Source organism: Pseudomonas sp. zfem003 (genome assembly GCF_032621675.1).
Taxonomy (GTDB): Bacteria; Pseudomonadota; Gammaproteobacteria; order Pseudomonadales; family Pseudomonadaceae; genus Metapseudomonas; species Metapseudomonas otitidis.
In genome coordinates this window covers 278,689-387,730 of the sequence record NZ_JAVYJG010000003.1, presented here as the reverse complement: position 1 = coordinate 387,730, position 109,042 = coordinate 278,689, and the positions used below count along the sequence as shown (strand labels likewise).

Below are 109,042 nucleotides of genomic sequence, written 5' to 3'. Positions count from 1 at the left end.
CCGGCGAGGATGCCGGGCCGGGCGATGGGCAGCACCACCTTGCGCAGGGTGCGCCAGCGCCCGGCGTAGAGGTCCTGGGCGGCCTCCAGCAGGCGCAGGTCCATGCGCTCCAGGGTGGCGTAGATCGGCAGCACCACGAAGGGCGCGTAGGTGTACACCAGCCCCAGCAGCACGGCGCCGTCGGTGTACAGCAGGTTCAGCGGCTGGTGGATCAGGCCGAGGCCCATCAGCGTGCCGTTGACCACGCCGGTGCCGCGCAGCAGCAGGATCCAGGCGTAGGTACGGATCAACAGGTTGGCCCAGAACGGCACGGTGATGAGGAAGATCAGCAGGCCCCGCCGGTGCGCCGGCTGCATCGCCAGCCAGACGGCCACCGGAATGCCCACCAGCAGGGTGATGACGGTGGTGGCGGCGGCGATGCCGATGGAGCGCAGGGCGATCACCAGGTAGGCATCGGCGAAGGCCAGGCTGTCGTCCAGCTGGCGTTCGAACAGCAGCGAGACATAGGCCTCGACGCTGAACTGCGGGTTCACCCCGCCGTAGGGGTTGGCCTGCATGAGGGAATAGCCGACCACGATGAGGATCGGCACCACCAGGAACAGGCCGATGGCGACCAGCGCCGGCGAAACGCCGAGCAGGTTGGCCAGGGCGCGGCGGCGTTCCAGGCTGCGGGTGAGGGTGCGCATGGTCCTGTCCTCCTCAGTCCAGCAGCACGCAGGCGCTGCCCGGCTCGACCCGCAGGCCGGCACGGGCGCCCACCTCGGGCTGGCGTCCCTGGATGGCGTTGTTGGGCAGGCGCACGGTGAGCGGCGTGCCGTCGTCCAGGGCGACCCGGTACTGCAGGTCGGTGCCCAGGTAGACCCGTGCCAGCACCTGGCACGGCAGGCTGTCGGGCGTGGCGTCCGCCAGCAGGTGCAGGCGCTCGGGGCGCACCGAGAGGCTGGCCTCGGCCCCGATGGCCAGGCCGTTGCAGGCCGGTGCCTGGAGCACCGCGCCACCGGGCAGGCGGAAGCGCGCGCCCTGGCCGTCGAGTGCTTCGAGGCGGGCCGGGAGGAAGTTGGTCTCGCCGATGAAGTCGGCGACGAAGCGGTTGCGCGGGCGCTCGTAGATGTCGTCCGGGCCGCCAACCTGCTGCACCTCGCCCTGGGCGAGCACGGCGATGCGGTCGGACATGGCCAGGGCCTCTTCCTGGTCATGGGTGACGAAGATGAAGGTGATGCCGGTGCGGGTCTGGATGCTCTTCAGCTCCTCGCGCATGGCCTGGCGCAGCTTCAGGTCGAGGGCGGAGAGCGGCTCGTCCAGCAGCAGCACCTTGGGCTGCGGCGCCAGGGCACGGGCGAGGGCGATGCGCTGCTGCTGCCCGCCGGAGAGCTGGGCCGGGCGGCGCTCGGCGAAGGCCTCCATCTGCACCAGCGCCAGCATCTCGCGCACCCGCTCGGCCACGGCGGCCTTGCTCAGGCGCCGGCCCATGGGGTGGGATTCCAGGCCGAAGGCGAGGTTCTCGGCGATCGTCATGTGCGGGAACAGCGCGTAGTGCTGGAACACGGTGTTCACCGGGCGGGCGTAGGGCGGCCGGTCGGCGATGTTCTCGCCGAACAGGCGGATCTCGCCTTCGGTGGGGAACTCGAAGCCGGCGATCATGCGCAGCAGGGTGGTCTTGCCGCAGCCGGAGGGGCCGAGCAGGGTGAAGAACTCGTTGTCGCGGATGTCCAGGTCGACGCGCTTCAGCGCCACCGGGCCGCTCTGGGGGTCGCCGTAGACCTTTCGCACGGCGCGGATGGACACCGCCGCGGTGGTCGACGGGCTGTGCAGGGCACTCATGAATACCTCCGGTTCCTTCCCCTGCGCCCAGTGGGCGGGGGTCTTGTCGTTGTTCTGGCAGGACTAGAGACAGGTGCAGCGTCGAGCTCGGGGCCCGGTTGTTGTGGGGCTGCTGGGGACGGATGGTCGGGGAAAGGCGGTTGAGCAGAAAGCTCAATTTTCTTACAGTCGCTGTTAAAAAATTTAATACCTGACCGCGAGCCCTTCAGCCATGTCGATCCAGCGCCTGCCGCCGCTCAATGCCGTGCGTGCCTTCGAGGCTGCCGCCCGCCTGGGCAGTTACGTTGCCGCCTCGCGGGACCTCCACGTCACCCAGCCGGCCATCGGCCGCCACGTGAAGCTGCTGGAGGAGTGGCTGGGGGTGCGCCTGTTCGACCGCACGCCACGCGGCGTGTCGCTGACCCCGGCCGGGCAGCGCTACTACGAGAAGATCGCCAGCGCGCTGCAACAGATCGCCGATGCCGGCCATGAGCTGACCCCGGGCGGGACGGCGCGCTGGCTGAAGATCATGGTGGTGCCGGCCTTCGCCAAGCGCTGGCTGATGCCGCGCCTGGAAGCCCTGCTGGAACAGCGACCGGGGCTGAAGATCGCCATCGAGCCCAACCCCACCTTCGAGGCGGTAGACGGCCAGCGGGCGGACCTGGGCATCGCCTACGGCCTGCCCGGGCAATACGGCCGCCGCACGGTCACCCTGCTGCACCCCAACGTGTTCCCGGTCTGCTCGCCCGCATACCTGGCCGCCCATGGCCCGCTGGCGGGCCCGGAAGAGCTGGCGACGCACAAGCTGATCCACGTCGACGACGGCGAGTGGTGGAACGCCTGGCTGGCGGCACTGGGCTGCCCGCTGCGGGTCAGCTCCGAGGTGCTCTACATCAGCAACGACCACGCCCTGAGCATGGCGGAGAAGGGCCACGGCATCGCCCTGGCCAACGAGGTGCTGGTGCACCAGGAATTGGCCGCCGGTAGCCTGGTGCGCGCGCTGCCGCTGCAGGCGCCGCTGGAGCGCTACCAGGCGCTGCTGCCGCCCGGGCCGCACAGCACGGACGTGGAGTGGTTCATCGACTGGCTGTCGGCGGAGCTGCGCCGGGAGTTCCCGGAGCTGGCCTGACGCCGGGCACGCCCGGCGTCGCGGGGTTCAGCGGGGCGCGTAGGCGAAGACGTCGGCGCGCATCTGGTGGGCATCCATGCCGGCCTCCACCAGGGCATCGAGGGTGGCGTAGACCATCGCGGGTGAACCGCTGGCGTAGACGTGCAACGGCTTGAGGTCGGGGAAGTCCTCACGCACGGCCTCGTGCAGCAGGCCGTGGCGGCCGGGCCAGTCGCAGGGGTCGCTGACCACCCGGTGCAGGGTGAGGTTCGGCAGGCCCTGCCAGTCGTCCCAGTGCGCCAGCTCGTAGAAGTCCTCCGGCCGGCGCATGCCCCAGTACAGGTATACGGGGTGGGCGAACCCGGCGGCGCGGCAATGTTCGATCAGGCTCTGCATCTGGCCCATGCCGGTGCCGGCGGCGATCAGCACCAGGGGGCCGTCGGGCAGCTCGGCCAGGTGGGTGTCGCCAAAGGGCAGGCGTACCCGGGCCAGGCCGTCGCGCTGCAGTTGCTGCAGGAGGGCGGCGGCGCTGGGCTCACGGCCGAGGACGTGCAGTTCGAGTTCACGCCCGGCGCTGGGGGCGGAGGCGATGGAGAAGGCGGACGCTTCGCCATCGTCCCGCTCGATCAGCAGGTACTGCCCGGCGTGGTAGCGCGGCGGCTTGCCGGCCGGGGCACGCAGGCCGACCCGCCAGACGTCCCCGCCGACCGGGGTGCAGGCGGTGAGCTGGCAGCTCAGGCTGCGCACCGGCAGTTCGCCGGGGGCGAGCACGCCGTCCCAGTGCAGGACGCAGTCTTCCAGGGGTTCGGCGAGGCAGGTGAACAGCTCGCCATGGTCCAGCTCGCGGCCGCCCTGGCGCACCCGGCCTTCCACCAGCAGGGCGGCACAGACGTGGCAATTGCCGTTGCGGCAGCTCTGCGGGCAGTCGTAGCCCAGGCGCCGGGCGGCGGCGAGGATGTTTTCACCGGGGGCGGTTTGCAGGACCGCTCCGGAGGGCTGCAAGGTCACTCTCAAGAGGTGTTCTCTTTGTTATGGCGGGCGTTCAGGGGCGCCCTGGCCCCTGTGCTCAATCTATACCCAGGCTGGACCACATCTCGTCCACACGACGGGTTACCGCCTCGTCCTTGACGATGGCGCGGCCCCACTCGCGGGTGGTCTCGCCCGGCCACTTGTGGGTGGCATCCAGGCCCATCTTGGAGCCGAGGCCGGAGATGGGCGAGGCGAAGTCCAGGTAGTCGATGGGGGTGTTGTCGATCATCACCGTGTCGCGCTTGGGGTCCATGCGGGTGGTGATGGCCCAGATCACGTCGTTCCAGTCGCGGGCGTTGATGTCGTCGTCGGTGACGATAACGAACTTGGTGTACATGAACTGTCGCAGGAACGACCAGACGCCGAGCATCACGCGCTTGGCGTGGCCGGGGTACTGCTTCTTCATGGTCACTACCGCCATGCGGTAGGAGCAGCCTTCGGGCGGCAGGTAGAAGTCGGTGATCTCGGGGAACTGCTTCTGCAGGATGGGCACGAAGACTTCGTTCAGCGCCACGCCGAGGATGGCCGGCTCGTCCGGCGGGCGGCCGGTGTAGGTGCTGTGGTAGATGGGCTTGCGGCGACGGGTGATGCGCTCGACGGTGAACACCGGGAAGGTGTCGACCTCGTTGTAGTAGCCGGTGTGATCGCCGTAGGGGCCTTCCGGGGCCGTCTCGCCGGGATGGATCACGCCTTCCAGCACGATCTCGGCACTGGCCGGGACCTGCAGGTCGGAGCCGATGGCCTTGACCAGCTCGGTGCGGTGGCCGCGCAGCAGGCCGGCGAAGGCGTACTCGGAGAGGGTGTCCGGCACCGGGGTCACCGCGCCGAGGATGGTCGCCGGGTCGGCGCCGAGGGCGACGCAGACGGGGTAGGGCGTGTTCGGGTGCTTCTGGCACCACTCGCGGAAGTCCAGCGCGCCGCCACGGTGGCTGAGCCAGCGCATGATGACCTTGTTGCGGCCGATCACCTGCTGGCGGTAGATGCCGAGGTTCTGCCGCTCCTTGTTGGGGCCGCGGGTGATGGTCAGGCCCCAGGTGATCAGCGGTGCCACGTCGCCGGGCCAGCAGTGCTGGATCGGCAGCTTGCCGAGGTCGACGTCGTCACCTTCTTCGATCACGTCATGGCAGGGGGCGTCCTTGAGAACCTTGGGCGCCATGCTGATGACCTTCTTGAAGATCGGCAGCTTGGACCAGGCGTCCTTGAGCCCCTTGGGCGGCTCGGGCTCCTTGAGGAAGGCCAGCAGCTTGCCGATCTCGCGCAGTTCGGAGACGTCGTCCGCGCCCATGCCGAGGGCCACGCGTCCGGGCGTGCCGAACAGGTTGCCGAGCACGGGGATGTCGTAGCCGGTGGGGTTCTCGAAGAGCAGCGCCGGGCCTTGCTTGCGCAGGGTGCGGTCGCAGATTTCGGTCATTTCCAGGATCGGCGAGACCGGGGCGGTGACGCGCTTGAGCTCGCCACGCTGTTCCAGGCCGCTGATGAATTCGCGCAGGTCGCGATACTGCATGCGTGAGCCTCTCGGGGCGTGCAGGTCGGGGCGCAGAGTTTAGCGCCGATGGGGGCCTTCCAGAAGGACGAATGAACACCCGGAAACGCGAAGGCCGGGTTTCCCCGGCCTTCGTGGTACCACGACCTGTTACTTGCTGCGCTTCATGGACATGAAGAACTCGTCGTTGGTCTTGGTGTCCTTGAGCTTGTCGAGCAGGAACTCGATGGCGGCGATCTCGTCCATCGGGTGCAGCAGCTTGCGCAGGATCCACATGCGCTGCAGTTCGTCCTCGGCGGTCAGCAGCTCTTCGCGGCGGGTACCGGACTTGTTGATGTTGATGGCGGGGAACACGCGCTTCTCGGCGATGCGGCGGTCCAGCGGCAGTTCCATGTTGCCGGTGCCCTTGAACTCCTCGTAGATCACCTCGTCCATCTTCGAACCGGTCTCGACCAGCGCGGTGGCGATGATGGTCAGCGAACCGCCTTCCTCGATGTTACGGGCGGCGCCGAAGAAGCGCTTGGGCTTCTCCAGGGCATGGGCGTCGACACCACCGGTGAGCACCTTGCCGGAGCTGGGGATCACGGTGTTGTAAGCGCGCGCCAGGCGGGTGATGGAGTCCAGCAGGATGACCACGTCCTTCTTGTGCTCGACCAGGCGCTTGGCCTTCTCGATCACCATCTCGGCGACCTGCACGTGGCGGGTCGGCGGCTCGTCGAAGGTGGAGGCGACCACTTCGCCGCGCACGGTGCGCTGCATCTCGGTCACTTCTTCCGGGCGCTCGTCGATCAGCAGGACGATCAGGTGGCACTCGGGGTTGTTGCGGGTGATGTTGGCCGCGATGTTCTGCAGCATGATGGTCTTGCCCGCTTTCGGCGGGGCGACGATCAGGCCGCGCTGGCCCTTGCCGATCGGCGCGCAGAGATCGATCACGCGGCCGGTGAGGTCTTCGGTGGAACCGTTGCCGGCTTCCATCTTCAGGCGCTCGTTGGGGAACAGGGGCGTGAGGTTCTCGAACAGGATCTTGTTCTTGGCGTTTTCCGGGCGGTCGAAGTTGATCGAGTCAACCTTCAGCAGCGCGAAGTAGCGCTCGCCCTCTTTCGGCGGGCGGATCTTGCCGATGATGGTGTCGCCGGTACGCAGGTTGAAGCGGCGGATCTGGCTGGGCGAGACGTAGATGTCGTCAGGGCCGGCCAGGTAGGAGGAGTCGGCGGAGCGGAGGAAGCCGAAACCGTCCTGCAGAATCTCCAGCACGCCGTCGCCCGAAATTTCTTCGCCGCTCTTCGAGTGCTTTTTCAGCAGGGCGAAGATCACATCCTGCTTGCGCGAACGGGCCATGTTCTCGAGGCCCATCTGTTCGGCCATTTCCAGCAGTTCGGCAATCGGCTTTTGCTTGAGTTCGGTCAGATTCATAGGAATGACGTAGATGAGAAATGAGGGAAGGAAAGCTTGTGAGCTTGAGAGGCCGCGCCGAGGGAGGCAACAGATCGCTGCGCGTGATTCGAGTTGGAATGCGTCGACGGCGGCTTGCAGAGGGCAGCGGAATGACGCTGCGGGCCCGAATTTAACACCGGGTTTCGGGTGAGTCCAGTACTGCGCCGACAAAAAACCCCGCATCGAGCGGGGTTTTTACGGAGATTCCCGGAGGGAAAATCAGATGTTGGCGTCCAGGAAGGCAGCCAGCTGGGACTTGGACAGGGCGCCGACCTTGGTGGCCTCGACGTTGCCGTTCTTGAACAGCATCAGGGTCGGGATGCCACGCACGCCATACTTCGGCGGGGTGTCCTGGTTCTCGTCGATGTTCAGCTTGCAGACCTTCAGCTTGCCTTGGTAGTCCTTGGCGATCTCGTCCAGGACGGGGGCGATCATCTTGCACGGACCGCACCATTCGGCCCAGTAGTCGACCAGCACCGCGCCCTCGGCGCTCAGTACGTCCTGCTCGAAGCTGGCGTCGGTGACGTGGGAGATGAGTTCGCTCATGGATGTTCTCCGGATTCGGAAGCGGAAATAGGCGGCCATCATAGCCCGCCTCGGGCGTGACCGAAAGCCGCGGCCGATTGAGTGTGCCTATGGGCTCGCTGGCGAAAGTTGATCGATAGCGGATCGCGAAGAGCCACGCGGCAATCGGTCGCGTGGGTCACAGGTCCGGCCGGGCAGCGGGATGGCGCGCCGGCCGATCAGCGGAGACGGTCTGTGGGGAAGGCGCGCGTTGGCGTGTCACCGTGATCGTGGCAGGATGGCGCGGTTAAGAAACGAGACACCGGACCATGCCTTCGACCCGACGCCCCGCCAACCTGTCCCTGATCGCCGCCATCGACCTCGGCTCCAACAGCTTCCATATGGTGCTGGCCAAGGTCGACCACGGTGAGATCCGCATCCTCGAGCGCCTGGGGGACAAGGTGCAACTGGCCGCTGGCCTGGACGAAGAGCGCGTGCTCAGCGAAGAGGCCATGCAACGCGGCCTCGACTGCCTGCGGCGCTTCGCCCAGATGACCAACAGCCTGCCGGAAGGCGCCGTGCGCGTGGTGGGCACCAACGCCCTGCGCGAGGCCCGCAACCGCAGCGAATTCATCCGCCGCGCCGAAGCCATCCTCGGCCATCCGGTGGAGGTCATCTCCGGCCGCGAGGAAGCCCGCCTCATCTACCTGGGCGTGTCCCATAGCATCGCCGACACCCCCGGCAAACGCCTGGTGGCGGACATCGGCGGCGGCAGCACCGAGTTCATCATCGGCCAGCGCTTCGAGTCGCAGCTGCGCGAGAGCCTGCAGATGGGCTGCGTCAGCTTCACCCAGCGCTATTTCCGTGACGGCAAGATCACCCCGGCGCGCTACGCCCAGGCCTACACGGCTGCCCGCCTGGAGCTGATGGGCATCGAATACAGCCTGCGCCGCCTCGGCTGGCAGCAGGCGGTGGGCGCCTCCGGCACCATCCGCGCCGTGGGGCTGGCGATCCAGGCCGCCGGCCTGGGCAATGGCGAGATCAACCCGGAAGGCATCGCCTGGCTCAAGCGCAAGCTGTTCAAGCTGGGCGAGGTGGAGAAGATCGACCTCGACGGCATCAAGCCCGACCGCCGCGCCATCTTCCCGGCCGGCCTGGCGATCCTCGAAGCCATCTTCGAGGCCCTCGAACTCAAGCACATGACCCACTCCGAAGGCGCCCTGCGCGAAGGCGTGCTCTACGACCTGCTCGGTCGCCACCACCACGAGGACGTGCGCGAGCGCACCCTGAGCGCGCTGATGGAGCGCTGCCACGTGGACCTGGAGCAGGCGGCACGGGTCGAGGCCAAGGCCCTGGAAGCCCTGGAGCAGGTGGCCGGCGACTGGCAGCTGGACGACGAGTGGCACCGCGACCTGCTGGTGTGGGGCGCGCGCGTCCACGAGATCGGCATGGACATCGCCCATTACCAGTACCACAAGCACGGCGCCTACCTGATCGAGCACTCGGACCTGCCGGGCTTCTCCCGCCAGGACCAGCAGATGCTGGCCCTGCTGGTACGCGGCCACCGGCGCAATATCCCCAAGGACAAGTTCGCCGAGTTCGGCGACGAGGGCGAGAAGCTGATCCGCCTCTGCGTGCTGCTGCGTTTCGCCATCCTTTTCCACCACATCCGCACCAACCAGGAGACGCCCCAGGTCCGCCTGAAAGTGGGCCCGCAGAGCCTGGACGTGCAGTTCCCGGAAAACTGGCTGGCGGCCAACCCGCTGACCCAGGCGGACTTCGAGCAGGAAGCCACCTGGCTCAAGCGCATCGACTTCACCTTCAGCGTGCGCTGACCGGGGCGATTCGCCAGGCAAGAAAAACGGGGCCCGAAGGCCCCGTTTTCATGTCCGCGTTCAGCGCGCGCTGATCGGCGGGTTGAGCAGCTTGTCCAGCAGGATGGCCTGCGCGTTGCGCGGGTTCTGGTTGCCGCTGGGGCTGTTGCGCAGGTAGCGGCCATCGGGCTGCAGGGCCCAGCTGTGGGTGTTGTCGGCCAGGTAGGTCTCCAGCTCCTTCTTCACCCGGGTGATGAGCTTCTTGCCTTCCACCGGGAAGCAGGTCTCCACCCGCATGTCGAGGTTGCGCTCCATCCAGTCGGCACTGGAGAGGTAGAGCTTCTCGTCGCCGTCGTTGAGGAAGTAGTAGATCCGGCTGTGCTCGAGGAAGCGGCCGATGATCGAACGCACCTGGATGTTGTGGGACACCCCGGGGATACCCGGGCGCAGGCAGCACATGCCACGCACCACCAGGTCGATCTTCACGCCGCTCTGGCTGGCCTTGTAGAGGGCGCGGATCACCTTCGGGTCGGTCAGCGCGTTGACCTTCACCATGATGTGCGCCGGCTTGCCCTCGCTGGCGTGCTGGGCCTCGCGGGCGATCATGTCGAGGATGGTCTTCTTCAGCGTGAAGGGCGCATGCAGCAGCTTCTTCATGCGCAGGGTCTTGCCCATGCCGATGAGCTGGTTGAACAGCTTGTGCAGGTCCTCGCCGAGGGCCTCGTCCGCCGTCAGCAGGCTGTAGTCGGTGTACAGGCGCGCGTTGCCGGCGTGGTAGTTGCCGGTGCCCAGATGGGCGTAGCGGCGCAGCTCACCGCCTTCGCGACGCAGGATGAGCATCATCTTGGCGTGGGTCTTGAAGCCCACCACGCCGTAGATGACCACGGCGCCGGCCTGTTGCAGGCGGCTGGCCAGCTGCAGGTTGGACTCCTCGTCGAAGCGCGCGCGCAGCTCGATCACCGCCGTCACTTCCTTGCCGTTGCGCGCCGCCTCCACCAGGGAGTCGACGATCTCGGAGTTGGCACCGGCGCGGTACAGGGTCTGCTTGATGGCGAGGACGTTGGGGTCCTTGGCCGCCTGGCGCAGGAAGTCGATCACCGGGGTGAAGGACTCGAAGGGGTGCAGCAGCAGGATGTCCTGCTTGCCCACCACGTTGAACAGGTTCTCGGCCTTCTGCAGCAACTTGGGGATCACCGGCGTGAAGCTCGGGTGCTGCAGCTCGGGATGGCTGTCCAGCCCGGTGATGCTGAACAGGCGGGTCAGGTTCACCGGCCCGTTGACCTGGTACAGCTCGCCCTCGGAGAGGCCGAACTGCTTGAGCAGGTAGTCGGACAGGTGCTTCGGACAGGTGTCCGCCACCTCCAGGCGCACCGCATCGCCATAGCGACGGGAGAACAGCTCGCCGCGCAGCGCGCGGGCCAGGTCGTCCACGTCCTCGGTGTCCACCGCGAGATCGGCGTTACGGGTCAGGCGGAACTGGTAGCAGCCCTTCACCTTCATGCCGGGGAACAGGTCGTCGGCGTGGGCGTGGATCATCGAGGAGAGGAACACGAAGTTGTCCCCCGGCCCGCTGATCTCCTCCGGCACGCGGATCACCCTCGGTAGCAGGCGCGGCGCCGGGATGATGGCCAGGCCGGAATCACGACCGAAGGCATCGACGCCCTCCAGCTCGACGATGAAGTTGAGGCTCTTGTTCACCAACAGCGGGAAGGGGTGCGTCGGGTCGAGGCCGATGGGGCTGATGATCGGCGCGATCTCGTCGCGGAAGTAGCGGCGCACCCAGGTCTTGAGCTTGGGCGTCCAGTAGCGGCGGCGGATGAAGTTGACCTGGTGCTTGGCCAGCTCCGGCAGCAGCACGTCGTTGAGGATGCTGTACTGCCGCCCCACCTGCTCGTGCACCAGCTCGCTGATGCGGGCCAGCGCCTGGTGCGGCAGCAGGCCGTCGGCGCCTGCCTGTTCACGGGCGAAATTGATCTGCTTCTTCAGGCCGGCGACGCGGATCTCGAAGAACTCGTCGAGGTTGCTGGAGAAGATCAGCAGGAACTTGAGGCGCTCAAGCAGGGGGTAGGTCTCGTCGAGCGCCTGCTCCAGGACACGGATGTTGAACTGCAGCTGCGACAGCTCCCGATGGATGTACAGGCTGCTGTCATCCAGGCCCGGGATCGGCGCGGGAGGCGGGGGCGCCTCCACGGGAGCCGGTACGGGAACCTGGGCCTCCACCACCGGCTGCTCCGGGGCGGTCTGGGTGTCGGGGGTTGCGGCTGTATTCAATCCGTCGGTGTTCATTCAAGTTCCTGCTGGGGAGTCAGGCTCCCTTCTTGAGCATTTCTGCGGCACGCACCGCGAAGTAGGTAAGAATGCCATCGGCGCCGGCGCGTTTGAATGCGGTCAGCGATTCGAGAATCACCGATTCGCTCAGCCAGCCGTTCTGGATGGCCGCCATGTGCATGGCGTACTCGCCGCTGACCTGGTAGGCGAAGGTCGGTACGCGGAAGGCCTCCTTCACGCGCCAGACGATGTCCAGGTAGGGCATGCCCGGCTTGACCATGACCATGTCGGCGCCTTCGGCGAGGTCCGCTGCCACTTCGTGCAGGGCTTCATCACCGTTGGCCGGGTCCATCTGGTAGCTGGCCTTGTTGGCCTTGCCCAGGTTGGCCGCCGAACCCACCGCGTCACGGAAGGGGCCGTAGTAGGCGCTGGCGTACTTGGCCGAGTAGGCCATGATCCGCACGTTGGGGAAGTCGGCCAGTTCCAGGGCCTCGCGGATGGCCTGGATGCGGCCGTCCATCATGTCGGAGGGGGCCACCACCTGGGCACCCGCCTCGGCATGGGACAGGGCCTGCTTGACCAGCGCGTCCACGGTGATGTCGTTCTGGACGTAGCCGTCCTCGTCGAGGATGCCGTCCTGGCCGTGGGTGGTGAACGGGTCCAGGGCCACGTCGCTGATAACCCCCAGCTCCGGGAAGCGGGCACGCAGGGCGCGGATGGCGCGCTGGGCGATGCCGTCCGGGTTCCAGGCTTCGGCACCGTCGAGGGACTTCTTCTCCAGCGGGGTCACCGGGAACAGCGCCAGCGCCGGAATCCCCAGGGCCACCCAATGCTCGGCCGCGTCCAGCAGCAGGTCGATGGACAGGCGCTCCACGCCCGGCATCGAGGGCACGGCTTCGCGGCGGTTTTCGCCATCGAGCACGAACACCGGCAGGATCAGATCATCGACGGTCAGGGTGTTCTCGCGCACCAGGCGGCGGGAGAAATCATCACGGCGGTTGCGGCGCAGGCGGGTAGCAGGGAACAGGCGGTTGGCGGGGGTAAAGCTCACGGCATACTCCAGGGTCCGGGGGCGGACACAGTGCGACATTTTAAGCGGGCAATTATGACCGAATGGTAACAATGCATGACAGCGACCCTTGGTCGCGTCGACAGGCGCAAAACCCGACCGCTCAAGCCCCGACGGGTTCACAAGCCGACCATCGGCTGGCCACTGGCCAACCCGGGGAGCTTTCCCCGCGACGGCATCCCGGTTAGGCTTCGCGTTCATTTTTGCCGCGCTGCCTGATGATGCTGCAACAATTCCTCCAGGATTTCGGGTACTTCGCCCTCTTCCTCGGTACCTTCTTCGAGGGCGAGACCATTCTCGTCCTGGCCGGATTCCTCGCGTTCCGCGGCTACATGGACATCAACGTGGTCGTCGCCACCGCCTTCTGCGGCAGCTACGCCGGTGACCAGCTGTGGTACTACCTGGGCCGCCACAAGGGCCGCCAGATCCTCTCCCGCCGGCCGCGCTGGCAGGCCATGGGCGACAAGGCGCTGGACCACATCCGCCGCCACCCGGACATCTGGGTGCTGAGCTTCCGCTTCGTCTACGGCCTGCGCACCGTGATGCCGGTGGCCATCGGCCTGTCCGGCTACCCGCCGCTGCGCTACCTCATCCTCAACGGCATCGGTGCCATCGTCTGGGCCCTGGCCCTGGGCTTTGCCGCCTACCACTTCGGCGCCGTGCTCGAAGGCATGCTCGGCAACCTCAAGCGCTACGAGCTGATGGTGCTGGGCGGCCTGGTGCTGATCGGCCTGGCGCTCTGGCTGCGCCGTCGCATCCGCAACAGCCGCGCCATCCGTGAGGAACGCCGCCGGGAAAGCAGCGAGGAAGGCTGACTCAGGCCGTCACCGGCCGGGCCATGCGCAGCCCGGCCAGAAGCCCCAGGCTGACCACCAGGTACAGCCCCAGGCCCACCCCGACCGGCATCGTCACCACACCCAGCCCCACCGGCCCAGCCACGCTGGCAAGCACCCCGCAGGACGCCAGCCGCGCCAGCTCCAGCCCCATCGCCCAGGGCCGATTCTCCAGCCAGGCACCGATGGCGAACAGGCCGAACGCCAACCAGCCCCCACCCAGCAGCAATGCCGGCAGCCCCATCCCGTCTCCTTTTGCCAACAGGTAGCTGCCCCCCAGCAGGTACAGCGTGAACTGCAGCGCCGCATAGGCGGTGCGGGCCGGCGACAACGGCACCTCGTACTTGCGGAAGCGGGCCAGGTCCGGCTTGGCCAGCGGGTAGCGCTCGGCCACGTCCGCCGGTCGCCAGCCGGTGCGCATGAACCAGATGCGCAGCCGGTCCCACCAGGAGCGCGCCCGCGCCGCGTCCTGCCACAGCTGGGCGTAGAACTGCAGGTTGGCCCACAGCGGGTTCCAGCTGGCCAGCGGCGTGGTCACTCCGAACACCACCGGCTCCTCGTCCAGCTCCTCCTGGAAAGTGCCGAACAGCCGGTCCCAGAGGATGAACACGCCACCGTAGTTGCGATCCATGTACACCGGGTTCTGCGCGTGGTGCACCCGGTGGTTGGACGGGGTGATGAACACCCACTCCAGCGGCCCCAGCTTCGGCACATGGCGGGTGTGCACCCAGAACTGGTAGAGCAGGTTCATCGCCGCCACCGTCAGGAACACCAGCGGCGGGATGCCGGCCAAAGCCATCGGCAGGTAGAAGATCCAGCCGAAGATGAAGCCGGTGCTGGTCTGCCGCAGCGCCGTGGACAGGTTGTACTCCTCGCTCTGGTGGTGCACCGAATGCGCCGCCCAGAGCACGTTGCGCTCATGGCCCAGGCGGTGGTTCCAGTAGTAGCAGAAGTCGTAGAAGACGAAGGCCGCCACCCAGGTCCAGGGGCTGGTCGGGTCCGGCGCCAGCAACCCCAGGTGCTGCCAGGCGAGGGTGTAGGTGAGCACGCCCACCGTCTTGGTGAGCAGCCCGCAGGTGGTGGACAGCACCCCCGCGCTGAGGCTGTTGATCGCATCGGCGGTGCGGTAGGTGCGCACGCCACGCCAGCGGTCGGCGAGCAGTTCGAGGCCGATCAGCAGGAAGAACACGGGAACCGCGTAGAGGACGTAATTCATGGGGAGGCCGTATCGTTCGGACGTTGCAGGGGCTAGGATTGCCAGCCTCGATGCTACGCCCGAGCGGCCCGCCGCCCCTGGCGCGGCATGACAGCCCGACCGGCATATGACGACAGATGCGTACACCTCTCAGACGACTGCTCTCGCTCCTCCTGCTGGCCACCGCCAGCGCCGCCCTGCTGGGCCTCTACCCCTATCGCCAGGCCTTGCTGCCGGTGGCGGACGACCTGCCCACCGCGCGCCAGCGACTGGTCGACCACCTGAGCCTGCACACCCCCGCCGGTGACGGCCCGTTCCCCACAGTGCTGGTGTTCCACGGCTGCAGCGGGCAGAGCCCCGGCTTCGTCGACAACGTGCGCGACTGGCTGCTGCCCCAGGGCTATGCCCTGCTGTTCGTCGACAGCTTCGGCGCCCGCGACATCCGCGACTGGCACCCGGTCTGCGACGGCAAGCGCCTGTGGGGCAACGAGCGCGCCCTGGATGTCTACGCCGCCCTCGACCTGGCCCGCGCGATGCCCAAGGTGGACCGCCAGCGCCTGGCCCTGCTGGGCTACTCCCATGGCGGCTGGACCGTCCTCGACGCGCTCGCCTACGACGGCGCTGCCGGCCACGGCTTCCCCGCCGCCGGAGACGGCGCGCTCGACGGCGTGCGCGGCGCCATCGCCTTCTACCCCTACTGCGGCTTCCCCGCCCACCTGCGCCAGGGCGTGGCCCGTAGCGCCCCCGTGCTGATGTTCCTCGGCACGGCGGATCGAATCACCGACCCGCGCCAGTGTCTATCAGCCATGGAGGGGCTTTCGCCGGAGCGGCTGCAGGTGGTGCAGTACGCCGGGGCCGGCCATGTGTTCGACCAGCGCAGTGACCTGAATACCTACCAACCCGGGCTGGCCGAGGATGCCCATCGGCAAGCCCAGGCCTTCCTCCAGGAAACCCTGGGGGCAGCCCCGTGAAAAGGAGAGAACCATGAACAAGCACGTTGCCGTCATCCTGTCCGGCTGCGGTGTCTACGACGGCGCCGAGATCCACGAGAGCGTCATCACCCTGCTGCGCCTGGACCAGCGCGGGGCCAAGGTGCAGTGCTTCGCCCCCAACGTCGCCCAGCACCACGTGCTCAACCACCTCACCGGCGAGGAAATGCCCGAAAGCCGCAACGTGCTCACCGAGTCCGCGCGAATCGCCCGTGGCGCCGTGAAGGACGTGCGCGAACTGAAGGCCGAGGACTTCGACGCGCTGATCATCCCCGGTGGCTTCGGTGCCGCGAAGAACCTCAGTGACTTCGCCTTCAACGGCCCCGCCTGCCAGGTCCAGCCGGACGTGCTCGCCGCCGCCCAGGCCTTCGCCCAGGCCGGCAAGCCCGTTGGCCTGATCTGCATCGCGCCGCACCTGGCGGCGAAGATCTACGGCGAGGGCGTCGCCTGCACCATCGGCAACGACGCCGACACCGCCAAGGCCCTGGAAAGCATGGGCGCCCAGCACGTCGAATGCGCCGTCGGCGACATCGTCGAGGACGAAGGCCGCAAGCTGGTGAGCACCCCGGCCTACATGCTGGCGCAATCCATCAGCGAAGCCGCCTCCGGCATCTACAAGCTGGTAGACCGGGTGCTGGAACTGACCCACGCCTGACCCACGCCTGACCCGTGAGGAGCGGCCGCCCGGCCGCCCCTCCAGGCCGATCCGGCCATTCCCTCCGCTGCACGGGCCAGTCCCCTTGTCCGAGCACCCACGGCTGCGGCAGCGTCGAATCCCTGCCTTTCGTGCCCAGGTGCGCCATGCCCGACAACACCTTCATCCTCACCCCGGAGCTGCAGGACGCGGTGCGCCAGTTCTTCGAGCGCATCCCCTTCAACCAGTCCCTCGGCATCCAGCTGGACGAGCTGTCCGCCGAGCGGGTGACCATGCACCTGCCGATGAAGCCCGAGCTGATCGGCAACTTCGTCCACGGCATTCTCCACGGCGGCGTGATCGCCTCGCTGCTGGACGTCACCGGCGGCGCCATGGCGCTTATCGGCGCCTTCCAGCGGCACCAGCACCTGTCCACCGGCGAGCGCATGACGCGGCTCTCGAAGCTCGGCACCATCGACCTGCGCATCGACTACCTGCGCCCCGGACGCGGCACGCGGTTCACCGCCACGGCGGTGCCGCTGCGCGCGGGCAACAAGGTGGCGGTAGTGCGCTCGGAACTGCATGCCGACGACGGCACGCTGGTGGCGGTGGGGACGGGTACCTACCTCTGCGGCTGATCAGCCCCGGCTGAGGCGTGTCAGCAGGCGGTCCAGCGCATTGGCGAAGGCCTGGCGCTCGCGCTCGCCATAGGGGGCCTGGCCGCCGCCCATCTGGCCCTGGTCGCGCAGGTCGGTCATCAGGTTGCGCACTGCCAGGCGCTCGCCCATGTTGCGCTCGTCGAACTCGCGGCCCCGAGGGTCGAGGGCCGCCACGCCCTTCTTGATCAGCCGGTCGGCCAGCGGCACATCGCTGCAGATCACCAGGTCGCCCGGCTCGGCCTGCTCCACCAGGTGATCGTCCGCCGCATCCGGCCCGCTGGGCACCACCACCAGGCGCACGCAGGCGAAGGCCGGCTTGACCTGGCTCTGGCCGGCCACCAGCACCACCTCGAAGTGGCGCTTGAGGGCGAACTTGATGACCTGGTCCTTGGCTGCCCGGGGGCAGGCATCGGCATCGATCCACACACGCATGGGCGTCTCCTGCTGGGAAATGGGCGCGCAGTATGCCAGCGGACGGGCTCCGACGCCGACGGGAGACGAATCGTACGCCCCTTCATTGCCACCAGGGCGCCATCACCGCCCGGCCTTTTCGCATATACTGCGCCGGCTCGTCCCGGCACCGTGACGAAGCCCCCTCGCGTGGGGATTGGCAGGACGCCGCCGTACAGCCAGTGCACGCCTGGATCAGCCCTCACCGGCTGGCAGTATCAAGGATTGGAAGAGGCCGTCATGCTCCCCCGTGCACTCACCGCCCTCGCGGTCTGCATCCCCCTCGCGCTCAGCGGCTGCACCGCCTTTCGCAGCTACCAGAGCGAACTCACCGAAACCAGCCAGTACCTCGCCAGCGGCAACGTCGACGGCGCCATCGGCCTGCTCGAAGCCAACAACGACGGCGAGGACAAGGACCTGCTGTATTACCTGGAGAAGGGCGAGCTGCTGCGCTCCCGGGGCGACTTCGCCGGCAGCCAGGCCGCCTGGCGCCAGGCCGACCAGCAGGTGTACCGGTGGGAAGAGGCGGTCAAGGCCGACCCGGGCCGCTACCTGGCCGAGTTCAGCGCCTACCTGATCAACGACAAGATGCGCCGCTACGAGGGCTACGACTACGAGAAGGTCATGCTGACCACGCAGATGGCCCTCAACGACCTGGCCCTCAACGATTTCGACAGCGCCCGCACCGAGATCAAGAAGACCCACGAGCGCGAGGCGCTGATCGCCGAACTGCGCGACAAGGAATACCTCGAGCGCGAAGAAGAGGCCGAGCGCCAGGGCGTCACCACCGAGCTGAAGGACCTCAACGGCTACCCGGTGGGCGCCCTCAACGCCCCCGAGGTGCTGGGGCTGAAGAACAGCTACCAGAGCGCCTTCAGCCACTACCTCGCCGGCTTCGTCTACGAAGCCCTCGGCGAGCGCGGCCTGGCCGCCCCCGGCTACCGCAAGGCCGCCGAACTGCGCCCGGAGACGCCGCTGCTGGAACAGGCCCTGCTGGACCTCGACTCACCGCCACCGGAGGCGGACGAAAGCGAGGTGCTGGTGGTGATCCAGAGTGGCTTCGCCCCGGCCCGTGACTCGGTGCGCATCCCCCTGCCGCTGCCCCTGGATTCGGGCCTGGTGGTCAGCACCGTGTCCTTCCCGATACTGCGGGACGACAACACCACCCGCCCGCCTTCCGACCTGCTGATCGACGGCGAGGCCGCCGAGCTCACCGAGCTGGGCAGCATCCGCGCCATGTCCTACCGCGCCCTGCTGGACGACATGCCCGGGATCATCCTGCGCACCACCGTGCGCGCCGTCTCCCGTGGGGTGGCGCAGAAGCAGTTGAACGATAACGGCAACCCCTGGGCGAGCCTCGCCGTGGGCCTGATGTCGACCCTCACCGAAGGCGCCGACGAGCGCACCTGGCGCACCCTGCCCAACAGCATCCGCGTCGCCCGCCTGCGCCTGAGCCGGGGCGAGCACCGCCTCACCCTGCCCACCGCCCACGGGCTCGCCGAGCTGGATCTGAAGGTGGAACGGCCCTACCAGGTCATCCCCGTCCGCGTGGTGGCCGGCCAGGTCTTCGCCCACGGCGCCGCCACCCGAACCCCAACGCCCGGCGTGCCCGCCGTGGCCAGCACCCACATGCCCTGAGGACACACATGCGCACCTTACTGATCGCCGGGCTCACCCTGGCCCTGCTCACCGGCTGCAGCCACGAAACCGCCTCCAGCAAGCTGGCCCCCATGGGCGAGGTGGAGGACATCGAGGTCGACACCATGCGCGTCGCCCGCGAGAACGGTTTCCTCACCGTCAAGGTGAAGCTGGTCAACACCCACAAGCAGAACCGCACCCTCTACTACCGCTTCGCCTGGCTGGACAAGGACGGCTTCCCGGTCGCCGGCGAGGAAGCCTGGAAGGCCCTGCCCCTCTACGGCTCGCAGACCACCTACCTGCCCGCCATCGCGCCGGTGCCCCAGGCCACCGACTTCCGCCTGGAAATGAACACCCCTGACTGACCCTGAACCCGACCGTCAAGCGAGAGCCCCCATGCGCCTTTTCCGCACCACCTGCATCGCCGCCTTCGTCATCGCCGTTTCCGGCTGCGCCTCCAAGCCCTCGCCGGTGCTCGGCGGCGGCAACATCAGCTACGGCGACAGCAAGGCCGTCGAGCTGATCACCAACGAATTCGGCTCCACCGACCTGCAGATGATCGCCGAGTCCATGACCCGTTCCCTGGCCCAGTCCGGCGTGCTGCGCGGCCGCCCGGTGATCCAGGTCTACGACGTGAAGAACAAGACCAGCGAATACATCGACACCCGCGAGATCACCACCAGCATCAAGACCCAGTTGCTGAAGTCCGGCACCGCCCGCTTCGCCAGCGACAACACCGACATGCAGAGCCAGGTGGAGCAGCTCAAGCTGCAGAACCAGAGCGGCCTGTACAAGAACTCCACCGTCGCCAAGACCGGCAACATGGTCGCTGCCAAGTACCGTCTCGAAGGCTCCATCAGCTCCATCGTCAAGCGCAGCAGCGACTACAAGGACGTGTTCTACAAGTTCAGCCTGCAGCTGATCGACGTGGAAAGCGGCCTGGCGGAGTGGATGGACGAGAAGGAAATCCGCAAGACCACGGAGCGCTGACCCATGCGAGCACTGATCGGCCTGTTGGCCGCGGCCCTGGCCTTCGCCAGCCAGGCCGCACCCAAGGTGGCGGTGGCGGACCTGGCCTACGAGCAGCAGGTGAGCCAGTACTTCCGCACCGTCGACTCCAAGGACAACGCCCAGTACGGCCCCTACACCGGGCATTCCTCCAGCAGCTACCACGAGGAAGAGGGCAACTACAGCTACGTCGAGCGCGGTGAGCTGCGCAAGTTCTCCGGGGACATCCGTGGTGAGATCATCAAGCGCGGGCGCTTCCAGCTCGTCCAGGCCCGCCCCTTCAGCGGCGACCCGGAAAGCCAGGCGATCTACGACGTGATCCAGCGCATCCGTGACGGGCAGTTCCCCGGTGCCGACTACGTGCTGTTCGGCACCGTGTCGGATGCGGACTTCCGCCAGGACACCAACGCCCTGGACAACACCGACAGCTACTCCAGCGTGCTGGGCCTGACCCTGGTGGCGGACTTCAGCCTGATCGACACCAAGACCTTCCAGGTGTCCTCGGCCTTCACCGCCATGGGCGAAGCCCAAGACGTGAAGCTGGTGAACGGCCGTGATGCACGCATCAGCCACAACCGTGGCCGCGTGGTGCGCGAGGTGTCGCGCTCGCTGGGCGAAGACGTCGCCCGGCAGATGGAAGAGCAGCTGGGCGGTGGCACCACCACCTTCGACGTCCAGCCCATGCAGCCGGCGCTGCCGCCGGACGAACCGGCGCGCATCCTGCGCTGACCCGGCGCGACGGGCGGCCCACAGGGGGCGCCCGTCCGATCCCCTCAGACCCGGTAGAACGCCTGGCAGCACTCGCGCAGGGCGTTGGAGAGGCTGTCGTCCTCCAGTTCGATCAGGTCCAGTTCCAGCTCATCCGGCAGCATCTGCGCCACCAGCGTCGCCAGGCGCCGACGGCCGCCCAGGTCGGAGCCCGTCACGCCCAGCAGCAGGCGCGGCTCGGGGCCGATGGCGGGGTCGCGCAGGGCGGCCAGGTAGGCCTCGGTCAAGCCCATGTCACGGCAGGCGGCATGCAGCGCACGCTCCAGCGGCGGGTGGCTGACGGGGGCGATGGCGAGGTCGGGGGAGTCGCCGTAGACCCCGGCGTGGGTATGGGATGGCGGCATGCCGGTGCTCCGCAAAAGAAGACCGGCAGCCTATTGACCGGGCGCCGCGCTGTCGCGGCGCCGGGTCACGCTTGGGGCATCGACTGCATCACGCCGGGGCGCGGCGCACGGTGGCCAGCAGGGCGGCAGCGCCGACGAACAGCGCAGCGAAGGTGCGGTTCATGGTGCGCTGCTGGGCCGGGGAGCGCAGCAGGCGCAGCACCTTGGCAGCCAGGCCGGTGTAGCCGGCCATGACGATCAGGTCGACGGTGATCATGGTCGCGCCCATCACCAGGTACTGCGGCAGCAGCGGGGCGTGGGGATCGATGAACTGCGGCAGCACGGCGAGCATGAAGACGATCGCCTTGGGGTTGCTCACGTTCACCAGGAAGCCGCGCAGCACCATGGTCAGCGGTCGGCCCAGAGGACGCTCGCCGGCACCGGCGTCGAGGTCACTGGGCAGCGCGCGCCACTGGCGGTAGGCCAGGTAGGCGAGGTAGGCCACGCCGAACCACTTGATCAGCCCGAAGGCCATGGCCGAGGTGGCGAGGATGGCGCCCACGCCGGCAGCGACGATGGCGATCTGCAGCGCCAGGCCCAGTTGCAGGCCGATGGCGTTCCAGTAGCCACGCAGGAAGCCGTATTGCAGGCCGGAGGACATGGACGCGATGGCGCCCGCGCCAGGGGACAGGCTGATCACCCAGCAGGCGACCAGAAATGCGAGCCAGGTGTGCAGAGCCATGGCAGGACCTCGGGAATTTCAGGGTTGGGGTCAGGCAGCCTACTCCGCAGCGGGTTCACTGCACAGCCCCCGGCCGGCGCTCAGCGCCAGCGGCGCACGGCTTTCTGGAAGAACAGGCTGTTGGGCACCTGGATCAGCGCGCCGGCGGCCCCTTCGGTGACGTCCTGCAGGGTGGTGTAGAAGAGGTTGATGGCCACCACGCGGCCCTTCACGCCGGGCTTGTCGGCGCTCTCCACCACCTCCACCGTGTCGCCCAGGCGGAACGGCCCGAGGGAGAAGATCAGCACCGCGCAGAACATGTTGGAGAGGACGCTCCAGATGGCGAAGAACGCCACCGCTGCCACGGCGGTGAAGCCGGTGATGGCCGTCCACAGCACCTCGGCCGACACCCCCAGGCGCTCCAGCACCAACATGAAGGCGCTGCCCAGGATCATCCAGCGCAGCAGGCCGCGCAGCGGCAGCAGCAACTCCTGGGGCAGCTGCGGGTAGCGATTGCCCAGGCGGGTGATGCCCCGCGTCACCAGGCGCTGGACCAGCCAGGCGAGGAACAGGATGAGCAGCACCTGGGCGCTGCGGATCAGCGGCTCGCTCCAGGCGGCCAGCAGGTCGAGCTCGTCCATCAGTCGGCGGCCTCCAGTTGGGCCTGCAGCGACTCGAGGTGCTCCAGGGCTTCCAGCCACTGTTCTTCCAGCTCGGCCTCGCGGGCCTTCAGGCGGGCCTGTTCGGCCAGGGCCTCACGCAGCTCGTCCTTGCGCGCCGATTCGTAGAGGCCGGCGTCGCCCAGGCGGGTTTCCACCTCGGCCAGTTGCTCGTGGACCTTGCCCAGGTCCTTCTCCAGCTTCTCGGCCTGCTTCTTGAACGGCGCCAGTTGCTGACGCAGGGCGGCGGCGGCCTGGCGCTGGGCGCGCTTGTCGGTGCCGGCGCCATTGGGGGCCGAGGGAGCGCTGCTGGCCGGCGCCTGGCGGGCACGGTAGTCGACCAGCCAGCGGGCGTAGTCGTCGAGGTCGCCATCGAAGGGCTGGATGCGGCCGTCGGCCACCAGCAGGAACTCGTCGGTGGTGCTCTTGAGCAGGTGGCGATCGTGGGAGACCACCAGCACCGCGCCGGCGAACTCCTGCAGGGCCATGGTCAGCGCCAGGCGCATTTCCAGGTCCAGGTGGTTGGTGGGTTCGTCGAGCAGCAGCAGGTTGGGCTTCTGCCAGGCGATCAGCGCCAGGGCCAGGCGCGCCTTCTCGCCACCGGAGAAGTTCAGCACCGGCTCGTCGCAGCGGTCGCCGCGGAAGTCGAAGCCGCCGAGGAAATCGCGCAGGGTCTGCTCGCGCTCGGCCGGGGCGATGCGCTGCAGGTGCAGCAACGGGCTGGCCTTGGGATCGAGGGAGTCCAGCTGGTGCTGGGCGAAGTAGCCGATGGCGAGGTTCTCGCCCCGGGCCAGGCGTCCGGCCACAGGCGCCAGTTCACCGGAAAGGGTCTTGATCAGGGTGGACTTGCCCGCGCCGTTGGGGCCGAGCAGGCCGATGCGCGCGCCGGGAACGAGCTGCAGCTTGACCTGCTGCAGCACCACCTTGTCGCCGTAGCCGAGCTGGCCTTCGGACACGTCCAGCAGCGGGCTGGAGATCTTGTCCGCCTCGCGGAAGACGAAATCGAAGGGCGAATCGACGTGGGCGGGCGCCAGTTCCTCCAGGCGCTCCAGGGCCTTGATCCGGCTCTGCGCCTGGCGGGCCTTGGTGGCCTGGGCCTTGAAGCGGGCGATGTACTTCTCCATGTGCGCACGCTGGGCCTGCTGCTTCTCGTAGGCCTGTTGCTGCTGCGCCAGGCGTTCGGCGCGGGTGCGCTCGAAGGCCGAGTAGCCGCCGCGGTAGAGGGTCAGCTTCTGCTGTTCCAGGTGGGCGACGTTGTCCACCACGGCATCGAGGAAGTCGCGGTCGTGGGAGATCAGCAGCAGGGTGCCGGGGTAGCCCTTGAGCCATTCCTCCAGCCAGAGGATGGCGTCGAGGTCCAGGTGGTTGGTGGGCTCGTCGAGCAACAGCAGCTCGGACGGGCACATCAGCGCCTGGGCCAGGTTCAGGCGCATCCGCCAGCCACCGGAGAAGTCGCCGACGCGGCGGTCCATCTGCTCGGCAGTGAAGCCCAGGCCGGCCAGCAGCTTGCGGGCGCGGGCATCGGCGGTGTAGCCGTCGGCGCTGTCCAGCTCGATGTGCAGGCGGGCGATGGCGGTGCCGTCATGGCCGGCCTCGGCGGCGGCCAGTTCGGCCTGCACGCGACGCAGGTGCACATCGCCGTCGAGGACGTAGTCCACCGCCAGGCGGTCGAGGGTGTCCACCTCCTGGCGCATGTGGGCGATGCGCCAGTCGGCCGGCACGAAGCAGTCGCCGGCGTCGGGGCCGAGCTCGCCGCGCAGCAGGGCGAAGAGGCTGGATTTACCGGCACCGTTGGCGCCGATGAGGCCGACCTTCTGGCCGGTGTGCAGGGTCAGTTCGGCGCCTTCGAGCAGGCGCTGGGGACCACGCTGTAGAGTGAGGTTCTGGAGTCGGATCATAATGGCGGCGGAGTTTATCAGCTTCATTCCGCCACCGCCCGGTACACGCCATGCCCCCCGATCTATGGAATTTCGCCCTGCAACTCTACGCCCGGCCCGGCGTCGAGGCGGCCTGCCTGGCGCTTCAGGAAGAGGGCGCGGACGTCTGCCTGTTGCTGGCAGCCCGTTGGCTGGAGGCGCGCGGCGTCACCTGCACGCCCGAGCGCTGCGACGCCCTGCGCAATCTGGCGGAGCCCTGGCAGCGAGACGTGGTGATGCCCCTGCGTCGCCTGCGCCAGGACTGGCGAGACGGTGCGCAACAGGATGGGGAACGGGCTGCCCTGCGGCAGCGGTTGAAGGACCTGGAGCTGGACGCGGAGCGGGCATTGCTGGCGCGCCTGGAGCAGGCTGCCGCGCATTGGCCGGTAGGCCAGGACGAGCAGGACGGTTGGCTGGAGGCCTTGGCGGGGGATGCCGGGAAGGCCTGCGACGCGCTGGATCGACTGCGCGCCGCAGGCCGGACGCCTTAGGCGGACGGCGTCGCCGGAGCGGCGGACTCGGGGGCCGCAGCAGGAGCAGCCGGAGCCGCGGCGGGTGCAGCCGGTGTGGCCGGCTTGGCGGCAGGAGCCTTGGCTACAGCCTTGGGCTTGGCAGCGGGTTTGGCGGCCGGCTTGGCGGCGGGTTTCGCAGCAGCAGGCTTGGCCGCAGCGGGCTTGGCAGCAGCCGGTTTCGCGGCGGTTGCCTTGGCCGGGGCCTTGGCGGCCGGTGCTTTGGCTGCCGCTGGTTTGGCGGCAGGCTTGGCAGCTGCTGCAGCCGGCTTGGCCGGGGCGGCCTTGCTGGCAGCCGGTTTGGCAGCGGCAGGCTTGCTGGCCGGTTTGGCGGCCGGTTTGCTCGCGGCCTTGGCCGGCGCCTTCGCGGCAGGCTTGGCAGCGGGTTTCGCGGCGGCCTTGCTGGCGGCGGGTTTGGCCGCAGCCGGCTTCGCGGCCTTGGCGGGCGCGGCCTTGCTCACGGCGGGCTTGGCAGCCGGTTTGGCGGCGGCAGGTTTGGCAGCGGCCTTGGCGGCCGGCTTGGCCTTGGCTTCACGAGCGGCGAGGGCCTTGTTGGCGGCTTCCTTCACCTTGCCGACGCCCTGGGCCAGCTTGAGGCTTTCCTGGGCATCACGCTTGAGCTCGATGATGTAGGCACGGGTCTCGGCCTGGCGGGCCTTGAGGGCTTCGAGCAGCTCCTCCAGCTCGGCGATGGCGTCCTTCGCCTTGGCCTGGGCCTTGGCCTTGCCGGCCTTGGCAGCGTCCTGCAGCTTGGTGCGGGCGCCGTGGAGTTTCTCCTGGGCCTTGCCGCGCTGCTTCTCCAGTTTGGTCAGCAGTTTCTCGGCATCGACCAACGCCTGGCTGCAGGCGTTCTCGAGGTGTTCGATCAGGCTGTGGGACAGTTGCTGGAGCAGGTGCAGCGGGGTGCTAACGGGCTTCTTCTTGGCCGACATGGCGCGCCTCCGGGCGGTCGATGGTGCGGCCCATACTAGACCCCGATTCAACGCGTCGCTAGCTCCCTGCCGCGCACCGGTTCACGGCGCTGGCATAATCGCAGCCCCTGCCTTCCGGAGTGTTTTCCATGCGCCGTCTCGCCCTGTTGCCCCTGTGCCTGCTGCTGGGTGCCGCGCATGCGGCGGACGACCAGAAGGACCTCGCCTACAGCATGGGCGCGAAGATCGGCGAGCGTCTGCGCGCCGAGGCGCCGGGGCTGCCGCTGGACGAGCTGCTGCGCGGGCTTTCGCGGACCTACAAGGGCGAGAAACCCGAGCTGGACCCGGCACGCATGGAGAAGCTCCTGGAACACCACGAAGCGAGCCTGGAGCAGGCGGGCTCGAGTACGAAGCGGGCGCAGACGGCAGAGAAGTATTTCCTGGCCCTGGAGCGGGGCAAGTACGGCGTGAAGGAGTTGCCCGGCGGCATCCTGGTGACCGAGCTGCGCCACGGCAGCGGCCCGAAGCCTTCGGCCAACGGCCAGGTGCGGGTGGCCTATCGCGGCCAGCTGGCCGATGGCAGCGTGTTCGACGAGAGCAGCACGCCGCAGTGGTTCCGCCTGGACAGCGTCATCGCGGGGTGGCGGGAAGCCCTGCAGCAGATGCCGGTGGGCGCACGCTGGCGGCTGGTGATTCCTTCGGAGAAGGCCTATGGAGCGGAGGGCGCCGGGGATGTGATCCCACCCCATGCGCCCCTGGTGTTCGAGCTGGAGCTGCTCGAAACGAAGTGATCAGGCGAGCTGGGTCGCCTGGTCCTGGTGGGCGGTGTGCAGCACCTCGATGAGGCAGTCCTCCAGGTCGAAGCGCTCGTGCAGCAGTTGCCCCAGGCGTTTCAGCTCGGTCTTGAAGCAGATCTCGCGGTTCTCGCTGCCGTCGCAGCAGTCGTTGAAGCCGAGCGCGGCCTCGGTGATGGCCTCGATGCGCGGGTAGATCTGCTTGGCCAGTTCCAGGCCGCGCTGATCTCCAAAGGCCCGCGCCTCATTCATCAGTTGCTCGTAGACCTCGAAGTGGCCGGCCGAGACGTAGTCCACCAGCACTTCGCAGAAGCCTTGCAGCGCCTCGGGCGATGGCACCTCGGGGCTGTGGTCCAGGCGGGTGAAGACGCCGATGAGTTCCTGGCGTTCCTGCAACCAGCGGTCGATCAACTGGTGTACGCCACCCCAGCGTTCCTGGGCGTTCTTGCAGCTCTCGAGCATGATGACCTCGCGTCCCTAACCATTGATGCTGTCGTCTGCGCCGAGACGGTTTTTTGTCGATCGGGGCATGTGAAGGGAGACGGGACATGGAAGCGGCAGCTTTCCGACGTCACGTGCGGGCCAGAGTATGCCGCTGCCGAAATGCCTTCAAGGCACCCGGCGGGAAAATTTCATACAGGCGTTTGATCGTCGGGCCGCGCCATATCTGGCCTGCTGGGGCCAGGCATGGCGGGAAGGGGAGTCAGGCGCGGCGCAGCAGCTGGTACAGCGAGAAGAGGATGCAACCGGCGAAGGCCAGCAGGCTCCACTCGGGGATGCTCATGCCGAACAGCGTCCAGGTGACCTCGGCGCAATCGGCGGTGCCATGGAGCATCAGCTTGACGATCTCCTGGAACGGCAGCGCCTCCATCATGAACTCCAGGCTCGGCAGGCAGGCCGGCAGCTGGTCGGCCGGAACACCCTGCAGCCAGACCTGGCGCCCGGCAGTGGCGGCACCACCGGCGGCGAACAGCAGCGCCAGCACCGAGTAGACGCGACGGCCCTTGAACTGCGGGTTGTGCAGCGCCGCCGCCAGGCAGGCGATGCCGAACAGAATGATGAAGATGCGCTGGACGATGCACAGCGGGCAGGGCTCCAGCCCCTCCACGTGCTCCAGGTAGAGGGCACCGGCCATCACGGCGACGCAGGCGAGGAAGGCGGCGAAGAAAAGCGGACGCGGGCTGGCCAGGCTCATGGCGGCTCCCAGGGAAATGAAAGGCCGTTACGGTAGAGGAAGGGCCTTGGCCTTTCAAGACGACGGGCTAGTCTGCAGCGGGTACCCATCCGGAGAAGAACGCCATGCGTCGGTTGATCCCGCTCCTGCTGCTCGCCCCACTGCTGGCCGAGGCCCGGCTGCCCCTGGAACAGATCCGGCTGCCGCCGGGTTTTCGCATCGAGGTGCTCAGCGACCAGGTGCCCAACGCCCGGGAAATGGCCTGGGGCGAGGACGGCACCCTGTTCGTTGGCAGCAACGCCGCCGGCAACGTCTATGCGGTGGACCCGGGCAACGGTCGCGCACGCATCATCGCCAAGGGCCTACAGATGCCCGTGGGCGTCGCCTTCCACCAGGGCGACCTCTATGTGTCGGCGGTCAGCCGCATCCTCCGCCTGCGCGACATCGAGTCGCGGCTGGACGCGCCACCCAGCCCCGAGCAGGTCGGCCCGGACTTCCCCACGGAGACCCACCATGGTTGGAAGTTCATCGCCTTCGGCCCCGACGGCAAGCTGTACGTGCCGGTGGGCGCGCCCTGCAACGTCTGCGAGCGCGACCCGGACCTGTACGCCGCCCTGCACCGCATGAACCCCGACGGTAGCGGGCTGGAACGGGTGGCCCGGGGCATCCGCAACACCGTCGGCTTCGACTGGCACCCGAAGACCGGGCAACTGTGGTTCAGCGACAACGGCCGCGACCTGATGGGGGACGACGTGCCGGACTGCGAACTCAACCGGATCAGCACCACCAACTCGCATTTCGGTTTCCCCTACTGCCACGCCGGCACGGTAGCCGACCCGCAATTCGGCGGGCGGGCCTGCAGCGAATTCGTGCCGCCAGTGGCCAGGCTCGGCCCCCACGTGGCCCCGCTGGGCCTGCGCTTCTACACGGGCACGCAGTTCCCGGCGGCGTACCGAGACAACCTGTTCATCGCCGAGCACGGCTCATGGAACCGCAGCCAGAAGATCGGCTACCGCATCAAGCGCGTGGAACTGAATGGGGACGGCAGCCTGAAACGCCAGAGCGTGTTCGCCGAAGGCTGGCTGCAGGGGCAGCAGGCCTGGGGTCGGCCTGCCGATGTGCTGGTGGCCCCGGACGGGTCGCTGCTGGTGAGCGACGACCAGGCCGGGGCGATCTACCGCATTCGCTACGACGCCGATCAGGCGCGCTGATCGGCGGGTTGTGGCAGGCGGGGCAGGCGCTCCGCCAGGCCCTCCTGGAACAGCTGGTTGCTGCGTTCCAGCTCGCCCATGTGCGCCAGCAGGCGTGCCAGTTCCCCGCACAGCTCCGGCTCGCGGCCGAAGCTCAGGCCCGTCTCGAAGTAGTCGCGGGCCTTGCCCCACAGGCTGTTCTGCAGGCTCAGGCGGCCCAGGGTGAGGAACAGCACCGGATCGCCCGGCTGCTCCTTGAGGAAGCCTTCGGCGGTCTGCAGCTGGCGCGCCGGGTCAGCCCCGCGCAGGCGGCCGTAGAAGCGCACCAGCTCGCGGTCGTAGCCGCGCTTGAGGGCGATGCGCACGGCTTCCTCGGCTTCGGGCTCAGCGCCCAGGTGGCGCAGCTGCTCGGCAAAGGCCAGCACCAGGCGCGGTTCGGCACGCTGGGCGGCAGACAGGTGCTGCCAGGCCTGGATCAGGGGATTGAGGGCGTTCTCGCCCTCGTTCAAGCCGGCCTGCCCGGCGTGCACCAAGCGCTCGCTCCAGGCATTCAGCTCCAGCTGGGCGATCTCCGACTCCGGCAGGGCCTTGTTCTTGCGCAGCTCCGGGACGAGCCCCACCAGGGCCGCCAGGTCGCCGCGCTGGCGCTGCAGCTGGACCAGCTGGCGCAGCACCTGGTGGTGCTTGGGGTGGTGCTCGTGCATGGCCTTGAGGGTGTCGAGCGCGCCATTCAGGTCACCACGCTCCTGCTGCAGCTCGGCATGGGCCAGGGCGATGGCCAGTTCGGCCTGGGGCTGGCGCTCCAGAGCCCGCTCCAGCAGCTGGTCGCTCTCTTCGTACTGGCCGATGCGGTTGGCCGCGCGGGCCGCGCCCAGGTAGAACATCAGCGGTTGCGGATCCGCCTCGGCAGCGCGGCGCAGGTGGCGCAGCGCACGGGCCCAGCGGCCTTCGGCCAGGTCGAGCAGGCCCTGCTCCGAGGCCAGGCGCACGCGGCGCCGGGCATTGCGTCGCGACCAGGGGTTGATCACCCCGCCGGAGACGAAGATCAGGCTCAGCACCAGGCGCACGCCCCACACCAGCAGCGCGAGCACGGCCACCAGGGCGAGGAAGGCCCAGAGGCTGGATTCGTAGCGGAAGCCCTTGTAGGCGAACAACACGTAGCCGGGGTGCTGGACCACGGCTACGCCCACCAGGGCGACCGCAGCGGCCACCAGCAGGAGGATCAGGACGATGCGTCTCATTGGCCCTGGCCCTCCGCTGCCGGCGTGTCTTCGAGGTCCTGGCCGGCGGCCGGCTCAGCCTGCGCCGGGGCCTTGGCCTGGCCCTTGGGCTCGGCGATGCGCTGGCCACGGGCGAGGTAGGCCTGGACGGCCTCCAGGGCCGGGGCCAGGTCCGGCGTGCTGACTTCGACCGGCTGCTCGGCGAGCTCGCCAAGGCGGGCCATGAGGGCGCGGCTCTCGGGGTTCTCGTCGTTGAACTGGGTGTCCAGCACGTCCCGGGCCTGCTTCAGCGCCTGCTGGTAGACCTGGGTCTGGCCGTGCAGCGCCGCCCACTGAGCCTGCTCCAGGGCCAGGGAGAGGGCCAGGCGGACCTGGGACAGGCCCTGGCCGCTGAGCAGCGGCTTGATGTTCTGGTCGGCATCGAACTGGATGCGGAAGTAGTGGGAGAGCTTCTCCAGCCATTCACCCCACCAACTGCCGCCGTCGCCTTCGGCGGCCATGTTGCGCAGCACGCCACCCTTGTCCTCGAAGGCCGGGGCCAGGGGCTGCAGGCTGGCCGCCTGCTCGCGCAGGGCGCCGAGCTGGAGGAACAGGCCGGTGCGGTCCGGCTGCGGGGTGGTGCGCAGGGCTTCGAGGCTGCGGGAAAGCTGCTCGCGGGCGCCGAAGGCGGCCGGGTCGTCCTGCTCGCGGAGGATGTCGTCGGCGGCTTCCACCAGGGCCTTGGCGCTGGTGATGTCCTGCAGGGCGGAGAGGCGCAGGCTGGCCAGGCGCAGCAGGTGCTCGGCCTCGGCCAGGCGCCAGTCCTTGCGGCTGGCGCCGAGGACGCTTTCCACCCGTTGGCTCAGGCGCTGCTGGTCGTTCTGCAGGTTGGCCAGCAGGCGACGACGCTCGTCCAGCTCCTCGGGGGTCGGCAGGCGGTCGATGCGCTCGGCCAGGCGCTTGTCGCTCTGCTCCAGGCTCTGGGCGCGCCCCTGGGCGTCCTGCACCAGGCTTTGCTGCTGCTGGTCACGGGCCTCGATGGCGTGCAGTTGCCAGAGGCTCCAGCCGCCGACACCGGCACCGGCGGCGCCGATGAGCAGGGCGAGAAGGGCAAGGCCGTTGCCTCGTGCGGCGGGCTTGCCGGTGGGGGGCACGACGGCCTCGGAAGCCGGGGATTGCTGCTCGGGTTTCACCAGGTCTGCTTCGCTCACGTATCCATCCTTTGCATCAGGGGGCCGGGGCTGGTTGGTTCTCCAGTGCCGCCAAAAGAGCCGCGGCGCTGGCACCGCGGCAATCCACAACATCAAGCGCCCCGGCGTCCCGGGCCGACTGGGCCACTCGGGGGCTGGGAACGAACAAGGGTAGACGGGCCAGGTGCGGCCAGGCGTCGGCCGCCAGCTCCAGCAAGTGCTGGAGGCCCTGCCCACTGCTGACCACCAGGCCGTTCAGGCGTTCCGCCTGGATGAGGCGCGGCAGGGCACCTTCCGGGTAGGCCGGCAAACGGCGGCGGTAGAGTTCCAGATAGTCCACCGAGGCGCCTTGGCCGCGCAAACGCTCGCCCAGGAATTCTCGGCCACCCTCGCCCCGCATGATCAGCACGCGGGGCGCACGGCCGGCGAGCACCTCGGTGAAACGGGGCAGGGCCAGCAGGGCTTCGCTGTCGTCGCCGTCGGTTGGCCAGTGCACGTCGAGCCCACGCTCGGCCAGCACCTGGCCGGTGGCGGCGCCGACGCTGAACCACACCGGGCCGGCAGGCGGCTGCGGCCAATGGCGGTCCATGCGGGCCAGCCCGAGGCGCGCGGCCGGCTTGCTGACCACGACGATGGCGTTGTAACGGTCGAGTTCGAGGAGGGGCTGGCACTGCCCGGGGGCTTCGTCCAGCGGTTCGATCTCCAGCAGCGGGAGGCAGGCGCTGTGCACGCCCCGGTCGGCCAGCAGGGCGGCCAGGGCTTCACTGTCGTCGCGAGGACGGGTGATCAGCAGGCGCCAGCCTGTCACGGATGGCCTGCCTCGCCATAGACCGCCTTGAGGATGGTTTCCGCGCCCTGGCCGAGCAGGTCTTCGGCCACGCGCACGCCCAGTTGCTCGGCCTCGTCCGCCGGCGCACGGGACTCGGCACGCAGCAGCTGGCCGCCATCGGGCTGGCCCACCAGGCCGCGCAGCCAGAGCTGGTCGCCCTCGAGCACGGCGTAGCAGGCGATGGGCACCTGGCAACCGCCGTTGAGGCGCTTGTTGAGGGCGCGCTCGGCGTTCACCCGTACGGCGGTGTCGCGGTGGTGCAGCGGGGCGAGCAGGGCGTGCACTTCGGCATCGGCAGTGCGGCACTCGATGCCCACGGCACCCTGGCCGCCAGCGGGCAGGCTGTCGTCGACGCTGATGGAGGAGCGGATGCGGTCCTCGAAGCCCAGGCGGATCAGGCCGGCGGCAGCGAGGATGATGGCGTCGTACTCGCCAGCGTCCAGCTTGGCCAGGCGGGTGTTGACGTTGCCGCGCAGGAAGTGGATGCGCAGGTCCGGGCGACGGGCCAGCAGCTGGGCCTGGCGGCGCAGGCTGGAGGTGCCGACGATGCTGCCGGCGGGCAGGGCATCGAGGCTGTCGAAACGGTTGGAGACGAAGGCGTCGCGGGGGTCTTCGCGCTCGCAGATGCAAAACAGGCCCAGGCCTTCGGGGAAGTCCATCGGCACGTCCTTCATGGAGTGCACGGCGATGTCGGCCTCGTTCTCCAGCAGAGCAGTTTCCAGTTCCTTCACGAACAGGCCTTTGCCACCGATCTTCGCCAGCGGCGCGTCGAGCAGCTTGTCGCCCCGGCTGACCATGGGCACCAGGCTGACGCGCAGGCCGGGATGGGCCTGTTCCAGGGCGGACTTGACGTATTCGGCCTGCCACAGGGCCAGGGCACTCTTGCGGGTGGCAATGCGGATTTCGCGGGGCATGTAGGAATTCCGGAAGCGAGACTGCCCGGCATGATAACAGGCCACGCACGACCGGCGCGCGAGGCAAGGCTCGCGCGCCGGCTGCGGTTGGTCAGAGGTTGTGCATCAGCTTGCGCACACCCGCCACATGGCGACGGCTGACGGTGAGCGCATCGCCGTTGAGCCCCTTGAGGTAGAGCTGGAAGTGCCCGAGCGGGGTGCGCTGGAGCCGCTCGATGCGCTCGCGGGCCACCAGGGCGTTGCGGTGGATGCGCACGAAGCGGTCGCCGAACTCGTCCTCCAGCGCCTTGAGCGGCTCGTCCAGCAGCACCTCGCCCTGCTCGTGGCGCAGGGTCACGTACTTGTGATCGGCAATGAAGTAGATCACCTGGTCCAGCGGGATCAGCTCGATGCCCTTGCGGGTCCGCGCGCTGATGTGGGAGCGCGGCCCCACGCCACTTTCCGCAGCCGGGCGGGTGAGGGCAGCCAATTGCACCCGATTGGGCCGTTCGGCCTTCTTCAGTGCATCGGCCAGGGCCTCGGGCCGGACGGGTTTGACCAGGTAGCCCACGGCGCTGACCTGGAAGGCATCCAGGGCGAACTCGTCATGGGCGGTGCAGAAGATCACGGCCGGCGGTGCCTCTTTCTCGCACAGTCGCGCGGCGACCTGCAGGCCATCGAGCCCGGGCATGCGGATGTCGAGCAACACGACATCCGGCTTCAGGCTGTCGATCAGGGTGAGAGCCTCCTCGCCATTGGTGGCGGCGGGCTCCAGGACTCGGTAGCCATCGAGCTCTCCGACCAGGCGGCTGAGGCGCTCTCGGGCAAGTGGTTCGTCATCGACGATCAGGACATTCATATTGCTCGGGCTTCCTGCGTGAGTCTCGCACAAGGATAGCGTAGACAGGTGAAGTGGCGACCGTCACGGCGCTCCACGCTGAGACTGGCTCCGGGGCCGAAAAGTGCCGTGAGTCGGGCATCAATGTTGGTCAGTGCCTGATGGGTTCCGCGCGAAGGCCGGTTTTCCGCCCCTTCATCGAAGGGATTGCTCACGCGGAGCAGGAACACCCCATCCTGGTACTCGGCTTCGACCCGCACCAGCCCACCCTCGATCCGCGGCTGGATGCCATAGATCAGGGCATTTTCCAGCAGCGGCTGCAGTGTGAGTTGCGGAATCGGCAAATCATCAGGCACATCGTCAACCTGCCACTCCAACTGTAGCCGTTCTCCGAGACGATATTGCTCGATCGAGAGATAGCGCCTGGCCAGTTCCAGCTCATCGCTCCAGCGCACCAGGGTGCCGGGCTTGGCCAGGCTGGCACGGAACAGGTCGGAGAGGTCCAGCACCGCCTGTTCCGCCTTCACCGGGTCGATGGCGACCAGGCTGGCGATGCTGTTGAGGCTGTTGAAGAGGAAGTGCGGGCGGATGCGCGCCTGCAGGGATTCGATGCGCGCCTTCAGTTCGGCCTGCTGCTGACGCCGCCACTGGCTCTGCAGGTAGAAGTAGCGCAGCACCAGGGTCGACATGATCAGGCTGATGAGTCCATGGCGCAGGTAGAGGTTCACTTCCCCGGCCCTTGGCAGCGGCCCGCCGAGTTCGTAGTAGTCCGCCACGGCGGTGCAGGCCAAGGTCAGCCCCACCACGAGGAGCGAGCAGGCGATACCGGCGGTGGCCGGGCTCAGCCGGGCGAGGAATGGCCGCAGGCGGCACAGCAACGCCGCCGACAGCAGGACGATCCACTGCACGAACAACGAGGTCAGCGCCAGGCGGATCCAGTTGAAGTCCGGCACCAGCGGTTCGGCGAGCACCAGCACCAGCACCAGCAGCTCCGCCAGCAGCACCAGGCCGAGCAGGGCCTCCGGCTGGCAGAGCTCCGGCAGGAAGAAGTCATCGTCGGGGGCGGCTGTGCGGCCCTGGGCAGGGGATCGTGGCATCCGGGCAGTGTTACCGGGCGGCGCATGGCCAGCAAGCCGGCACGCACTCGCCGGGCGAAATCGATCACCGAAACGCCGACACGACTGCAAATCTGTGAAGCACCCGACACTCCCCGGCCGGTCGGCCGCGCCATCGGGGCACGCCGGTTTTGCCGGCAAGGCTGCTATCATCGCCCCCCATCACGGCCCTCGGCCTTCCTTCACCGCCAGCTATCGAGCCCAGTCATGAGCACCGACAAGACCAACCAGTCCTGGGGTGGCCGCTTCAGCGAGCCCGTCGACGCCTTCGTCGCCCGCTTCACCGCCTCCGTCGACTTCGACAAGCGCCTGTATCGCCACGACATCATGGGCTCCATCGCCCACGCCACCATGCTGGCCGAGGCCGGCGTGCTGACCGTCGAAGAGCGCGATGCCATCGAGCAGGGGCTGAAGGAAATCCAGGCCGAGATCGAAGCCGGCACCTTCGAGTGGCGCGTCGACCTGGAAGACGTGCACATGAACATCGAGGCCCGGCTGACCGACCGCATCGGCATCACTGGCAAGAAGCTGCACACCGGCCGCTCGCGCAACGACCAAGTGGCCACCGACATCCGCCTGTGGCTGCGTGACGAGATCGACCTGATCCTCGCCGAGCTGACCCGCCTGCAAGAGGGCCTGCTGGGTCTGGCGGAAGCCGAGGCGGACACCATCATGCCCGGCTTCACCCACCTGCAGACCGCCCAGCCGGTCACCTTCGGCCACCACCTGCTGGCCTGGTTCGAGATGCTCAGCCGCGACCACGAGCGCCTGGTGGACTGCCGCAAGCGGGTCAACCGCATGCCCCTGGGCAGCGCCGCCCTGGCCGGCACCACCTACCCGATCCAGCGCGAAGTCACCTGCCGCCTGTTGGGCTTCGAAGCCATCTCCGGCAACTCCCTGGACGGCGTCTCCGACCGTGACTTCGCCATCGAATTCTGCGCCGCCGCCTCCCTGGCGATGATGCACCTGTCGCGCTTCTCCGAGGAGCTGGTGCTCTGGACCAGCGCCCAGTTCCAGTTCATCGACCTGCCCGACCGCTTCTGCACCGGCTCCTCGATCATGCCGCAGAAGAAGAACCCCGACGTGCCCGAACTGGTGCGCGGCAAGTCCGGTCGCGTGTTCGGCCACCTGGCCGGCCTGCTGACCCTGATGAAGGGCCAGCCGCTGGCCTACAACAAGGACAACCAGGAGGACAAGGAGCCGCTGTTCGACGCCGCCGACACCCTGCGCGACTCGCTCCGCGCCTTCGCCGACATGGTCCCGGCCATCAAGCCCAAGCGCGAGGTCATGCGCGAAGCGGCCCGTCGCGGCTTCTCCACTGCCACCGACCTGGCCGACTACCTGGTGCGCAAGGGCCTGCCCTTCCGCGACTGTCACGAGATCGTCGGCCATGCCGTGAAGTACGGCGTCGAGTCCGGCAAGGACCTGGCCGAGATGAGCCTCGATGAGCTGCGCCGCTTCAGCGACCAGATCGGCGACGACGTGTTCGCCGTACTGACCCTGGAAGGCTCGGTCAACGCCCGCGACCACATCGGCGGCACCGCCCCGAACCAGGTCCGCGCCGCCGTTGCCCGTGGTCGCCAGCTGCTGGCCAGCCGCTGAGATACAACCAAGACGGCAAGGACGCCTCATGCAATCCGCAACACCCTCCAACTGGCCGGGCTCGCTCGGCCAGCGCATCTCCATCGTCGGTGGTTCGGGCGCAGGCAAAACCTACCTGGCAAAGCTGCTCAGCCAGCGTCTGGGTCTGCCGCATATCGAGCAGGACGCCATATTCCACCAACCAGGCTGGCAGCCACTGCCACGCGATGAGTTCCGCGAGCGAGTCACACAGGTGCTAGCCGAGCCACGCTGGGTAGTGGAAGGCAGCTACTCGGCCACCCGGCCGTTGATACTTGCGCGTGCCGAGACGGTGATCTGGCTCGACTTGCCGCGGACGCGGGTGATGTATCAGATCGTCACCCGTACCCTGGGCCGCCTACTGACGCGCAAGACACTCTGGAACGGCAACCGGGAACGGTTGCGCAACGTGATTTCCTTAGACCCGAGTCGCTCCATCATCCTGTGGTCCTGGACACGCCATGGCCTTTATCGGGAGCGGGTCCTTGCCGAGCAGCAGGATCCCGCCAACGCCGGTATTCATTACATCCGTATCAGGTCAAGGGCAGACCTGCACACGCTCCTCGGCAAGCTGCCCAGCTTTGTTACCCCTGGGTCCGCGCCTTGATCATTGCCAGGAACGCCGGCATGTCCTGCGCCTTGTCCTCGGCGATGCGCTGCACGTGGGGGTTCTGCGCCAGTTGCTGAAGCAGCGCGCGGGCGGCGGGCAGCTCGGCCAGGAAGTCGACACCCATCACCTTGCGGCCCACCTCGTAGGCGAGGTCGACGCTGTAGAGGAAATACAGGTCCGCCAGGGTCAGCGTTTCGCCCGCCACGAAGGGCGCGAAGCGAGCATGACGCCCCAGCGTTGCGAAACCGGCGGTCAGCTCGACACGCGCTTTCTCGCGAATGGCCTCGGGCACCTCCACACCGAAGAACGCCTGCATGTGGCAGGTGCGTGCCGGCAGCTCGATGTACAGCTCGATTTCCCGGCACAGGGCGCGGACCACCGCACGGGCATACAGGTCGCCAGGCAGCAGCGGGTGCTCGGGGAAGCGCTCCTCCAGGTAGTCGAGGATGGCGCTGGTCTCGTTGATGAAACCGTGCTCGGTCTCCAGCACCGGCACCTTGCCGCGTGGGCTGCAGGCGAGGAAGGCCGGCTCCTGGCTGGCGTGAACCTTCACTTCCTCGAAGGGCAGGCCTTTTTCCAGCAGGGCCAGCTTGACCATGTTGTAGTAGTTGCTGACGCAGAATCCGTGGAGCTTGAGCATGGGGCCTCCTGGGCCAGTGCGTGGACCGGCCAGTTATAGCCGTGGCATCGGTGGCCTGCCAGTTGCATCGATCCGGTGAATGGACGGCGGCGACCTGCCGGCCGCCGTGGCACACTGCGCATCCGAACCGAACAGGAACCCGCCATGAGCGAACACGACGACAGCGAAGAAGCCTTCGCCGAGGAAACCCTGATCCAGGCCGTGGAGAACCAGATCGAGGCCGGCGAGCCCGCAGCAGCAAAGACCACCTTCAACAAGTTGACCCTGGTGGGCTACGAGCGCGAGGAATGCCTGCAGATGATGGCCCTGGTGCTGGCCTGCGCCATCCAGCGCCTGGAGGCCGACCAGCCTTTCGACATGGCCTGGTATGAAAGCGCACTGCGGGCCCTGCCGGACCTGCCGGAAGAAGCACAGGATTGATCCAGGCCACGGCTTGCGCGGGCTGCCGCCGCTAGCATCTCGCCCTCATCCCCCACAGGAGCCCCTGCATGGCCAAGCGTTCGGCGTGCCCGTTCCGGGGCCTTCTTCGCCTGGGCCTGCTCCTGTTGCTTGTGGCTGGCGGGCACGTGGCAAAGGCGGAGCCGCTGCAAGTGGGCGCCGAGGATGACTGGTACCCCTACACCGCCTGGCGGGACGGGCGCATCCAGGGCATGTCCGCCGACATCGTGCGGGCGGCATTCGCCGCCGTGGGCGAGGACGTGGAGCTGGTGCCCTATCCCTACGCACGCTGCATGCAACTGGCCCAATCCGGACGCCTGGCCGCCTGCTTCAACACCGCGCCCAATGCCGAGATCGAGCATGACTACCTGCTGCCCCGGCACCCGCTGTTCCGCGATGACATCCTGCTCTGGGCCCCCAGCTACCGCGCCACGCCGGTGACCGACCTCAGCCAGCTCGCCGGCCGGCGGGTCGCCGTGACGGTGGGCTACGAGTACGGCGAAACCTTCGACCGCCTGGCCGACGTGGTGCGCGTGACGGTGCGCAAGGACATCAGCGGTTTCCTGATGCTGCAGCACGACCGCGTCGACTACGTGGCCGCCTACCGCGGCACCACCGAGGCGCTGGTACGCGACAACCCCGAGCTGCGCGGGTTGTTCACCGCCGTCGCCACCCTGCACCGGCCCGAGCTTTATCTGTCCTTCTCGCGCCAGCATCCGGGGGCGCCGGCCCTGTTGCAGCGCTTCGACGAGGGCATGGCGATCATCCAGGGCAAAGGCCGCTACCGCGCGATTCTGTCGCAGTGGGGCGTGGGCGGCTGAATCCGCATCTACACTCTCCGGGAGCCGGCCCGTCCGAAGGCCGGTACAGGACGACCAGGAGCCCCACATGACGTCGTACACCCCCGAATTGATCGCCGAGCTGGAACTGCTGACCCTGTTCAACCTGGACAACACCCAGGAAGGCCTCAAGGTCCACAACAACGCTGCCCCCAGCCTGATCGAGGCCGCCTTGCGCCTGCACCACAAGGGCCTGCTGACCCAGCCCGACGGCGGCTACCTCACCAGCCTCGGCCTGGACGCAGCCGAACACGCACAAGGCCTGCTGACCATCCTCACGACCGCACCCGCCCTTTCGAACTGACCCCGCGACGTCTCGCCCCGCACCGCCCCTGCCCGCCGGCATCGCCGGCTGGTAGGCTGTGCGTATTCTTCCGGCAGACGCTTCGATGACCCGCACTCAGGAAATCCGCCCCGACATCGACGACGGCATCGACCGCAAGGTCCTGACCCAGCTGCGCGCGCGCTTCCTGAAGGTCAACGCCGGTCGGCTCGAACGCGCCCTGCTCGGTCTCTCCAGCCGCCAGCAGATGGTGCTGCGCCTGCTGCCCCTGCTGTTCCACGTCAACCACCCGCTGTTGCCGGGCTACGTCTCGGGGCAGACCCCTGCCGGGGTCAGCGGCTACGAGCCGGACGACGACGTGCTCGCCGAAGCCCAGCGCCTGACCCGCTCGTTCGCCTACAAGGGCCGCCGTGGTTCGGCGCCGACACCGATCCAGGGCCTGTTCCTGATGGGCAGCCTGGGCACCGTGGCCCAGGCCGAGCAGAGCGACATGGACCTGTGGGTCTGCCACGACCCGGAACTGCCGGCGCCAGCCATCGCCGAGCTGCGCCGCAAGTGCGATCTGCTTGAAGCCTGGGCCGCGACCCTGGGCGCCGAGGCGCACTTCTTCCTGATCGACCCCCAGCGCTTCGTGGTGGGCGACCGCGAGACCCACCTCACCTCCGACGACTGCGGCACCACCCAGCACTACCTGCTGCTGGACGAGTTCTACCGCACCGCCATCTGGCTCGGCGGGCGCACGCCGCTGTGGTGGCTGGTGCCGGTGTACGAGGAAGGACGCTACGCCGACTACACCGCCAAGCTGCTGTCGCGCCGCTTCATCCGTGCCGAGGAAGTGCTGGACCTGGGGCACCTGTCGCACATCCCCGTGGGCGAGTTCGTCGGCGCCGGCATGTGGCAGCTGTTCAAGGGCATCGAGTCGCCCTACAAGTCGGTGCTCAAGCTGCTGCTGACCGAGGTCTACGCCAGCGAGCACCCGAAGGTGCAGTGCCTGTCGCTGCGCTTCAAGCAGGCGGTGTACGCCAACCACCTGGACCTGGACGAGCTCGACCCCTACATCGTGATCTACCGCCGTCTGGAGGAATACCTGCTGGCCCGGGGCGAGCGCGAGCGCCTGGAGCTGATCCGCCGCTGCCTCTACCTGAAGATCGACAAGAAGCTCAGCCGCCCGCCACGCAACCGCGCCAAGAGCTGGCAACGCCTGCTGTTCGAGCGCCTGACCCGTGAGTGGCGGTGGGATGACCGGCAACTGGCGCTGCTCGACAGCCGCAGCCAATGGAAGGTGCGCCAGGTGGGCACCGAGCGCCGGGCGCTGGTCAACGAGCTGACCTACAGCTATCGCTTCCTCTCCGAATTCGCCCGCGCCCAGCACGCCATCAGCTCGCTCAACAGCCGCGACCTGGGCGTGCTCGGCCGCCGCCTGTATGCCGCCTTCGAACGCAAGGCAGGCAAGGTGGAGTTCATCAACCCCGGCATCGCCCCGGACCTGGCCGAGGACACCCTCACCCTGGCCCAGAGCCCGAGCCCCGAGCGCGAAGGCGAGACCCTCTGGGCGCTCTACCCGGGTAGCCTCAACGCCCTCGAATGGCGCGACTTCGCCCCGATCAAGCGGGCCCGCGAACTGGTTGAACTGCTGGCCTGGTGTCACCGCAACGGGGTGATCGACGCCTCAACGCGTCTGTCCCTGCACCCGGGCGACAGCGACCTCACCGAGTACGAGCTGTCCAACCTGGTCAGCAGCCTGCAGCAGGGCTTCCCGCTGCCGCTGCCGATGGTGGACGAGGCCGCGCTGCTGCGGCCGAGCGTGCCGCGCCAGGTGCTGCTGCTGGTGAACGTGGGCATCGACCCGCTGAAACAGCACAGCCAGATGAACCTGCACATGACCACCGAGCGCACCGATTCGCTCGGCTACGCCGGCTCGCGGGAGAACCTGGTGCTGACCCTCGACCAGGTGACCCTGAATAGCTGGAACGAGCTGCTGGTGACCCGCTACGACGGGCCCTACGCCCCGCTGGACTGCCTGCGCGAATTCCTCAACAGCGTGGACCCCGCTGCGCCGCCGGACCTGCGGGTGCGCTGCTTCTGCCGCAACCGCGCGCAACCCATCGCCCAGCGGGTGGAGGACCTGTTCCTCGACACCCTCGCCCTGCTCGGCAACGGCCAGGTGACCCGCTACCTGCTGCAGGTGCAGCAGCAGTACCACGTGCTGGAACTGCTGCCGGGCCAAGTAGCCCACACCGCGCTGCCGGACATGCCGGCGCTGCTGGAACACCTGGGCGAAGACCTGCCGGCCTACAGCCCGTTGCAGCTGGATCGCTACGCCCTGGAGAACGAGGACCTGGCGCTGATCCTGCCGCTGGGGCGCCCGGGCTGCATCCAGGTGTTCTACCGCCAGGACGGCGAGACGGCGGAGCTCACGGTGCTCGACGAGCACAACGCCGTGTGGCGCCAGCGCCTGCCTTTCCGCGATCCGCAAAGCCTGCTGACGCCGCTGCAGCGCTTCCTGCAGTCGGTGCTCTACCGGCGCAACGCGCTGCTGCCGCTGGACCAACCGGCCCCGCAGAGCGGTCTTGAGGTTCTTTATTACGAGGTGCTGCCGTCGCCGCCCTTGCGCGCGCAGCAGGTGGAACGGCGGGTTGCGCCGCAGTCACCGGTGAGCCACCCGTTCTACGACGTGCAGGCGATCGTCGAGCCGCTGGACGCGAACCGCGTCCACATCACGCTCTACTGCAACCACCGGGAGTTTTCCGAACTGGAATACGGCGGCGAGCTGTTCGCCGCCGTGGCGCGCCACATCCTCGCCCAGCGCAGCACCGCCGAGCGCTACCCCTGCTACATCACCGACCTGGACCTGTCGCGGGTCCTCGGCGAGGGGCATGCGCAGACGGTGCACTACCTGCGCTACAAGGCGGAGCTGGAACGGGAACTGAATCGGGCGCTGGGCCTGGCCTGACGCCAGGCCCGGAGGGGCTCAACGGTCGTATTCGCCCGCGGCCTCGGGCTGGTACTCCACAGCCAGGAGCGTCAGCTTGAGGGTCTTGCCGCCGGGCACCGGCCAGTCGATGTCCTGCCCCACGGAGAGGCCGAGCAGCGCACTGCCCACCGGCGCCAGCACCGACACCTTGCCTTCGCCACCGGCGTCCTGGGGGTAGACCAGGGTCAGGTGGTAGTCCTTGCCACTGGCATCCTCGCGGCAATGCACGCGGGAATTCATGGTCACCACGCCCGGCGGCACCTCGTCGTGGCCCACCACCTGGGCGCGGGCGAGCTCCCGCTCCAGCGCCTCGGCGCCGGGGCCGAACTCCTCCAGTTCATCGAGCAGACGCTCCAGTCGCTGAAGGTCGAGGCGGGTGATGATGATCGAGGGTTGAGTGGTCATGGCAAATCCGATACTCCGGTTCCTAGGCTCGAAAAAGCGAAAACCCCGCCCGAAGGCGGGGTTTCCAGATGCTGTTCAGGCCGTACGCCATGGCGACGGCCCGACCGACACTACGTCACCACGGAGGCTCTTGGCAAGACCATCCGGTCATGGCCGTCGCGCCGCGAGGCGCTGGGCGGCGTCGCGGCAAATCTGCCGGCGACGGTCGTCGCTGGCTTCGCCCCACTGCAGAATCTCACTCAGGCTGCGCCCGCATCCGATGCAGATATCGGCGTCGTCCAGGCAGCAACGACGCACGCAGGGTGACGCGGGCCGGGGCTCGGGCGGCGGCTCAGAGCTCGTCGAACTCAAGGTCTTCGCCCGCCTGCTCGCGGGTCACGCGGGCGAGCAGTTCGCCCAGCGGCTCGTCGCTGGTGTCGCAGATCCAGCGTTGCGACTCCGCGTCGTAGTCGAAGTGGAAGCCGCCGGAGCGGGCCGCTACCCACAGCTGGCGCAGGGGCTCCTGGCGGCTGAGGATGACCTGGCTGCCGTTCTCGAAACGGATGGTGAGGACGCCCGCGCTGTTCTCCAGGTCCACGTCCAGATCGCTGCCATCGAAGAGGTCCTCGACGGCCTCCTGGACTTCGTCGACCAGATCGTGGAAACGCGCTTCGCTCAAACTCATCGGATGTACCTCAGGAAAAATGGAAACGTGGGCGACCTTTCAGCGCCCGAGGTGGCGACGGTACTCGCCTGGGCTCTGCCCGGTCCAGCGGCGGAAGGCCCGCGCCAGGGAGCCGGCCTCGCTGAAGCCGACCAGGAAGGCGATGTCGGCCAGCTCCAGGGCCGGATCGCGCAGATAATGCAGCACCAGTTGCTGCCGCGTCTCGTCCACCAGCTGGCTGAAGGTCAGGCCTGCGTCACGCAGGCGCCGCTGCAGGGTGCGCGGGCTCAGGCCCAGGTCGGCGGCCAGGTGTTCCAGGTCGGCGCCGTCCTCGGCCAGGCGCCCGGCCAGTGCCAGGCGCGCCCGGTCGAGCACGCTCTGGCCCTGGCGCAATTCCCCCAGCAGGCGGTCGGCGTAGGCATCGAGCATCTGCCGGACGTGTGAGTCGGCCTGGCCCAGGGGCGTGGCCAGCAGGCGGCGGGGAAACACCAGGGCGTTGTCGGGTTGCTCGAACAGCACCGGGCAGCGGAATACCCGACGGTGCTCGGCGGCGTCGGCAGGCGCGGGGTGCTGGAAGCGCACCTCCGTGGGCGGGATGTCGAGCCCGCTGATCCAGCGCCCGAAGGTGACCCAGCCGGCCAGGGACTCCTCCGCCACCTGGTCGCGCAGCAGCGGCAGCGACGGCTCCCAGGCCAGCCGCACCAGGGGCTCCTGGCCGGCGCGCGGAGGCTCGTCGTCCAGCTCCACCTGGCCGAGGTTGCCCACCAGGGCGGCATAGCGTGCCTGGCGGTGGAGGGCGTCGGAAAGGGTCGGGCAACTCATCAGCAGGTAGCCGAGCACGCCGTAGTAACCGGGGCGCACCGCCTCGCCCAGGTGCAGCCCCAGGCGCGGATCCTCCAGCCGCGCCATGGCCTGGCCCAGGAGTTCGAGATAGGCACTGGCGGCGATGCGCTGTTCGCGCTGAGCGAGGATGGAGGGGGTCAGCTGGATGCCGGCAAGGAAGGCCGCCGGCTCGATGCCGTGGCGCGCCACGTGGTCCACCAGGCCCTGGAGGTAGGCAACCGAAACCGAGCCGGCAAGGGGGGAAGAGGGGTCCATTCGGCCTCCGTTTTTGCCGCCCATCCTAGTGGCGCGAAAGCCCGTTTGGCTAGGCGCAGCGCCCGCCCGGCGGGTGTTTCGGCGCATAGGCAAGGCGATGGGTGGTCGGTATACTCCCGACCCAATTACGCATTGTTCAAGGATCTCGCCATGAAGCGGCTGCTCACCCCCATCGTTGCGCTCCTCGCTGTTGCCTGCCTGCTGGGCGGCTGTGGCCAGAAAGGCCCGCTGTACCTGCCTGACGACACCAAGTCCTCCTCCGAACACGCGCACTGAGGGGCCTAGATGGACGCTTTCACTTACCGCGACGGTGAGCTGTTCGCGGAAGGCGTGGCCTTGTCCGCCATCGCCTCGCGCTTCGGCACCCCCACCTACGTCTATTCCCGCGCGCACATCGAGGCGCAGTACCGCTCCTATGCCGATGCCCTGCAGGGCGTGCCGCACCTGGTCTGCTACGCGGTCAAGGCCAACTCCAACCTGGCGGTGCTGAACCTGCTGGCGCGCCTGGGCTCGGGCTTCGACATCGTCTCCAGCGGCGAGCTGGAGCGCGTGCTGGCCGCCGGTGGCTCGGCTGACCGCATCGTCTTCTCCGGCGTCGGCAAGAGCCGCGACGACATGCGCCGCGCACTGGAAGTGGGCGTGCACTGCTTCAACGTGGAATCGGTGGACGAGCTGGAGCGCCTGCAGGTGGTCGCCGCCGAGATGGACGTGAAAGCGCCGATCTCCCTGCGGGTGAACCCCGACGTGGACGCCGGCACCCACCCGTACATCTCCACCGGCCTGAAGGAAAACAAGTTCGGCATCGCCATCGAGCAGGCGGAGGCCGTCTACCTGCGCGCCGCCCCGCTGTCGAACCTGGACGTGATCGGCGTGGACTGCCACATCGGCTCCCAGCTGACCAGCCTGCCGCCCTTCCTCGACGCCCTCGACCGCCTGCTGGCACTGGTCGACCGCCTCGCCACCCAGGGTGTGCACATCCGCCACCTGGACCTCGGCGGTGGCCTCGGCGTGCGCTACAAGGACGAGCAGCCGCCCGTTGCCGGCGACTACATCAAGGCCGTGCGCGAGCGCATCGCCGGGCGTGACCTGGCGCTGGTGTTCGAGCCGGGCCGCTACATCGTCGCCAATGCCGGCGTGCTGCTGACCCAGGTGGAATACCTCAAGCACACCGAGCACAAGAACTTCGCCGTGATCGACGCGGCCATGAACGACCTGATCCGCCCGGCCCTGTACCAGGCCTGGATGGACGTGGTGCCGGTGCAGCCGCGCGACGGCGAGGCCCAGCGCTACGACCTGGTCGGCCCGATCTGCGAGACCGGCGACTTCCTCGCCAAGGACCGCGACCTGGCCCTGGCCGAGGGCGACCTGCTGGCCGTGCGCTCGGCCGGTGCCTACGGCTTTGTCATGAGCTCCAACTACAACACCCGCGGCCGTGCCGCCGAGGTGATGGTGGATGGGGAGCAGGCCTACGAAGTGCGTCGTCGCGAAACCCTCGAGGAACTCTACGCCGGCGAAAGCCTGCTTCCGGAGTAAGTCCATGCTGCTGCGTTTCACCAAGATGCACGGCCTGGGCAACGACTTCATGGTGCTCGACCTGGTCAGCCAGCACGCGCACATCCAGCCCAAGCACGCCAAGCAGTGGGGCGACCGCCACACCGGCATCGGCTTCGACCAGTTGCTGATCGTCGAGGCCCCCACCAATCCGGACGTGGATTTCCGCTACCGCATCTTCAACTCCGACGGCTCCGAGGTGGAGCAGTGTGGCAACGGCGCCCGCTGCTTCGCCCGCTTCGTGCTGGACAAGCGCCTGACCGTGAAGAAGCAGATCCGCGTCGAGACCAAGGCCGGCATCATCGAGCTGGATGTCCGCGCCGATGGCCAGGTCCGGGTCGACATGGGCCCGCCGCGCCTCGTGCCCCAGCAGATTCCCTTCGTCGCCGAGGCCGAGGCCCTGAGCTACCCGGTCGACGTGGACGGCCAGACCGTCCAGCTCGCCGCCGTGTCCATGGGCAACCCCCATGCCGTGCTGCGCGTCGAGGATGTGGACCGCGCGCCGGTCCACGAGCTGGGCCCGAAACTCGAACACCACCCGCGCTTCCCGCAGCGGGTCAACGTCGGCTTCCTGCAGGTCCAGGATCGCCACCAGGCCCGCCTGCGGGTCTGGGAGCGCGGCGCCGGGGAAACCCGTGCCTGCGGCACCGGCGCCTGTGCCGCCGCCGTCGCGGCCATTCGCCAGGGCTGGATGGACTCCCCCGTGCAGCTGGAGCTGCCGGGCGGCAAGCTGACCATCGAATGGGCCGGCCCCGGCCAGCCCGTGATGATGACCGGCCCGGCCGTACGCGTGTACGAAGGCCAGGTCCGCCTATGAACGAGCCGAGAGCATGAGCGAGAAGCACCCCGACGCGCCGCGCGCCCTCGATTCCGAGTCGGTCGCGGCCTACCTGCGCCAGCACCCGGAGTTCTTCGTCGACCACGAGGAGCTGATCCCCGAACTGCGCATCCCCCACCAGCCTGGCGAGGCCGTCTCGCTGGTGGAGCGCCAGGTGAAGCTACTGCGCGAGCGCAACATCGAGATGCGCCACCGCCTGTCCCAGCTGATGGACGTGGCCCGCGACAACGACCGCCTGTTCGACAAGACCCGCCGCCTGGTGCTCGACCTGCTGGACGCCAATACGCTGGAGGAAGTGGTCGGCGCCATCGAGGACAGCCTGCGCCATGAGTTCCAGGTGCCCTTCGTCAGCCTGATCCTGTTTAGCGACAGCACCCTGCCGGTGGGCCGCAGCGTCTCCAGCGCCGAAGCGCACCAGGCCATCGGTGGCCTGCTGGTGGCGGGCAAGACCATCTGCGGCGTGCTGCGGGCCCACGAGCTGGAGTTCCTGTTCGGCGCGGAAGAGGGCGCCAAGGTCGGCTCGGCCGCCGTCGTCTCCCTCAACCACCAGGGCCAGCACGGCCTGCTGGCCATCGGCAGCCCGGACCCGCAGCACTACAAGAGCTCCCTCGGCACCCTGTTCCTCAGCTACATCGCCGAAGTCCTGGCCCGGGTGCTGCCGCGCCACGCCACTCCGCTGCGCTCGGTGCGCTGAGCGCAGCGCGCCGGGAGGACCGATGAAGGCCGATCTGGAGCGCTACCTCGAACACCTGCGCAGTGAGCGCCAGGTTTCCCCGCACACGCTGGAAGGCTACCGGCGCGACCTGGAGAAGGTCGTGGCCCTGGCCGAAGGCTTCGGCCTCGATGACTGGACCACGCTGCAACCCCGCCCGCTGCGCAGCATGGTGGCGCGCCTGCACCAGCAGGGGCAGTCCGCCCGCAGCCTCGCCCGCCTGCTCTCCGCCGTACGCGGCCTGTACCGCTACCTGATCCGCGAGGGCCGCTGCCGACACGACCCGGCCAGCGGCATCAGCGCGCCCAAGGGCGAGCGACGCCTGCCCCGCACCCTGGATGCCGACCGCACCCAACAGTTGCTGGATGGCGCAGTGGAAGACGAGTTCATGGCCCGTCGCGACCAGGCCATCCTCGAGCTGTTCTATTCCTCCGGCCTGCGCCTGTCGGAACTGGTGGGCCTGGACCTGGACCGCCTGGACCTGGCCGACGGCAGCGTGCGGGTGATCGGCAAGGGCAACAAGATCCGCGAACTGCCCCTCGGGCGCATGGCGCGCCAGGCACTGGAGCGCTGGCTGCCCCACCGCGCCAGCGTGTCCCCGGTGGACGGTGCCGTCTTCGTCACCCGCCAGGGGCGGCGCATCGGCCCCCGCGCCGTGCGCGAACGGGTGCGGGTGGCCGGGGTGCGCGAGCTGGGCCAGCACGTCCATCCGCACATGCTGCGGCACTCCTTCGCCAGCCACATGCTGGAGTCCTCCCAGGACCTGCGGGCGGTGCAGGAGCTGCTCGGCCACGCCGACATCTCCACCACGCAGATCTACACCCACCTGGACTTCCAGCACCTGGCGGCGGTCTACGACAAGGCCCACCCCCGGGCACGACGCAACGGAGCCAAGGACGAGGAATGAGCATCCAACTGGTGACCTTCGACCTGGACGACACCCTGTGGGACGTCTCGGTGGTGATGCAGGGCGCCGAAGCCACCCTGCGCGAATGGCTGGGCAACGAGGCGCCGCGCCTGGGGCCCGTGCCGATCGAGCACCTGTGGGCGATCCGCGCCCGCCTGGTGGACGCCACCCCCGGACTCAGGCACCGCCTGAGCGAGCTGCGCCGGCGCATCCTCTTCCATGCCCTGGAAGAGGCCGGTTATCCACAGGCCGAGGCCGCGGAGCTGGCGGAGGCCGGCTTTCAGGTGTTCCTGGCCGCGCGGCACCGCATCGACCTGTTCCCCGAGGTGCACCCGACCCTGGAGCGCCTGGCCAACCACTACCGGCTGGCCGTGATCACCAACGGCAACGCCGACGTCCGCCGCCTGGGCCTGGCGGACTACTTCCAGTTCGCCCTCTGCGCCGAGGAACTGGGCATCGGCAAGCCGGACCCACATCCCTTCGAAGAAGCGCTGCGCCGGGCCGGCGTCCCCGCCGCCCAGGCGGTGCACATCGGCGATCACCCCAGCGACGACATCCAGGGCGCCCGCAATGCCGGCATGCGCGCGGTGTGGTTCAACCCCCAGGGCAAACCCTGGGACGGCGACGACCACCCCGACGCGGAGATTCGTACCCTGGACCAGCTACCCACACTGCTGGAGCGCTGGCACCGGGGTGCCTGACCCCGAATCGCAGGCATGAAAAAGCCCGCATCAAGCGGGCTCTTCCAGGCAACTCAATCAGATGGGGCGGCTGCCGTACTTGCTGTCCGGCTTCTTGGGCGGGTCGGCGACCACGTTGGGCTCCACCTCCTGCACCTTGCCGCCACGGGCCAGGAATTCCTCCATGGCACGGGCCAGCGCATCGCGCTCCTTCTGCTTGGCTTCGACGCTGGGCAGCTCCTCGACCTCGACGGCAGCGGCTTTCTTGCCCTTGCCGGCAGGGGCGGGGGATTCGCCGTCATCGCTGTCGTCGCCACTGTCCTCGGCGGCAGCCAGCTCCTCGCCTTCGTCCTCGTCGCCCGCTTCGAGCTCGTCTTGTTCCAGTTCTTCGTCGCTCATTCTTCTACCTCGTGTCTTGCAAGAGCAGGTTAGTTATAGCCCAGTCGCGCCAGGTTTCTACGCGCCCGGAAAAAATCACGATGCCTCGCCGTAGAGGGTCGCCAGCACCCGACGCGCACCGCCCTGATCGCGGTGTTCGCCGAGGTAGATCCCCTGCCAGGTACCCAGGGCGAGCGCCCCGTCACGCACCGGCAAGGTCAGCTGGCAGCCCAGCAGGCTCGACTTGAAGTGCGCCGGCAGGTCGTCCGGGCCTTCGTAGTCATGTTCGTAGCCACCCTCGCCCTGGGGCACGAGGCGGTTGAAGAACCGCTCGAAATCGCGCCTCACGGAGGGGTCGGCATTTTCGTTGACGCTCAGTGAAGCCGATGTGTGTTGCAGCAGCAGGTGCAACAGACCGATACGGCAGCGACCCAGTTCCGGCAATCCGGCCAGCAGCTCGTCGGTGACCAGGTGGAAGCCTCGCGCACGCGGCTTCAAGGTGATCAGCGTCTGGTGCCACATGGGCGCCACTCCCTCGGATTTCGCTCGGCGCGCATTCTAGCGCGGCCTCTGAAAAAGCAAAGGGCGCCTTTCGGCGCCCTTGGCAGCGGTTCGCACGCCCCGGAGGGGCCGGCGGGCTTACAGGTTGTAGCCGCGCTCGTTGTGCTGCGCCAGGTCGAGGCCGACGGCCTCTTCCTCTTCGTTGACCCGCAGGCCGATCACCAGGTCCAGCACCTTGAGGATCACGAAGGTGACCACAGCGGTATAGACGACCGTGAAGGCCACGCCCTTGAACTGGATGAACAGCTGGGCCGCGATGTTCTCGACGGTGCCGAAGCCACCCAGGGCCGGTGCTGCGAACACGCCGGTCAGCAGGGCGCCGACGATGCCGCCGATGCCGTGCACGCCGAAGGCGTCCAGGGAGTCGTCGTAGCCCAGCTTGCGCTTGAGGCTGGTGGCGCTGAAGAAGCAGATCACGCCAGCGGCCAGGCCGATCACCAGGGCGCCCATGGGGCCGACGGTGCCAGCGGCCGGGGTCACGGCGACCAGGCCGGCGACCACACCGGAGGCGATGCCCAGGGCACTCGGCTTACCGTGGGTCAGCCACTCAGCGAACATCCAGCCCAGGGCAGCCGCCGCGGTGGCGATCTGGGTGACCAGCAGGGCCATGCCCGCAGTGCCATTGGCTGCCACGGCGGAGCCGGCGTTGAAGCCGAACCAGCCCACCCACAGCATGGCGGCGCCGATCAGGGTGTAGCCCAGGTTGTGCGGGGCCATCGGGGTGGTCGGGTAGCCCTTGCGCTTGCCCAGCACGATGCAGGCCACCAGGCCGGCGATACCGGCGTTGATGTGCACCACGGTGCCACCGGCGAAGTCCAGCACGCCCCAGTCCCACATCAGGCCGCCGTTGCCGCTCCACACCATGTGGGCAATCGGCGCGTAGACCAGGGTGAACCACACGGCCATGAAGATCAGCATCGCGGAGAACTTCATGCGCTCGGCGAAGGCACCGACGATCAGGGCCGGGGTGATGATGGCGAAGGTCATCTGGAAGGTGATGAACACGCTTTCCGGCACGGCGTACACCAGGCTGCTGGTGTTCAGGCCGCTGAGGAAGGCCTTGGACAGGCCGCCGATGAAGGAATTGAAGTTGACGACGCCCTGCTCCATGCCGGTGGTGTCGAAGGCCAGGCTGTAGCCGTAGACGACCCAGAGCACGCTGATCAGGCCGGTGATGGCGAAGCATTGCATCATCACCGAGAGGACGTTCTTGGAGCGGACCATGCCGCCGTAGAACAGCGCCAGGCCGGGAATGGTCATGAACAGCACCAGTGCCGTGGCGACGATCATCCATGCGGTGTCGCCACTGTTCAGCACGACCTCGTCGGCGGCCATGGCCAGGCCGGGGGTAACGAGGGACAAAAGGGCTCCTAGCCCTGCGGCTTTACGCAGAGTCATGTGGTTTTCTCCTGGGGCGTTGGGGTTCGGAGGCTTAGATCGCGTCGGTGCCGGTTTCGCCGGTACGGATGCGGATGGCCTGTTCCAGATTCACGACGAAGATCTTGCCGTCACCGATCTTCCCGGTGTTGGCCGCCTTGGTGATGGCCTCGATGACACGGTCGAGCTGGTCATCGGCGATGGCGACGTCGATCTTCACCTTGGGCAGGAAGTCGACGACGTACTCGGCGCCACGGTACAGCTCGGTGTGGCCTTTCTGGCGCCCGAAGCCCTTGACCTCGGTAACGGTGATGCCCTGCACGCCGATCTCGGACAGCGACTCGCGCACGTCATCGAGTTTGAACGGCTTGATGATGGCAGTGACTAGCTTCATGAAACTTCTCCCGTATTTGGTGGACTTGCCCCAGGAAAACGAACCCGGCTCAAGTCTAAGCGCAGTGCCTGGCTTTGTAACGCGTCGAACCGCCCTGGCCCGGCCCGCTTCGACGCCAACCAACCGCTCCTGGCGAAACACTCCCCCGCCTCGCCTGACGCACCGGTACTGCATCGGTGCACCCTTCACCAGCGCTAAAGCAGAAAGCTTGCCAGCTCGCCCAAAAGCCCCGTTTTTCAAGCAGATAGTGGCTCTTGGCCGTGGCGCCGGGCAGCACTGCCCCAAAACGATGCACGGAAAAGGTGCACGCGCACTTCAGCCATTGCTCGGAAATCGTGCGTCGGCCTGTCGCCCGACTCGGCCGGGACCCCGTGGTAAACTCCGGCCCGCCCTGTCAACGGATGCCAACCATGCTGCCGCCCAAAGCCCTGCTCGATGCCCTCGGCTCCCACGCCTCCCGCCTGTTCAACGGCGACACCCCGCTGCCCCGCGCCGAATTCGAGGCCCAGTTCAAGGCCCTGATGCAGAGCGCCTTCAGCAAGCTGGACCTGGTCAGCCGCGAGGAATTCGACAGCCAGATGGTGGTGCTCGCCCGCACCCGCGCGCGCCTGGAAGCCCTGGAGGCCAAGGTCGCGGAGCTGGAAGCCCAGCTGAACCCGCCGCCCACGGAGTAAGCCACTCCGGCCGGGCGGACCGATCAAGGAGCGATCCATGTCCCTGGCCCTCGTCCACAGCCGCGCCCAGGTCGGCGTGGAAGCCCCCGCCGTCACAGTGGAGGCGCACCTGGCCAACGGCCTGCCGTCCCTGTCCCTGGTCGGCCTCCCGGAAACCGCCGTCAAGGAGAGCAAGGACCGCGTCCGCAGCGCCCTGCTCACCAGCGGTTTCGAATTCCCCCTGCGGCGCATCACCCTCAGCCTTGCACCAGCCGATCTTCCCAAGGAAGGCGGACGCTTCGACCTGGCCGTCGCCCTCGGCATCCTCGCGGCCAGCGGCCAGGTGCCCGCCGCAGCCCTGGAGCAGTTGGAGTGCCTCGGCGAGCTGGCGCTGTCCGGTGCCCTGCGTCCGGTGCAGGGCGTGTTGCCCGCTGCGCTGGCGGCTCGCGCTGCCGGACGGGCGCTGGTGGTGCCGCGGGAGAACGCCGAGGAGGCCAGCCTGGCCAGCGGCCTGACGGTGTTCGCCGTGGGCCACCTGCTGGAGCTGGCCGCCCACCTCAACGGCCAGACCCCGCTGGCACCGTTCCAGAGCCAGGGCCTGCCGCTGCAGGCTGCGCCCTATCCCGATCTCGCTGACGTCCAGGGCCAGCTGGCGGCCAAACGCGCGCTGCTGGTGGCAGCAGCCGGAGCCCACAACCTGCTGCTGTCCGGCCCGCCCGGCACCGGCAAGACGCTGCTGGCCAGCCGCCTGCCGGGCCTGCTGCCTCCGCTGGAGGAACACGAGGCCCTGGAAGTGGCCGCCATCCATTCGGTGGCCAGCCAATCGCCGCTGGCATGCTGGCCCCAGCGTCCCTTCAGGCAGCCTCACCACAGCGCGTCCGGCCCGGCCCTGGTGGGTGGGGGCAGTCGTCCGAAACCTGGCGAGATCACCCTGGCGCACCAGGGCGTGCTGTTCCTCGACGAGCTGCCGGAATTCGACCGCAAGGTGCTGGAGGTCCTCCGAGAGCCCCTGGAAAGTGGCGAGATCATCATCGCCCGGGCCAATGACCGGGTGCGCTTCCCGGCGCGCTTCCAACTGGTGGCGGCCATGAACCCCTGCCCCTGCGGCTACCTGGGCGACGACACCCATCGCTGCCGCTGCACACCGGAGCAGATCCAGCGCTACCGGGCCCGGCTCTCCGGTCCGCTGCTGGACCGCATCGACCTGCACCTGACGGTCGCCCGCGAAGCCACACACCTTGGCGCGCCCGTCAGCGGCGGGCTCGACAGTGCCACCGCCGCCGGGGAAGTCGGACGAGCCCGGCGTCGGCAACTGGCTCGCCAGGGCTGCGCCAACGCCTTCCTCGACCTATCCCGGCTGCACCAGCACTGTCCGCTGACGCCCGACGACCAGCATTGGCTGGAGCAGGCCTGCGAGCGCCTCGGGTTGTCCCTGCGTGCCGCGTACCGGCTGATCAAGGTGGCCCGCACCCTCGCCGACCTGGCGGACGCGCCCGACATCCAGCGCCACCACCTGGCGGAAGCCCTGCAGTACCGGCCGACCAGCAGCTGAAAAAACTATGAGGAACAAGGGGCCGAAAGAGCCGATCTATCGACTCTGTTAGACTGCGCCGCCTTCCGCCCTTGGCGGCCATCCGATCGAAAGGAGAGCTAGCTCAATGGAGGCACGTTCGTCTTCCCCATCCACCCTCAACCCACCGGTGTTCTACGGCTCTGCCGTCCTCGTCATCGCCCTGGTGCTCTACAGCACCCTGGCCCGCGACCAGGCCCAGTGGCTGTTCGGCCAGATCCAGCAGTGGATCGTCCTGAACGCCAGCTGGTTCTACGTCCTCAGCGTCGCGCTGATCCTCATCACCGTCGTCTTCCTCGCCGTCAGCCGCTTCGGCGACATCCGTCTCGGCCCCGACCACAGCCGCCCCGACTACGGCAACGGCACCTGGTTCGCCATGCTCTTTGCCGCCGGCATGGGCATCGGCCTGATGTTCTTCGGCGTGGCCGAACCCCTGATGCACTACGTCAACCCGCCGGTAGGCGACCCCCACACCGTGGCCGCCGCGAAGGAGGCCATGAAGCTGACCTTCTTCCACTGGGGCCTCCATGCCTGGTCGATCTACGCCATCGTCGCGCTGATCCTGGCCTTCTTCTGCTTCCGCCATGACCTGCCGCTGACCCTGCGCTCGGCGCTCTACCCGCTGATCGGCGATCGCATCTACGGCCCCATCGGCCATGCGGTGGACATCTTCGCCATCCTCGGCACCGTGTTCGGCATCGCCACCTCCCTGGGCTACGGCGTGCTGCAGATCAACGGCGGCCTGCACCACCTCTTCGGCGTCCCGGTCAGCACTCCGGTGCAGCTGGCACTGATCGCCGGCACCTGCGGCCTGGCCACCCTCTCGGCAGCCAGTGGGCTGAACAAGGGCATCAAGGTCCTGTCGGAGCTGAACCTGGCGCTGGCAACCCTGCTGATGCTGCTGGTGCTGGTCCTCGGCCCCACGGTGTTCCTGCTGCAGACCTTCGTGCAGAACACCGGCGGCTACCTGTCGGAGATCGTCAGCAAGACCTTCAACCTCTACGCCTACGAACCCACCGACTGGATCGGCGGCTGGACGCTGCTCTACTGGGGCTGGTGGTTGTCCTGGTCGCCCTTCGTCGGGCTGTTCTTCGCCCGTATCTCACGCGGCCGCACCATCCGCGAGTTCGTCTGCGGGGTGCTGTTCGTCCCCGCCGGCTTCACCCTGCTGTGGATGACCATCTTCGGCGACACCGCCATCCACATGGTGCTCAACCAGGGCTACCTCGACCTGGTGGAAACGGTGCAGCAGGACAGCTCGCTGGCACTGTTCGCCTTCCTCGACCACTTCCCCCTGTCCACCCTGTTGTCGCTGCTGGCAGTGGCGATGGTGGTGGTGTTCTTCGTCACCTCGGCCGACTCCGGAGCCCTGGTGCTGGACATGCTGGCCTCGGGAGGGAAGGAGAACACCCCGCTGTGGCAGCGCCTGTTCTGGTCGATTCTCACTGGCGTGGTGGCCATGGCACTGCTGCTGGCCGACGGCCTCAAGGCCCTGCAGACCGCCACCATCGCCAGCGCGCTGCCCTTCGCAGCGGTGTTGCTGGCCGCCACCTGGGGCCTGCTCAAGGCCCTGCGGCTGGACGCCACCAAGCGCGGCATCCGCTACCAGGCACTCGCCCTGTCGCGCCCGGCGCAGCAGCAGCTGGGCGGCTGGCAGCGGCGGCTGCGCAACATCCTCATGTTCCCCCGGCGCAGCCACGTCACCCGCTTCATCGACGAAGTGGTGCGCCCGGCCTGCCTGGAGGTGGCCGAGGAGCTGCGCAAGCAGGGCTGCGCGGTGGAAGTGCTGAACGGCGAGGACGGCCGCTGCAAGCTCAACGTCGGCCACGGCGAGGAGGTGGACTTCAGCTACGAGGTGCGTCCGCGCTCTCTGCTGCTACCGCGCTTCATGGCCCGCGAAGGGAGCGAGGAGAACGGCGACGCCCGCAAGTACTTCCGCGCCGAGGTGTACCTGCGCGAGGGCGGCCAGGACTATGACGTGATGGGCTGGAGCCGGGAGGAAGTGATCGGCGACCTGCTCGACCAGTACGAGAAGCACCTGCACTTCCTCCACGTGGTGCGCTGAGCACCTGCGGCAGGGCCCGGCTAGCCGGGCCCCGGTGGGTCAGCGGAAGCGGCCCACTTCCTGGCGCAGCTCCTCGGCCAGGCGGTCCAGCTCCCGGGCCGTCTGCGCCAGGTTCGCCACCACCTCACGCTGCTCGCTGTTGGCCAGGGCGATGCTCTGCAGGTTGCTGCTGAGCAGGGTCGCGGTGCTGCTCTGTTCCTGGGTGGCGGTGGTGATGGCGGTGACCTGCTCGCCGGCGGCGGCGCTCTGCTGGGCGATCCGTGCCAGCGCATCGGCCACCTTGGCGTTGCGCGCCAGGCCTTCCTGCATCAGCGCCTTGCCGTGCTCCATGGTGCTGATGGCGCTGGCGGTCTCCTGCTGGATGCTGCCGATCATGCTGGAGATCTCGGTGGTCGCCTCGCGGGTACGGCCGGCCAGGCTGCGCACCTCGTCGGCCACCACGGCGAAGCCACGGCCCTGTTCGCCGGCCCGGGCGGCCTCGATGGCGGCGTTGAGGGCCAGCAGGTTGGTCTGGTCGGCGATGGCGGTGATGACGCCGACGATGCCGCCGATCTCCTGGGAGCGCTGGCCCAGGGTGTTGATCACCTCGGCGGTGCCGTTGAGCGCGTTGGCGATCTGTTCCAGGGCCGTGGACGCCTCGTCCATCGCCACCTGGCCGATGCGCGTCTGCTGGGCGTTGTCGCTGGCCAGGCGCTCGGTGGCACGCATGTTGTCGGCGATGTTCAGCGAGGTGGCGCTGAACTCCTCCACCGCGCCGGCCATGCTGCTGATCTCGCCGGACTGCTGCTCCATGCCCTCGTGGGCACCGCTGGCCAGGCCCGAGAGCACCTGGGAGCGGCTGCTCACCTGCTGAGCGGAACTGCGGATGTGCGCCACCATGGTCGACAGCGCCTCGCCCATCTGGTTGAAACTGCCGGCCAGCTCGCCGATCTCGTCACGGCTGGACACGTCCAGGCGCACCCCGAGGTTGCCGGCGCCCAGGGCGCGGGCCTGGTCCACCAGGTCGCCCAGGGGCTTGAGGCGCAGGCGCAGCAGGCCGATCACCGCAGCCACCGCCAGCACCATCGCCAGCAGGCTGCCGAGGGCCAGCTGGCTGCCGACCCGCCAGGTGACCTCGCCGATCTCCTCCTCGGGCATGCTCGCCACCACCTGCCAGGGCCCGTCGGCGAAGGGCACGGCGATGCTGAAGAAGTCCTCGGTGCCATCGCTCCAGAACAGCCCCTTGCCGGGGTTGGCCTGCAGGCTCTTGAGGGCATCGCCGATGGCTTCCGGGCGGCGCACGCCGGCGGGGGCCACCAGCCATTTGCCGGTTTCGTCCAGCAATGCCAGGGAGCCGGTGCGGCCGATGCGGAAGCGCTCCAGGTTCCTGAACTGGGCGTTCTGCGCGTCGGTGTAGTCGAAGCCGACGAAGAGCACGGCGATCACCGCACCGGTGTCGTCGCGCACCGGGGTGTACTGGGTCATGTAGTAGCGGTCGAACAGCAGGGCCCGGCCCACGTAGTTCTGCCCGGCCAGCAGGCGCTGGTAGGCCGGGTGGGCGTGGTCGAGCACGGTGCCGATGGCGCGGGTGCCGTCCTGCTTGTTCAGCGAGGTGGTGATGCGCACGAAGTCGGCGCCATCGCGGACGAACACCGTGGCGACGCCAGCGGTGAGTTGGCGGAATTCGTCCACCAGGGTGAAGTCGTTGTTCAGCACCTGGCCGTTGAGGTACAGCGCCGGCGGGGTCAGGGCCGCCACCGGTACGCGCTCGCCGCTGTGCAGGGTGAGGCCCTGGGCAAAGCGCTGCTCGAACAGGCTGGCCAGGCGCTGGGTGCTCTCGCGCAGGCTGCCATGGAAGGTGGTGAGCTGGTCGGCCAGCAGGCGGGCCTCGCTGGCCAGGTGCTCCTCGCGGGTGGCCAGGTTGGCCTTGTCCAGCGAGCGCAGGGCGAAGAGGGTGCTGCCGCTGATCAGCAACACGAGGATCAGGGCGAGGGCGGCGGCGAGCTGCCAGGCAATGCGTGACCTGGGCTGGTTCATGGGGGGAATCTCCGGAAATAGGGCAAGGCGACACGCGAGGAGGTCTCTGCCCCCTTCGCGGGGCGGCGAGAATACTTGAGTGCCCTACTGAGGTATAGGACGGCTGTGCTTCGCTGCGAGCTGTTCTTTCCGATGTTGCCGTCAGGCCGACGAACGGCCGCTCAGTCCAGCAATTCCACGGCCGGCAGGTCCATGGCGGCCACTTCGGCGAGAAGGAAATCCCGCAGCCGCTGCAGGCGTTCCTGGTCCCGGCGACCGCGTGGCCAGACCAGGTAATAGCTCTCGCCGCTGGCCACCGCAGCCGGCCAGGGCAGGCCGATGCGGCCGCTGGTGGCGTCCTCGGCGATCATCACCAGGTCGCCGATGGACACCCCATAGCCCCGGGTGGCGGCGACGATGCCCAGCTCCAGGGTGTCGAACACCTGGCCGCCCTTCAGCGAGACCTGCTCCTCCAGCCCCATGCGCTGCAGCCAGCGCCGCCAGTCGCGGCGATCCGGCGTGGGGTGCAGCAGCTCGGCCTGGCGCAGCTGCTGCACCGTCCAGGGCTGCCGGGCCTGGGCGGGCTCGCAGACCGGGATCAGCCACTCCGGGAACAGCCGCGTCACTTCCCAGTCCTGGGTGAAGTGGCCGTCGGAGAGCAGCACCGCGCAGTCGAACGGCTCGTGCTGGAAGTCCACCTTGTCCACGTCCATCCAGGCGCTGGTGAGCTGCACCTCGTTCTCCGGGCTGAGGTGGCGGAAGCGCGACAGCCGCGCCAGCAGCCAGCGCATGGTGAGGGTGGAGGGGGCCTTGAGGCAGAGGTTCCCGTCGTCCACCCGCAGGATGGAACAGGCGCGCTCCAGGGCGTCGAAGCCCTCGCGCAGGCCGGGGAGGATGACCCGCGCGGCCTCGGTCAGTTGCAGGTGGCGGCCCCGGCGCTCGAACAGGCGGCAGGCGAAGTGCTCCTCCAGGGTGCGGATGTGCCGGCTCACCGCGCTCTGGGTGATGGCCAGTTCCTCGGCCGCGCGGGTGAAGGAGGCGTTGCGTGCCGCTGCCTCGAAGGCACGCAGGGCATAGAGCGGGGGCAGGCGGCGGGACATGGCGACACTCTCGCATGAGTCAGAGTCATGGAAGGGATCATTTTTTTCCTTTTGTGGCGGGGCTTCAAGGCCTGGGAGAATTCGCCGCATCAGGGCCGCCCGCCTGGCGTCTCTCCCCTCCGTGGTGATCATTACTCATGCCTGCATCCCTCCGGCCGGAACTCCTGGCCATCCTCCGCCTTGCCGGCCCGCTGATCGCCGCGCAACTGGCCAATGTGCTGATGGTGTTCACCGACACGGTGATGATGGGCCTGCTGGGCCCGGCCGAACTGGCTGCCGGCGGCCTGGGGGCGGCGAGCTATTCCTTCGTCTCGATCTTCTGCGTGGGGGTGATCGCCGCCGTGGGCAACCTGGTGGCGATCCGCCACGGCGCCGGGGACGTGGCCGGTGCCGCGCGGCTGACCCAGGCCGGCATGTGGCTGGGCTGGGGCCTGGCCCTGGCGGCCGGGCTGCTGCTGTGGAACCTGGCGCCGCTGCTGCGGGTGTTCGGCCAGGAGGCGCACAACATCGAGGGCGCCATGCAGTTCCTCTCCACCCTGGTGTTCGCGCTGCCCGGCTACATGACCTTCATGGCCCTGCGCGGCTTCACCAGCGCCATCGGGCGGCCCGGCCCGGTGATGGCCATCAGCATCGGCGGGGCGCTGGCCAACTTCGCGCTCAACTATGTGCTGATCCACGGCTGGTTCGGCCTGCCCCGGCTGGGCCTGGCGGGCATCGGCCTGATCACCGCGCTGGTGATGACCGCCATGGCGCTGCTGCTGGCCTGGCACGTGACGCGCCACCCGGCCTATGCCGCCTACTCGCTGCGCCACGGCCTGCTGCAGCCGCGCCTGGACGACCTGCGCGAGCTGCTGCGCCTGGGCCTGCCCATCGGCGGCACCTATGCGGTGGAGTCCGGCCTGTTCGCCTTCGCTGCGCTGTGCATGGGAGCCCTGGGCAGCCAGGCGCTGGCCGCGCACCAGGTGGCGATCATGTCGGTGTACGTGGCCTTCATGGTGCCGGTGGGCATCTCCTACGCGGTGACCTTCCGCATCGGCCAGCACTTCGGAGCCGGCCGCCTGGAGGACGCACGCCGCGCCGGGCGGCTGGGCATCGGCCTGGGCGCCGGTTGCATGCTGAGCTTCGCCGCGCTGTTCTGGCTGGCGCCGGAGTGGGTGGTGGGGCTGTTCCTGGAACGTGGCAACGCCGAGTTCGAAGCGGTGGTGCAGATGGCCGTGGGCCTGCTGGCGATCGCCGCCTGGTTCGAGCTGTTCGACGGCATCCAGACCATCGCCATGGGCGCCATCCGGGGGCTGAAGGATGCCAAGACCACCTTCCTGGTCGGCCTCGGCTGCTACTGGCTGGTGGGCGCCCCGGCGGCCTGGCTGCTGGCCTTCCACTTCGGCTGGGGCCCGCAGGGCGTGTGGTGGGGGCTGGCCTCGGGCCTGGCCTGCGCGGCGCTGGGGCTGACCCTGGGCTTCGAGTTCAAGACCCGCCGCCTGTTGCGCGGCGAGCCGGCGGTTGCCGTCCGGGCCTCGGTGGCGACCTGAGGCTCAGCCCTCGGGCTGGCCGAGGGCCGGCTGGCGCACGCCGAACACCAGGAAGCGCGCCAGCTCCACCAGCGGCAGGGGCTTGCTGATCCAGTAGCCCTGCACCTGGTCGCAGCCGAACTGCCGCAGCAGGGCGAGCTGGTCGGTGTTCTCGACGCCTTCGGCCACCACTTCGAGCTTGAGGTTGTGCGCCAGGTTGATCATGGCCCGCACCAGTTGCTGGTTCTCCGGGCGCGTCTGCATGCCGCCGACGAAGCTCTTGTCGATCTTCAGCAGGGTGATGGGCAGGCTGTTGAGGTGGACGAAGGAGGAGAAGCCGGTGCCGAAGTCGTCTAGGGAGAAGCGCACGCCCACCTTGCCCAGTGCCTGCATGGTGGTGAGCACCTGCTCGCTGCGGCGCATGACGGCGGTCTCGGTCAGTTCGAACTCCAGCCAGCGGGCGTCCACGCCGCGCTCGTCGATGAGGCGGGTGAGGGTGGGCAGCAGTTGGCTGTCCTGGAACTGGCGGAACGACAGGTTCACCGCCATGTGCAAGGCCGGCAGGCCGCGCCCGCGCAGCCACTGCATGTCGCGCAGGGCCCGGGCGATGACCCAGTAGCCCAGCGGCACGATCAGCCCGCTCTGCTCGGCCAGGGGCACGAACTCGCTGGGCGCCAGCAGGCCGCGCTCGGCGTGGCGCCAGCGCACCAGGGCTTCGAGGCCAACGATGCGGCCGGTCTTCAGGCACAGGCGCGGCTGGTAGTGCAGCTCCAGTTCGTCCCGGCGCAGGGCCCGGCGCAGCTCGCCTTCCAGGTCGGCAAGGCTGCGGGCGCCCCGGTTGAGGTGCGCGTCGAAGAGGTGGAAGGTGCAGCCCTGGGCGCCCTTGGCCTGCTGCATGGCGATGTGGGCGTGCCACATCAGCGGGTCGGCGCCTTCGTCCGGGCGGGCATGGGCCAGGCCCAGGCTGCAGCCGATCAGCAGGCTCTCGCCATCGACCCAGAAGGGCTCGCCGAGGGCCTCCATCAGGCGCGAGGCCAGGCGCTCGGCGCGTTGCGGGTCGCGACGGGTGTCCAGCAGCAGGGCGAATTCGTCGCTGCCCAGGCGGGCGACCTGGTCACCGGGGGACAGCTCGGCCTTGAGCCGCGCCACCACCTGCAGGATCAGCCGGTCGCCGGCCTGGTAGCCAAGGGCATCGTTGGCGTGGCGGAAGTTGTCCAGGTCGAGGTGGCCGAGGGTCAGGCCGGTGCCGCCGTATTCCACCAGCCGCGCGGCCAGGAGGGTCTGGAAGCCCTGGCGGTTGGCAATGCCGGTGAGCGGGTCCTGCTCGGCCAGGCCCTGCAGAGTGCCCTGCATCCGCTGGCGTTCGCCGAGGTAGCGCAGGCAGCGGCGCAGCAGGTCCAGGTCGAGGCGCTCGCGCGGCAGCCAGTCATGGACGCCGGCGGGCAGCTCACCCGGGTCCTGCTCCAGCAGCAGCACGGTGGGCAGGTGGCAGCGGCCGGGCATGGGCAACAGTTCGGCGGTGCAGAAGAGGATGCCTTCGGTGCCGTCGTCGAACAGGCTCGAGGCGGCTTCCCAGGTGGGGGCGGTGATCAGGAGGTAATCCGGCCCGAGGGCCTCGAACAGCGGGCGAACCCCTTCCGCCCAGCCAGGCGTGTCCGCCAGCAGCAACAGGTGCAGGGGCTTCGCGAGCGCAGACAATCTGACCTCCCCAGGTCACAAGAAGCAGTGGCGCCAGGCGCCTGTTCGCGTCGTAGTCGACGTCGTTTTATTCGTGCACTACCGGCACGTTGTTGGCTCACCGGGCTCGAATGAGATCGCCTCTCAGACCCAGGTGCCGGAACAATCGTACTGGAAGTGTGGAAATAGCCAAGTCGCAACCTGCCCCAAAGGGGGGCTGGATCACACTGTGGAACGGACTTCGGCATGCCCGGCGGGGTTTGGTAGAATGCGCGGCCATTCCCTTCCCCCGTACAGCCCGCATGTCCCGACTCAACCCCCGGCAGCAGGAAGCCGTGAACTACGTCGGCGGCCCGCTCCTGGTGCTCGCCGGTGCCGGTTCCGGCAAGACCAGCGTGATCACCCGCAAGATCGCCTACCTCGTCCAGCAGTGCGGCATCCGCGCCCAGCACATCGTCGCCGTGACCTTCACCAACAAGGCCGCCCGCGAGATGAAGGAGCGCGTCAGCAGCCTGCTGCGCGGTGCCGAAGGCCGTGGGCTGACGGTGTCCACCTTCCACAACCTGGGCCTGAACATCATCCGCAAGGAGCACGCGCGGCTGGGCTACAAGCCGGGGTTCTCGATCTTCGACGAGACGGACATCAAGGCGCTGCTGTCGGACATCATGCAGAAGGAGTACTCCGGCGACGACGGCGTCGACGAGATCAAGAACTGCATCGGCAACTGGAAGAACGACCTGGTGCTGCCCGAGGAGGCCCTGGCCAACGCGCGCAACCCCAAGGAGCAGACCGCGGCCATCGTCTACCTGCACTACCAGCGCACGCTGAAGGCCTACAACGCGGTGGACTTCGACGACCTGATCCTGCTGCCGGTGAAGCTCTTCCAGGACAACCCGGACATCCTCGAAAAGTGGCAGTACCGGGTGCGCTACATGCTGGTGGACGAGTACCAGGACACCAACGCCAGCCAGTACCTGCTGGTGAAGCTGCTGGTGCAGCACCGCGCGCAGTTCACCGTGGTGGGCGACGACGACCAGTCGATCTACGCCTGGCGCGGCGCGCGGCCGGAGAACCTGATGCAGCTGAAGGAGGATTTCCCCTCCCTCAAGGTGGTGATGCTGGAGCAGAACTACCGCTCCACCAGCCGCATCCTCAAGTGCGCCAACGTGCTGATCGCCAACAACCCCCACGTGTTCGAGAAGCAGCTGTGGAGCGAGATGGGCGTGGGCGACCCGATCCGGGTGATCCGCTGCCGCAACGAAGACGCCGAGGCCGAGCGCATCGCCATGGAGATCCTCACCCTGCACCTGCGCACCCAGCGGCCCTACAGCGACTTCGCCATCCTCTACCGGGGCAACCACCAGGCCAAGCTGATGGAGCTGAAGCTGCAGCACCACCAGATTCCCTACCGGCTCTCGGGCGGCACCAGCTTCTTCGGGCGCCAGGAAGTGAAGGACCTGATGTCCTACTTCCGTCTGCTGGTGAACCCGGACGACGACAACGCCTTCCTGCGGGTGATCAACGTGCCGCGCCGGGAGATCGGCTCCACCACCCTGGAGAAGCTCGGCAACTACGCCACCGAGCGGAAGATCTCGATGTACGCCGCCGCCGACGAGATCGGCCTGGCCGAGCACCTGGACAGCCGCTACACCGAGCGCCTGCAGCGCTTCAAGCGCTTCATGGACAAGGTCCGCCAACAGTGCGCCGAGAGCGACCCGATCGCCGCCCTGCGCAGCATGGTGATGGACATCGACTACGAGAACTGGATCCGCCAGAACGCCTCCAGCGACAAGGTCGCCGACTTCCGCATGGGCAACGTGTGGTTCCTCGTGGATGCGCTGAAGAACACCCTCGAGCGCGACGAGGAAGGCGGCATGACCATCGAGGAAGCCATCGCCAAGCTGGTGCTGCGCGACATGCTCGAACGCCAGCAGGAGGAGGAAGAGGGCGCCGAGGGGGTGCAGATGATGACCCTGCACGCGTCCAAGGGCCTGGAGTTCCCCTACGTGTTCATCATGGGCGTGGAGGAAGACATCCTCCCGCACCGCTCCAGCATCGAGGCCGACACCATCGAGGAAGAGCGCCGCCTGGCCTACGTGGGCATCACCCGCGCCCGGCAGAACCTGGCGATGACCTTCGCCGCCAAGCGCAAGCAGTACGGCGAGATCATCGACTGCTCACCCAGCCGCTTCCTCGACGAGCTGCCGCCGGAAGACCTGGAGTGGGAAGGCATGGACGACACGCCGACCGAGGTGAAGGCGGTGCGTGGCAACACGGCGCTGGCAGACATCCGGGCGATGCTGAAGAAGCCCTGACCGGGCCTGAGGAGAAGTCTGACCGAACGGCCAGAAGGGCATCGCGCGATGGCCCCTGGCCAAGGTAGAATACGCCGCTTCATCAGCGACAGCCGCTTCGCAGGAAGCCCCTCCCGTGGACATTCTCAAAGAAAAGATCCTTTCCGAAGGCATCGTGCTTTCCGACCAGGTGCTCAAGGTCGACGCCTTCCTCAATCACCAGATCGACCCCAAGCTCATGCAGTTCATCGGCCATGAGTTCGCCGAGCGCTTCCGCGGCCAAGGCATCACCAAGATCGTCACCATCGAGGCTTCGGGCATCGCCCCGGCCGTGATGGCCGGCCTCGAGCTGGGCGTGCCGGTGATCTTCGCGCGCAAGTTCCAGTCGCTGACGCTGAAGAACGACCTGCTGATCTCCAAGGTGTTCTCCTTCACCAAGCAGACCGAGAGCACCATCGCCATCTCCGCCAAGCACCTGACGGCCGCCGACCATGTGCTGGTGATCGATGACTTCCTCGCCAACGGCCACGCGGCCAAGGCGCTGATCGATCTGATCGGCCAGGCGGGCGCGAGCATCGCCGGCCTCGGCATCGTCATCGAGAAGTCCTTCCAGGACGGGCGCCGCCTGCTGGAGGAAGAGGGTTACCGCATCGAGTCGCTGGCTCGTGTGGCCTCCCTCGCGGACGGCCAGGTCAGCTTCATCGACTGACCCGTTGCCGGGCCCGAACACCTCGGGCCCGGCGGCACTGCGACAACGAGTCGCACCGCGCAGGCACAAAAAAGCCGCCCTCGGGCGGCTTTTTCGATGCTTCGCGACGCTTACAGGCCGGACATCTTCTTGATGGTGGCTTTCAGCTCGTCGTCGGTGCAGTCGGCGCAGGTGCCCTTCGGCGGCATGGCGTTGATGCCGGTGATGGCCTTGGCCAGGATGCCGTCGAGGCCGCCCTGGTGGTCTGCACGCTCTTTCCAGGCTGCGGTGTCACCGATCTTCGGTGCACCCAGCACGCCAGCGGTGTGGCAGGCGCCACAGTGCTTGGCGATGATGTCGTCCGGCGTACGTGCGCCGCCGCCTGCAGCCGCTGCCACGGCGCCGACACCCTTGCATTCCTGACCCTGCACGCAGACCTCGCCCACCGGCTTGATGCGCTCGGCGATGGCGTCGTCGGTCGCGGCCTGGGCGCTAACTGCCCACAGGGCCAATACGGCAACATGCGCTGCCAGCATCTTATTTATCAGGTTCACCCTTTCACCCTCATCGTGGCTAGATACGCCCGCGGCCACGGTTTCGCGAGCGGGCGCAAGTATAACGTCATGGCCGTCTGGCCGAAACAACCCAACGCGTCGCAGGGATATCGGCGGCAGCGGTCTTTCAGAAGTTTGCCGGAGTGGTCGCGCTGATCAGGCGAGCCGGCAGGTCGAACGGATTGCGGAAGCGGTGCGGACGGCTGCTTTCGAAGTAGTAGCTGTCGCCCGGTTCGAGGATGTACACGTCGTTGCCGACGGTCAGTTCGAGACGCCCTTCGACCAGCATGCCGGCCTCTTCGCCCTCGTGGGCGTACATCTCGTCACCGGTGTCGGTGCCCGGCGGGTAGGTCTCGTCGAGGAAGGCGATGGCGCGGCTGGGATGGGCCTTGCCCACCAGCTTCATGGTGATGGCGCCACTGCAGATGTCGGTGAGTTCGGAGGCCCGATAGACCACCTGGGTCTGGTTGTCCTGTTCCAGGTCGAGGGAAAAGAACTCCACCAGCGACATGGGGATGCCCCCGAGCACCTTCTTCAGCGAACTGATGGAGGGGCTGACGCTGTTCTTCTCGATCATGGAAATCGTGCTGTTGGTAACGCCTGCACGTTTGGCGAGTTCACGCTGGGAAAGGCCTTTGAGCTTGCGGATAGCTTGCAGTCGAACACCGACGTCCAATGCTGGGATCCTCCTCTGGATTCTTGTTAGGGGGGCTTGGTGCGCGCAATCATGCGGCTAGCGTTCAGTATTTACAACACTTCGGCCGTCAATACTGCGCAAAAAAACGAACCCCCTGGGAAATCCCAGGAAAATCAGGAAGTTGGCAAGCAACCGGTGGTCCGCAGGCCCCGCCGGGCGAGGCTTAGCGCTCGCTCAGGGGGACCCGGCGCAGGTTGCAGAAGATCTGGTAGGGAATGGTCCCGGCGTGCATCGCCACCTCGGCAGCGGATACCTGGTTGCCCCACAGTTCGACACGGCTGCCGAGGCCGGCCTGGGGCAGGTCGGTGAGGTCGACGGTGAGCATGTCCATGGAGACCCGGCCGATCAGCCGCGAGGGCTGGCCATCAATGGCCACCGGCGTGCCGGTGGGCGCGTGGCGCGGATAGCCATCGGCATACCCCATGGCCACCACGCCGACCCGGGTCGGCCGTTCGGTGACGAAGCGCGCGCCATAGCCCACCGGTTGCCCGGCCGGGAGTTCACGCACGCTGATGACCTTGGACTCCAGGGTCATCACCGGCTTGAGGCGGTCGGCCAGGGGATGCGCCTGCTCGAAGGGGGTGGCGCCGTAGAGCATGATGCCGGGGCGCACCCAGTCACTGGGAACCTGGGGCCAGCCCAGCAGGGCCGGCGAGTTGCGCAGGCTGACTTCCGCCTCGATACCGGCGCGGGCCTGCTGGAACACGGCGACCTGCTGGGCGCAGCTGTCGCTGTCCAGTTCGTCGGCACGGGCGAAGTGGCTCATCAGCACCACCTTGGCCGCCTTGCCACTGGCCAGCAGGCGCTGGTGGGCGTCGCGGAACTCGGCGGGGTGGAAGCCCACCCGGTGCATCCCGGAGTCCATCTTCAGCCAGAAGGTCAGCGGCCGGGCGAGGGTCGCTCGCTCCACCGCCTCCAGCTGCCAGGGAGCATGCAGGACGCACCAGAAATCATGCTGTTCGATCAGCGGCAGCTCGTCGGCCTCGAAGAAGCCTTCGAGCAGCAGGATCGGCGCGCGGATGCCCGCTTCACGCAGGGCCAGCGCTTCTTCGATGCACGCCACGGCGAACCCGTCGGCCTCGGCCTCCAGGGCACGGGCGCAGCGGACGGCGCCATGTCCGTAGGCATCGGCCTTGACCACCGCCAGTGCGCGGGCACCGGAGGCTTCACCACGGGCGAGACGGTAGTTGTGGCGCAGCGCTTCGAGGTCGATGAGGGCACGGGCGGGACGCATGGCGGGCACTTCTTCTGGTTATGGAAAAAACCCGGCTCGGGCGCCGGGCTGAGGAATGGGTCAGGGCAGGGCGGCGACGACGGTCATCTCCACCAGCACCTCGGGGGAATACATCCGGGCCTCGACACAGGCGCGGGCCGGGGCGGCGCCCTTCGGCAGCCAGGCATCCCAGATCGCGTTCATGGCGGCGTAGTCGGCCGCCATGTCCTTGAGGTAGATGGTCACCGAGAGCAGGTGGCTCTTGTCGGTACCGGCCTCGGCTAGCAGCTTGTCGATGCTGGCGAGGGTCTCGCGGGTCTGCTGGCCGATTCCGGCGCTGAGCTTCTCGTCAAGCTGGCCGGCCAGGTAGACCGTGCCGTTGTGGATGACGATTTCGCTGTAGCGGGTTTCAGTGTGCAGTCGCTGGATTGGCATTGCTCGAGGTCTCCTTGGAATTGCCGTAGCGGAAGATGTCCAGGCCTTCGGCGCTGATCTGCGGACGCTTGCGCGCCATCAGGTCCGCCAGCAGGCGGCCGGAACCGCAGGCCATGGTCCAGCCAAGGGTACCGTGTCCGGTATTGAGGAACAGGTTGCGGTACGGCGTGGCCCCGACGATGGGGGTGCCGTCCGGGGTCGCCGGGCGCAGGCCGGTCCAGAACTCGGCCTTGGCCACGTCGCCACCTTCCGGATAGAGGTCGGTGGTGATCATCTCCAGGGTCTCGCGACGGCGCGGGTTCAGCGACAGGTCGAAGCCGGCGATCTCCGCCATACCGCCGACGCGGATGCGGTCGTCGAAGCGGGTGATGGCGACCTTGTAGGTCTCGTCCAGGATGGTCGAGGTCGGGGCCATGGCACCGTTGGTGATCGGCACGGTCAGCGAGTAGCCCTTGAGCGGGTACACCGGGGCCTTGATACCCAGCGGCTTGAGCAGTTGCGGGCTGTAGCTGCCGAGGGCGAGCACATAGCGGTCGGCGGTTTCCAGCTTGCCGTCGATCCACACGCCGTTGATGCGGTCGCCGGCGAAGTCCAGACGCTGGATGTCCTGGCCGAAGCGGAACTCGACCCCCAGCTGCACGGCCATCTCGGCCAGGCGGGTGGTGAACATCTGGCAGTCGCCGGTCTGGTCGTTGGGCAGGCGCAAGGCGCCGGCGAGCTTGTGCTTGACGTTGGCCAGGGCCGGCTCGACGCGGGCGATGCCATCGCGGTCGAGGATCTCGTAGGGCACGCCGGAACGCTCGAGGACGGCGATGTCCTTGGCGGCGGCGTCGACCTGGGCCTGGGTACGGAACAGCTGGGTGGTGCCGAGCTGGCGGCCCTCATAGGCGATGCCGGTTTCGGCGCGCAGCTCGTCGAGGCAGTCGCGGCTGTACTCGGACAGGCGCACCATGCGCTCCTTGTTCACCGCATAGCGGGACGCGGTACAGTTGCGCAGCATCTGCGCCATCCACAGGTACTGGTCCAGGCTGCCGGTGGCCTTGATGGCCAGGGGCGCGTGGCGCTGCATCAGCCACTTGATGGCCTTGAGCGGCACGCCGGGGGCGGCCCAGGGGGATGCGTAGCCAGGCGAGACCTGGCCTGCGTTGGCGAAGGAGGTTTCCATGGCGACGGCCGGCTGACGGTCCACCACCACCACCTCGAAGCCTTCCCGGGCCAGATAGTAGGCACTCGCGGTACCAATCACGCCGCTGCCCAGCACCATTACTCGCATGTCTGCCTCCACCGCGACGGCCTTGCCGGCGCGTTTGTTATTTTGAGCGTAGATGTCGGCAGTATAAGAAGGCGTGACCAGTGATATTCACTATATAGCCAGCTATATTTGGCGATAATTCTTGGCAATATCGGCTTTTGCGGAGGGGCATCCACCATGAGAACCCAGCATCAATCGCGTCGTGAGCTGGACAAGATAGACCGGAATATTTTACGCATCCTCCAGGAGGACGGCCGCATCTCCTTCACCGAGCTGGGCGAGCGGGTGGGGCTGTCCACCACGCCCTGCACCGAGCGCGTCCGCCGCCTGGAGCGCGAGGGGATCATCATGGGCTACAACGCCCGGCTGAACCCGCAGCACCTCAAGGCCAGCCTGCTGGTGTTCGTCGAGATCAGCCTGGACTACAAGTCCGGCGACACCTTCGAGGAGTTCCGCCGCGCCGTGCTCAAGCTGCCCCACGTGCTCGAATGCCACTTGGTGTCCGGCGACTTCGACTACCTGGTGAAGGCCCGCATCAACGAGATGGCCTCCTACCGCAAGCTGCTGGGGGACATCCTCCTCAAGCTGCCCCACGTCCGCGAATCCAAGTCCTACATCGTGATGGAAGAGGTGAAGGAAACCCTCAGCCTGCCCATTCCCGACTGAGCCGATCCTTGCCCCGGGGGCACAGGGATTTTTCCCGAAGTCCCCTTGGCGCATGGAGAGGGGCCTGCCTATCCTGCGTCGCTTTTTTCAAACACAAGAATCAGGATTGCGCCCATGAACGCCCGCGTTCGCCAACCGGTCCACAGCGACCGCCACGCCCCCTCCTACTACGCCGCCACCGCCAACCGCCAACTGGCCTACCCGCCCCTGCAGGGCGAGGTCCGGGCCGACGTGTGCATCGTCGGCGGGGGATTCTCCGGCCTCAACACCGCCATCGAACTGGCCCGCCGCGGCATTTCGGTGGTCCTGCTGGAGGCCCGCCAGGTGGGCTGGGGCGCCAGCGGGCGCAATGGCGGCCAGTTGATCCGGGGCGTCGGCCATGACGTCGACCACTTCGCGCCGGTGATCGGCGCCGAAGGCGTGCGTGCCCTCAAGCTGATGGGCCTGGAAGCCGTGGAACTGGTGCGCCAGCGGGTGGACGAGTTCGCCATCAACTGCGACCTGACCTGGGGTTACTGCGACCTGGCCAACACGACCCGTGACTTCGCCGGCTTCGCCGAGGACATGGAGGAGCTGCGCGGACTCGGTTATCGCCACGAGATGAAGCTGGTGCAACCCGGTGACATGCGCAGCGTGGTGGGGTCCGACCGCTATGCCGGCGGGCTCATCGACATGGGCTCGGGCCACCTGCACCCGCTCAACCTCGCCCTGGGCGAAGCGGCGGCGGCCACCTCCCTGGGCGTGCGGATATTCGAACACTCCGCTGCCACGCGCATCGACCACGGCCCCGAGGTGACGGTGCACACCGCCAGCGGCCAGGTGAAGGCCGCCACCCTGGTGCTGGGCTGCAACGCCTACATCAACGACCTCGACCCGACCCTGGGCGGCAAGGTGCTCCCGGCCGGCAGCTACATCATCGCCACCGAGCCGCTGCCCGAAGACCTGGCGCGGCAGCTGCTGCCGCAGAACATGGCGGTCTGCGACCAGCGCGTGGCCCTGGACTACTACCGCCTTTCCGCCGACCGCCGCCTGCTGTTCGGCGGCGCCTGCCACTACTCCGGGCGTGATCCGGCGGACATCGCTGCCTACATGCAGCCGAAGATGCTGGCGACCTTCCCCCAGTTGGCCGACGTACGCATCGACTACCAGTGGGGCGGCATGATCGGCATCGGTGCCAACCGCCTGCCGCAGATCGGCCGACGGCCCGAACACCCGAACGTCTACTTCGCCCAGGCCTACTCGGGCCACGGGGTGAACGCCACCCACCTGGCGGGCAAGCTGCTGGCGGAAGCCATCTGCGGCGAGCAGGGCAGCGGCTTCGAGGTGTTCGCCAAGGTGCCCCACATCACTTTCCCCGGCGGCAAGCTGCTGCGCTCGCCGCTGCTGGCGCTGGGGATGCTCTGGTACCGCCTGCGCGAGACGCTGGGCAACAGCCTGGCGCGCTGACCCTCAGGCGCCCGGGGAGCCGGCCGGGGCGTCTTCGCCCATCGGCTCCCGGGTCCAGGCCAGCCAGACGAACCCCGCTGCCCCCACGGCCATCATCAGCGGCAGCGCATGACCGCTGATCCACTGGCTGGCGGCGCCGGTCACCAGCGGCCCGATCAGGCAGCCGATGCCCCAGAGCTGGGCGACATGGGCATTGGCCCGCACCAGCTCATCGTCCCGGAAACGCTCGCCGATCAGGATCAGCGCCAAGGTGAACAGCCCGCCGGCGCTGGCACCGAACACCACCCACACCGGCCAGATCAGCACCGTGTGCAGCACCAGCGGCACGCTCAGGCTGGACAGCAGCAGGGCCAGGCCGCAGGCCCGGAACAGCGCACGCCGGGGTACTCGGTCCGCCATCCAGCCGATGGGCAATTGCAGGGCCGCATCACCCACCACCACCACGCTGGCCATCAGCAGGGCCACCTCCTGGGTGAAGCCCTGGCGCAGGCCGTAGACGGGCAACAGGGTGAGCATCATCGCTTCGAAGGCCGCAAACAGCACCACCGCCCAGGCGATGGTCGGCATACGCTGGCAGAAGACCCAGAGGCCACGCCCGGAGGCGCCGTGCTCGTCGACCTGGGGCGCGCCGCCCCGCCCGAGCAAGAGCAGCGAACCGCCGATCAACAGGCCGGTGCCGGTCCAGAAGCCGCGGTCCGTGTCGCTGCCCAGCAGGGTCAGCAGCAGGGGGCCGGACAGCTGGCTCAGCGCATAGCCGGTGCCGTACAGCGCCACCAGGCGGCCACGCCACTGCTCCACCGCCAGCTGGTTGATCCAGCTCTCGCCGAGGATGAACACCACGGTCAGCGCCACGCCGATGAACAACCGCAGCAGCAACCAGACCGGGTAACTCTGCACCAGCGCCAGCAGCGCCACCGAGGCTGCCCCCAGCAGCAGGCACAGCTGCATCAGCGGGACGGTGCCGAAGCGCGCCGCCAGGCGTCCGGCCAGGGAGGCGCCGAGGAGCACGCCCACCGCCGGGGTGGCGGCCATGACGCCGATGGCGAACGAGCCGTAGTGCCAGCTCTCCAGGCGCAGCGACACCAGTGGCATGGTCACGCCCAGCGCCAGGCCGATGCTGATGACGGCGCCACACACGGCGAAATAGGTGCCCCAACGCATGACGGTGTTCCTCCCGTTTACGGCTACTGGCTGGCGGAAAAGCAAAAACGGCCGGGCTCCCGAAGGGAAACCCGGCCGCAGGTGTGGCTCTCGCGGAGCCGGCCCTCCCCGAGAGGAGGGCGGACCTTGGCGCGACCGGAACCGGCCGCGCCGTGTCAGGCGGTCAGACCGCCGTTGTTCAGAGCTTGATCCAGGTGGCCTTCAGCTCGGTGTACTTGTCGAACGCGTGCAGGGACTTGTCGCGACCGTTGCCGGACTGCTTGAAGCCACCGAACGGCGCGGTCATGTCGCCGCCGTCGTACTGGTTGATCCACACGCTGCCGGCCCGCAGGGCCTTGCCCACCAGGTGGGCGCGGGACAGGTTGCTGGTCCACACCGCAGCCGCCAGGCCGTAGATGGTGTCGTTGGCGATGGCGACGGCCTCGGCCTCGTTGTCGAAGCCGATCACCGACAGTACCGGCCCGAAGATCTCTTCCTTGGCAATGCGCATGGCGTTGGTCACGCCGTCGAAGATGGTCGGCTCGACGTAGGTGCCGCCGGTCTCTTCCATCACGCGCTTGCCGCCGGCCACCAGCTTGGCGCCGTCGTCATGGCCAGCCTGGATGTAGGACAGCACGTTGTTCATCTGGGTGGTGTCCACCAGTGCGCCGACGTTGGTGGCCGGGTCCAGCGGGTTGCCCGGCTTCCAGCCCTTGATGGCCTCGACCACCATGGGCACGAACTTCTCCTTGATGGAGTTCTCCACCAGCAGGCGCGAGCCGGCGGTGCAGACCTCGCCCTGGTTGAAGGCGATGGCGGCGGCGGCGGACTCGGCGGCAGCCTTGAGGTCCGGGGCGTCGGCGAAGACGATGTTCGGGCTCTTGCCGCCGGCTTCCAGCCAGACGCGTTTCATGTTGGATTCGCCGGCGTAGATCATCAGTTGCTTGGCGATCTTGGTGGAGCCGGTGAACACCAGGGTGTCGACGTCCATGTGCAGGGCCAGGGCCTTGCCGACGGTGTGGCCGAAGCCCGGCAGCACGTTGAACACGCCCGCGGGGATGCCGGCCTCGATGGCCAGCTGGGCGATGCGGATGCCGGTCAGCGGCGACTTCTCGGACGGCTTGAGGATGATGGAGTTGCCGGTGGCCAGCGCCGGGCCGAGCTTCCAGCAGGTCATCAGCAGGGGGAAGTTCCACGGCACGATGGCGGCGACCACGCCCACCGGCTCGCGGGTCACCAGGCCCAGCTCGTTGTGCGGGGTGGCGGCGACTTCGTCGTAGATCTTGTCGATGGCCTCGCCGCTCCAGCGGATGGCGCGGGACGCTGACGGCACGTCGATGTTCAGCGAGTCGCCGATCGGCTTGCCCATGTCCAGGGTTTCCAGCAGGGCCAGCTCTTCGGCATGGGCGTCCAGCAGGTCGGCGAAGCGGATCATCACTTCCTTGCGCTTCACCGGGGCGAGGCGCGACCAGACACCGGATTCGAAAGTGGCGCGGGCATCCTTGACCGCCACCTCGGCGTCGGCCAGGTCACAGCTGGCAACCAGGCCCAGCACACGACCATCCACAGGGCTGATGCACTCGAAGGTGGCACCGGATGCAGCCGGGGTGTATTCGCCATGGACGAAGGCGCGGGTCTCGATCTGCAGGGACTTGGCGCGCTGTTCCCAGTCGGCACGAGTGAGGGTGGTCATGGGGCGTTCCTCTTACTTTTATTAGTGGAAGTGCCGGCAGGGGAGGGACCGACACTGTCAAGAATTCTGCAAGGCCTACACGCGGCCAAAGCTGTGCGACACCCTAAACCAGAGGCCCCTGGATTTTCAATATTTTTGACACTGCCGGGAGCAGGGGCCTTGTAATGTTCATTTTATTAAACATAGACTCAGGACCGGTACGCCCGCGTTCCGCATTTCCCGCCACCGTGCATGGCGGGATTCCGAACACCTGCCGGGCAGAATAAGAAACAGGCCGCCCCGCGCGACCTCCACAACGCCGCTACGGAATCGCCATGAACATCGAATCCATCGTCGACTTCGCCACCAGCCCCGCCACCGCCGAGCACTACCGCCCCGCGCCCGAGAAGATCCTCAAGGGCGACCCCGAACAGAGTGTGCGCAACCACTACGGCAGCCCCTGCGGGCAGTTCAACGTCGGCATCTGGGAGGGCGCGGTCGGTCAGTGGACGGTGAGCTACACCGAGCATGAGTACTGCGAGATCCTCCAGGGCGTCTCCGTCATCCGCGACGCCGCCGGCAACGCCAAGACCGTGCGGGCGGGCGACCGCTTCGTGATCCCGGCCGGCTTCTCCGGCACCTGGGAAGTGCTGGAAGCCTGCCGCAAGGTCTACGTCATCTTCGAGCAGGCCAGATAAGCCTGCCGAGACCCGATGCTTGTCACCCCTGGCCCGCGAAAGCGGGCTTTTTTATGTCCTGCGTCTGGCACGCCAAATCGCAGGCATGAAAAAGCCCGCCATAAGGCGGGCTTTTCGCAAGGGCCGGATCAATTACTTGATCTTGGCTTCCTTGTAGATCACGTGCTTACGCACGACAGGATCGTACTTCTTGATCTCGATCTTGTCGGGAGTGGTGCGCTTGTTCTTGTCGGTGGTGTAGAAGTGGCCGGTACCGGCGCTGGACACCAAACGGATCAGTTCACGCATGATTTGCTCCTTAAACCTTTTCGCCGCGAGCGCGCAGCTCGGACAGAACGACGTCAATGCCACGCTTGTCGATGATGCGCATGCCCTTGGCGGAAACGCGCAGACGCACGAAGCGCTTCTCGGACTCGACCCAGAAGCGATGGTGCTGCAGGTTCGGCAGGAAACGACGACGGGTTTTGTTGTTTGCGTGGGAAATGTTGTTCCCGGTAGCCGGACCCTTACCGGTTACTTGACAGACTCTAGACATGCCTCAGCCCTCTAAACCTCATGCCCAACCCGGCATGGGTTGGCCGCTTGAACTCTCAATTGTGGGCGTGTTTAGCGCCCGTCTCGTCAGGGTCTTACCGGCCGCACAGTGATTGCGAAAGACCGGGCCCCATAAAAGAGCGCTGCTTTATACCAGAACACCCCTAGTGCAGCAAGGGCTCCACCAACTTACCCACACCCTGCCGCCCGCCCACGGCGTGCGTTCCGCCGCGAGGCGGGGCGCCTCGCCCTGGCGACCATTCGTCGGCAACTGCGATTGCCCCATCGCGCTGGCTGGGCTAGCGTTCGCCTCCTGGCCAACGCATCCCGAGGAGTCCGCCATGCGCCTTGCCCTGCTCCCCCTGCTGTTCGCCCCGCTGCTGGCACAGGCGGCCAACCTGAGCGTGTGCACCGAAGCCAGCCCGGACGGGTTCGACGTGGTGCAGTACAACGCCCTGACCACCACCAACGCCTCGGCCGACGTGCTGATGAACCGCCTGGTGGAATTCGATGCCCAGGCCGCCCGCCTGGTGCCGGGCCTGGCCGAGCGCTGGGAGGTGTCCGAGGACGGCCTCAGCTACAGCTTCCATCTGCGCCCGGGGGTGCGTTTCCACCGCACCGACTACTTCGCCCCGAGCCGCGAGCTGGATGCCGACGACGTGCTGTTCAGCTTCCAGCGCATGCTCGACCCGGCCAACCCCTGGCACAAGGTGGCGCAAAGCGGCTTCCCCCACGCCCAGTCCATGCAGCTGCCGGGCCTGGTGCGCTCGGTGGAGAAGGTCGACGCGCACACCGTCCGCTTCAACCTGACCCACCCCGATGCCACCTTCCTGGCGATGCTCAGCATGGGCTTCGCTTCTATCTATTCCGCCGAGTACGCCGACCAGCTGATGAAAGCCGGTACGCCGGAGAAGCTCAACGCCCAGCCCATCGGCACCGGCCCCTTCGTGTTCAAGCGCTTCCAGAAGGACGCGGCGATCCGCTACAGCGCCAACCCGGACTACTTCGCCGGCAAGCCGGCGGTGGACAACCTGGTGTTCGCCATCACCCCGGATGCCAATGTGCGCCTGCAGAAGCTGCGCCGGGACGAATGCCAGATCGCCCTGTCGCCCAAGCCCCTGGATGTGGGGCAGGCACGCCAGGACAGCAACCTGCGGGTCGTGGAGACCCCGGCCTTCATGACCGCCTTCGTCGCGCTGAACAGCCAGCATCCGCCACTGGACCAGGCCAAGGTGCGCCAGGCGATCAATCTTGCCTTCGACAAGGCCAGCTATATAAAGGCCGTGTTCGAAGGCACCGCCACACCGGCTGACGGCCCGTTCCCGCCCACCACCTGGGGCTACGCCAAGGACCTGCCTGGCTATGCCTACGACCCTGGCAAGGCCAAGGCACTGCTGGCCGAAGCCGGGTTGCCGGACGGTTTCAGCACCACCCTGTGGACACGCCCCTCCGGCAGCGTGCTCAACCCCAACCCGAACCTGGGTGCGCAGATGCTGCAGGCCGACCTGGCTAAGGTGGGCATCCGCGCCGACATCCGCGTCATCGAGTGGGGCGAACTGATCCGGCGCGCCAAGGCCGGCGAGCACGACCTGCTGTTCATGGGCTGGGCGGGCGATAACGGCGACCCGGACAACTTCCTCACGCCTCAATTCGCCTGCGCCTCGGTGCAGTCGGGCCTGAACTTCGCCCGCTACTGCAACCCGGACCTCGACCAGTTGATCAGCCAGGCCAAGGCCACGCCGGACACCACGGCGCGCAGCGATTTCTACGCCCGAGCCCAGGCGATCATCCATGAGCAGGCCCTGTGGCTGCCCCTGGCCCACCCCACGGCATTCGCCCTGGTGCGTGCCAATGTGCGCGGCTATGAGGCCAACCCCTTCGGCCGGCAGGACTTCTCCAAGGTGGAGCTGGCGCCTTGAACGAGCTGGCCGAGCGCTACCTGCCGAATTTCCAGTTCGTGGAGCGTCATCACCTCGACCTGGACACTTCCGCTGCACAGGCGCTGGACGCTGCCAGCCAGCTCTCCACCCACGACGATCCGCTGGTCAGGAGCCTGCTCCGCCTGCGCGAAGCCCCCGCGCGCCTGGCCAACCGACTGGGCTGGCGCAACGCACTGGAGGCCCGGCCGGCCTTCGGCCTGCATGAGTTCACACTGCTGGAACGCGACGGCGACCAGGCAATGGCCTACGGCCTGATCGGGCGCTTCTGGCGTACGGATTTCGGTCTGGAAGCGGTCCCTGACGCACAGGCCTTCATGAGGTATGAGGAACCGGGCGTCGCCAAGCTGGTGATGACCTTCCACTGCTCACCACGCCCGGCGGGTGTTCGCCTGCACACGGAGACGCGCGTCCACTGCCCGGATCGCCGCAGCCGCCTGCTGTTCACCCCCTACTGGCTGGCCATCCGCCCCGCCAGCGGGCTGATCCGGCGGCGCATGCTGGCAGCCATTCGCCGCCAGCTCGCGAGCGCGGCCTAGAGCCAACCGTACTCGGCCAGGGACAGCGGCTCGCCATCGCCCACCACGAAGTGGTCCAGCACCCGCACATCCACCAGCGCCAACGCATCCTTCAGGCGGTGCGTCAGGTCGCGGTCGGCCTGGCTGGGTTCGGCGATACCGGAAGGGTGGTTGTGGGTGAGGATGAGCGCGGCGGCGTTGTGCGCCAGGGCGCGCTTGACCACCTGGCGCGGGTAGACACTGGCGCCGTCGATGGTGCCGCGGAACAGCACCTCGAAGGCCAGCACCCGGTGGCGGGTATCGAGGAACAGGCAGCCGAACACTTCGTGGGGCTCGTGCCGCAACTGGGCCTTGAGGTAATCCCGCACCGCCCGGGGGTTCTCCAGTGCCGAATCCCGTCGCAATCCCTCGGCCAGGTGCCGACGGGCCATCTCCAGCACCGCCTGCAACTGGGCAAACTTGGCCGGCCCGAGACCCGGCCGCTGGCAGAACGTGGCCAGGTCCGCCTCCAACAACGGGCGCAGCCCGCCGAACTGGACCAGGAGCTGGCGCGCGAGGTCCACGGCACTCTGCCCCGGCAGCCCGGTGCGCAGGAAAATGGCGAGGAGTTCGGCGTCGGTAAGGGCCGCCGCGCCCTGTTCGAGTAGCTTCTCCCGCGGGCGTTCCGCTGCGGGCCAATGACGGATGCTCATGACACCTCCCTGGTCGGCTGCGCCGCTGTTCCCATGCGGGCGCTGTGCTATCTTAGCCAACCTTTTTTGCGCGGTGATCCGGCCCTGGGGAGGCGCCGACACCGCAGCGCACCACTCCACCTCTATTACTAAGGCAGGCCTATGCAGCGGCTCTATCGGAAACGCATCGTCCTGGGCGTGGGGGGCGGCATTGCCGCCTACAAGAGCGCGGAGCTGATCCGCCGCCTGCGCGACCAGGGCGCGGAAGTCCGGGTGGTGATGACCCAGGGCGGCCGCGAGTTCATCACACCGCTGACCCTCCAGGCCCTGTCCGGCCACCCCGTGCACCTCGACCTGCTGGACCCGGCCGCCGAAGCCGCGATGGGCCACATCGAGCTCGCCCGCTGGGCCGACCTGGTGCTGATCGCCCCGGCCACTGCCGACCTGATGGCGCGCCTGGCCCAGGGCCTGGCCAACGACCTGCTGACCACCCTGGTGCTGGCCACCGACGCCAAGGTCGCCCTGGCCCCGGCGATGAACCAGGCCATGTGGCGCGACCCGGCTACCCAGGCCAATGCCCAGTGCCTGGCCCAGCGGGGCCTGCACCTGTTCGGCCCGGCGGCCGGCAGCCAGGCCTGCGGCGATGTCGGCCCGGGCCGCATGCTGGAGGCCGACGACCTGGCCCAGCAGGCCGCCAACCTGTTCGAACACCAGGCACTGACCGGCCGCCACGTGCTGATCACGGCCGGTCCGACCCAGGAGAACATCGACCCGGTCCGCTACATCACCAACCACAGCTCCGGGAAGATGGGCTTCGCCCTGGCCGAAGCGGCGGTGGAGGCGGGCGCCAAGGTCACCCTGATCACCGGCCCCGTCCACCTGCCGACCCCCGACCGGGTCAACCGGGTCGACGTGGTCAGCGCCCGCGACATGCTCGCGGCCTGCGAAGCGGCCATGCCCTGCGACCTGCTGATCGCCGCGGCTGCCGTGGCGGACTACCGCCCCGAAGTGGTCGCACCGCACAAAATGAAAAAGGACCCCACCAGCGGCGAAGGCCTGCTGCTGCAGCTGGTGCGCAACCCCGATATCCTCGCGACCCTGGCCGGCCGGCCCGATCGCCCCTTCAGCGTCGGCTTCGCCGCCGAGACCGAGAACCTGCTGGAGTACGCCTCGCGCAAGCTGCGCGACAAGAACCTCGACCTGATCGTTGCCAATGACGTGGCCAACCCCAGCATCGGCTTCAACAGCGAGGAGAACGCGATCACCATCATCGATCGCGGGCTGCACCAGACCAGCTTCTCCCAGACCAGCAAGGGCAAGATCGCCCGCCAGCTGGTTGCCTTCATCGCCGACCGCCTCAACCAGGCCTGAGACTCCATGCACGCACTGCAAGCCAAGATCCTCGACCCCCGCCTCGGCAGCGAATTCCCGCTGCCCCAGTACGCCACCCCCGGTTCCGCCGGCCTCGACCTGCGCGCCATGCTCAAGGAAGACCTGACGCTGGAGCCCGGCCAGACCGTGCTGATTCCCACCGGCCTCTCGATCCATATCGCCGACCCGGGCCTGGCCGCGTTGATCCTGCCGCGCTCCGGGCTGGGCCATAAGCACGGCATCGTGCTCGGCAACCTGGTGGGCCTGATCGACTCCGACTACCAGGGCGAGCTGATGGTGTCCTGCTGGAACCGTGGCCAGAGCGCCTTCACCCTGGCCGTCGGCGAGCGCCTGGCCCAGCTAGTCTTGGTGCCTGTCGTGCAAGCGCATTTCGAACTCGTCGACGAGTTCGGCCAGAGCGAGCGCGGCGCCGGCGGCTTCGGCCATTCGGGCAGCCACTGATTCCGCATTGACCTCAGGATGAATCGCGGGGGAGACCTTCAGTGAAACTCTTCAAGCGCAATGCCAAGGACACCGACACCGGCATGCTGGCCAGCCCCACCGAAGCCAAGGAGCCCGCCAAGGGCGCCAAGGCCGGCAGCGGCCTGCTCACCGACCTGATGCCCGGGCTGATCGCCTCCGCCGTCGGCGTGGCCGCGGGCAGTGCGCTGCTCTGGCTCACCCTGGTGGACAGCGGCGAAAAAGCCCAGCGCGCCCAACTGGCGCAGGCCTGGGCGGACAGCCAGGGCGCCTCGTTGCGCCAGGCCCTCGGCCAACTGGTTGCCGACACCACCGCCGCCGCCCGCAATCCGGCGCTGGCGGACGCCCTCAACAGCGGCGACCCGTCCCGCGTGCAGGTCGCCGAGCGCGGCCTGGGCTACTGGAATGCCGTGGTGGATGCCCACCTCAACCTGCCCGGTCAGGCCCAGCAGAACAGCCAGCGCGCAGCACCGATGAACTTCGCCGCCCTGGACATGCTGCGCCGCGCCGAAAGCGGGCAGAAGCCCGCACCCGAGGCCTACAAGGTTGGCCAGCGCTGGCTGGTCTACAGTGCCGCGCCGATCCGCCTGGCCGACAACGCCCCGATCCAGGGCACGCTGTTGCTGGTGGTGGACCTGGAGCGCCTGCTGAGCGCCCTGGCCCCGCTGCCGGATGGCACCGGCCAGCTGCAGTTCACCCAGCAGTTCGGCAACGCCCCCGCCCAGACCCTGGCCCAGCGCGGCAATGCCGCCGACGGCACGCCCATCGCCGTGGCCAGTGGCAACCCCAACTGGAAACTGACCTTCACGCCCAGCAGCCAGCTGGGCAGCTCGGGCATGCCGGTGCCGCTGCTCGGACTCGCCGCCCTGCTGTCCCTGGTGGGCGCCCTGGCCGGCCTGTACCTGGTGCATGGCGGCCTGCAGCGCAAGCTGAGGGAAGACGTCACCCAGCTCAGCCAACTGGTGCAAGAACTCTCCAGCGGCAAAAGCGTCAAACCCAACAGCCTGCGGCTGCCGGCGCTGGATACGCTGGCCCAGTCACTGGCCCGGCAGTTGCGGCGCAAACCGGAACCGGTGGCGCCCAGCGTCGGCGACGAGCGCAAGGCCAGCCCTGCAGCAGCCCCGGCTGCCGCACCGGCCAAGGTGATCGAACCCCTGGAGCTGGCCAACCCGCTTTTCCAAGATACCGACATCCTCGATATCGACATTCTCGACGAAGACCAGGACCTCCTGGGATTGGAGCAAACCCCTGCCATGAGCACCCCGCAAGCCGCCCCCAACCTGCCCGCCAGCATTTTCCGCGCCTACGACATCCGTGGCGTGGTCGGCGATACCCTGACCGCCGAAACCGCCTACTGGGTAGGCCGTGCCATCGGCTCCGAAAGCCTCGCCCGTGGTGAGCCGAACGTCTCGGTCGGCCGCGACGGCCGCCTCTCCGGCCCCGAGCTGGTGCAGGCGCTGATCCAGGGCCTGATGGACTGCGGTTGCCATGTCACCGACATCGGCATGGTGCCGACCCCGGTGCTGTACTTCGCCGCCAACGTACTGGACGGCAAGTCCGGCGTGATGCTCACCGGTAGCCACAACCCGCCGGACTACAACGGCTTCAAGATCGTCATCGCCGGCGAGACCCTGGCCAACGAGCAGATCACCGCCCTGCACACCCGCATCAAGAACAACGACCTGGCCACTGGCGTGGGCAGCGTCCAGCAGGTCGAGATCCTCGACCGCTACTTCCAGCAGATCCGCGACGACATCGCCATGGCCAAGCCCATGCGCGTGGTGGTGGACTGCGGCAACGGCGTGGCCGGCGTCATCGCACCCAAGCTGATCGAGGCCCTGGGCTGCAGCGTGATCCCGCTGTACTGCGACGTCGACGGCACCTTCCCGAACCACCACCCGGACCCGGGCAAGCCGGAGAATCTGGAAGACCTGATCGCCAAGGTGAAGGAAGAGAACGCCGACCTGGGCCTGGCCTTCGACGGCGACGGCGACCGCGTGGGCGTGGTGACCAACGAAGGCACCATCATCTACCCCGACCGCCTGCTGATGCTGTTCGCCAAGGACGTGGTGTCCCGCAACCCGGGCGCCGACATCATCTTCGACGTCAAATGCACCCGCCGCCTGACCTCCCTCATCAGCGGCTACGGCGGCCGTCCGGTGATGTGGAAGACCGGCCACTCGCTGATCAAGAAGAAGATGAAGGAGACCGGCGCGCTGCTGGCCGGCGAGATGAGCGGCCACATCTTCTTCAAGGAGCGCTGGTACGGCTTCGACGACGGCATCTACAGCGCCGCCCGCCTGCTGGAGATCCTCAGCCAGGACAAGCGCGATGCCGAGCACGTGTTCACCGCCTTCCCGAAGGACATCTCCACCCCGGAGATCAACATCACCGTCACCGACGAGAGCAAGTTCCGCCTGATCGAGCGCCTGCAGCGCGACGGCACCTGGGGCGATGCCAACCTCACCACCCTGGACGGCGTGCGCGTCGACTATCCCAAGGGCTGGGGCCTGGTGCGCGCCTCCAACACCACGCCGGTGCTGGTGCTGCGCTTCGAGGCCGACTCCGAGGCGGAACTGGAGCGCATCAAGGAAGTGTTCCGCGCCCAGCTCTACGCCATCGCCCCCGATATCAACCTGCCGTTCTGATCCACGGAGCCCCGCATGACCCTCAGCCGTGACGCCGCATCCCAAGTCGCCCAGGTCCTGTCCGAAGCACTGCCCTACATCCGCCGCTTCGTCGGCAAGACCCTGGTCGTGAAGTACGGCGGCAACGCCATGGAAAGCGACGAGCTGAAAGCCGGGTTCGCCCGCGACATGGTCCTGATGAAGGCCGTGGGCATCAACCCGGTGGTCGTGCATGGCGGCGGCCCGCAGATCGGCGACCTGCTCAAGCGCCTGTCCATCGAGAGCCACTTCATCGACGGCATGCGCGTCACCGACGCGCAGACCATGGACGTGGTGGAGATGGTGCTCGGCGGCCAGGTGAACAAGGACATCGTCAACCTGATCAACCGCCACGGCGGCAGCGCCATCGGCCTGACCGGCAAGGACGCGGAGCTGATCCGTGCGAAGAAGCTCACCGTCTCCCGCAAGACCCCGGAGATGACCCAGCCGGAGATCATCGACATCGGCCATGTGGGCGAAGTGACCAGCGTGAACACCGAGCTGCTGAACATGCTGGTGAAGGGCAACTTCATCCCGGTCATCGCCCCCATCGGCGTCGGCCAGGACGGCGAGTCCTACAACATCAACGCCGACCTGGTGGCGGGCAAGGTGGCCGAGGCCCTCAAAGCCGAGAAGCTGATGCTGCTGACCAACATCGCCGGCCTGATGGACAAGGAAGGCAAGGTGCTCACCGGCCTGACCACCGAGCAGGTCAACGAGCTGATCGCCGACGGCACCATCTACGGCGGCATGCTGCCGAAGATCCGCTGCGCCCTCGACGCGGTGCAGGGTGGCGTCACCAGCGCGCACATCATCGACGGGCGTGTGCCCAACGCCGTGCTGCTGGAGATCTTCACCGACAGTGGCGTCGGCACCCTGATCAGCAACCGCCGCCGCGCCTGAGCCCAACCCGAATAAGCCGGAGCGATCCGGCTTATTCATTTCCCCGATCCGGCTTGCATCCCTCCACCCCGACGAGAATGCTCGGCACACCCTCATCAGGAGCCGTGCCATGCCCGCACCACCCGACCGGAACGCCTTCACCTTCGTCCACCCGCTGCGCGTACGCTGGGCCGAGGTCGATCCCCAGGGGATCGTCTTCAATGGCCACTACCTGACCTACGCCGACGTCGCCATCACCGAGTACTTCCGCGCACTGGGCTCGTGTTATCCACAGGACCTGGTCGCTGACGGCGGGGACTTCTTCGCCGTGCGTACCCTGCTGGAGTACCTGTCGCCGGCCCGCTTCGACGACGAGCTTACCCTGGGTATCCGGACACGCCGGCTGGGCGGTTCGAGCCTGACGTTTGCGCTGGGCATCTGGCGGGGCGAGGAGGCGTTGACCAGTGGGGAGATCGTCTACGTACACGCCGATGCAACGACGCGGACGAGCCGGTCCTTGCCAGCCTGGCTGAGGGAAAAGGTGAGAGGCTTCGAGCGCTGCGCCGCCGAGGAGTGACTCAGCGGTTCAACAGCTCGGCGAGGCGGGCGCGGTCGGCAGCGAAGGTCGCCTGGGCTTTCTTGCGCTCGTCCTGGTAGCGGGCGATGTCGTCGTCGAGGCGCTTGTACTCGCTGCGCACATTGTCGATCTGGGCAACCAGCGCCTCGGGCACCTGGCGTCCGGCACGCTCGTTGTCGGCGGCCTGGGCCTGCAGGTTGGCCTGCTGGGTACGCAGGGACTGCTGGTTACCCCTGGCCACGGTGATCAACCCGTCCAGCTCGGAGAGCTTGCGCTGGAGCGCGCGGTCGACGTCCTCGACGCTGGTGTAGAGCCGCAGCAGCTGGGCATCGGAGCCAGCACGGGCCTTGTCGGCCTGCATGCGCTGGCGTTCCTCAAGGGTGGGCGCCGGCGGCACGGTCTTCACCACCCGGCCCTGGTCGTTGAGAACCTCGTAGCCCTTGTCGATGAACTGCGGCGGAACGCCGAGGCGGTCCAGTACGGTGACACCCTTTTCATTGGTGTAGCGGTACAGCTCGGCCTGGGCGGCCAGCGGTGCCATCGCACCCAGGATCAAGGCAAGTCGGATCGCACCCGGCTTCAGCATCGGCACACCCTGTGGTCGCTGGAGAGTCAGATTCCGTAGTCTGCGCGGTAACGCTCCACCGCAGGCAGGTACGACTTCAGTTCAGCATCCCCGGCCAGATATTCCAGCACCTGCTCCAGGGACACGATGCTCACCACCGGCATGCCGAAGTCACGCTCCACTTCCTGGATCGCCGACAGCTCGCCCTTGCCACGCTCCTGGCGGTTGAGGGCGATCAGCACGCCCGCAGCCTGAGCCTGCTGGCCCTGGATGATCTGCATGACCTCTCGGATCGCGGTACCGGCGGTGATGACGTCGTCAATGATCAGCACGCGGCCGGCCAGCGGTGCGCCGACCAGGGTGCCGCCCTCGCCGTGATCCTTGGCTTCCTTGCGGTTGAAGCACCAGGGCAGGTCGCGGTCATGGTGTTCAGCCAGCGCCACGGCGGTGGAAGCCGCCAGTGGGATGCCCTTGTAGGCAGGGCCGAACAGGACGTCGAAGGAGAGCCCGCTGTCGACGATCGCCGACGCGTAGTAGCGCCCCAGGCGAGCCAGTGCGAGGCCGCTGTTGAACAGGCCGGCGTTGAAGAAATAGGGGCTGGTGCGCCCGGACTTGAGGGTGAATTCGCCAAAACGCAGTACACCGCGTTCGATGGCAAAGCGAATGAAGTCGCGCTGATACGCCTGCATGGTGAAAAAGCCCCGGACGGCACGGATTTAGCTAAATAGAAAGAGCTCGGGTATCATACACGCACGAGTTTTTGGGGGCCATTTATGCGGATCATCAGTGTGAACGTGAATGGTATTCATGCTGCAGCCGAGCGAGGACTCCTCAGCTGGCTGCAAGCACAGAATGCCGACGTGATCTGCCTGCAAGACACCCGTGCCTCTGCCTATGACCTGGACGACCCGGCCTTCCAACTGGATGGCTATTTCCTCTATGCCAGCGATGCTGAAGTGCCAAGCCAAGGCGGCGTGGCGCTTTATTCGCGCTTGCAACCCAAGGCAGTGATCTGGGGACTCGGTTTCGAGTCCTGTGATCGTTATGGGCGCTACCTGCAGGCGGATTTCGACAAAGTGAGCATCGCCTCCCTGCTGTTGCCTTCGGGCCAGGGTGGCGATGAGAACCTGAACCACAAGTTCAAGTTCATGGAAGACCTGGCGCACTACCTGAACAAGCAGCGCCGCAAGCGTCGCGAGTACATCTATTGCTCGTCGCTCTACCTCGCCCACCAGAAGCTGGATGTGAAGAACTGGCGCGACTGCCAGCAGCTCCCCGGCTTCCTGGCGCCCGAGCGCGCGTGGATGGACGAAGTGTTCGGCAACATGGGTTATGTGGATGCCCTGCGTGAAGTCAGCCGCGAAGGCGACCAGTACAGCTGGTGGCCGGACAGCGAGCAGGCCGAGATGCTCAACCTCGGCTGGCGCTTCGACTACCACATCCTCACGCCCGGCATGCGCCGCACCGTGCGCAGTGCCCGCCTGCCTCGCCAGCCGCGCTTCTCCCAGCACGCTCCGCTGATCGTCGACTACGACTGGCTGCTGAGCATCTGAGTGCAGCGCACATAAAAAAGCCGGCATTCGCCGGCTTTTTCGTTCGCGCATGCGCTACTTCAGCGGCCGCCAGGCGAAGGGGTAGCGGTAGTCCTTGCCCTCATTGGCCTTGATGCCACCGATGATGGTCAGCACCAGCGCGGCAATGCCCAGCAGGGGCAGCAGGAAGACGCCGATCACCACGAACATCAGCAGGATGCACAGCAGCCCCGCCAGGCTCACGGTGATTTGGAAGTTCAGCGCTTCCTTGCCCTGGGCATCGATGAAGGGGTCCACATCCTTCTTCATCTGCCAGAGGATCAGCGGCCCCAGCAGGTTGCCAAAGGGAAAGACCGCACCGAGGAACGCAGCGAAATGGCAGAACATCGCCCACTGCCTGACGTCCTGGTTCGGTTGCTGCACGGGGGTGGGCTCATTCATGGGTGCGTCCTCGTCGTGATGGGCCGGGTCAGTCGGCCAGAGCGGCCTTCTGGATCCGGAACAGTTCGTCCATGCCCTGGCGGGCGAGGACCAGCATGGCATTGAGCTGCTCGGGCTGGAAGGGCTCGCCCTCGGCGGTGCCCTGGATTTCGATGAAGCCACCGCCGTCAGTCATGACCACATTCAGGTCGGTCTCGGCCGCCGAGTCCTCCAGGTAATCGAGGTCCAGCACCGGCTCGCCCTGGTAAACGCCGACGGAGACGGCAGCGATCATCTGCTTGAGCGGCTCGCCCTTCAGGGCACCGCGCTTCTTCAGTACCTTCAGCGCATCCACCAGGGCCACCATGGCACCGGTGATGGAGGCCGTGCGGGTGCCGCCATCGGCCTGGATCACGTCGCAGTCCAGGTAGATGGTGTTCTCGCCCAGCTTGCTCATGTCCAGCGCGGCACGCAGGGAGCGGCCGATCAGGCGCTGGATCTCCAGGGTGCGGCCACCCTGCTTGCCACGGCTCGCCTCACGCTGATTACGCTCACCGGTGGAGCGGGGCAGCATGCCGTATTCGGCAGTCAGCCAACCCTGACCCTGGCCCTTGAGGAAGCGCGGCACGCCGGCCTCGACGCTGGCGGTGCAGATCACCTTGGTATCCCCGAATTCGACCAGCACCGAGCCTTCGGCATGCTTGGTGTAGTTGCGGGTGATGCGGATCGAACGCAGCTGGTCAGCTGCGCGGCCACTGGGACGTTTCATCTGGGAATACCTGTCGGAGGGAAAATCCCAGCCATTATAGAGGGGCCTCCGCCCCCGGGACATCATCGCGTTGGGAGGGGCCACGGAGTCGGCTACAATCGCCGCCCTTACCCACACCGAGAGGACTCCCCATGGTGCACAGCATGACCGCCTTCGCCCGCGTCGAGCAGGCCGGCACCCACGGCACCCTGAGCTGGGAACTGCGCTCGGTCAACCACCGCTACCTCGAACCCCACCTGCGCCTGCCAGAAGCCTTCCGCGACCTGGAGGGTGCCGTGCGCGAAGCGCTGCGCCAGGGCCTGTCCCGCGGCAAGGTCGAATGCACCCTGCGCTTCGCCGAAGCCGAGGCTGGCAAGCCCCTGCAGGTCGACAGCGAGCGAGCCGCCCAGGTGGTGGCCGCCGCCGAAGCCGTGGCCGCCCTGGTCAGCCAGCCGGCGCCGCTCAACCCGCTGGAGATTCTCGCCTGGCCTGGCGTGCTGGTGGCCGACGCCGCCGACCCCCAGGCCCTGAACGCCGCGGCCCTGGAGGCCTTCGGCAAGGCCCTGGAAGAACTCAAGACCGGCCGCGCCCGTGAAGGTGCCGACCTGGCCCGCCTGCTCAACGAGCGCCTCGACGCCATGCAGGAGGAAGTCGTCGCCCTGCGAGAACTGGTACCGCAGATGCTCGGCCTGCAGCGGCAGAAGATCCTCGACCGTTTCGCCGAGATGAAGGCCGAGCTCGACCCCCAGCGCCTGGAACAGGAGCTGGTGCTGCTGGCGCAGAAGAGCGACGTGGCCGAGGAGCTGGACCGGCTCGGCACCCACATCACCGAAGTGCGCCGCGTGCTCAAGGCCGGTGGCGCCGCCGGCCGCCGCCTCGACTTCCTCATGCAGGAACTCAACCGCGAAGCCAACACCCTCGGCTCCAAGGCCTTCGACCCACGCTCCACCCAGGCTGCGGTCAACCTCAAGGTGTTGATCGAACAGATGCGCGAACAAGTGCAGAACATCGAGTAAGAGACCCATCCATGACCGTCACCCCCGGCACCCTGTACATCGTCTCGGCCCCCTCCGGCGCCGGCAAGACCAGCCTGGTCAAGGCCCTGGTGGACACCGACCCGCGCATCCGCGTCTCGGTCTCCCACACCACCCGCGGCATGCGACCCGGCGAGATCGATGGTGTGAACTACCACTTCGTCAGCCGCGAAGCCTTCGTGCACATGCTCGAGCACGGCGACTTCATCGAGCACGCCGAAGTCTTCGGCAACCTCTACGGCACCTCCCAGCGCTGGCTGCTGCAGGCACTCGCCGAAGGCCACGACCTGATCCTCGAGATCGACTGGCAGGGTGCCCAGCAGGTTCGCCACCTGATGCCCCAGGCCAAGTCCATCTTCATCCTGCCGCCGAGCCAGGAAGCCCTGCGCCAGCGCCTGGACAACCGCGGCCAGGACAGCGCCGAGATCATCGAGCGCCGCATGCGCGAAGCCGTCAGCGAGATGAGCCACTACGTCGAATACGACTACCTGGTGATCAACGACGACTTCGCCGTCGCCCTGGAAGACCTACGCGCGATCTTCCGCAGCCAGCGCCTCGCCCAGGCCAGCCAGCAGATCACCCACGGCGCGCTTCTCGCCCGCCTGCTGGCCTGATCAGCATGACCACCGGGAAGCGCTGAGCATTCAGCGCTTCCCTTAATGCTGGTGATTTTTTAGACTATCCAGTCCGCTCCGCCCGTTCCGGGCAAAGCCATCGCCACCCCACTCTGTGCTACGAGGAACACCATGGCCCGCGTTACCGTTGAAGACTGCCTGGAAAACGTCGATAACCGCTTCGAGCTGGTCATGCTCGCGACCAAGCGTTCCCGTCAGCTGGCCACCGGCGGCAAGGAGCCGAAGGTAGCCTGGGAAAACGACAAGCCCACCGTCGTCGCCCTGCGTGAGATCGCCGCCGGCCTGGTTGATTACGAAGTCATCGCCCAGGAAGACATCGTGGAAGAAGAGCCGCTGTTCGCTGCCTTCGAGGACGAGTCCAACGAGGCGCTCTGATTCCCATGCCCGGTCGACGTCGCACGGCGCAGGGAGGCCATAGCCGGAAAGGAGAACTGCCTTGCCTGGCATAGAAACCTTCGCCGAACGGCTCTCGACCTATCTCGGCCCGGACCAGGTCAACCTGGTCCGCCGGGCGTACTACTACGCCGAACAGGCCCATGACGGGCAGCGTCGCCGCAGCGGCGAGGCCTACGTCACCCACCCCCTGGCCGTCGCCAACATCCTCGCCGACATGCACATGGATCATCAGAGCCTGATGGCCGCCATGCTGCACGACGTGATCGAGGACACCGGCATCGCCAAGGAGGCGCTCACCGCCCAATTCGGCGATACCGTGGCCGAACTGGTGGACGGGGTCAGCAAGCTGACCCAGATGAACTTCGAGTCCAAGGCCGAGGCCCAGGCCGAGAACTTCCAGAAGATGGCCATGGCCATGGCCCGCGACATCCGCGTGATCCTGGTCAAGCTGGCCGACCGCCTGCACAACATGCGCACCCTGGAAGTGCTCTCCGGCGAAAAGCGCCGGCGCATCGCCAAGGAAACCCTGGAAATCTACGCCCCCATCGCCAACCGGCTGGGCATGCACAGCATGCGCGTGGAATTCGAGGACCTCGGCTTCAAGGCCATGCACCCCATGCGCTCCGAGCGCATCCGCGCCGCCGTCCGCCGGGCCCGGGGCAACCGCAAGGAAATCGTCGCCAAGATCGAGGAATCCCTCACCCATTGCCTCGCCCGCGAAGGCATGGAAGGCGAGGTGATCGGCCGCGAGAAGCACCTCTACAGCATCTACAAGAAGATGCGCGGCAAGCGCCGGGCGTTCAACGAGATCATGGACGTCTACGCCTTCCGCATCATCGTCGACAAGGTGGACACCTGCTACCGCGTGCTCGGCGCCGTGCACAACCTGTACAAACCGCTGCCCGGCCGCTTCAAGGACTACATCGCCATTCCCAAGGCCAATGGCTACCAGTCCCTGCACACCACCCTGTTCGGCATGCACGGCGTGCCCATCGAGATCCAGATCCGCACCCGCGAGATGGAAGAGATGGCCAACAACGGCATCGCCGCCCACTGGCTGTACAAGTCCGCCGAGGATGACCAGCCCAAGGGCACCCACGCCCGCGCGCGCCAATGGGTCAAGGGCGTGCTGGAACTGCAGCAACGTGCCGGCAACTCCCTCGAATTCATCGAGAGCGTGAAGATCGACCTGTTCCCCGACGAGGTCTACGTCTTCACGCCCAAGGGCCGCATCATGGAGCTGCCCAAGGGCTCCACCGCGGTCGACTTCGCCTACGCGGTCCACACCGACGTCGGCAACACCTGCATCGCCTGCCGCATCAACCGTCGCCTGGCGCCGCTGTCCGAGCCGCTGCAGAGCGGCGAGACGGTGGAGATCGTCACCGCCCCCGGCGCACGGCCCAACCCGGCCTGGCTCAACTTCGTGGTCACCGGCAAGGCCCGCACCCACATCCGCCACGCCCTCAAGCTGCAGCGCCGCTCCGAGTCCATCAACCTCGGCGAACGCCTGCTGAACAAGGTGCTGGCCGGCTTCGAAAGCAGCCTCGACAAGATCACCCCCGAGCGCATCCAGGCCGTCCTCGGCGAATACCGCCTCGAAGTGCTGGAAGACCTGCTGGAAGACATCGGCCTCGGCAACCGCATGGCCTACGTCGTGGCCCGCCGCCTGCTGGCCAGCGATGGCGAACAGTTGCCCAGCCCCGAGGGCCCGCTGGCGATCCGTGGCACCGAAGGCCTGGTCCTCAGCTACGCCAAGTGCTGTACGCCGATCCCCGGCGACCCCATCGTCGGCCACCTCTCCGCCGGCCGCGGCATGGTGGTGCACCTGGAAAGCTGCAAGAACATCGGCGACATCCGCCACAACCCGGAGAAGTGCGTGCAACTCTCCTGGGCCAAGGACGTCACCGGCGAATTCAACGTCGAGCTGCGCGTCGAGCTGGAACACCAGCGCGGCCTGATCGCCCTGCTGGCCAGCAGCGTCAACGCCGCCGACGGCAACATCGAGAAGATCGGCATGGACGAGCGCGATGGCCGCATCAGCGTCGTCCAGCTGGTGATCAGCGTGCACGACCGCGTGCACCTGGCCCGGGTCATCAAGAAACTGCGCGCCCTCAAGGGGGTGATCCGCATCACCCGGGTGCGCGCCTGACAGCCCGCTGAACCCACGGAGGCGAGGCCGCCCGGGCACACCCGCCCATGGCCAGGCCCGTCTCCAACCGCGCCCATCCGGGTACAGCCCGGGGTGCTTTCACCTGTACAAGGAGTTTCCATGAGCAAGACCGTGATCAACAGCGACAAGGCTCCCGCCGCCATCGGCACCTACTCCCAGGCGATCAAGGCCGGCAACACCGTCTACATGTCCGGGCAGATCCCCCTCGATCCCAAGACCATGGAACTGGTGGAAGGCTTCGAAGCCCAGACCGTCCAGGTGTTCGAGAACCTGAAGGCCGTCGCCGAAGCCGCCGGTGGGTCCTTCAAGGACATCGTCAAACTCAACATCTTCCTCACCGACCTGTCCCACTTCGCCAAGGTCAACGAAGTGATGGGCCGCTACTTCGAGCAGCCCTATCCGGCCCGCGCCGCCATCGGCGTGGCCGCGCTGCCCCGTGGCTCTCAGGTCGAGATGGACGCCATCCTGGTCCTCGAGTAAACCCGATGGCCGCAGCGGGCACCTTGCCCGCTGCACCGGCCAAAGGAAGGAACCCCGCCATGCGCCAAGCCCTCATCCCCCTCATCTGCGCCGCCCTGCTGGCCGGTTGTGCCAGCACGCCCAGCGACCCCAGCGGCGTCTGGATCAACCAGACCGCCATCGACGAAGCCGCCCGTGAAGGCAAGTTGCGCGAGGCCCTGCTCGCCTACGGCCCCAACCTGGAGTGGAGCCTCGACACCCACGCCGGGACCGCCAACTACAGCAACGGCTTCGAACTGGGCGAGGGCCGCCTGGTACCCCAGGGCAAGGGCCGCTGGCAGGTGGACTTCTACGGCGACGACTACCACGAGCACCTGAACCTCAAGGGGCGCCAGCTGATCCAGGAAGCCAGCGAGAACTTCCCCGAACAGCACTTCGTACGCCCGGCCGAACCCGCCGCCGACGGCGCACCGGAAGGCAGCAGCTTCGAATACGCCCTCTACAAGACCTACCTCGGCGGTACCTGGAAGATCCTCGAAGGCACGGGGCAGGGCGGCCTGGTACTGTTCCACCCCGACGGCCGCCTGGAAGGCCTTCCCGGCGCCGACCGCTTCGCCCTCTGCCTGGCCGGCGACTGTGCCGCAATGAGCGGCGAGAACGACAGCATGTGGCTGCAACTCGGCGACCAGGGCGCACCCTGGATCTTCGTCCACGACGGCAACCGCCTGGAGATCCTCGAGACCGGCAACCGCGCCCAGATCGACGAGATGCCCGAGTACTACCCCGGCAAGCGCGCCTGGGTGCTGGAGCGCCAGTAAAGCCCGGCAGCGGCTAGAAAGCCCCGACCACCAGCCAGCCCCCCAGCAACGCCAGCAGCCCGCCACACAGCCGATCCAGCGCCACCACCCGCCGTTGCAGCCAGGCCTGCCAGCGGCGGTGTGACACCAGGCGCACCAGCCCCAGGTCCCAGCCCAGCACCACCAGGGTCATCCAGGCCATGCACAGGGCCAGGCCCCAGTCGGGCATCTGCGCCGAGCGCAGCACCCCGAACAGCCCGGCATAGAAGATCGGCAACTTCGGATTGACGCTGCTGGCCAGCAACCCTTCCAGCACGCCCCTTCGCCAGGAGCCAAGGCCCGCATCCGCGCTGGCTTCGGGCAGGTCGAGCCGGCGCCGCGCCATCAAGGCCTGAGCACCCAGCCACAGGAAGTAGCCCCCACCCAGCAGCTGCAGGGCGCGCCACACCCAGCCGCCCTCCGCAGGCAGCAGGCTCAGCGCTAGCAACACCAGCAGCATGCTCGCCAGGTTCGCCAACGCGATGCCCCAGGCACAGCCAGCGGCGTGCAGGCGCCCACGGGTGAGTCCCGCGCGCAACAACAGGAAGAAATCCGGACCGGGTGACAGCAGGGCAGCGAAATGGGTGCTGGCGACCAGCAGGAACAGAGCGAGCATATGACCTCCACGGCAAGGCGGTGGAGTCTCGCCAGGGTCCGGGGCTCGCGTATTGGAAGAAAGTCGGGTCGGGCAGGGCGCCCGTCAGCGCAGCGCCTCGCGGCGGAAGCGGCCGGGCGTCACCCCGGTGAAACGGCGGAAGGTGCTGGAGAAGTGCGCCTGGTCGTAGAACCCCAGCTCCAGCGCCAGGCTCGCCAAGGGTTCGCCTGCCAGCAGCCGCTGCTTCGCCTCGCGCACCCGGCGCTGCAGCTGGTAGGTGTGGGGTGGCACTCCGTAGGCACGACGGAACGCCTCGATCAGGTGGCGTGGATGGCGCTGCAGCAGGCTGGCCAGGTGCTCCAGGCTCACTGCCTCGCGGTAGTGCGACTCCAGGTAATCGCGCAACTGGCCGGTCACCCCGCCGTCGCGCGCACCGCTGCCCGTGGGGCGCAGCCCCCCATGGCGCACGAACACCAGTTCCAGCAGCTCCAGCAGCTCGCTTTCCAGCGCCAGTGCGTCGCCTCGCTCAAACTCCCCGGCCAGGCGTGCCAAGGCCTGGGCCACGGCACCGTCATCGCCCGGGTTGAGCGCGCCAAACCCCCGTGGCAGGGCCTTGCGCCCGAGCAGGGCCGGCAGACGGGCTTCTTCCACATAGAGCATCCGGTACACCAGCCGGGGCGACTCGGCGTGTCCCGTGTGAGGCTCCTCCGGGTTCATCAGCGACAGGGTGCCGGCGGGCAGGGCATGCCGCGCACCCCGGCACTGGTAGCCGCCTACGCCATGCAGGATGGCACCGATGGCGAAGGCATCGTGGCTGTGACGGCCAAAGGGCTGGCCGGAAAAGTCGGCATGGAACAGCTCGACCCCAGGCAGCCAGGCCTTGGCCAGCAGCCGGTTGGCATCCACCTCAGGCGTCCTTGAGGATCGCCGCGTAGCCCTCGCGGAAGCTGGGGTACTGCGGCTCCCAACCCAGCGCCCGGGCCCGGGCATTGCTGCAGCGCTTGCTGCCGGCCCGGCGCACGGTGGAGGACTCCGACCAGTGCGTCACCCCCAGGCGCTCGCGCAGCCAGGCCACCACCTCATCAAGCGGTGCCGGCGCATCGTCCACACCCAGGTAGCAGGGCGCCAGCGGCGTCCCGGCCTGTTCAACACGCAGCAGGTGGGCCAGCAGGCCGGCGGCATCGTCCACATGAATGCGGTTGCCGTAGAGCGGCGGCTCGCTCGCCACCCGGTAGCCCATGCGCACCTGGTTCAGCAGCCACTCGCGGCCCGGCCCGTAGAGCCCGGTCAGGCGCACCAGAGTGGCCGGCAGGCCGCTGTCCAGCGCCAGCTGCTCGGCCTCGCGCATGACGCGACCCGAATAGCCATCCGCCTCGGCGGGGGCGTCTTCGTCGATCCACTCGCCATCGCGCTGCCCGTAGACACCGCTGCTGGAGACGAACAGCAGGCGCCGGGGCTGCTGCCCGCTCTCGCGCAACCAGGCCAGCACGTGGCGCAGGCCCTCGACGTAGGCCGCGCGGTAGCCTTCCTCGTCATGGCGGCTCGCCGCCACGCAGAACACCACCGCATCGAGCGCGTCCGTCGGCCAGTCGACCGGCCGCTCGGCGCGCTCCAGGTCACCCGCGATGGGCAGCACGCCCGCCGGCAGCGCCGAGACATTTCGCCGCAGGCCGTGGACCCACCAGCCTTCAGCCAACATCCTCAGGGCCAGTCGGCTGCCTACATCGCCACAGCCGGCAATGAGCAAAAGCGGGGATTCGGACATGGGAGCGTCTCCGTAAAAGTGCTGAGAATAAGGGCTGGGGCGGGGTGATGCGAAATCGCGCGCGTCCGTCCGGATCGCGACGGAGGGGTTACATTATCACTTTTACAAACAAGAATTACTTGCAATAATGCTCCACCTTTGTCCGCGACGGCTCCTCAACGGCGGGCGAAACCGCAATTAACCTTCAGGTCCGGCCATGAAACCTATTGCACCCAACGCCCAGCCCGCTCTGCTTTCCCGTCGCGCCCGCCCCCTGGCGGCGCTCCTGTTCGGCCTGGCCCTGCTGCCCGCCGGCGCAGCCTTCGCCGAAGAGCCCACTGCACCAGCTGCCGCCACGGCCAGCGCCCAGCCAGCCGCAACGCCGAGCGCTACCGCGCCGACCGAAGGTGCACAGCCGATCGCCAGCGCGCCCGCCGCACCGGCCAACGCCGAACTGCTGAGCACGCTCCAGGCCCTCGGCCCCCAGGCCACCCCGGAGCAGATCCGCGACACCGCCCGCCAGACGCTGCAGGCACAGGGCGTGGCACCGGAAGAGATCGACAAGACCCTCGCCGCCATCGACCAGGGCCTGAGCCTGGGCAACGACCTCGCCGCCGCCCTGGCCGGCACCGCGCCCGAAGCCGTCGAAGAAGGCCTGCCGGCCCACGACCTGTCGCCCTGGGGCATGTACCAGAACGCCGACATCGTGGTGAAAGGCGTGATGATCGGCCTGGTGCTCGCCTCGATCCTCACCTGGACCATCTGGCTGGCCAAGAGCATCGAGCTGCTCGGTGCCAAGCGCCGCCTGCGCCGCGAGCTGGTGGCCCTGAAGGCCGCGCGCAACCTGCCGGAAGCCGCCGACAAGACCGCCGCCCCGAACAACCTGTCCCAGGTGCTGGTGCAGGACGCCCTCGACGAGCTGAAGCTCTCGACCAACACCCGCGAGAAGGACGGCATCAAGGAACGCGTCAGCTTCCGCCTGGAGCGCCTCGTCGCCGCCAGCGGCCGCAAGATGAGCATGGGCACCGGCGTGCTCGCCACCATCGGCTCCACCGCGCCCTTCGTCGGCCTGTTCGGCACCGTGTGGGGCATCATGAACAGCTTCATCGGCATCGCCAAATCCCAGACCACCAACCTCGCCGTTGTCGCCCCCGGCATCGCCGAAGCCCTGCTGGCCACCGCCATGGGCCTGGTCGCGGCCATCCCCGCCGTGGTCATCTACAACGTCTTCGCCCGTTCCATTACCGGCTACAAGGCCCAGGTCGCGGACGCCTCCGCCCAGGTCCTGCTGCTGGTCAGCCGTGACCTGGACCACCCCCCGGCCGACCGCGCACCGGCCCCGCACATGGTCAAAGTGGGCTGATCCATGGGACTGCATCTGAACGAAGGCGGTGACGATCTCCAGGAAAGCCACGAGATCAACGTCACCCCATTCATCGACGTCATGCTGGTGCTGCTGATCATCTTCATGGTCGCGGCGCCCCTGGCCACGGTGGACATCAAGGTCGACCTGCCAGCCTCCACCGCCAAGCCCGCGCCACGCCCGGACAAGCCCATCTACCTGAGCATCAAGGAAGACAAGAGCCTGTTCCTGGACAACGACCCGGTGAACCAGGCGCAACTGGCTGCCGTGCTCGACCAGCGCACCGGCGGCGACAAGGAAAAGACCATCTTCGTCCGTGGCGACAAGGCGGTGGACTATGGCCGGCTGATGGAAGTGATGGACGCCCTGCGCGGTGCCGGCTACCTGAAGATCGGCCTGGTGGGACTCGAGACGGTCGGGAACTAGATGAGCCAGGCAAAGCGAAACCTGTCCTGGGCCATCAGCCTGCTGGTGGTGCTCGGCCTGCACGTCGCCCTGTTCTGCTGGGCCCTGTTCTGGAAGGTCAGCGCCGAGCCCATCGAGCTGCCGCCGCCGGCCATGATGGTGCAGCTCGAACCGCTGCCGGCCCCTACGCCGCCGCCCGCCCCGCCGCCACCGCCCCAGGTGGAGCCGGAGCCCGAGCCGTTGCCGAAGCTGGCCGAAGCGCCCAAGCCGACCATCGCCATCGCGCCGAAGCCCAAACCCAAGCCGAAACCGCCGAAGCCCAAGCCCCCGGAGCCTAAGCCCGAGCAGAAGCCCCAGGAGCAGGAGTCGCCCAAGGAGCAGGTGGCCGCGCCCACGCCGCCGGCACCGCCCAGCGACGCCAAGCCCGCCGCCCAGCAGGAGAGCATGGCCAGCGCCATGACCCAAGCCCGCGAGACCTGGCAGAGCAAGCTGCTGGCGCACCTGGCCAAGTACAAGCGCTACCCCGAGGACGCCCGCCGTCGCAACATCGAAGGGGTCAACCGCCTGAGCTTCACGGTGGACGCCGAAGGCAAGGTCCTGGCCTACACCCTCACCGGCAAGTCCGGCAGCGCCTCGCTGGACCGCGCCACCCTGGAAATGATCCGCCGCGCCCAGCCGCTGCCCCCGCCGCCGCCGGAGATTCTGGTCAACGGCGCGCGGGAAGTGACGGCCCCCTTCGTCTACTCCCTGCGCAAGGATCGCCGCTGAGCGACCGCCGCCCCGCCCGGGGCGGCACAGCGGTTGGTTCCATTGACTGCAGCCGCTATGCTTGCGCCTCTTCAATGGAAAATCGCTATGACCCTCACCGAACTGCGCTACATCGTCACCCTCGCCCAGGAACAGCATTTCGGGCGTGCCGCCGAACGTTGCCACGTGAGCCAGCCGACCCTCTCCGTCGGGGTGAAGAAGCTCGAGGACGAACTGGGCGTACTGATCTTCGAGCGCAGCAAGAGCGCCGTGCGCCTGACGCCGGTCGGTGAGGGCATCGTCACCCAGGCCCAGAAGGTCCTCGAACAGGCCCAGGGCATCCGCGAGTTGGCCCAGGCCGGCAAGAACCAGCTGGCCGCCCCGCTCAAGCTCGGCGCCATCTACACCGTCGGCCCCTACCTGTTCCCGCACCTGATTCCCCAGCTGCACCGGGTCGCCCCGCAGATGCCGCTGTACATCGAAGAGAACTTCACCCACGTCCTGCGCGACAAGCTGCGCACCGGCGAGCTGGACGCGATCATCATCGCCCTGCCGTTCGCCGAGGCCGACGTGCTGACCAAGCCGCTCTACGACGAGCCCTTCTACGTGCTGCTGCCCGCCGACCACCCCTGGACGGCGAAGAAGACCATCGACAGCGAGCTGCTCAACGACAAGAGCCTGCTGCTGCTCGGCGAGGGCCACTGCTTCCGCGACCAGGTGCTGGAAGCCTGCCCGACCCTGCGCAAGGGCAGCGAGGAAACCGCCCGCCACACCACCGTGGAATCCAGCTCCCTGGAGACCATCCGCCACATGGTCGCCTCCGGCCTGGGCGTCTCGATCCTGCCGTTCTCCGCCGTCGACAGCCACCACTACGCCCCCGGCGTCATCGAGGTCCGCCCGCTGACCCCGCCGGTACCGTTCCGCACCGTGGCCATCGCCTGGCGCGCCAGCTTCCCGCGCCCCCGCGCCATCGAAGTGCTGGCCGACTCCATCCGCCTCTGCTCGGTCGCCCGCCCCCAGGCTGAAGGCGAACCCAGCGCCACATGACCGAACTGGCACAGGTCCCGGTCACCGCGCTCAAGGGGGTGGGCGAGGCGCTGGCCGAAAAGCTCGCCCGGGTCGGCCTGGAGAACCTCCAGGACATCCTCTTCCACCTGCCGCTGCGCTACCAGGACCGCACCCGCGTGGTGCCCATCGGCGCCCTGCGCCCCGGCCAGGATGCCGTGATCGAAGGCCAGGTGACCGGCGCCGACGTGGTCATGGGCAAGCGCCGCAGCCTGCTGGTGCGCCTGCATGACGGCAGCGGCTCGCTGAGCCTGCGCTTCTACCACTTCAGCAACGCCCAGCGGGACGGCCTCAAGCGTGGCACCCAGCTGCGCTGCTACGGCGAGGTCCGCCCCGGTGCCTCCGGCCTGGAGATCTACCACCCCGAGTACCGCGCCCTGAACGGCGACGAGCCGCCGCCGGTGGAACAGACCCTGACGCCCATCTACCCGACCACCGAAGGGCTGACCCAGCAACGCCTGCGCAACCTCAGCCAGCTCGCCCTGGCACGCCTCGGCCCCCACAGCCTGCCCGACTGGCTGCCGGACGAACTGGCGCGCGACTACCGCCTCGGCCCGCTGGACGAAGCCATCCGCTACCTGCACCGGCCGCCGCCGGATGCCGACCTCGAAGAGCTCGCCGAAGGCCGCCACTGGGCCCAGCACCGCCTCGCCTTCGAGGAACTGCTTACCCACCAGCTGTCCCTGCAACGCCTGCGCGAACAGCAACGGGCCCAGGCCGCACCACAGTTGCCCCCGGCGAAGGACCTGCCCCGTCGCTACCTGGCCAACCTGGGCTTCCAGCCCACCGGTGCCCAGCAGCGCGTCGCTGCCGAGATCGCCTACGACCTCGCCCAGCCCGAGCCGATGCTGCGCCTGGTGCAGGGCGACGTCGGCGCCGGCAAGACCGTGGTCGCCGCCCTGGCCGCCCTGCAGGCCCTGGAGGCCGGCTACCAGGTGGCGCTGATGGCCCCCACCGAGATCCTCGCCGAGCAGCACTACCTCAACTTCAGCAAATGGCTGGAACCGCTGGGCATCGAAGTCGCCTGGCTCGCCGGCAAGCTCAAGGGCAAGGCCCGTGCCGCCGCCCTCGAACGCATCGCTGCCGGCGCCCCGATGGTGGTCGGCACCCACGCGCTGTTCCAGGACGAAGTGACCTACCGCCGCCTGGCCCTGGTGATCATCGACGAACAGCACCGCTTCGGCGTACAGCAGCGCCTGGCCCTGCGCCGCAAGGGCATCGACGGCCGCCTCAGCCCGCACCAGCTGATCATGACCGCCACTCCCATCCCGCGGACCCTGGCCATGAGCGCCTACGCCGACCTGGACACCTCCATCCTCGACGAACTGCCCCCCGGGCGGACGCCGGTGAACACCGTGCTGGTGGCCGACAACCGCCGCGAGGAAGTCATCGAGCGCGTACGCGCCGCCTGCCATGAAGGGCGCCAGGCCTACTGGGTCTGCACCCTGATCGAGGAGTCCGAGGAGCTGACCTGCCAGGCCGCCGAGACCACCTACGAGGAGCTCTCCCTGGCCCTCGGCGACCTGCGCGTCGGCCTGATCCACGGGCGCATGAAAGCCCCCGAGAAGGCCGCCGTGATGGACGCCTTCAAACGCGGCGAACTGCAGCTGCTGGTGGCCACCACCGTGATCGAGGTGGGCGTCGACGTGCCCAACGCCAGCCTGATGATCATCGAGAACCCCGAGCGCCTCGGCCTGGCCCAGCTGCACCAGCTGCGCGGGCGCGTCGGCCGGGGCAGCGCCGCCAGCCACTGCGTGCTGCTCTACCACCCGCCGCTGTCGCAGCTGGGCCGCGAGCGCCTGGGCATCATGCGCGAGACCTGCGACGGCTTCGTCATCGCCGAGAAGGACCTGGAACTGCGCGGCCCCGGCGAGATGCTCGGCACCCGCCAGACCGGTCTGCTGCAGTTCAAGGTGGCCGACCTGATGCGCGATGCCGGCCTGCTGCCGGCCGTGCGCGACGCCGCCCAGGCCTTGATGGAACGCTGGCCGCAGCATGTGAGTCCGTTGTTGGAGCGCTGGCTGAGACACGGCCAGCAATACGGGCAAGTGTGATCCAGCGCACAGTGCGCCGGTCGCCTGACCCATCAGTCCTGATGGCTGCTCGTTATACTCCGGGCAGTCGCTTTGAAGCCGGATAACGCCATGACCGAAGTCGCATTCGCCCCGGACCAGGAACCCCACGCACCCGACGTGATCCTGCAACTGCTGGACAAGCTGGGCATCGCCAGCCAGGTCCGCGCCGACACGCCCGACCTGCCGGCCGAGCGCCGGGTCCAGGCGGTGCTGCTGGAGGATGCCGTCGGCGCCCTGCTGGTACTCTACCCGCGCAGCCAGCTGCTGGACCTGAACCGCCTCGCCGAGCTCACCGGCCGCAAGCTGGTCACCATCAAGCCCGAGCGCTTCGAGCGCATGCTCGGCAAGCACGACCTGAACACCCTGCCGGCCCTGCCGCCGCTGACCAGCTCGCCGTGCCTGTACGACGAGCGCCTGCTGCAGGAACCCTCGCTGCTGATCGACTCCGGGCACACCGGCCTGGTGCTGGAGATCCCCACCGAGCAGTACCGCCAGCTGCTCAGCAAGGCCAGCGCCGCCCGCTTCGGCGAGCCGCTGGAGGGCATCCGCCTGAACCTCGACCGCCCGGACGACGACCGCGCCGAGATCAGCCAGGCCGTCCAGGCCTTCACCGCCCGACGCATCCAGCAGCGCCTCGAGGAAACCATCGAGATCCCGCCGCTGCCGGAAACCGCGCAGAAGATCATCAAGCTGCGGGTCGACCCCAACGCCACCGTCGACGACATCACCGGCGTGGTGGAGACCGACCCGGCCCTGGCCGCCCAGGTGGTGAGCTGGGCCGCCTCGCCGTACTACGCCGCGCCGGGCAAGATCCGCTCGGTGGAGGACGCCATCGTCCGCGTGCTGGGCTTCGACCTGGTGATCAACCTGGCCCTCGGCCTGGCCCTGGGCAAGACCCTGAGCCTGCCCAAGGACCAGCCCCAGCAGGCCACGCCCTACTGGCAGCAGGCGGTCTACACCGCCGCCGTGATCGAAGGCCTGACCCGCGCCATCCCCCGCGCCCAGCGCCCGGAGGCCGGCCTCACCTACCTCGGCGGCCTGCTGCACAACTTCGGCTACCTGGTCCTGGCCCACGTCTTCCCGCCGCACTTCTCGCTGATCTGCCGGCACCTGGAAGTGAACCCGCACCTGCCCCACAGCTACATCGAGCAGCACCTGCTGGGCATCACCCGCGAACAGATCGGCAGCTGGCTGATGCGCTTCTGGGACATGCCCGAGGAGCTCTCCGCCGCCCTGCGCTTCCAGCACGACCCGAACTACGACGGCGCCAACCACGCCTACCCTAACCTGGTGACCCTGGCCGTCGGCCTGCTGCGCCAGCGGGGCATCGGCATGGGCCCCCAGATCGCCCTGCCGGACGAGCTGTTCGAGCGCCTGGGCCTGTCCCGGGAGAAGGCCGACGACGCCGTGAACAAGGTGCTCGAAGCCGAAGCCGCGCTGCGCGAGCTGGCCTCCCAGTTCAACCACTGAGTCATGCGCGTCACGAAAAAGGGCCCCTCGGGGCCCTTTTTGTTGCGCGCGAAGCCGCCGGCTACTTGAGCAGCGCCCGGCGTTTGGCGAAGACCCCGGGCAGGGCCTCCAGGCTCGCATCCAGCAGGCGCTTCACGGCCGGCCGCTCGTAGAGTTCGGCATAGGCCTGGACCTGCTCGCTGGGCATCTGCCGGTAGGCATAGAGCATGAAGGACTCCACCGCCTGGGCACTGCTGGCGTGGATGCCCTCGGCCTGCTGGGCGGTCTGCTGGGTCAGGGCCGGCTCGCTGATGCGCTCGCCTCGCTGGCGCAGGCTGAGCAGCGCCAGGGTCTTGCCCACCTCGTAGCGCAGCAGGGCCGCCAGGTCGGTGGTGCGGGCCGCGCGGTCCAGGCGGTGCACCAGCTCCACGCGGTCGGCCCGGGGCGGCTTGTCGGCCAGTTGCTTGCGGTAGTCCACCAGCCCGTCGTCCACCTCGCGCTCGGCGGCGGTGAAACGCCGGGCCAGCTCGCTGTCCAGCGCCTGCTCGACCTCGGCCAGCTGCGCCGCCTCCAGCCGAGGGGCCACGGCCGCCGCCAGGTCGGCGCACACCGCCTCGGCGGCAAAGGCGCTGGCCAGCTGCTTCTGATAAGACTCGGGGGCACCCCGCTGCAACAGCGTGCCGCTCTGCTCGCAGAGCAGGCGCACGCCGGCCAGCTCGAAGGCACGGTCCAGCTGGGCGGGTGCAGGGGGGGTGGGGGCTGCGAAGGCAGCGGCGCTGGCGAGCAGCAGGGGCAGGGCGATCAGGACTCGCATGGGCAGGCTTCCATCAGGACGACGCGGGCGCGCGCCTCGCGGAACGCGCCTGTTCAGCCTAGCGAAACGCCTGGAGGCTCACCAGCGGAGGGGCTCAGGCCGCCTGCTTGTCGGCGGGTTTCTTCTTCGGCACCAGGTGCTTGGTCAGGCCCTGGAACCACAGCACCAGCGCCGGGTTGCCCTGGATCTGGATGTCCTTGTTCTGGATGCCCTGCATGAAGGCCAGTTGCTTGTTCTTGGCGTTCATGGTGGCGAACCCGTAGGCACCATCCTTGAAGCCGATGGCGAAAGCCGGCGAAGCCGCCACGCCGCGCTTGCTGGTGACGCGCTGGTCCTTGACCACGAAATGACGGGCCACCTTGCCATCGAGGGTGTGCAGCTGGAACACCAGGTCCTTGCCGGCCAGTTGCTCGCGGAAGGCGGCATTGTCACGGCTGGCCTTGGCCATCATGCGGCCCAGGACCCAGAGCAGGAGTCGGAATTTCATCGGCGAGCGCCTCGGTCGGAAGGGGAACGGGCGCGCATTGTAGCGGTTTGCGAGCGGGACTACAGCCCAGCCTGGAGATGGGTTGAAACGCTCCCGGGGCCGGCTGGGGGCCCCGGGAACACTGTCCTTAGTTGATCGAGTCCCTGAGGGATTTGCCCGGCTTGAAGGCCACGGTGTTGCTGGCCTTGATCTTGACCGGTTGGCCGGTCTGCGGGTTCTTGCCGGTGCGAGCACCACGGTGGCGCTGCACGAAGGTGCCGAAACCGACCAGGGTCACGCTGTCCTTGCGGTGCAGCGCGTTGGTGATTTCTTCGAGAACGGCGTTGAGAACACGATTGGCCTGATCCTTGGTGAGATCGGCCTTCTCGGCGATGGCGGCGGCGAGTTCCGGTTTACGCATAGATGCCTCTGTGACGGTTTGTTGTTTTTGTGTCCGTGCTGTTCATCCAGAACAGCGCCCAAGGCGCCGCAACAGCTCTGCGCTGCGGCAGACCTCGGGGAGGATGGCATGCCACAAAGGCCCGCGCCAGTGTTGTCCGACAGTTTTGACCTACAAGCCGAGGGCGGATCCGACAGAAGGCCGGCCGTTCATGCCAAGACCGGCGGCAGTTCACGGTTCAGCGCGAGCTTCTCCTGCACCGCCGCACCGGTGAGCGCATAGCCCAGCAGGCGCCCGGATGCATCGCGGCAGAGCGCCTTGATGTCCGCGCCGGCCCCTTCCACCGTCCATTCGCCGTCCAGGCCACGGGGCGGCGGCGAGACCACCAGCGGGCAGGCCGGGGTCTTCACCGTCACCGGCATCGGCCCGTAGCTGACCGCCGTCGGCGTGCCGGCCAGGGTCTGCGCCAGGGCCCGGGCGCTGGCCATCAGCGGCATCACGTAGAGCAGGTTGATGCCGTCCACTTCCGCGCAATCCCCCAGCGCGTAGATGTTCGCGTGGGAGGTGCGCAGCTCGCGGTCCACCACCACACCGCGGTTCACGTCCAGGCCCGCCGCCGCCGCCAGGGCGGTGCGCGGACGCAGGCCCACGGCGGAGACCACCAGGTCGCAGCTGAGGTGGGTGCCGTCGGAGAGGTGCGCCTCCAGCGCCTCGCCGGCGTGGTTCAGGCTGGCCAGCACCGGCCCCAGATGGAAGCGCGCGCCGATGGCCTCCAGCCCCGCCTGCACGGCGCCGGCCGCCGCCGGGTGGAGCAGGCCGGGCATGACCTGCTCGCAGGGGGCAACGACTTCCACCTCGTAGCCACCCAGGGTCAGGTCGTTGGCGAACTCGCAGCCGATCAGCCCGGCGCCGAGGATCAGCACCCGGCGCTTGCCGGCGGCTGCCGCGCGGAAGCGCGCATAGTCTTCCAGGTCATTGATGGGGAACACCGCGTCCCCCGCATCGCCCTCCACCGGCACGCGGATCACCTCGGCGCCCCAGGCCAGCACCAGGTCGCGGTAGGCCACGGCTTCCTCGCCGATCCAGATCTGCCGGTGCCCCGGGTCGATGCCGGTGATGCGGGTGTGGGTGCGGATCTCCGCCTTCAGCTGCTCGGCCATGGCGCCGGCCTCGGCCATCGCCAGGCCGTCGGCGTCCTTGTTCTTGCCAAAGCCGGTGGACAGCATCGGCTTGGAATAGGAGCGGCCGTCGTCGGCACTGATCAGCAACAGCGGCGTCTCGCCGTCCAGCTTGCGAAACTCCTTGGCCAGGTTGTAGCCGGCCAGGCCGGTCCCGACGATCACCACAGGTGCACTCATCACTCACTCCTAGGACGAAAAACGACGCGACGGCCCGCAGGCCGTCGCTCAGAAAACCACCAGGACTCAGCGGATCTCGATCATCTCGAAGTCCACCTTGCCCACCCCGCAATCAGGGCAGACCCAATCCGCCGGGACGTCCTCCCAGCGCGTACCGGGGGCGATGCCCTCCTCGGGCAGCCCCAGGGCCTCGTCGTAAATGAAGCCGCACACCACGCATTGCCACTTGCGCATACGCACCTCCACCCCAGCGGGAACGATCGGCCGAACCTACTCCAAACCGCCCGCGCTCGCCAAGCAGGCAGCCGCGCGCCCCGACGGAGGTTGGGGCGTGACCAGGGGGTTCAGGAACGGGGAAGGAGAGAAACAGGGCCCCACGCAGAACGCGGGGGCCCGGGAGGATCAGCCGATCTCGATCATCTCGAAGTCCAGCTTGCCCACGCCGCAATCCGGGCACAGCCAGTCGGCCGGCACGTCTTCCCAGCGGGTACCGGGGGCGATGCCGTCGTCCGGCCAGCCCTGGGCTTCGTCATAGATCAGTCCGCAGACCACGCATTGCCATTTCTTCATATCTGCCTCGGGAAACTCACGGTTGCGCGCGCAACCTAACCCAATCGCCGGGCAGCGCCAAGACGCCCGCCGACCACCGCCCTGTGACAACCGGGCCCGTCCGGAGCGCGCCGGGCTGCGTGCTACACTCCCGCGCCGCCCAAGCCCCCCGCAGGTCCACCGTGTCGAACGCCGTCCTCGTCCACCCGCCCCGCTGGCTCAGCGCCCAGCAGCTGCACCCCGCGCCCGCTGCCGAGGTGCGCGACTGGCTGTTCGACCAGGGTTCGCTGACCCGCCGCCTCACCGCACAGGCCCAGGGCGCCTTCAGCGTCACCCCGCTCCACGAAGCCTGGCAGGTCCTGCGCAGCGACGAATGCCAGGCCCTCGGCGTGCCCGACGGCAGCCAGGGCTGGGTGCGCGAGGTGTACCTGCGCGGCCATGGCGAACCCTGGGTCTTCGCCCGCAGCGTCGCCGCCCGCAAGGCCCTGGAAGGCTCCGGCCTGGCCCTGGCCGACCTCGGCGGCCGCTCCCTCGGCGAGCTGCTGTTCAGCGACCGCGCCTTCACCCGCGGCGCCATCGAAGTCACCCGCTACCCGGCGTCGCTGCTACCGGCCGACGTGCGCGAGGAACGCCTCTGGGGCCGCCGCTCCTGCTTCCGCCGCGACGGGCTGGGCGTGCTGGTGGCCGAGATATTCCTCCCCACGCTGTGGCGGCAGGCCGGAATCGAGGCCGTATAATCCGCCGCACGTCCAGCGGAGGCCCCCGATGTACATCCAGTTCCTGCGATCGCTCAACCGCCTGCACCCGCGTGCCTGGGACTTCGTCCAGCTCGCCCGGCTCGACCGTCCCATCGGCGTCTACCTGCTGCTCTGGCCCACCCTCTGGGCCGTGTGGATCGCCGCCGACGGCCACCCCAGCCTGAAGAACGTGCTGGTCTTCGTCCTCGGCGTCGCCGTCATGCGCGCCGCCGGCTGCGCCATCAACGACTATGCCGACCGCAACTTCGACGGCCACGTCGCCCGCACCCACGCCCGCCCCCTGGCCACCGGCGCCATCCGCCCGAAGGAAGCCCTGGTGTTCTTCGCCGTGCTGCTGGCCATCGCCTTCGGCCTGGTGCTGCTGACCAACGCCACCACCGTCTGGCTGTCCTTCGGCGCCGTGGCCCTGGCCGCCTGCTACCCCTTCATGAAGCGCTACACCTTCTACCCCCAGGTGGTGCTGGGCGCCGCCTACTCCTGGGGCATCCCCATGGCCTTCACCGCCGCCACCGGCGAACTGCCGGCCACCGCCTGGCTGATCTACATCGCCAACCTGCTGTGGACCGTGGCCTACGACACCTACTACGCCATGACCGACCGCGAGGACGACCTGAAGATCGGCATCAAGTCCACCGCCATCCTCTTCGGCGACGCCGACCGGGTGATCATCGCCACCCTCCAGGGCCTCGCCCTGCTGTGTCTGCTGCTGGCCGGCAGCCGCTTCGAACTGGGCCTGTACTTCCACCTCGGCCTGCTCGGTGCCCTGGCCTGCTTCGCCTGGGAATTCCACAGCACCCGCGACCGCGACCCGCAGGCCTGCTTCAAGGCCTTCCTGCACAACCACTGGGCGGGGCTGGCGATCTTCATCGGCGTGGTGGCCGACTACGCCCTGCGCTGAGCACGCGCCCGGCACGGCCGTCGTCTCCGCCACGGCCGTGTCATATCACTGCAATAATTCCGTTATCTAATGCGCGCAAACCCTCAGAACCAGCGACCCGAGGCGGATACATGGTTGGCAAGAACATCCTGATCGTCGACGACGAAGCACCGATCCGCGAAATGATCGCGGTGGCCCTGGAAATGGCCGGCTACGAGTGCCTGGAGGCGGAGAACACCCAGCAGGCCCACGCCAGCATCATCGACCGCAAGCCCGACCTGATCCTGCTGGACTGGATGCTCCCCGGCACCTCCGGCATCGAACTGGCGCGGCGCCTGAAGCGCGACGACCTGACCAGCGACATCCCGATCATCATGCTCACCGCCAAGGGTGAGGAGGACAACAAGATCCAGGGCCTGGAAGTCGGCGCCGACGACTACATCACCAAGCCCTTCTCGCCCCGCGAACTGGTGGCCCGCCTCAAGGCCGTGCTGCGCCGCGCCGGCCCCACCGACAGCGAAGCCCCCATCGAGATCGGCGGCCTGCTGCTGGACCCCATCAGCCACCGCGTCACCATCGACGGCAAGCCGGCCGAGATGGGCCCCACCGAATACCGCCTGCTGCAGTTCTTCATGACCCACCAGGAGCGCGCCTACACCCGCGGCCAGCTGCTGGACCAGGTCTGGGGTGGCAACGTCTACGTCGAGGAACGCACCGTGGACGTGCACATC

The 109,042-nt window shown here is 67.9% G+C and carries 115 protein-coding genes and 1 pseudogene (2 of these 116 running past the window's edge); 57 read left to right on the top strand and 59 right to left on the bottom strand.

Translation table 11 applies throughout. The annotated features are described in order from the left end of the window. Together RTK35_RS07995 and RTK35_RS07990 are read right to left on the bottom strand one after the other, a co-directional pair. On the bottom strand, positions 1-686 hold the 5' portion of the coding sequence (locus RTK35_RS07995) for an ABC transporter permease (RefSeq protein WP_316907742.1). It extends 223 nt beyond the left edge of the window; the window shows 686 of its 909 coding nt (coding positions 1-686); its start codon is at positions 684-686; its stop codon lies off the left edge, out of view. A gap of 13 nt (positions 687-699) precedes the next feature. Continuing rightward, the gene (locus RTK35_RS07990; RefSeq protein ID WP_316907741.1) at positions 700-1,821 is read right to left on the bottom strand and encodes an ABC transporter ATP-binding protein; all 1,122 of its coding nucleotides are present in this window, start codon (positions 1,819-1,821) and stop codon (positions 700-702) included. Positions 1,822-2,032: 211 nt separating this feature from the next. On the opposite strand from RTK35_RS07990, the gene RTK35_RS07985 reads away from it, so the two are divergent. Next, positions 2,033-2,929: a LysR substrate-binding domain-containing protein gene (locus tag RTK35_RS07985; protein ID WP_222900685.1), complete on the top strand. Its 897-nt coding sequence runs from the start codon at positions 2,033-2,035 to the stop codon at positions 2,927-2,929. Between the two features lie 27 nt (positions 2,930-2,956). On the opposite strand, the gene RTK35_RS07980 is transcribed toward RTK35_RS07985, so the two are convergent. From RTK35_RS07980 to trxA, 4 genes are all read right to left on the bottom strand, one after another. After that, complete coding sequence (locus tag RTK35_RS07980; RefSeq protein ID WP_074967034.1) at positions 2,957-3,922, bottom strand: CDP-6-deoxy-delta-3,4-glucoseen reductase; 966 nt, start codon at positions 3,920-3,922, stop codon at positions 2,957-2,959. A gap of 52 nt (positions 3,923-3,974) precedes the next feature. Beyond that, on the bottom strand, positions 3,975-5,441 hold the full coding sequence (gene ubiD, locus RTK35_RS07975) for a 4-hydroxy-3-polyprenylbenzoate decarboxylase (protein ID WP_044400925.1): 1,467 nt from the start codon (positions 5,439-5,441) through the stop codon (positions 3,975-3,977). 129 nt (positions 5,442-5,570) lie between these two features. Continuing rightward, positions 5,571-6,833, bottom strand: a complete 1,263-nt coding sequence (rho, locus tag RTK35_RS07970) for a transcription termination factor Rho (protein ID WP_044400922.1) — start codon at positions 6,831-6,833, stop codon at positions 5,571-5,573. Between the two features lie 240 nt (positions 6,834-7,073). Continuing rightward, entirely contained in the window at positions 7,074-7,400 is a 327-nt protein-coding gene (gene trxA / locus RTK35_RS07965; RefSeq protein ID WP_044400919.1) for a thioredoxin TrxA, read from the bottom strand. Between the two features lie 287 nt (positions 7,401-7,687). Between trxA and ppx the strand changes: the two genes are divergently transcribed. Next, the gene (gene ppx / locus RTK35_RS07960; RefSeq protein WP_044400917.1) at positions 7,688-9,193 is read left to right on the top strand and encodes an exopolyphosphatase; all 1,506 of its coding nucleotides are present in this window, start codon (positions 7,688-7,690) and stop codon (positions 9,191-9,193) included. Positions 9,194-9,253: 60 nt separating this feature from the next. Here the strand turns inward: ppx and ppk1 are convergent, their stop codons facing one another. Together ppk1 and hemB are read right to left on the bottom strand one after the other, a co-directional pair. Then, positions 9,254-11,458: a polyphosphate kinase 1 gene (ppk1, locus tag RTK35_RS07955; RefSeq protein ID WP_074967030.1), complete on the bottom strand. Its 2,205-nt coding sequence runs from the start codon at positions 11,456-11,458 to the stop codon at positions 9,254-9,256. A gap of 19 nt (positions 11,459-11,477) precedes the next feature. After that, entirely contained in the window at positions 11,478-12,491 is a 1,014-nt protein-coding gene (gene hemB, locus RTK35_RS07950; protein WP_044400911.1) for a porphobilinogen synthase, read from the bottom strand. Positions 12,492-12,727: 236 nt separating this feature from the next. Here hemB and RTK35_RS07945 point away from each other — a divergent pair, with 236 nt between their 5' ends. Further along, the gene (locus RTK35_RS07945) at positions 12,728-13,324 is read left to right on the top strand and encodes a DedA family protein (RefSeq protein WP_160479852.1); all 597 of its coding nucleotides are present in this window, start codon (positions 12,728-12,730) and stop codon (positions 13,322-13,324) included. A gap of 1 nt (position 13,325) precedes the next feature. On the opposite strand, the gene RTK35_RS07940 is transcribed toward RTK35_RS07945, so the two are convergent. Continuing rightward, the gene (locus RTK35_RS07940) at positions 13,326-14,558 is read right to left on the bottom strand and encodes a sterol desaturase family protein (RefSeq protein WP_316907740.1); all 1,233 of its coding nucleotides are present in this window, start codon (positions 14,556-14,558) and stop codon (positions 13,326-13,328) included. Positions 14,559-14,674: 116 nt separating this feature from the next. Here RTK35_RS07940 and RTK35_RS07935 point away from each other — a divergent pair, with 116 nt between their 5' ends. The 3 genes from RTK35_RS07935 (at position 14,675) to RTK35_RS07925 (ending at position 16,798) form a co-directional block, all read left to right on the top strand. Further along, positions 14,675-15,508, top strand: coding sequence for a dienelactone hydrolase family protein (locus tag RTK35_RS07935; protein ID WP_316907739.1), 834 nt, complete (start codon positions 14,675-14,677; stop codon positions 15,506-15,508). Between the two features lie 13 nt (positions 15,509-15,521). After that, a complete protein-coding gene (gene elbB, locus RTK35_RS07930; RefSeq protein ID WP_044400901.1) occupies positions 15,522-16,181 on the top strand; it encodes an isoprenoid biosynthesis glyoxalase ElbB in 660 nt (219 codons plus the stop codon). A gap of 146 nt (positions 16,182-16,327) precedes the next feature. After that, positions 16,328-16,798, top strand: a complete 471-nt coding sequence (locus RTK35_RS07925; protein WP_236210651.1) for a thioesterase family protein — start codon at positions 16,328-16,330, stop codon at positions 16,796-16,798. Here RTK35_RS07925 and RTK35_RS07920 read toward each other — a convergent pair whose 3' ends face one another. Next, positions 16,799-17,251, bottom strand: coding sequence for a YaiI/YqxD family protein (locus tag RTK35_RS07920; RefSeq protein WP_044400895.1), 453 nt, complete (start codon positions 17,249-17,251; stop codon positions 16,799-16,801). Between the two features lie 258 nt (positions 17,252-17,509). Between RTK35_RS07920 and RTK35_RS07915 the strand changes: the two genes are divergently transcribed. The 4 genes from RTK35_RS07915 to RTK35_RS07900 are packed head-to-tail and all read left to right on the top strand — an operon-like array spanning position 17,510 to position 20,644. Continuing rightward, entirely contained in the window at positions 17,510-18,907 is a 1,398-nt protein-coding gene (locus RTK35_RS07915; RefSeq protein WP_142013007.1) for a COG3014 family protein, read from the top strand. A gap of 8 nt (positions 18,908-18,915) precedes the next feature. Further along, positions 18,916-19,272, top strand: coding sequence for a YcfL family protein (locus RTK35_RS07910; protein ID WP_069559515.1), 357 nt, complete (start codon positions 18,916-18,918; stop codon positions 19,270-19,272). A 31-nt stretch (positions 19,273-19,303) separates the two neighbouring features. After that, the gene (lpoB, locus tag RTK35_RS07905; RefSeq protein ID WP_316907738.1) at positions 19,304-19,897 is read left to right on the top strand and encodes a penicillin-binding protein activator LpoB; all 594 of its coding nucleotides are present in this window, start codon (positions 19,304-19,306) and stop codon (positions 19,895-19,897) included. A 3-nt stretch (positions 19,898-19,900) separates the two neighbouring features. After that, positions 19,901-20,644 (top strand): hypothetical protein, encoded by a 744-nt coding sequence (locus RTK35_RS07900; RefSeq protein ID WP_044400883.1) that lies wholly within the window; start codon positions 19,901-19,903, stop codon positions 20,642-20,644. A gap of 44 nt (positions 20,645-20,688) precedes the next feature. Here RTK35_RS07900 and RTK35_RS07895 read toward each other — a convergent pair whose 3' ends face one another. The 4 genes from RTK35_RS07895 to RTK35_RS07880 form a co-directional block, all read right to left on the bottom strand. Then, entirely contained in the window at positions 20,689-21,027 is a 339-nt protein-coding gene (locus RTK35_RS07895; RefSeq protein ID WP_044400880.1) for a hypothetical protein, read from the bottom strand. An 88-nt stretch (positions 21,028-21,115) separates the two neighbouring features. Continuing rightward, entirely contained in the window at positions 21,116-21,748 is a 633-nt protein-coding gene (locus tag RTK35_RS07890) for a LysE family transporter (RefSeq protein ID WP_044400877.1), read from the bottom strand. Between the two features lie 80 nt (positions 21,749-21,828). Next, complete coding sequence (locus RTK35_RS07885; RefSeq protein WP_074967019.1) at positions 21,829-22,368, bottom strand: mechanosensitive ion channel family protein; 540 nt, start codon at positions 22,366-22,368, stop codon at positions 21,829-21,831. Continuing rightward, positions 22,368-24,284 (bottom strand): ATP-binding cassette domain-containing protein, encoded by a 1,917-nt coding sequence (locus RTK35_RS07880; protein WP_044400871.1) that lies wholly within the window; start codon positions 24,282-24,284, stop codon positions 22,368-22,370. The genes RTK35_RS07885 and RTK35_RS07880 overlap by 1 nt, the downstream gene beginning before the upstream one ends. Before the next feature lie 50 nt (positions 24,285-24,334). On the opposite strand from RTK35_RS07880, the gene RTK35_RS07875 reads away from it, so the two are divergent. Next, positions 24,335-24,793 (top strand): TIGR02444 family protein, encoded by a 459-nt coding sequence (locus RTK35_RS07875; protein WP_301151380.1) that lies wholly within the window; start codon positions 24,335-24,337, stop codon positions 24,791-24,793. Here RTK35_RS07875 and RTK35_RS07870 read toward each other — a convergent pair. Then, positions 24,790-25,743, bottom strand: a complete 954-nt coding sequence (locus RTK35_RS07870; RefSeq protein WP_316907737.1) for an AlgP family protein — start codon at positions 25,741-25,743, stop codon at positions 24,790-24,792. The two genes, RTK35_RS07875 and RTK35_RS07870, sit on opposite strands and share 4 nt — an antisense overlap. 128 nt (positions 25,744-25,871) lie before the next feature. Here RTK35_RS07870 and RTK35_RS07865 point away from each other — a divergent pair, with 128 nt between their 5' ends. After that, positions 25,872-26,513 carry an FKBP-type peptidyl-prolyl cis-trans isomerase gene (locus RTK35_RS07865; RefSeq protein WP_044400863.1) on the top strand — a complete coding sequence of 214 codons (642 nt, stop codon included), beginning with the start codon at positions 25,872-25,874 and terminating at the stop codon, positions 26,511-26,513. On the opposite strand, the gene RTK35_RS07860 is transcribed toward RTK35_RS07865, so the two are convergent. Together RTK35_RS07860 and RTK35_RS07855 are read right to left on the bottom strand one after the other, a co-directional pair. Beyond that, on the bottom strand, positions 26,514-26,978 hold the full coding sequence (locus RTK35_RS07860) for an Rsd/AlgQ family anti-sigma factor (protein ID WP_044400860.1): 465 nt from the start codon (positions 26,976-26,978) through the stop codon (positions 26,514-26,516). It lies immediately after the preceding gene. Between the two features lie 241 nt (positions 26,979-27,219). Continuing rightward, the gene (locus RTK35_RS07855; protein ID WP_316907736.1) at positions 27,220-27,711 is read right to left on the bottom strand and encodes a disulfide bond formation protein B; all 492 of its coding nucleotides are present in this window, start codon (positions 27,709-27,711) and stop codon (positions 27,220-27,222) included. A 104-nt stretch (positions 27,712-27,815) separates the two neighbouring features. Between RTK35_RS07855 and RTK35_RS07850 the strand changes: the two genes are divergently transcribed. Then, positions 27,816-28,901, top strand: a complete 1,086-nt coding sequence (locus RTK35_RS07850) for a PQQ-dependent sugar dehydrogenase (RefSeq protein ID WP_316907735.1) — start codon at positions 27,816-27,818, stop codon at positions 28,899-28,901. Here RTK35_RS07850 and RTK35_RS07845 read toward each other — a convergent pair. From RTK35_RS07845 to RTK35_RS07820, 6 genes are all read right to left on the bottom strand, one after another. Continuing rightward, positions 28,889-30,121 (bottom strand): heme biosynthesis HemY N-terminal domain-containing protein, encoded by a 1,233-nt coding sequence (locus RTK35_RS07845; protein ID WP_107328748.1) that lies wholly within the window; start codon positions 30,119-30,121, stop codon positions 28,889-28,891. The genes RTK35_RS07850 and RTK35_RS07845 overlap by 13 nt on opposite strands. Further along, complete coding sequence (locus RTK35_RS07840) at positions 30,118-31,290, bottom strand: uroporphyrinogen-III C-methyltransferase (RefSeq protein WP_208273353.1); 1,173 nt, start codon at positions 31,288-31,290, stop codon at positions 30,118-30,120. Before RTK35_RS07840 ends, RTK35_RS07845 begins: the two co-directional genes overlap by 4 nt. Positions 31,291-31,306: 16 nt before the next feature. Then, on the bottom strand, positions 31,307-32,077 hold the full coding sequence (locus RTK35_RS07835; protein ID WP_316907734.1) for a uroporphyrinogen-III synthase: 771 nt from the start codon (positions 32,075-32,077) through the stop codon (positions 31,307-31,309). Further along, complete coding sequence (gene hemC, locus RTK35_RS07830; protein ID WP_165677256.1) at positions 32,074-33,012, bottom strand: hydroxymethylbilane synthase; 939 nt, start codon at positions 33,010-33,012, stop codon at positions 32,074-32,076. The genes RTK35_RS07835 and hemC overlap by 4 nt, the downstream gene beginning before the upstream one ends. Positions 33,013-33,103: 91 nt before the next feature. Further along, entirely contained in the window at positions 33,104-33,850 is a 747-nt protein-coding gene (locus RTK35_RS07825; protein WP_044400839.1) for a LytR/AlgR family response regulator transcription factor, read from the bottom strand. Beyond that, the gene (locus RTK35_RS07820) at positions 33,847-34,926 is read right to left on the bottom strand and encodes a sensor histidine kinase (protein WP_044400836.1); all 1,080 of its coding nucleotides are present in this window, start codon (positions 34,924-34,926) and stop codon (positions 33,847-33,849) included. The genes RTK35_RS07825 and RTK35_RS07820 overlap by 4 nt, the downstream gene beginning before the upstream one ends. Positions 34,927-35,151: 225 nt before the next feature. Between RTK35_RS07820 and argH the strand changes: the two genes are divergently transcribed. Then, positions 35,152-36,546: an argininosuccinate lyase gene (gene argH, locus RTK35_RS07815; RefSeq protein WP_044400833.1), complete on the top strand. Its 1,395-nt coding sequence runs from the start codon at positions 35,152-35,154 to the stop codon at positions 36,544-36,546. Between the two features lie 28 nt (positions 36,547-36,574). Further along, a complete protein-coding gene (locus tag RTK35_RS07810) occupies positions 36,575-37,171 on the top strand; it encodes an adenylate kinase (protein ID WP_316907733.1) in 597 nt (198 codons plus the stop codon). On the opposite strand, the gene RTK35_RS07805 is transcribed toward RTK35_RS07810, so the two are convergent. Continuing rightward, a complete protein-coding gene (locus RTK35_RS07805; RefSeq protein WP_301151386.1) occupies positions 37,149-37,814 on the bottom strand; it encodes a glutathione S-transferase family protein in 666 nt (221 codons plus the stop codon). The two genes, RTK35_RS07810 and RTK35_RS07805, sit on opposite strands and share 23 nt — an antisense overlap. A gap of 144 nt (positions 37,815-37,958) precedes the next feature. Between RTK35_RS07805 and RTK35_RS07800 the strand changes: the two genes are divergently transcribed. From RTK35_RS07800 to RTK35_RS07785, 4 genes are all read left to right on the top strand, one after another. Further along, on the top strand, positions 37,959-38,234 hold the full coding sequence (locus RTK35_RS07800) for a hypothetical protein (protein ID WP_316907732.1): 276 nt from the start codon (positions 37,959-37,961) through the stop codon (positions 38,232-38,234). A 68-nt stretch (positions 38,235-38,302) separates the two neighbouring features. Beyond that, entirely contained in the window at positions 38,303-39,073 is a 771-nt protein-coding gene (locus RTK35_RS07795) for a substrate-binding periplasmic protein (RefSeq protein ID WP_316907731.1), read from the top strand. Between the two features lie 67 nt (positions 39,074-39,140). Beyond that, the gene (locus tag RTK35_RS07790; RefSeq protein ID WP_044400821.1) at positions 39,141-39,395 is read left to right on the top strand and encodes a TIGR02647 family protein; all 255 of its coding nucleotides are present in this window, start codon (positions 39,141-39,143) and stop codon (positions 39,393-39,395) included. An 85-nt stretch (positions 39,396-39,480) separates the two neighbouring features. Continuing rightward, positions 39,481-42,327: a class I adenylate cyclase gene (locus RTK35_RS07785; RefSeq protein WP_316907730.1), complete on the top strand. Its 2,847-nt coding sequence runs from the start codon at positions 39,481-39,483 to the stop codon at positions 42,325-42,327. A gap of 18 nt (positions 42,328-42,345) precedes the next feature. Here RTK35_RS07785 and rnk read toward each other — a convergent pair whose 3' ends face one another. The 4 genes from rnk to RTK35_RS07765 form a co-directional block, all read right to left on the bottom strand. Next, a complete protein-coding gene (gene rnk, locus RTK35_RS07780) occupies positions 42,346-42,753 on the bottom strand; it encodes a nucleoside diphosphate kinase regulator (RefSeq protein WP_074966986.1) in 408 nt (135 codons plus the stop codon). A gap of 147 nt (positions 42,754-42,900) precedes the next feature. Continuing rightward, positions 42,901-43,104 (bottom strand): DUF1289 domain-containing protein, encoded by a 204-nt coding sequence (locus RTK35_RS07775; RefSeq protein WP_044400811.1) that lies wholly within the window; start codon positions 43,102-43,104, stop codon positions 42,901-42,903. After that, on the bottom strand, positions 43,085-43,417 hold the full coding sequence (cyaY, locus tag RTK35_RS07770; protein WP_044400810.1) for an iron donor protein CyaY: 333 nt from the start codon (positions 43,415-43,417) through the stop codon (positions 43,085-43,087). Before cyaY ends, RTK35_RS07775 begins: the two co-directional genes overlap by 20 nt. Before the next feature lie 39 nt (positions 43,418-43,456). Further along, complete coding sequence (locus RTK35_RS07765) at positions 43,457-44,494, bottom strand: AraC family transcriptional regulator (RefSeq protein WP_316907729.1); 1,038 nt, start codon at positions 44,492-44,494, stop codon at positions 43,457-43,459. Between the two features lie 150 nt (positions 44,495-44,644). Here RTK35_RS07765 and lptM point away from each other — a divergent pair, with 150 nt between their 5' ends. From lptM to RTK35_RS07735, 6 genes are read left to right on the top strand one after another with little or no spacing between them, the layout of a single operon-like run. Then, a complete protein-coding gene (gene lptM, locus RTK35_RS07760; RefSeq protein WP_074966982.1) occupies positions 44,645-44,770 on the top strand; it encodes an LPS translocon maturation chaperone LptM in 126 nt (41 codons plus the stop codon). Between the two features lie 9 nt (positions 44,771-44,779). Next, a complete protein-coding gene (lysA, locus tag RTK35_RS07755; protein WP_316907728.1) occupies positions 44,780-46,027 on the top strand; it encodes a diaminopimelate decarboxylase in 1,248 nt (415 codons plus the stop codon). 4 nt (positions 46,028-46,031) lie between these two features. Beyond that, entirely contained in the window at positions 46,032-46,862 is an 831-nt protein-coding gene (dapF, locus tag RTK35_RS07750) for a diaminopimelate epimerase (RefSeq protein ID WP_044400797.1), read from the top strand. Positions 46,863-46,875: 13 nt separating this feature from the next. Continuing rightward, positions 46,876-47,577 carry a DUF484 family protein gene (locus RTK35_RS07745; protein ID WP_160480706.1) on the top strand — a complete coding sequence of 234 codons (702 nt, stop codon included), beginning with the start codon at positions 46,876-46,878 and terminating at the stop codon, positions 47,575-47,577. A 22-nt stretch (positions 47,578-47,599) separates the two neighbouring features. Next, positions 47,600-48,502: a tyrosine recombinase XerC gene (gene xerC, locus RTK35_RS07740; RefSeq protein WP_044400790.1), complete on the top strand. Its 903-nt coding sequence runs from the start codon at positions 47,600-47,602 to the stop codon at positions 48,500-48,502. After that, entirely contained in the window at positions 48,499-49,203 is a 705-nt protein-coding gene (locus tag RTK35_RS07735; RefSeq protein ID WP_172432278.1) for an HAD family hydrolase, read from the top strand. Before xerC ends, RTK35_RS07735 begins: the two co-directional genes overlap by 4 nt. Positions 49,204-49,260: 57 nt before the next feature. Here the strand turns inward: RTK35_RS07735 and sutA are convergent, their stop codons facing one another. From sutA to glnK, 4 genes are all read right to left on the bottom strand, one after another. Further along, positions 49,261-49,581, bottom strand: a complete 321-nt coding sequence (gene sutA, locus RTK35_RS07730) for a transcriptional regulator SutA (protein ID WP_044400784.1) — start codon at positions 49,579-49,581, stop codon at positions 49,261-49,263. A gap of 75 nt (positions 49,582-49,656) precedes the next feature. Beyond that, the gene (locus tag RTK35_RS07725) at positions 49,657-50,082 is read right to left on the bottom strand and encodes a secondary thiamine-phosphate synthase enzyme YjbQ (RefSeq protein ID WP_044400781.1); all 426 of its coding nucleotides are present in this window, start codon (positions 50,080-50,082) and stop codon (positions 49,657-49,659) included. Between the two features lie 117 nt (positions 50,083-50,199). Continuing rightward, positions 50,200-51,519, bottom strand: a complete 1,320-nt coding sequence (locus RTK35_RS07720; protein ID WP_316907727.1) for an ammonium transporter — start codon at positions 51,517-51,519, stop codon at positions 50,200-50,202. A gap of 34 nt (positions 51,520-51,553) precedes the next feature. Continuing rightward, positions 51,554-51,892, bottom strand: a complete 339-nt coding sequence (glnK, locus tag RTK35_RS07715) for a P-II family nitrogen regulator (protein ID WP_003457590.1) — start codon at positions 51,890-51,892, stop codon at positions 51,554-51,556. A gap of 410 nt (positions 51,893-52,302) precedes the next feature. Here glnK and RTK35_RS07710 point away from each other — a divergent pair, with 410 nt between their 5' ends. The 3 genes from RTK35_RS07710 to betT all read left to right on the top strand — a co-directional run bounded on the left by RTK35_RS07710 (position 52,303) and on the right by betT (position 56,180). Beyond that, positions 52,303-52,566 (top strand): accessory factor UbiK family protein, encoded by a 264-nt coding sequence (locus tag RTK35_RS07710; protein ID WP_044400771.1) that lies wholly within the window; start codon positions 52,303-52,305, stop codon positions 52,564-52,566. 37 nt (positions 52,567-52,603) lie between these two features. Next, positions 52,604-54,097: a YifB family Mg chelatase-like AAA ATPase gene (locus tag RTK35_RS07705; RefSeq protein WP_316907726.1), complete on the top strand. Its 1,494-nt coding sequence runs from the start codon at positions 52,604-52,606 to the stop codon at positions 54,095-54,097. A gap of 106 nt (positions 54,098-54,203) precedes the next feature. Continuing rightward, on the top strand, positions 54,204-56,180 hold the full coding sequence (betT, locus tag RTK35_RS07700; protein ID WP_316907725.1) for a choline BCCT transporter BetT: 1,977 nt from the start codon (positions 54,204-54,206) through the stop codon (positions 56,178-56,180). A gap of 39 nt (positions 56,181-56,219) precedes the next feature. On the opposite strand, the gene RTK35_RS30490 is transcribed toward betT, so the two are convergent. The 3 genes and pseudogenes from RTK35_RS30490 to RTK35_RS07690 all read right to left on the bottom strand — a co-directional run bounded on the left by RTK35_RS30490 (position 56,220) and on the right by RTK35_RS07690 (position 59,275). After that, entirely contained in the window at positions 56,220-56,942 is a 723-nt protein-coding gene (locus RTK35_RS30490; RefSeq protein ID WP_373870815.1) for a methyl-accepting chemotaxis protein, read from the bottom strand. 132 nt (positions 56,943-57,074) lie between these two features. After that, positions 57,075-58,196, bottom strand: a pseudogene (locus RTK35_RS30485) (Cache 3/Cache 2 fusion domain-containing protein); the annotation flags it as partial. 161 nt (positions 58,197-58,357) lie between these two features. Next, positions 58,358-59,275: a LysR substrate-binding domain-containing protein gene (locus tag RTK35_RS07690; RefSeq protein ID WP_044400758.1), complete on the bottom strand. Its 918-nt coding sequence runs from the start codon at positions 59,273-59,275 to the stop codon at positions 58,358-58,360. Between the two features lie 137 nt (positions 59,276-59,412). On the opposite strand from RTK35_RS07690, the gene RTK35_RS07685 reads away from it, so the two are divergent. Next, the gene (locus RTK35_RS07685) at positions 59,413-60,804 is read left to right on the top strand and encodes a NorM family multidrug efflux MATE transporter (protein ID WP_222900666.1); all 1,392 of its coding nucleotides are present in this window, start codon (positions 59,413-59,415) and stop codon (positions 60,802-60,804) included. 3 nt (positions 60,805-60,807) lie between these two features. Here RTK35_RS07685 and RTK35_RS07680 read toward each other — a convergent pair whose 3' ends face one another. Continuing rightward, positions 60,808-62,481 (bottom strand): putative bifunctional diguanylate cyclase/phosphodiesterase, encoded by a 1,674-nt coding sequence (locus tag RTK35_RS07680; protein ID WP_208273368.1) that lies wholly within the window; start codon positions 62,479-62,481, stop codon positions 60,808-60,810. 281 nt (positions 62,482-62,762) lie between these two features. Here RTK35_RS07680 and rep point away from each other — a divergent pair, with 281 nt between their 5' ends. Both rep and RTK35_RS07670 read left to right on the top strand, forming a co-directional pair. Beyond that, the gene (rep, locus tag RTK35_RS07675; protein ID WP_044400749.1) at positions 62,763-64,775 is read left to right on the top strand and encodes a DNA helicase Rep; all 2,013 of its coding nucleotides are present in this window, start codon (positions 62,763-62,765) and stop codon (positions 64,773-64,775) included. A 115-nt stretch (positions 64,776-64,890) separates the two neighbouring features. After that, entirely contained in the window at positions 64,891-65,463 is a 573-nt protein-coding gene (locus RTK35_RS07670) for a xanthine phosphoribosyltransferase (RefSeq protein WP_107329317.1), read from the top strand. Positions 65,464-65,573: 110 nt separating this feature from the next. Here RTK35_RS07670 and RTK35_RS07665 read toward each other — a convergent pair whose 3' ends face one another. The 5 genes from RTK35_RS07665 to dadA all read right to left on the bottom strand — a co-directional run bounded on the left by RTK35_RS07665 (position 65,574) and on the right by dadA (position 69,614). Beyond that, positions 65,574-65,996 carry a c-type cytochrome gene (locus RTK35_RS07665; protein WP_044400744.1) on the bottom strand — a complete coding sequence of 141 codons (423 nt, stop codon included), beginning with the start codon at positions 65,994-65,996 and terminating at the stop codon, positions 65,574-65,576. A 127-nt stretch (positions 65,997-66,123) separates the two neighbouring features. After that, the gene (locus RTK35_RS07660) at positions 66,124-66,672 is read right to left on the bottom strand and encodes a cupin domain-containing protein (RefSeq protein ID WP_044400741.1); all 549 of its coding nucleotides are present in this window, start codon (positions 66,670-66,672) and stop codon (positions 66,124-66,126) included. Between the two features lie 184 nt (positions 66,673-66,856). Next, positions 66,857-67,927 (bottom strand): alanine racemase, encoded by a 1,071-nt coding sequence (gene alr, locus RTK35_RS07655; RefSeq protein WP_316907724.1) that lies wholly within the window; start codon positions 67,925-67,927, stop codon positions 66,857-66,859. A gap of 60 nt (positions 67,928-67,987) precedes the next feature. After that, positions 67,988-68,341: a RidA family protein gene (locus RTK35_RS07650; protein ID WP_044400736.1), complete on the bottom strand. Its 354-nt coding sequence runs from the start codon at positions 68,339-68,341 to the stop codon at positions 67,988-67,990. Then, entirely contained in the window at positions 68,316-69,614 is a 1,299-nt protein-coding gene (gene dadA, locus RTK35_RS07645; RefSeq protein WP_316907723.1) for a D-amino acid dehydrogenase, read from the bottom strand. The genes RTK35_RS07650 and dadA overlap by 26 nt, the downstream gene beginning before the upstream one ends. A gap of 156 nt (positions 69,615-69,770) precedes the next feature. On the opposite strand from dadA, the gene dadR reads away from it, so the two are divergent. Both dadR and RTK35_RS07635 read left to right on the top strand, forming a co-directional pair. After that, a complete protein-coding gene (gene dadR, locus RTK35_RS07640) occupies positions 69,771-70,259 on the top strand; it encodes a transcriptional regulator DadR (RefSeq protein ID WP_044400730.1) in 489 nt (162 codons plus the stop codon). A 114-nt stretch (positions 70,260-70,373) separates the two neighbouring features. Next, positions 70,374-71,705 (top strand): FAD-binding oxidoreductase, encoded by a 1,332-nt coding sequence (locus RTK35_RS07635; protein WP_316907722.1) that lies wholly within the window; start codon positions 70,374-70,376, stop codon positions 71,703-71,705. Between the two features lie 3 nt (positions 71,706-71,708). On the opposite strand, the gene RTK35_RS07630 is transcribed toward RTK35_RS07635, so the two are convergent. After that, positions 71,709-72,866, bottom strand: a complete 1,158-nt coding sequence (locus RTK35_RS07630; protein WP_044400724.1) for an MFS transporter — start codon at positions 72,864-72,866, stop codon at positions 71,709-71,711. A gap of 178 nt (positions 72,867-73,044) precedes the next feature. Next, positions 73,045-74,538, bottom strand: a complete 1,494-nt coding sequence (locus tag RTK35_RS07625) for an aldehyde dehydrogenase (RefSeq protein ID WP_044400721.1) — start codon at positions 74,536-74,538, stop codon at positions 73,045-73,047. Between the two features lie 314 nt (positions 74,539-74,852). Between RTK35_RS07625 and RTK35_RS07620 the strand changes: the two genes are divergently transcribed. Further along, positions 74,853-75,215 (top strand): cupin domain-containing protein, encoded by a 363-nt coding sequence (locus RTK35_RS07620; RefSeq protein WP_316907721.1) that lies wholly within the window; start codon positions 74,853-74,855, stop codon positions 75,213-75,215. Between the two features lie 132 nt (positions 75,216-75,347). On the opposite strand, the gene rpmG is transcribed toward RTK35_RS07620, so the two are convergent. Together rpmG and rpmB are read right to left on the bottom strand one after the other, a co-directional pair. Beyond that, positions 75,348-75,503, bottom strand: coding sequence for a 50S ribosomal protein L33 (rpmG, locus tag RTK35_RS07615; protein WP_012703270.1), 156 nt, complete (start codon positions 75,501-75,503; stop codon positions 75,348-75,350). Between the two features lie 10 nt (positions 75,504-75,513). Further along, complete coding sequence (gene rpmB, locus RTK35_RS07610) at positions 75,514-75,750, bottom strand: 50S ribosomal protein L28 (RefSeq protein ID WP_044400708.1); 237 nt, start codon at positions 75,748-75,750, stop codon at positions 75,514-75,516. 340 nt (positions 75,751-76,090) lie between these two features. Here rpmB and RTK35_RS07605 point away from each other — a divergent pair, with 340 nt between their 5' ends. Further along, positions 76,091-77,668: an ABC transporter substrate-binding protein gene (locus RTK35_RS07605; RefSeq protein ID WP_316907720.1), complete on the top strand. Its 1,578-nt coding sequence runs from the start codon at positions 76,091-76,093 to the stop codon at positions 77,666-77,668. Further along, positions 77,665-78,225 carry a DUF2867 domain-containing protein gene (locus RTK35_RS07600; RefSeq protein WP_172432270.1) on the top strand — a complete coding sequence of 187 codons (561 nt, stop codon included), beginning with the start codon at positions 77,665-77,667 and terminating at the stop codon, positions 78,223-78,225. The genes RTK35_RS07605 and RTK35_RS07600 overlap by 4 nt, the downstream gene beginning before the upstream one ends. On the opposite strand, the gene radC is transcribed toward RTK35_RS07600, so the two are convergent. Further along, positions 78,222-78,896: a RadC family protein gene (radC, locus tag RTK35_RS07595; RefSeq protein ID WP_069559568.1), complete on the bottom strand. Its 675-nt coding sequence runs from the start codon at positions 78,894-78,896 to the stop codon at positions 78,222-78,224. The genes RTK35_RS07600 and radC overlap by 4 nt on opposite strands. A 141-nt stretch (positions 78,897-79,037) precedes the next feature. Here radC and coaBC point away from each other — a divergent pair, with 141 nt between their 5' ends. The 5 genes from coaBC (at position 79,038) to RTK35_RS07570 (ending at position 84,851) form a co-directional block, all read left to right on the top strand. After that, positions 79,038-80,246, top strand: coding sequence for a bifunctional phosphopantothenoylcysteine decarboxylase/phosphopantothenate--cysteine ligase CoaBC (coaBC, locus tag RTK35_RS07590; protein WP_074966954.1), 1,209 nt, complete (start codon positions 79,038-79,040; stop codon positions 80,244-80,246). 6 nt (positions 80,247-80,252) lie between these two features. Beyond that, on the top strand, positions 80,253-80,708 hold the full coding sequence (gene dut / locus RTK35_RS07585) for a dUTP diphosphatase (protein ID WP_044400693.1): 456 nt from the start codon (positions 80,253-80,255) through the stop codon (positions 80,706-80,708). Between the two features lie 1,271 nt (positions 80,709-81,979). After that, positions 81,980-83,374: a phosphomannomutase/phosphoglucomutase gene (gene algC / locus RTK35_RS07580; RefSeq protein ID WP_316907816.1), complete on the top strand. Its 1,395-nt coding sequence runs from the start codon at positions 81,980-81,982 to the stop codon at positions 83,372-83,374. A 15-nt stretch (positions 83,375-83,389) separates the two neighbouring features. Next, positions 83,390-84,295, top strand: coding sequence for an acetylglutamate kinase (argB, locus tag RTK35_RS07575; RefSeq protein WP_044400686.1), 906 nt, complete (start codon positions 83,390-83,392; stop codon positions 84,293-84,295). 109 nt (positions 84,296-84,404) lie between these two features. After that, positions 84,405-84,851: a thioesterase family protein gene (locus RTK35_RS07570; RefSeq protein WP_316907719.1), complete on the top strand. Its 447-nt coding sequence runs from the start codon at positions 84,405-84,407 to the stop codon at positions 84,849-84,851. A 1-nt stretch (position 84,852) separates the two neighbouring features. On the opposite strand, the gene RTK35_RS07565 is transcribed toward RTK35_RS07570, so the two are convergent. Together RTK35_RS07565 and pyrE are read right to left on the bottom strand one after the other, a co-directional pair. Then, the gene (locus RTK35_RS07565) at positions 84,853-85,437 is read right to left on the bottom strand and encodes a DUF4124 domain-containing protein (RefSeq protein WP_316907718.1); all 585 of its coding nucleotides are present in this window, start codon (positions 85,435-85,437) and stop codon (positions 84,853-84,855) included. Between the two features lie 26 nt (positions 85,438-85,463). Continuing rightward, positions 85,464-86,105 (bottom strand): orotate phosphoribosyltransferase, encoded by a 642-nt coding sequence (pyrE, locus tag RTK35_RS07560; protein ID WP_044400679.1) that lies wholly within the window; start codon positions 86,103-86,105, stop codon positions 85,464-85,466. 84 nt (positions 86,106-86,189) lie between these two features. On the opposite strand from pyrE, the gene RTK35_RS07555 reads away from it, so the two are divergent. Next, a complete protein-coding gene (locus tag RTK35_RS07555; protein WP_044400676.1) occupies positions 86,190-86,969 on the top strand; it encodes an exodeoxyribonuclease III in 780 nt (259 codons plus the stop codon). A 54-nt stretch (positions 86,970-87,023) separates the two neighbouring features. Here the strand turns inward: RTK35_RS07555 and RTK35_RS07550 are convergent, their stop codons facing one another. Together RTK35_RS07550 and rph are read right to left on the bottom strand one after the other, a co-directional pair. Then, positions 87,024-87,389 carry a DUF4870 domain-containing protein gene (locus tag RTK35_RS07550; RefSeq protein WP_044400674.1) on the bottom strand — a complete coding sequence of 122 codons (366 nt, stop codon included), beginning with the start codon at positions 87,387-87,389 and terminating at the stop codon, positions 87,024-87,026. A gap of 28 nt (positions 87,390-87,417) precedes the next feature. Then, a complete protein-coding gene (gene rph / locus RTK35_RS07545; RefSeq protein ID WP_279812513.1) occupies positions 87,418-88,137 on the bottom strand; it encodes a ribonuclease PH in 720 nt (239 codons plus the stop codon). Between the two features lie 131 nt (positions 88,138-88,268). On the opposite strand from rph, the gene RTK35_RS07540 reads away from it, so the two are divergent. The 6 genes from RTK35_RS07540 to RTK35_RS07515 all read left to right on the top strand — a co-directional run bounded on the left by RTK35_RS07540 (position 88,269) and on the right by RTK35_RS07515 (position 93,628). Beyond that, positions 88,269-89,132, top strand: coding sequence for a YicC/YloC family endoribonuclease (locus tag RTK35_RS07540; RefSeq protein ID WP_044400669.1), 864 nt, complete (start codon positions 88,269-88,271; stop codon positions 89,130-89,132). 11 nt (positions 89,133-89,143) lie between these two features. Next, positions 89,144-89,764 (top strand): guanylate kinase, encoded by a 621-nt coding sequence (gene gmk, locus RTK35_RS07535; protein WP_107329324.1) that lies wholly within the window; start codon positions 89,144-89,146, stop codon positions 89,762-89,764. 132 nt (positions 89,765-89,896) lie between these two features. After that, positions 89,897-90,160 (top strand): DNA-directed RNA polymerase subunit omega, encoded by a 264-nt coding sequence (gene rpoZ / locus RTK35_RS07530; RefSeq protein ID WP_044400664.1) that lies wholly within the window; start codon positions 89,897-89,899, stop codon positions 90,158-90,160. Between the two features lie 61 nt (positions 90,161-90,221). Beyond that, complete coding sequence (gene spoT / locus RTK35_RS07525) at positions 90,222-92,330, top strand: bifunctional GTP diphosphokinase/guanosine-3',5'-bis pyrophosphate 3'-pyrophosphohydrolase (RefSeq protein WP_044400662.1); 2,109 nt, start codon at positions 90,222-90,224, stop codon at positions 92,328-92,330. A 120-nt stretch (positions 92,331-92,450) separates the two neighbouring features. Then, positions 92,451-92,831, top strand: a complete 381-nt coding sequence (locus tag RTK35_RS07520; RefSeq protein ID WP_044400660.1) for a RidA family protein — start codon at positions 92,451-92,453, stop codon at positions 92,829-92,831. A gap of 59 nt (positions 92,832-92,890) precedes the next feature. Continuing rightward, positions 92,891-93,628, top strand: a complete 738-nt coding sequence (locus RTK35_RS07515; RefSeq protein WP_301151399.1) for a hypothetical protein — start codon at positions 92,891-92,893, stop codon at positions 93,626-93,628. Positions 93,629-93,641: 13 nt separating this feature from the next. On the opposite strand, the gene RTK35_RS07510 is transcribed toward RTK35_RS07515, so the two are convergent. From RTK35_RS07510 to RTK35_RS07500, 3 genes are all read right to left on the bottom strand, one after another. After that, positions 93,642-94,262 carry a LysE family translocator gene (locus RTK35_RS07510; RefSeq protein WP_160480723.1) on the bottom strand — a complete coding sequence of 207 codons (621 nt, stop codon included), beginning with the start codon at positions 94,260-94,262 and terminating at the stop codon, positions 93,642-93,644. Between the two features lie 84 nt (positions 94,263-94,346). Then, positions 94,347-95,147, bottom strand: coding sequence for an AraC family transcriptional regulator (locus RTK35_RS07505; RefSeq protein WP_253122027.1), 801 nt, complete (start codon positions 95,145-95,147; stop codon positions 94,347-94,349). 1 nt (position 95,148) lies between these two features. Then, complete coding sequence (locus RTK35_RS07500) at positions 95,149-96,006, bottom strand: NAD-dependent epimerase/dehydratase family protein (protein ID WP_316907717.1); 858 nt, start codon at positions 96,004-96,006, stop codon at positions 95,149-95,151. A gap of 196 nt (positions 96,007-96,202) precedes the next feature. On the opposite strand from RTK35_RS07500, the gene exbB reads away from it, so the two are divergent. The 6 genes from exbB (at position 96,203) to RTK35_RS07470 (ending at position 103,110) form a co-directional block, all read left to right on the top strand. Continuing rightward, positions 96,203-97,348 carry a tonB-system energizer ExbB gene (gene exbB / locus RTK35_RS07495; RefSeq protein ID WP_253122029.1) on the top strand — a complete coding sequence of 382 codons (1,146 nt, stop codon included), beginning with the start codon at positions 96,203-96,205 and terminating at the stop codon, positions 97,346-97,348. Positions 97,349-97,351: 3 nt separating this feature from the next. Beyond that, positions 97,352-97,774 (top strand): TonB system transport protein ExbD, encoded by a 423-nt coding sequence (gene exbD / locus RTK35_RS07490; RefSeq protein ID WP_044400642.1) that lies wholly within the window; start codon positions 97,352-97,354, stop codon positions 97,772-97,774. Beyond that, entirely contained in the window at positions 97,775-98,521 is a 747-nt protein-coding gene (locus RTK35_RS07485; RefSeq protein ID WP_142013086.1) for an energy transducer TonB, read from the top strand. An 87-nt stretch (positions 98,522-98,608) separates the two neighbouring features. Beyond that, on the top strand, positions 98,609-99,547 hold the full coding sequence (locus RTK35_RS07480; RefSeq protein ID WP_044401492.1) for a hydrogen peroxide-inducible genes activator: 939 nt from the start codon (positions 98,609-98,611) through the stop codon (positions 99,545-99,547). Further along, positions 99,544-101,619, top strand: a complete 2,076-nt coding sequence (recG, locus tag RTK35_RS07475) for an ATP-dependent DNA helicase RecG (protein ID WP_316907716.1) — start codon at positions 99,544-99,546, stop codon at positions 101,617-101,619. Before RTK35_RS07480 ends, recG begins: the two co-directional genes overlap by 4 nt. Positions 101,620-101,709: 90 nt before the next feature. Then, positions 101,710-103,110, top strand: a complete 1,401-nt coding sequence (locus RTK35_RS07470) for an aminoacyl-tRNA deacylase and HDOD domain-containing protein (protein WP_044401486.1) — start codon at positions 101,710-101,712, stop codon at positions 103,108-103,110. Positions 103,111-103,171: 61 nt separating this feature from the next. On the opposite strand, the gene RTK35_RS07465 is transcribed toward RTK35_RS07470, so the two are convergent. The 6 genes from RTK35_RS07465 to RTK35_RS07440 all read right to left on the bottom strand — a co-directional run bounded on the left by RTK35_RS07465 (position 103,172) and on the right by RTK35_RS07440 (position 106,697). Beyond that, positions 103,172-103,903 carry a hypothetical protein gene (locus RTK35_RS07465; protein ID WP_316907715.1) on the bottom strand — a complete coding sequence of 244 codons (732 nt, stop codon included), beginning with the start codon at positions 103,901-103,903 and terminating at the stop codon, positions 103,172-103,174. Positions 103,904-103,997: 94 nt separating this feature from the next. Continuing rightward, on the bottom strand, positions 103,998-104,390 hold the full coding sequence (locus RTK35_RS07460) for a helicase (protein ID WP_142013093.1): 393 nt from the start codon (positions 104,388-104,390) through the stop codon (positions 103,998-104,000). 127 nt (positions 104,391-104,517) lie between these two features. Beyond that, positions 104,518-104,790 carry an HU family DNA-binding protein gene (locus tag RTK35_RS07455; protein WP_044401477.1) on the bottom strand — a complete coding sequence of 91 codons (273 nt, stop codon included), beginning with the start codon at positions 104,788-104,790 and terminating at the stop codon, positions 104,518-104,520. 188 nt (positions 104,791-104,978) lie between these two features. Next, the gene (locus tag RTK35_RS07450; RefSeq protein WP_044401474.1) at positions 104,979-106,127 is read right to left on the bottom strand and encodes an NAD(P)/FAD-dependent oxidoreductase; all 1,149 of its coding nucleotides are present in this window, start codon (positions 106,125-106,127) and stop codon (positions 104,979-104,981) included. Positions 106,128-106,193: 66 nt separating this feature from the next. Continuing rightward, positions 106,194-106,361, bottom strand: a complete 168-nt coding sequence (locus tag RTK35_RS07445) for a rubredoxin (RefSeq protein WP_044401471.1) — start codon at positions 106,359-106,361, stop codon at positions 106,194-106,196. 168 nt (positions 106,362-106,529) lie between these two features. Further along, the gene (locus RTK35_RS07440) at positions 106,530-106,697 is read right to left on the bottom strand and encodes a rubredoxin (protein WP_044401468.1); all 168 of its coding nucleotides are present in this window, start codon (positions 106,695-106,697) and stop codon (positions 106,530-106,532) included. Between the two features lie 161 nt (positions 106,698-106,858). Between RTK35_RS07440 and RTK35_RS07435 the strand changes: the two genes are divergently transcribed. The 3 genes from RTK35_RS07435 to phoB all read left to right on the top strand — a co-directional run. After that, a complete protein-coding gene (locus tag RTK35_RS07435) occupies positions 106,859-107,413 on the top strand; it encodes a chorismate--pyruvate lyase family protein (RefSeq protein ID WP_074966928.1) in 555 nt (184 codons plus the stop codon). Between the two features lie 28 nt (positions 107,414-107,441). Beyond that, positions 107,442-108,332 (top strand): 4-hydroxybenzoate octaprenyltransferase, encoded by an 891-nt coding sequence (gene ubiA / locus RTK35_RS07430; RefSeq protein ID WP_044401463.1) that lies wholly within the window; start codon positions 107,442-107,444, stop codon positions 108,330-108,332. A gap of 110 nt (positions 108,333-108,442) precedes the next feature. Further along, positions 108,443-109,042, top strand: partial view of a phosphate regulon transcriptional regulator PhoB gene (gene phoB, locus RTK35_RS07425; RefSeq protein WP_044401460.1) — the 5' portion only. Its footprint extends 90 nt past the window's final position; the window shows 600 of its 690 coding nt (coding positions 1-600); the start codon lies at positions 108,443-108,445; the stop codon falls past the right edge of the window.

Excerpts from the sequence above, each read along its gene's own strand:
- RTK35_RS07810 (WP_316907733.1), top strand. The coding sequence starts at position 36,575 with ATGCAATCCGCAACACCCTCCAACTGGCCGGGCTCGCTCGGCCAGCGC.
- RTK35_RS07825 (WP_044400839.1), bottom strand. The coding sequence starts at position 33,850 with ATGAATGTCCTGATCGTCGATGACGAACCACTTGCCCGAGAGCGCCTC.
- ubiD (WP_044400925.1), bottom strand. The coding sequence starts at position 5,441 with ATGCAGTATCGCGACCTGCGCGAATTCATCAGCGGCCTGGAACAGCGT.
- RTK35_RS07795 (WP_316907731.1), top strand. The coding sequence starts at position 38,303 with ATGGCCAAGCGTTCGGCGTGCCCGTTCCGGGGCCTTCTTCGCCTGGGC.
- rpmB (WP_044400708.1), bottom strand. The coding sequence starts at position 75,750 with ATGTCTAGAGTCTGTCAAGTAACCGGTAAGGGTCCGGCTACCGGGAAC.
- RTK35_RS07625 (WP_044400721.1), bottom strand. The coding sequence starts at position 74,538 with ATGACCACCCTCACTCGTGCCGACTGGGAACAGCGCGCCAAGTCCCTG.
- RTK35_RS07520 (WP_044400660.1), top strand. The coding sequence starts at position 92,451 with ATGAGCAAGACCGTGATCAACAGCGACAAGGCTCCCGCCGCCATCGGC.
- RTK35_RS07855 (WP_316907736.1), bottom strand. The coding sequence starts at position 27,711 with ATGAGCCTGGCCAGCCCGCGTCCGCTTTTCTTCGCCGCCTTCCTCGCC.
- RTK35_RS07550 (WP_044400674.1), bottom strand. The coding sequence starts at position 87,389 with ATGAATGAGCCCACCCCCGTGCAGCAACCGAACCAGGACGTCAGGCAG.
- RTK35_RS07895 (WP_044400880.1), bottom strand. The coding sequence starts at position 21,027 with ATGCCGCCATCCCATACCCACGCCGGGGTCTACGGCGACTCCCCCGAC.
- RTK35_RS07555 (WP_044400676.1), top strand. The coding sequence starts at position 86,190 with ATGCGGATCATCAGTGTGAACGTGAATGGTATTCATGCTGCAGCCGAG.
- lysA (WP_316907728.1), top strand. The coding sequence starts at position 44,780 with ATGGACGCTTTCACTTACCGCGACGGTGAGCTGTTCGCGGAAGGCGTG.
- RTK35_RS07690 (WP_044400758.1), bottom strand. The coding sequence starts at position 59,275 with ATGTCCCGCCGCCTGCCCCCGCTCTATGCCCTGCGTGCCTTCGAGGCA.
- RTK35_RS07875 (WP_301151380.1), top strand. The coding sequence starts at position 24,335 with ATGCCCCCCGATCTATGGAATTTCGCCCTGCAACTCTACGCCCGGCCC.
- RTK35_RS07510 (WP_160480723.1), bottom strand. The coding sequence starts at position 94,262 with ATGCTCGCTCTGTTCCTGCTGGTCGCCAGCACCCATTTCGCTGCCCTG.
- RTK35_RS07935 (WP_316907739.1), top strand. The coding sequence starts at position 14,675 with ATGCGTACACCTCTCAGACGACTGCTCTCGCTCCTCCTGCTGGCCACC.
- RTK35_RS07515 (WP_301151399.1), top strand. The coding sequence starts at position 92,891 with ATGCGCCAAGCCCTCATCCCCCTCATCTGCGCCGCCCTGCTGGCCGGT.
- dapF (WP_044400797.1), top strand. The coding sequence starts at position 46,032 with ATGCTGCTGCGTTTCACCAAGATGCACGGCCTGGGCAACGACTTCATG.
- RTK35_RS07465 (WP_316907715.1), bottom strand. The coding sequence starts at position 103,903 with ATGCGAGTCCTGATCGCCCTGCCCCTGCTGCTCGCCAGCGCCGCTGCC.
- RTK35_RS07790 (WP_044400821.1), top strand. The coding sequence starts at position 39,141 with ATGACGTCGTACACCCCCGAATTGATCGCCGAGCTGGAACTGCTGACC.
- RTK35_RS07630 (WP_044400724.1), bottom strand. The coding sequence starts at position 72,866 with ATGCGTTGGGGCACCTATTTCGCCGTGTGTGGCGCCGTCATCAGCATC.
- rpmG (WP_012703270.1), bottom strand. The coding sequence starts at position 75,503 with ATGCGTGAACTGATCCGTTTGGTGTCCAGCGCCGGTACCGGCCACTTC.
- RTK35_RS07990 (WP_316907741.1), bottom strand. The coding sequence starts at position 1,821 with ATGAGTGCCCTGCACAGCCCGTCGACCACCGCGGCGGTGTCCATCCGC.
- RTK35_RS07865 (WP_044400863.1), top strand. The coding sequence starts at position 25,872 with ATGCGCCGTCTCGCCCTGTTGCCCCTGTGCCTGCTGCTGGGTGCCGCG.
- RTK35_RS07500 (WP_316907717.1), bottom strand. The coding sequence starts at position 96,006 with ATGTCCGAATCCCCGCTTTTGCTCATTGCCGGCTGTGGCGATGTAGGC.
- RTK35_RS07885 (WP_074967019.1), bottom strand. The coding sequence starts at position 22,368 with ATGGACGAGCTCGACCTGCTGGCCGCCTGGAGCGAGCCGCTGATCCGC.
- lpoB (WP_316907738.1), top strand. The coding sequence starts at position 19,304 with ATGCGCCTTTTCCGCACCACCTGCATCGCCGCCTTCGTCATCGCCGTT.
- RTK35_RS07570 (WP_316907719.1), top strand. The coding sequence starts at position 84,405 with ATGCCCGCACCACCCGACCGGAACGCCTTCACCTTCGTCCACCCGCTG.
- RTK35_RS07870 (WP_316907737.1), bottom strand. The coding sequence starts at position 25,743 with ATGTCGGCCAAGAAGAAGCCCGTTAGCACCCCGCTGCACCTGCTCCAG.
- RTK35_RS07445 (WP_044401471.1), bottom strand. The coding sequence starts at position 106,361 with ATGCGCAAGTGGCAATGCGTGGTGTGCGGCTTCATTTACGACGAGGCC.
- RTK35_RS30490 (WP_373870815.1), bottom strand. The coding sequence starts at position 56,942 with ATGGCCGGCGCGGTGGAGGAGTTCAGCGCCACCTCGCTGAACATCGCC.
- pyrE (WP_044400679.1), bottom strand. The coding sequence starts at position 86,105 with ATGCAGGCGTATCAGCGCGACTTCATTCGCTTTGCCATCGAACGCGGT.
- dut (WP_044400693.1), top strand. The coding sequence starts at position 80,253 with ATGCACGCACTGCAAGCCAAGATCCTCGACCCCCGCCTCGGCAGCGAA.
- cyaY (WP_044400810.1), bottom strand. The coding sequence starts at position 43,417 with ATGAGTTTGAGCGAAGCGCGTTTCCACGATCTGGTCGACGAAGTCCAG.
- RTK35_RS07850 (WP_316907735.1), top strand. The coding sequence starts at position 27,816 with ATGCGTCGGTTGATCCCGCTCCTGCTGCTCGCCCCACTGCTGGCCGAG.
- RTK35_RS07900 (WP_044400883.1), top strand. The coding sequence starts at position 19,901 with ATGCGAGCACTGATCGGCCTGTTGGCCGCGGCCCTGGCCTTCGCCAGC.
- RTK35_RS07890 (WP_044400877.1), bottom strand. The coding sequence starts at position 21,748 with ATGGCTCTGCACACCTGGCTCGCATTTCTGGTCGCCTGCTGGGTGATC.
- alr (WP_316907724.1), bottom strand. The coding sequence starts at position 67,927 with ATGCGTCCCGCCCGTGCCCTCATCGACCTCGAAGCGCTGCGCCACAAC.
- RTK35_RS07880 (WP_044400871.1), bottom strand. The coding sequence starts at position 24,284 with ATGATCCGACTCCAGAACCTCACTCTACAGCGTGGTCCCCAGCGCCTG.
- recG (WP_316907716.1), top strand. The coding sequence starts at position 99,544 with ATGACCGAACTGGCACAGGTCCCGGTCACCGCGCTCAAGGGGGTGGGC.
- lptM (WP_074966982.1), top strand. The coding sequence starts at position 44,645 with ATGAAGCGGCTGCTCACCCCCATCGTTGCGCTCCTCGCTGTTGCCTGC.
- RTK35_RS07945 (WP_160479852.1), top strand. The coding sequence starts at position 12,728 with ATGATGCTGCAACAATTCCTCCAGGATTTCGGGTACTTCGCCCTCTTC.
- rpoZ (WP_044400664.1), top strand. The coding sequence starts at position 89,897 with ATGGCCCGCGTTACCGTTGAAGACTGCCTGGAAAACGTCGATAACCGC.
- RTK35_RS07720 (WP_316907727.1), bottom strand. The coding sequence starts at position 51,519 with ATGACTCTGCGTAAAGCCGCAGGGCTAGGAGCCCTTTTGTCCCTCGTT.
- RTK35_RS07540 (WP_044400669.1), top strand. The coding sequence starts at position 88,269 with ATGGTGCACAGCATGACCGCCTTCGCCCGCGTCGAGCAGGCCGGCACC.
- elbB (WP_044400901.1), top strand. The coding sequence starts at position 15,522 with ATGAACAAGCACGTTGCCGTCATCCTGTCCGGCTGCGGTGTCTACGAC.
- RTK35_RS07455 (WP_044401477.1), bottom strand. The coding sequence starts at position 104,790 with ATGCGTAAACCGGAACTCGCCGCCGCCATCGCCGAGAAGGCCGATCTC.
- RTK35_RS07800 (WP_316907732.1), top strand. The coding sequence starts at position 37,959 with ATGAGCGAACACGACGACAGCGAAGAAGCCTTCGCCGAGGAAACCCTG.
- RTK35_RS07710 (WP_044400771.1), top strand. The coding sequence starts at position 52,303 with ATGCTGCCGCCCAAAGCCCTGCTCGATGCCCTCGGCTCCCACGCCTCC.
- algC (WP_316907816.1), top strand. The coding sequence starts at position 81,980 with ATGAGCACCCCGCAAGCCGCCCCCAACCTGCCCGCCAGCATTTTCCGC.
- dadA (WP_316907723.1), bottom strand. The coding sequence starts at position 69,614 with ATGCGAGTAATGGTGCTGGGCAGCGGCGTGATTGGTACCGCGAGTGCC.
- RTK35_RS07480 (WP_044401492.1), top strand. The coding sequence starts at position 98,609 with ATGACCCTCACCGAACTGCGCTACATCGTCACCCTCGCCCAGGAACAG.
- glnK (WP_003457590.1), bottom strand. The coding sequence starts at position 51,892 with ATGAAGCTAGTCACTGCCATCATCAAGCCGTTCAAACTCGATGACGTG.
- ppk1 (WP_074967030.1), bottom strand. The coding sequence starts at position 11,458 with ATGAACACCGACGGATTGAATACAGCCGCAACCCCCGACACCCAGACC.
- gmk (WP_107329324.1), top strand. The coding sequence starts at position 89,144 with ATGACCGTCACCCCCGGCACCCTGTACATCGTCTCGGCCCCCTCCGGC.
- exbB (WP_253122029.1), top strand. The coding sequence starts at position 96,203 with ATGAAACCTATTGCACCCAACGCCCAGCCCGCTCTGCTTTCCCGTCGC.
- RTK35_RS07845 (WP_107328748.1), bottom strand. The coding sequence starts at position 30,121 with ATGAGACGCATCGTCCTGATCCTCCTGCTGGTGGCCGCTGCGGTCGCC.
- RTK35_RS07805 (WP_301151386.1), bottom strand. The coding sequence starts at position 37,814 with ATGCTCAAGCTCCACGGATTCTGCGTCAGCAACTACTACAACATGGTC.
- trxA (WP_044400919.1), bottom strand. The coding sequence starts at position 7,400 with ATGAGCGAACTCATCTCCCACGTCACCGACGCCAGCTTCGAGCAGGAC.
- xerC (WP_044400790.1), top strand. The coding sequence starts at position 47,600 with ATGAAGGCCGATCTGGAGCGCTACCTCGAACACCTGCGCAGTGAGCGC.
- RTK35_RS07940 (WP_316907740.1), bottom strand. The coding sequence starts at position 14,558 with ATGAATTACGTCCTCTACGCGGTTCCCGTGTTCTTCCTGCTGATCGGC.
- RTK35_RS07860 (WP_044400860.1), bottom strand. The coding sequence starts at position 26,978 with ATGCTCGAGAGCTGCAAGAACGCCCAGGAACGCTGGGGTGGCGTACAC.
- RTK35_RS07605 (WP_316907720.1), top strand. The coding sequence starts at position 76,091 with ATGCGCCTTGCCCTGCTCCCCCTGCTGTTCGCCCCGCTGCTGGCACAG.
- RTK35_RS07915 (WP_142013007.1), top strand. The coding sequence starts at position 17,510 with ATGCTCCCCCGTGCACTCACCGCCCTCGCGGTCTGCATCCCCCTCGCG.
- RTK35_RS07745 (WP_160480706.1), top strand. The coding sequence starts at position 46,876 with ATGAGCGAGAAGCACCCCGACGCGCCGCGCGCCCTCGATTCCGAGTCG.
- RTK35_RS07620 (WP_316907721.1), top strand. The coding sequence starts at position 74,853 with ATGAACATCGAATCCATCGTCGACTTCGCCACCAGCCCCGCCACCGCC.
- ubiA (WP_044401463.1), top strand. The coding sequence starts at position 107,442 with ATGTACATCCAGTTCCTGCGATCGCTCAACCGCCTGCACCCGCGTGCC.
- RTK35_RS07985 (WP_222900685.1), top strand. The coding sequence starts at position 2,033 with ATGTCGATCCAGCGCCTGCCGCCGCTCAATGCCGTGCGTGCCTTCGAG.
- RTK35_RS07725 (WP_044400781.1), bottom strand. The coding sequence starts at position 50,082 with ATGTGGCACCAGACGCTGATCACCTTGAAGCCGCGTGCGCGAGGCTTC.
- betT (WP_316907725.1), top strand. The coding sequence starts at position 54,204 with ATGGAGGCACGTTCGTCTTCCCCATCCACCCTCAACCCACCGGTGTTC.
- RTK35_RS07735 (WP_172432278.1), top strand. The coding sequence starts at position 48,499 with ATGAGCATCCAACTGGTGACCTTCGACCTGGACGACACCCTGTGGGAC.
- RTK35_RS07920 (WP_044400895.1), bottom strand. The coding sequence starts at position 17,251 with ATGCGTGTGTGGATCGATGCCGATGCCTGCCCCCGGGCAGCCAAGGAC.
- coaBC (WP_074966954.1), top strand. The coding sequence starts at position 79,038 with ATGCAGCGGCTCTATCGGAAACGCATCGTCCTGGGCGTGGGGGGCGGC.
- exbD (WP_044400642.1), top strand. The coding sequence starts at position 97,352 with ATGGGACTGCATCTGAACGAAGGCGGTGACGATCTCCAGGAAAGCCAC.
- rph (WP_279812513.1), bottom strand. The coding sequence starts at position 88,137 with ATGAAACGTCCCAGTGGCCGCGCAGCTGACCAGCTGCGTTCGATCCGC.
- RTK35_RS07460 (WP_142013093.1), bottom strand. The coding sequence starts at position 104,390 with ATGAAATTCCGACTCCTGCTCTGGGTCCTGGGCCGCATGATGGCCAAG.
- RTK35_RS07925 (WP_236210651.1), top strand. The coding sequence starts at position 16,328 with ATGCCCGACAACACCTTCATCCTCACCCCGGAGCTGCAGGACGCGGTG.
- RTK35_RS07765 (WP_316907729.1), bottom strand. The coding sequence starts at position 44,494 with ATGGACCCCTCTTCCCCCCTTGCCGGCTCGGTTTCGGTTGCCTACCTC.
- RTK35_RS07635 (WP_316907722.1), top strand. The coding sequence starts at position 70,374 with ATGAACGCCCGCGTTCGCCAACCGGTCCACAGCGACCGCCACGCCCCC.
- RTK35_RS07650 (WP_044400736.1), bottom strand. The coding sequence starts at position 68,341 with ATGCCAATCCAGCGACTGCACACTGAAACCCGCTACAGCGAAATCGTC.
- sutA (WP_044400784.1), bottom strand. The coding sequence starts at position 49,581 with ATGAGCGACGAAGAACTGGAACAAGACGAGCTCGAAGCGGGCGACGAG.
- RTK35_RS07565 (WP_316907718.1), bottom strand. The coding sequence starts at position 85,437 with ATGCTGAAGCCGGGTGCGATCCGACTTGCCTTGATCCTGGGTGCGATG.
- RTK35_RS07440 (WP_044401468.1), bottom strand. The coding sequence starts at position 106,697 with ATGAAGAAATGGCAATGCGTGGTCTGCGGACTGATCTATGACGAAGCC.
- RTK35_RS07450 (WP_044401474.1), bottom strand. The coding sequence starts at position 106,127 with ATGAGTGCACCTGTGGTGATCGTCGGGACCGGCCTGGCCGGCTACAAC.
- RTK35_RS07485 (WP_142013086.1), top strand. The coding sequence starts at position 97,775 with ATGAGCCAGGCAAAGCGAAACCTGTCCTGGGCCATCAGCCTGCTGGTG.
- rep (WP_044400749.1), top strand. The coding sequence starts at position 62,763 with ATGTCCCGACTCAACCCCCGGCAGCAGGAAGCCGTGAACTACGTCGGC.
- argH (WP_044400833.1), top strand. The coding sequence starts at position 35,152 with ATGAGCACCGACAAGACCAACCAGTCCTGGGGTGGCCGCTTCAGCGAG.
- ppx (WP_044400917.1), top strand. The coding sequence starts at position 7,688 with ATGCCTTCGACCCGACGCCCCGCCAACCTGTCCCTGATCGCCGCCATC.
- rnk (WP_074966986.1), bottom strand. The coding sequence starts at position 42,753 with ATGACCACTCAACCCTCGATCATCATCACCCGCCTCGACCTTCAGCGA.
- RTK35_RS07705 (WP_316907726.1), top strand. The coding sequence starts at position 52,604 with ATGTCCCTGGCCCTCGTCCACAGCCGCGCCCAGGTCGGCGTGGAAGCC.
- rho (WP_044400922.1), bottom strand. The coding sequence starts at position 6,833 with ATGAATCTGACCGAACTCAAGCAAAAGCCGATTGCCGAACTGCTGGAA.
- radC (WP_069559568.1), bottom strand. The coding sequence starts at position 78,896 with ATGAGCATCCGTCATTGGCCCGCAGCGGAACGCCCGCGGGAGAAGCTA.
- hemC (WP_165677256.1), bottom strand. The coding sequence starts at position 33,012 with ATGCCCCGCGAAATCCGCATTGCCACCCGCAAGAGTGCCCTGGCCCTG.
- RTK35_RS07685 (WP_222900666.1), top strand. The coding sequence starts at position 59,413 with ATGCCTGCATCCCTCCGGCCGGAACTCCTGGCCATCCTCCGCCTTGCC.
- dadR (WP_044400730.1), top strand. The coding sequence starts at position 69,771 with ATGAGAACCCAGCATCAATCGCGTCGTGAGCTGGACAAGATAGACCGG.
- RTK35_RS07470 (WP_044401486.1), top strand. The coding sequence starts at position 101,710 with ATGACCGAAGTCGCATTCGCCCCGGACCAGGAACCCCACGCACCCGAC.
- RTK35_RS07785 (WP_316907730.1), top strand. The coding sequence starts at position 39,481 with ATGACCCGCACTCAGGAAATCCGCCCCGACATCGACGACGGCATCGAC.
- RTK35_RS07910 (WP_069559515.1), top strand. The coding sequence starts at position 18,916 with ATGCGCACCTTACTGATCGCCGGGCTCACCCTGGCCCTGCTCACCGGC.
- argB (WP_044400686.1), top strand. The coding sequence starts at position 83,390 with ATGACCCTCAGCCGTGACGCCGCATCCCAAGTCGCCCAGGTCCTGTCC.
- RTK35_RS07820 (WP_044400836.1), bottom strand. The coding sequence starts at position 34,926 with ATGCCACGATCCCCTGCCCAGGGCCGCACAGCCGCCCCCGACGATGAC.